Source organism: Prosthecobacter algae, from assembly GCF_039542385.1.
In the GTDB taxonomy this organism is placed as follows: domain Bacteria; phylum Verrucomicrobiota; class Verrucomicrobiia; order Verrucomicrobiales; family Verrucomicrobiaceae; genus Prosthecobacter; species Prosthecobacter algae.
The window spans coordinates 57,672-173,014 of the sequence record NZ_BAABIA010000001.1 but is presented as its reverse complement, the minus strand read 5'-3'; the positions used below and the strand labels follow the sequence as shown (position 1 = coordinate 173,014).

The window sequence follows — 115,343 nt, the reverse complement described above, 5'->3', positions numbered from 1 at the left end:
CCTGCGCCCCCGCGATGTGGAAGTTCATGGAGGGAAAACGCGTCTTGAGCTGAGTTACAAAGGTCTCATTCAGCTCAATGCCCAAGTAGCTGGAACCATGGGGCATGGAATCCAAAATGGCCTCGGTGAAAGCGCCGGTGCCAGGGCCCAGCTCCAGCACATGTCGAGCCTTACCCACTTCGGCAGATTCCATCATCCGGGAGGCCAAAGCCGCGCTGGAAGGTGCCACCGCGCCGACGGTCTTCCAATTACGGACGAATTCATGCAGAAAAGTGGCGGCGGACATGGGCAGCGGATATAACCGGACTTGCGAAACGGTGCGAATGTTTTTCCTTGGAGAGCGTTCTTCCTGCATGACCCTGCTCCAGCGTTCCCTCAGCATCGTCGCCCTGGCCTCCCTTTTGGCCAGTTGCCAGTCCACCGGCAGTTATAAGATCACGCTCAAAGATGGCCGCCAATACCTGTGCAAAGGTCGGCCCCAATTTCAGGGCAAAACAGGCTACTACCGCTACAAGACTTTTCAGGATCGTGACTCACTGCTGCGGGCCGATGAAGTGCTCATGATCGAAGAACAAGGCACATGACCTCCCTCCCCCCGCCGCCTCTGGTGCTGGCCTCTCAGTCTCCCCGGCGCATCGAACTGCTGCGAGAAGCGGGCTACGCCTTTGACATCCTCGTCCCTGACGTAGAAGAAGCCCACGATGCCAGCCTGACGCCCGAGGCTCTGACGGTGGAAAACGCCCGGCGCAAAGCTGCTGTAGGGGCTGCATTGAGACCGGAGGCCCTCGTCATCGGCGCAGATACCCTCGTCTATGTGGATGGAGATCCACTGGGCAAACCGAAGGATTTGGATGAAGCCCTGGCCATGATGCGCCGCCTTTCGGGCCGCCAGCATCAGGTCTGCACGGGGGTTTATCTAGCTCGCGAAGGAGGCAGTGCGGGGGAAGGTTTCCATGTCATCACCGAAGTCACGTTTAAACCGCTCACGGATGCACTCATCCAGGCCTACCACGCCCGAGTCAATCCCCTGGACAAGGCCGGTGCCTACGGCATCCAGGAATGCAGCGAGATGATTCTGGACCAATACGAAGGCTCCTGGACCAACGTCATGGGCCTGCCCATGGAGAAGTTGGTGGAGGTGCTTGGGAAGGCAGCGGGTGCCTGATCTTCGCAGCCTTCTGTATTCCGCCCTAATTCTGCCGCTCTTCTTCGCGGAACTGGGTGGGCGTTAGCTTGGTCATGCGTTTGAAGTCCTTGCTGAAGAAAAACTGGTCGGCATACCCCACTTGGCGGGCGATTTCTTTGACGGGGTCGTCGGACTCAATGAGGCGGCGCTTGGCCTGGTTGATGCGCTCGCGGCGCAGCCAGTCAATGGGGCTGGTGCCGATGGCGGCTTTGAACTGGCGGCTGAAATGGCTTTCGCTCATGCCTGCGAGTTGGGCCAGTTCCACCACGCGGATGGGTTGGTGGAAGTAGAGACGCATTTTCTCCAGTGCCTTCTGGACCGGCATGGGCAGATCCGGGCGAATGAGATCTGGATCTGACAAACGCGCATCAAAGGCCATGGCGATGATGGACGAAACTGCAGCATTAACGTGAGCGGCATCGCAGGGCCGATTGCCCTCTAAATAATCGAAACTGCGCTCAAACTCCATGGCAGCTTGGCCCGCATCAAAGCCTGCAAACACCGGCATGGAGCGCACCTCCAGCAGTTGAGAAATGCGGTCGAGCGAGCGCCCCTCGGCCCGCACCCAATAAACCTCCCACGGATCTTTGGAAACGGCCCCGTAGGCGTGGGGGTGGTGGCAGTTCACCCACACGAGTTGCTGCGGACCCACCTCATGTTTTTTCCCGGCCACCTGCACCCAGCCCTGGCCACTGAGGCAGAGAATAAGTTCATGCCCTGGGTAGGTTTCCCGCTGGATGCGGTGCTCGACCCCCGCTTTCAAATGCCCGGCCCTGACCACTGAATAAAACAAGTCTCTCTGCCAGTCCGCTGGAGTGGCGTAGAGATTCTTGAGAAAGCTGGTCTCCTGAGGGGGGATTTTCATGGCGGTATAATACAACAAGTGAGCAACGGTTATCTTGACCGGGTATTGGTTTTTTTTGAGATCAGGCGGGCTGATGATCCGTCAACCCGGCTCCTCAGGTCTCGGAGTCCAAAGAATTTCACGTGACAAGGGTGACATCTCTAAGACTGCTCTGGCGCGGAGCGAATCACTGTGCTAAGGCAACCAGTTCCCCCGGTCTCCACCGTGGGTTTTGTGCTCATGCCTGACTTCGCCACATCCCTCCCCGGTCTCCTTCAGTCTTTTGATCCACGCCTCCGACAGGAGGCGGAACGCCTCGCCGATGATGATGCCATTCGCGGTCTCGACATTGTGGAGGACGAAGTGCTGGCAGAGGTGATCTTAGACGACCGCCGTGTGAACGTGCGATGGGCCCTCGAGGACGATGCCTGGATCTCGGAAAGCGACTGCGATGAAGAGCCGCTGCATCTGCTCGCCCTGTGTGCTGCCCTGGTGGCCGCGCAGCGTCGGTTTGCTCGCCAGGCACCCAACAGCACTGCGCCTTCCCTGCCCCCCGAGGAAACCTTTCAGCTCATGCTGGAACGGCGTCTCGCCCGCCAGCTCACCCCCGAAGAAGAAGGATACCTCAGCAAGCTGGAAAAACGCTTTCAACGCGTGCGCCAGAGCGGCCACATTTATGATCAGGACATGGTGCGTCTGCACCCGCGCTGGAGCATCCAAAGTGTGGATCCCCTGGCCCTTTGGCCTGAGCCGCCGGTGAACCTGCGCGAGTTCTGGGAATACGTGGCCCTAGCGCTGAATGAGCGCAGCCTGCCCGCTCCATCCTTCCTACGCAACAGTGTGGACCTGGATGCCGTGCGCGCCCGCCTCAGTGCCTGGCGTCAGGAACGCACGCTGCCCCTGTGGCGCGAACGCATCCGCACCCTACTGCGCAGCTTGTCTGACGCTCCGCCAAAACTGCGCCGCAACTGTGACTTACGCCTCATCATCACCCCCTCCGAGGCCCGCCTGCAAATGCGTGCCGGTGAGGACACCGCCTTCCGCAATGTGGCGGGTGCAGAGCTGACGTCCCTGGAAAACGAATATGAACGCGGCGCGCTGACGCTGCCTGCCGCCGCAGAACTGCTGCTGCTGACCTGCGTGAGCCAGGCCGGGGCCAACCCAGGGGATGTCTGCCGTTTTGATCTAGATACGCACAGCCGCTGGCTGGGCACCCTGTTTCAACAACCAGCCTTGCAGGCACGCCTGCTGACGCTGGATGAAATGCCATTCCGCAGGGTGAATGAACCCCTTCGCTGGTCTAGCAAAGAAGAGGCTGAAACGGGTCAACTGCGGCTGGAACTCATCCAGTCCGATGGCACCCCGGCCCCGCTCCCCCTTCGCGTGATGCATGGCGTGGAACCTCTCTTCCTCTCGGCAGACACCGTCTTCACAGGACCGCTGTGGTTCCCTGAGGAGACCCGCCTCGATTCACCGGCTTCCATCCCGATCAATGCCCTGGCGACCCAGGATGGCATCGCCTTCCTGGAAAAGCTGAGCTTGCCCCTGCCTGCGGACATCGCTGCCCGTATCCGGCATGAGCCGCTGCAAGTACAGGTGCGAGCCAGTTGCATCGCCCGCTCCCATGCCACCAGCACAGAGCACGCCGTTTTCCAAGTGGAGGCCGCCACTCCCGATGGCACCGTGAGAGAAGTCCTCCGCTATGCTGGCTGGCAGCCCACAGAAAACGCCCGGCCCGATGATGACAACAGCATCATCTGCCGTGACCGCACCGCCCTGGGTCTGGCCGAAGCTGCGCTGCAAGACATGCGTCCTGTTTACGACGCCGAGCATGAAGGCTTCCGCGTGCGTCTCACCAAGACCTTTCCAGACCAGTTCAATAACTGGGCCCAAAGCTTGCCTGACGGCATGAGCCTGACGGCGGACGAACGACTGCAATCCATCCTGGCAGATCCCCTCATCGCCCGCGTGCGAATCGAGGCCTCCCAGACAGCCAACATTGACTGGTTTGACCTGAAAATGGTCTTTGAAGTGGACGGTGCCGACCTGAAAGCCGCAGACATCCGCCGCCTCATCGCTGCCAAAGGGGGCTTTGTGCAGCTTGCCGATGGCACCTGGCGCCGCGTCAAGCTGGAGCTCAGCGAAGAACAGCAGGCTATGATGGACCAGCTAGGTCTGGACATGGATGAATTCAGCAATGAGGCGCATCGCCTGCATTGGCGTCAGCTCACAGGCCAGGGGGCCAAAGAAATCATCAACCCACGCGCCTGGCAGAATCTGACCCAGCGCATGGAAGAGGCAAAACTGGAAGAGCGCCCACCCGTGCCGGAAGGCCTGGGTGTGACCCTTCGTCCCTACCAGGAAGAGGGCTTCCATTTCCTCTCCTACCTCAGCTTAAACAAATTCGGCGGCATCTTGGCTGATGACATGGGTCTGGGTAAAACCATCCAGAGCATCACATGGATTCTGTGGCTGCGCAGTCGCTACCGCAATGCCTGGCCGTGCCTCGTCGTCTGTCCGAAGTCAGTCCTCGACGTCTGGGCCACAGAATTCGCCAAGGCAGCCCCAGGGCTGAAAGTGCAAGTACTGCGCGACAAAGAAGAGCTGAATCTGGAAGCCCTCTACAAGGACTACCACGTCATGGTGATGAACTACGCACAGCTCCGTGGCTGCATCGAGCTGCTGGAATCCGTGAAATGGCTGGCCGTCATCCTCGATGAAGGACAGCACATCAAAAACCCTGACAGCAAAGCTGCCAAGGCCGCCCGCATGCTAAAGGCTGAAAGCCGTCTCGTTCTCAGCGGTACACCGGTGGAGAACCGCTTGTTAGACCTATGGAGCCTCATGACCTTTGCTGCCCCTGGTGCCCTAGGAGATCGTAATTATTTCCATCGCCACTTCGACCGCCGCAAGGATGCCAAGGCCAGCGAGCGCCTTTCCGCCCGCTTGAAACCGTTCTTGCTACGCCGTACAAAATCGCAGGTGGCTAAAGACCTGCCTGCACGTAGTGAAGAAGCCATGCTTTGTGAAATGAGCGGCACGCAGGAGCGCCTGTATCGGGAAGAACTGGCCAAGGCCCAGCACATGGTGCTCACCGCCTCCGGCTTTGAAGTGCTCGCGCAGAAGCGCTTCGCCATCCTACAGGCCCTCACCCGCCTGCGCCAGATCTGCTGTCACCCCGCCCTTGTGGATAAATCTGCCGGAGATGAGGACAGCGCCAAGCTGACCTCCACCCTGGAGCTCATCGAAGGCCTCCATGCCGAAGGGCACAAGGTGTTGCTCTTCAGCCAGTTTGTTACCATGCTGAGCATCATCCGGGACAACCTGGATACCATGAAAATCCCGCACTACTGGCTCACTGGCAGCACTAACAATCGTTCCGAAGTGGTACAGAGCTTCCAGGAAGATCCAGATCCATGCGTCTTCCTCCTGTCTCTGAAGGCAGGCGGCAGCGGTCTGAACCTGACCTCGGCCAGCTACGTCATCCTTTACGATCCGTGGTGGAACCCTGCCGTGGAAGCGCAGGCCATTGACCGTGCCCACCGCATCGGCCAGACCCAGCCCGTGATGGCGTACCGGATGATCACCAAAGGCACCATCGAAGAAAAGATCATGCTCCTGCAGCAGAAGAAGAGCCTCATGTCCGCCAATATTCTGGGCGAAGGCGGCTTCTCCAGCACGCTGGAAAAATCCGACTTCGAGTTCCTCTTTGGCCTGGAGGCCGAAGAAGCACTGCGTTCCGAAGATTGATCCGCAGCCCCTCGCGGCTAGGTTTGCAAAAATCGCATCAGGGTGGGGAAATCCCTTATCCTGATGCTTTTACGTACGTTTCTGCTGAAAAAAGATCGGGATGAGTTAGGCTGGGAATCCCCCCAACCATGAAACTGACCGCCCTGAAAGTCGTTCACGGCTGCGCCTTGCGCGTCACCCGTGACTGCCGCCTGCTCGCCGCCCTGTCAAGCCTGCTGCTGGCCAGCCCCCTCCCCGCTCAGACTTTGCAGTGGGATGCCAATGGCACTGGAGATGGCGTGACCGATGGCGGCGGCACCTGGAACACCAGCAACAGCAACTGGTGGAATGGCAGCACGAACGTGAGCTGGAACAATGCCGCAGGAAGCATCGCCGTGCTGGGAAATGGCACCTCGCCAGGCCTATCCACCGCAGCGGCCACCATCACTCTCAACGGCACCTTGAATGCCGGGGGGCTGCAATTCAATACCCTCAATCTCACCAATGCGGAAACACGCGCCTACGTGCTGACAGGGGGAACGCTGGCCCTAACCAATGAAGCGACCATCAGCCTAGCCAATGGCAGCTCCAATGTCGGCAATGCCCGCATCACCATCAGTTCCGCCATCTCTGGCAATAACATCAAGTTGGAGAAAACAGGCACCGACCTGGGGCTCATCACCCTCAATGGTGCCAACACCTGGACTGGGACTTTGACGATGCCGACACTGGCCAACTCCGGTGGCGTTTTTCTCAGCGTGGGAAACATTGCCTCCATCAGCAGTCTGGGGGCCATTGATGTGCAGACTAACAACAGTTTGGTCATCAACTATGGTCAGACTAACGCGATGAATGTGGCCATATCGCTCGCCGGTACGGGCAATGGTGCGCGCGGAGCCCTGCGTTTTGATCAAAACCGCACACTCTCAGGCCCTATCACTCTGACTGCTGGGGCAGGCATCTCCACCAACGCGGGTGCAACCACCGGAAACATCGCCGGGAACATCGGCGAACTTGGCGGTAGCCGCGCCTTAACGATCAACAGCAGCACCGCCGCCGCTGGCACCATCGTCCTGAGTGGCAATAACACCTTTACGGGTGGGGTCATCGTGAACAACGGCACGCTACGCATCGGTAGTGTGGGCGCATTGAACAGCAGCAGCCCGAATTTGCTCACCTTCGCCAACAGCACCCAGGCCAAGTCCGTGGTGCTCGATGGTTTTTCCATCACCACAGCGGGCCTTTCCACTAAAGGAAGTACCGATGTGGTGACGGTGCAGAATGCCAATGCCACACCCGCTACTTTGACCCTTCGAAATGCGACCACGCAGACCTTTCGCGGCAGCCTTTCCGATGGCACCGGCGGCGGCGCGCTGTCTCTGGTGAAAACCGGCCTAGGCACCCAGGTGCTGACCCGGGCGAACACCTACACCGGCAGCACCACCATCACGGCTGGTAGCTTGCAACTGGACTTCGCCGCCACGGGTGCCCCTGCGTCTAACATCTTGGGCAGCAGTTCCACTCTCGTCCTCAATGGCGGCACCCTGGCCCTCACGGGCGGAGCCTCCGCTGCCAATAGCCAGACGGTCAATGGACTCACCGTGGCACCTGGCAGATCCACGATCAGCCTAACCACCAATGCAACCACGCCGCAGAATCTGCTTCTCAATGTCGGCGCGATCACGGTCCAGAATGGTGGCACGGTGAATTTCATCCTGCCCGCCGGGACCCAGGGCGTGAGCAACGGCATCCGCACCACCAGTATCAATGATGCCAGCGGTATCCTAGGCGGCTGGGCCACCGTGAATGGCAATGACTGGGCCAGCGTTTCCGGAGGCAACATCGTCGCCTACACAGGTTATCAACAGATCACAAACTTCAGCAGCGGCGACAACTCGCAAGGCCCTCTGCCTAACAACCCCAATGCCAATGTCAAAATCGTGGACGGCGGGACAGCGGGCGACATCGCCTTGGGAAATCCTAGCGGCATCACGGACATCAATACCCTCGTCCAGGCATCCGTCGGGCCTGCCGTCATCGCCAGTGGGTCCACGGCCACGCTTCGCCTAGGCACCCAGGGAGGCATCCTCCTGACCACCGATGCGGGGAACTTGACCGTGGGCGCTGCGCCTAACAATGGAAGCGTGCTCACAGCCGGAGGAAGCGTCAGCGGCACGGCTGGGCAGATCTCCTTCACGGACCAAGTGGCCGCCCAAGTCACCACGGTGAACTCCATCATCAATGACAACGGCGCAGGTGTTACGGTGGCGGTGGTGAAAAACGGTCCCGGCACCCTCATCTTAGCGGGCACCACCAGCAGCTACACGGGCGGCACTTTTCTCAATGGCGGCCTCACCCGCATCGCCGCAGACCGCAGCCTAGGGGCCATTCCTGGCAGTGCACAGGCGGGTAATCTCACCTTCAATGGCGGCACGCTGCAATGGGCCACAGGCTTCAATCTCAGCAGCAATCGTGGCATCGCCCTGCTGGCGGGCGGTGGAGCCTTCGACACGCAAATTCACACCACAACCTACGGCGGCATCATCAGCGGCCCTGGAGGCCTGACCAAGCTGGCCACCGGCAGCGTCAATGGATCTGGCACCCTCGCCCTCACTGGTGCGAATACGTATGCGGGGGAGACCGTCGTCACCTCCGGCACGCTCCTGATCTCTCACAATCAAGCCCTGGGCAGCACGGCCGGTGGCACCCAAGTGGCCAGCGCGGGCATCCTACGACTGAATGAAGGCATCACCGTCACCGGTGAGACCCTCACCCTCAACGGCCCAGGCAATAACCAGGGGAACCTGCAAGTGCAGACCGGCAGTGCGGAATGGGCGGGCGACATCATCATCGGCAATGACGCGGCGCGTATCGGCACCGGCACTGCCACGGGTGTCCTCACCATCAGTGGGGTCATCAAAAACGGAGCCGGAAGCAAGCTGGGCATCAGTGCCCAAAGCGGCGGCACCGTGATCCTTTCGGGAGCGAATACTTACACCGGAGTCACCGAAATGATCCGTGGGACCTTGCGCCTGGGGCAGGACAATGCCCTCGCCTCCGCCACCGTGCTCTCCTTGCTCACCAACACCGTCGTGACGGAAGCCGTGGCCGTGGATCTTTATGGTTTTGACCAGACCGTCTCCGGCCTGCGCCATGGGGTGGTATCGAACGTAGACAACATCAACATCACCAATTCTCAGGCCGGGGACGAGTCCATCTTCACCCTCAATCAAGCGACGAATCAAACCTACAGTGGCAAGATCACAGGGAATCTAGCTTTCATCAAAGAAGGCGCCGGCACCCTCACGCTGACCAATACCTTCAACGCCATCGTGACCGCTTCTCCGCTGGTCACCACCCCCGTCGCCAGCGTCAGCAACTACACGGGCAAGACCACGATCCGCGCGGGAACCCTGGCCCTCAGTGAAAACGGCAACCTCACCGGCACCCCCTGGATCCAGGTGGATCAAAATGCGCTTTTCAGCATCTCTGGCCGCAGCAGTGGTGACTACACCCTCAATGCGCAAGTGCTCTCTGGACGCGGCAGCGTGAATGGGCTACTAAATGTGGCAGGCAGCAGCTACCTCAGCCCCGGTGACTCCACAGGCAGCCTGGCGAATGCGGGCAATGGCCTGGGCGAACTGACCTTCACCAACCTCACCCTGCAAGGCGGCACGCCCACCCTGCGCGCCCTTTTCCAAATCGGTGCCACCAGCAGCAACCTGGCCGATATTTTATCTGCCGGAAACCCGGCCTATTTTGCCAATGCCGACTCCGGCGGCCTCTACGACAGCCTGCAAGTCAATGGCACTCTGGGCCTGAATGCAGGCAGCACCCTGAAGGTGGAACTCCAGGGCAGCTACGTCCCGCAACTCGGCGATGTCTTTAACCTGCTAGACTGGACCACCACGCTGAACCCCGATGCCGATGGAGCCGGCGGTGCGGGAGCCTTCACCCTAGCCGATCTGGACCTGACCAGCGCCAACGCCATCCTCATGAACAATGGCTGGTTTTTCGAAACCTCCCAGTTCCTCGAGCATGGCATCATCTACGTGGCCGTGATCCCGGAACCCTCCCGCGCGCTATTGCTCACGCTCGGAGGCCTGTTTCTGCTAGGCCGCCGGCACCGCTCGATCACGCAAGGCTTGTAAAGCACACGAAACCACAGATTCAGGGACAAGCCGGATGGAAAGGCACGTTATAACCGCCACCCATGCGCCTGCTTCCCCAATCCGGTCCAGCCCGTTCACGGCTAATTGATTTTGCTATCACGGCAGCTTTCACGCTGGGCCTTTTCACTACCTCCCCAACTGCTGCCGAGGATTTTTTCGACGAAACCCAGGCCACCACACTCTTTGCCTTTGATAACGTTTCGATACCCCACTCCCAAAATCTGCGGCTGGAAATGCGGCAGCCGAAGAAGCATCCGGGCAACCCTGTCGTAACACGTGGGCAGCCTGGAACACCCGATGCCAAAGGCGTGCAGTTCTATGGCTCCATCATCCGGGAACAGGGTAAATTCCGTCTCTGGTACGTCGCCTTTGACGATGACTCTGCCAACAGTGTGGCCTCCTCCCGCTGGCGCGCTGCCTATGCTGAAAGCGACGATGGAGTGCATTGGATCAAGCCCAACCTGGGACTGGTCAGCTACAAGGGCAGCAAAAACAACAATCTCATCCGCACAGACCCAAGCCCGCTTGGTTTCGTGAATATCAAAGTGCTGGCCGACCCTGAAGATCCGGACCCTGCGCGACGCTACAAGATCTCCACCCATGTCTATTTCAGACACCATCGGCGGCTGGGCACCTTGGCCCCCTTTGTCAGCCCTGATGGCCTTACCTGGAAGATGGAGAACGAAGTCAAAAGCCAAAAGGCTGAGCTATTAAAAAAGGATCTGGTGCTTCCTGGCATCCATTTTGAGCCCTCGGGGGGGCTGTACAAATGGGATGGCATGTTCTACGCTTCTGGTCAGAACTCCATGGATGCCACACGCCCCTATCATGGTCGCGTGGCGCGGGTTTATCGTTCCGCTGACTTTTTGAACTGGTCCCAGACAAGCGGCATCTCCTTCACCCGCGCCGCACAGCATACCTTGTTAGGCCCTGGCCGCAGCCGCGAGGGCGAACAAACCCACGAAGGCATCAGTGTCTGGAACCGCCGCAACGTGCTTCTGGGCATCTTCGGCATCTGGCATGGGGCCAAAGAATGGAAGGACGTCACCATTGACCTTGGGTTTGTCGTCAGCAATGACGGCGTCCTTTTTCGCGAACCTGCCAACGAATGGACCTTCCTCAAAAGAGGCGATGACGGCGAGTGGGACCAGGGCGGCCTGATACAAGGCCAAGGTTTTGAAAACGTCGGCGACCAGACCTATGTTTACTACGGTGCCTGGGATCCTCGGCATTGGGAAAAGGAGCCTCCTCGCGGTGGCTTGGGCATCGCCCTGCTGCCACGCGATCGTTTCGGCGATCTTGTCGTTGAAGAGGCAGGCAAAGGCCCCGGCGACTATCAGCTCCCCGAGATCACCAGCGAATTCATCACCGCCGCCGTGGATATGAAAGCCGACCAGCCCCAGCATTTCCACCTCAATGCTGAAGGCCTGGGGGCCGAGGCCGCCCTCAAAATAGAAATCCTGGATGCTCAGGAACGACCGCTGCCCGGATATTCCGGCAAGGATGCAGCCGTGATTCGCCAGAGCGGCTTCCAAACCCCCATCGAATGGAAAGGTCAGCGAGAGATTTCCGGCCTACCTGCTCGCATTCGTCTGCGAGTAACCTTTGAAGGTCCCCGCAATACCGACATCCGATTTAGCGCCCTTTATCTGCAACCCGCCTCCTGATTCCTGAGGTAGGCACTACTTCACACGCAACCAAGCCCGCCAATGAGGCAACAACCACAGCACGATCAGGAGGATCCATAAAGTCCCCACGCAACACGCCAAGCCCAGGCTGGAGATGCCACGATTCCCTGCAAAGAAAAGGCTAGCGAACCCGATGACCGTCGTCATGCCAGAAAAGAAGACCGCCTTGCCGGTGGTGGCCCGCACATAGCGGATGTCATTGCCAGTCCGCTTCAGAGCGAGCAGAAGATGAATGCCATAATCAATCCCCGTGCCCAGCAGCAGAGGAATAGCGGCCAGGCTGGCGAGATTCCACCCCAGGCCTAACAAACTCATGGTCGCCGCCAAAGCTCCCAGGCCGCCGCCCAGCAGCAGCACCGAAAGCAGCAGGTCCTTCACTCCCCGGAAAGTGATCAGAAGTGTGAAGCCGATGATCCCCATGATGGGCAGCAACTGCTGATTGAGATCATGCTGCACAATCGTGGAAAGCGCGCCGCCGAGCGTCTCCCAACCAGCCACCCAAGCTCCGGTATCCGGCGTCAGGAGCTTCTGCACAGCGGCAAGTTTGGCCCGATCTGGCAGGCCCGGTTTGCCCGTGATGCTGATGGAGGCCAGGGCGACACCTTCACCTGGTTTCATATCCGCCCCCGTCGCGCGGTCGCCCGTCGCCAGCAGGCGGCCGAGCACCGGTCCTGCGGCTGCGTTGGCCTCATCCTGAGGCCAGGGACCTTCGAGGGCAGGCTTCCACACGCCACAAACTCCCCGCAACAGGGCCACGGCAGCCTCGGCAAAACCGGCGGCGTCCACCTCTTTTTCCAGCCGTGCCTGCTCAGCCAGCAGCCACTGGATAAATTCACGGTTTGCCGTCTGTGCCGCAGGGTCGCTGATCAGCAAGGTGGGCAGGGCTTGGCGAATGAGCGTTCCATCCTTAACTGCCGCATCCAGCTTCACCGAAAGGGCCTGGGCACGAGCACGCAGTTCTACTGCTGGGCCGGTAATGAGAATCGGCAGGCTGGCCTCATTCTGCTGCCCCAGGCGGTCCTGCATCCATTGCAAGGTGTCCATCGCCTCGCTGTTGGTCGGGCGCAGAGATTCAGCCCCCGTCATGAACTTGGGCAGCCCGTGCGTGGCAAAAACCCAGGCTATACCGCCTAACAACAAGAGCGTGCCTACCGCAGCCGGACCGTGACGGGCGGGCGCACCGGTGATCGTCACCACGGAATTCGGCGGCTGCTTGCCTGCCGTAAAACGAGGGGCCAGGGCCAGCATCACGCAAAGCCCCACCAGCACCCCCAGGGCGACCAGCAATCCCAGTTCCGCCAGACCCGGTAGTCCGCTGAACAGCAGAGAAAGAAAGACTGTAGCCGTGGTACACGCCCCCGCAATGATGCCTGGAGCCGCCAGACGGCACAGCCCCCGCGCATCCATCTCCGGATGCTGACGCGCCTCCTGGATGATCAGAACGGCGTAGTCCACGATGATGCCCAATACGATCGCAGCAAAGCCCAAGCTCATGATGGAAAGTTTGCCCACCAGCAGACCTCCCGCCCCCATGGTCAGCACCATGCTCAGCATCAGCAGGCCCTGGATCCAGAGCAGGGGCTTCAGGCGGCGAAACATGATCCAGAACAGCAGGGCGATAAGCACCTCCGTAATGCCAATGGTGCTGGACATGTCCTTTTCAATCCCGGCCCCAATCTCCGCCTGGAAGGCAGGCTCGCCGGTATAGCGCAGGGTCAGTTTTTCGTCGCCACGCCACTCTGCCACTTCGGCCTTGATCTGCTTCAGCCAAGCCTCGGCGGATTTGTAATTTCCCACACTGGTCGCAGGCGTCACCAACAGCAGGCGGAACATACCGTCTTCAGACACCAAGCCAAACATGGATCCCTCCAGCGCGCTCATGGCCGAGGCGTCTAGACTGTCCAGCAGGCCTAGGGGATCATAAGACGCACGTTGCACCTTCTCGGCATCCAGGGAATTCGCCACCGTCTGCAAAGACTGCTGCAGCTTGGCTTTGGCTCCCTCTCCTTCCAGCCGGGCGCGCACGGCCTGGAGCTGCGCCGGATCCGTATTTTGCAGCGACCAAGCCATCAGCGCTGCTCCAGACTGCGCCTGCTGCTCCATCGGCTGCGCCCAGCGCACCTCCTTCACCAGATCTGTGCGCTTCTGTAGCCTCTCGGCCAGCGTTGTCATCGCCTCCTCTGCCGCCAGCTCATCTTCAGCTTCCAGGGCAATGAGCAAATCACTGCCGCCGGTAAAGCCATCCCGCAGCAGCTTCAGGGCACGCACCTCCGGCACCTCGCCAGGCAGGGTGGCTAGGATGTCGGTCTCCAGTTTCAGGCGCATCAGCCCGCCGATGAAAAGCGGCAGGATGAGGAGACCGATGAACCAAGGTTTGGAAAAAAGCGCGCGCATGGGGAGGGCCCCTATCAAAGGACCGCCCACGCCGTCTGCAAAGGATGTTTTTTGGATAAGCCGACGCTTCAGCCCTCACAACCAGGGTTTCCAGCCCACGGCTTCAAACCACGACTGGGCAAACATGGCGCCGGGCTTCTCCGCCCACTCGCGCAGGATGAAGGCACCCGCCTCCTGGTTATTTTGTTCTAATTCACGGGCGAGGTAATCGGCAATCAATCTCGTGGAGGGATAGATCTCGTAGCTCGCTGAGGGTGTGACGTGGTGAAACCCCGTCGCACGCAGCCAGGTTCCCAGCTTCCGTCCCGCCATGACATCGCTGCCCTTTTCGATCTGGAGATCCCGATAGGCATGGATCGCTGCGGAAACATCATCGTCCCAGGGGTCCAGGACAAAGCCGCCCCAGTCAGGGCTGCGCAGAGCGATGAAAGCGCCAGGTTTCATCACACGGCGCAGTTCCATGAGTGCGGCGGTCGGACGGGCAAGGTGCTCGAACAGCGCATGGGAAAACACGCCGTCAAATTCCGCGGCGCCGAAGGGCAGCTCATAGACATTGGCCTGGATGAAAGCGGCGTTAAGATTCCGCTCCACGGCTTTTTCATTGGCTTGGCGAAGCTGCTCACCCTGGCAATCGATTCCGACGATGCCGCCCGGGCGGATGCGCTCCGCCAGACCGAGGGTGATGGAGCCGGGGCCGCAGCCGCAGTCCAGGAGGCGCATGCCTGGCCGCATCAACGGCAGGGCAAAGGCTGCATGAGTGCCGGCGCTGCGACGCGCCATGAAGTCCCCGGCAGGCAAGGTGAGGCTGGGAGGATAAAAACTGCTAATGGAAAGGGTGTTCACTTGGGGGAAGGAGAGGAACGGGTGATGAGAATCACGGAAAAAAGAACCAGAGCGCCCGCGATGATCACGTTCTGGGAGATGGGCTCATGGAGGAACCAACTGCCGAGCAGCACCGCCACGAGGGGGTTCACATAAGCATGGGTGGAGACCCGTGCGGGGGTGCTGACCTGAAGCAGCCAGATGTAGGCGGTGAAACCCACCAGGGAGCCGATGAAGGTGAGATAAACAAAAGCCCAGGCCGAGGTGGGAGTGATGGCAGCCAGATTTAAATCCTGCGCTTCACCCAAAATCAGACCTAACAACAATTGCAATCCGCCGCCACACAGCATCTGCATAGCCACCCCCAGCAGGGCTGAGCTAGGCTTTCGCGCATGGCGGGCATAGATGGAGCCGAGGGCCCAGCAGATGTTGGCCCCTACGAGCACCAGAGCCGCCATCGGCTCCACCACTCGTTGGCCCAATTCCCCACGACCGAGGATGATCACCGCCACCCCTGTCATGCCGATGACCAAGCCCGCCACCACCCGGCGTGTGGGTCTCAGGCCCTGGGGGCGCAGCCAATCCACCAGCATGATCCATAGCGGCACGGAGGCCACAATAAGCGCCGCCACACCGGAAGGAACCGTCTGCTGGGCCCAGCACACACCGCCATTGCCCGCCATCAGCAGCAGGCCACCGATGATGATGGAACCCCGCCAGTGATCCCAGTCCGGACGTGGGGCACCGCGCATTCGCATGACCAAAAACAAGACACCGCCAGCGATGACAAAACGGCTGCCCGCCATCAGCAGAGGGGGGATGGAATCAATGGCCAGACGGATGCCCAGGTACGTGGAACCCCAGATCAGATACACCGCCGCAAAGGCTGCGATGATGAGACTGAAGGGAGGACCTGAGGGACCGACCTCGGGAAGCGAGGCGGAAGATTCGACCGTAATGCTGGGGCTGCTCATGAAAAGTGATTTTGGGAATCACGCAGCGGCAAGAAAAAACCCACCGCCTGTGTCCGGGGTGGGTTTGGGAGATACGTTTGGAAATTTAGATAAACGAAGATCTCAACCCACCTGGCGTGGCCAGGCCGCGATAACGGCCCAAACCATGACGCTACGTTTCGCTGGGGAACCAGCGACGGCGGCGTGACATGGGTGACGGAGAGAATTCATCAAACGAGGCTCGTGATTAACCGAATGGTTAGGCCCTGTCAAGAAAGGGCTTTTTGAATCTCGCGCTCACTTACCGGTGCGCACGCGTTTGGCCTCTTGTTTGATAAACAGCGGCTCCAGGTTCTCACGGATCCAGGCAAAGGCCGTCTCCAGCCCGCTCTTCTGGTAGATGATGCCGATGTCGGCCTCCACTTTGGTAGGGTTGCCCACGCAGTTGAGAAATTGATTGCAGGTAAAGCGGGTCTTCATCTCCGCATCCACCTTTCCATGCAGGCGCAGGATGTAACTGCGGACGTAAAGTTCCAGCACTGCATCTCCCACCCAGGCATCCTGGCGAAGTTGATCAATGGATTCTGACTGAGAGGGATTGGCCATGGATTTGCGGCCTGATCCTGCCGAATCTTTGAAACGGAGCAACAAGAGTCCGCGAACTTCGTTGCGTATTGTTTGAGCAGGTCGGCAGAAGCGCTTGTCTTTGATGCACCGCCCTACGTATGTTTGGCATAGATTGTCCTTTTCATGAAAATGCGTCCCCTTTACCCCGCCGTCGCAGCCTTGGCGTTTTCCGTTCTCTCCCCTGCCCAGCAAACTGCGCCGGATACCGTGCCGGACTCCGTCCCTGCCGCATCTCCTCCTGCTCCTGAGGCCCCGCTGATTGATGAATGGGAAGGCATCGTCAACATTGACGCTTCCGTTCTGCTTCCGGACTACCGCGAACCCTGGAATGCCGGCCAGCCCTCCGGCGGATCAGGCACCGGCTTCCTCATTGGTAAAAATCGCTTTCTCACCAATGCCCACGTCATCAGCAATGCCACCAAGCTGGTGATCCGCACCACCAATGACCCCGAGCCCCATCCGGCCCGCGTGGTGCATGTGGCGCATGATTGTGACCTCGCCATCCTGGAGGCCGAAGACGGCTCCCACTTTGAGAAGCTGAAGCCCCTCACCTTCGGCGGTATCCCCAAGCTGAATACCGAGGTCATAGCCGTCGGTTACCCCATCGGCGGAGATCGCATCTCCGTCACTCGCGGCGTGGTCTCACGCATTGACTTCCGCCCTTTCAGCCACACGCAGGTGGATTCCCACCTCGCCATTCAGGTGGATGCGGCGATCAACCCCGGCAACTCAGGCGGCCCCGTCATCCAGGATGGCAAAGTCGTGGGCGTGGCCTTCCAGGGCTTCAATGGCCGCGTAGCACAGAATGTCGGCTACATCATCCCCGTGCCGGTGGTGCAGCGCTTTTTAAAGGATGTGGACGATGGCAAGTATGACCACTACGTGGACCTCGCCGTCAGCGATTTCCCCATCGAAAACAGCGCGCAGAAAAAGGCCATGGGCCTCAATGGCGGTGGTGTGGGCGTGATGATCGCCGATGTGGAGCCTGCGGGCAGCGCGGGAAATCTGCTGAAGCGCGGAGATGTGCTCCTCTCCATGGATGACAACCCCATCATGAACAATGGCCTCATCCGCTTTGAAGGCGAGCTGATGGACATGAACGAAGTGGTGGAGCGCAAGTTCGCCGGGGACAAGCTGAAGCTGGCCTACATGCGCGATGGCAAAAAGACGGAGACCGAGGTGGTGCTGAAGCGTTTTGACCCCTACGTGAAGCTGGGAGAGCAGTACAATCAGCGCCCGCGTTACCTCGTCTATGCCGGTCTGGTCTTCCAGCCCATGGACAAGAACCTCATGGATGCGCACCAGATCGCCGACTCGGCGGCTAACTACTTGTTTGACAATTACCTGACGGAAAAACTCTACGTGGAACGGCCAGAGCCGGTGCTGCTGACGAGCATCCTGGCCGATGAAGTGAATACCTACATCACCCCCTATGCGCAGAGCGTGGTGGATGAGATCAACGGGGTCAAAATCCGCAGCCTCAAGGACGTGAAAACCGCCCTGGAGAAGAAAGGTGAAAAGGCAGACTTCATCGTCATCAAGCTGCTGGAAAAAGGCCGGCCCCTGGTGCTGAAGCGCGACCTCGCCGATGCCGCCCACCCTAAAATCATGCAGACCTACAACATCCCGGAAGACGCCTACCTGGGCGAATAACCCGCCCTCTTTTCCGAGACTGTCCCTGCCACCTTTTTTCCTTTCGTGCTCATGAAGTCCCTTTCCTTTCTTTTCGCCCTGCTGAACGCCGCCAGCGTGCAGGCCCAGGTCGCCCCCACCACGCCCAAGCCGCCCATCGGCCCGCGTCGGGTGCTCATCAATCCAAACGCCCCCACCCAGCCGCCGCAGCCACAGCAGCAGGCGGGCATCCAGACCAGCTCCCTGCTGAAGGTGAACGTCACCTACCAGAGCTACAACCTCCGCATCCCCTGGCAGAAAGAGAGCGCCGGGGGCCGTCGCGGCCTGGGCGTGGTGCTGGAGGGAAACCGTATCCTCGTCACTGGCCAGATGGTCAGCGATGCCACCTACATCGAGCTGGAGCTTCCAGAGAGCGGCCAGAAGATCCCTGCCCGCGTCATCGCCGTGGATTACGAGGCTAACCTCGCCCTCCTGGCTCCCAATTCCCCTGCGCGTGAGGCGGCCTTCTTCGCCGGTCTTAGCCCCATGGAGGTGGATACCACGGCCCGTATCGGTGACACACTGGTGGTATGGCAAACCGGCCGCGTGGGTGAGCTCATCGTCACCCCCATGCGCATCAGCAAGGTCATGAATCAGGGCTACGTGGTGGAGAACGCCAGCTTCATCGTTTATGAAGCGCAGGGCATCATCCGCAGTGAAGCGAATAGCTTCACCCTGCCCGTGGCGAAGGGCCGTAAACTCGCCGCTCTGCTGCTGCGTTACGATTCAAAAAACCAGCTCGCCACCCTGCTGCCCGCGCCCATCATTGAGCACTTCCTCAAAGATGTGGCCGATGGCAAATACGATGGCTTCCCCTCCCTGGGCATCGAGTTCCAAATCACCCTGGATGAGCAGTTCCGTGACTACCTGGGCATGAAGGCCGACCAACCCGGTGTTTACATCAGCAGCGTCACAAAAGGTGCCTCCGCCGACAAGGCTGGAGTGAAAAAAGGCGACATCATGCTCTCCATCAATGGCTTCACCATTGACTCCCGCGGCGACTATCAGGACCCTCTCTTCGGGCCCCTCAGTGTCAGCCACATCGTCCGGGGCAAAGCCTTCGTGGGCGATGAAGTGGAGATGAAAGTCCTGCGTGATGGCAAAGAAGTGACGCTCACGGGCAAACTGGCCCGCAAGCAACCCACCGACTACCTCGTGCTTCCCTACCAGTTTGATCAAGGGCCGAAGTACCTGATCAATGGCGGCATGCTCTTCCAGGAACTCACCCGCCCCTACCTGAACTCTTTTGGCACCGAGCAGCAGGGCGGCCCTATCCTGCGCCTAGCCCGCATCGCCAGCAATCCGGAAGAGTATGAGAAGAAAGGCCGCAAGCGCGTGGTCTTCCTCAGCGCCGTCCTGCCCACCACCAGCACCCAGGGTTACGAGCGCCTCAGCGGCCAAGTAGTGGATGAGATCAATGGCGTAAAAATCTCCCAGATCGAAGACGTGGCCGAGGCCTTCAAAAAGCCCAAGGATGGCCTGCATGTGGTGAAACTGGACCAGTTCCCTTTCATCCTCTATCTCGATGCCACCAAGGTGGAGAAGGATAACCTCCAGCTCATGAATGGCATGTTCCGCATCGGCAGTCTGTCCCGTCTGGAATAGTCCTGCCCCCAGTCCCCATCTCCGCCGTTTTATCCCCTCTCCTGCTCCTCATGAAATACAGCTACGCCGAACTCGCGGGCATGATTGACCACTCCCTGCTTCAGCCCGGTCTCACCGATGCCGAAGCCGAGGCCGGTTGCATCCTGGCTGCCGAATACGGCGTGGCCTCCGTTTGTGTGAAGCCCTACTTTGTCCCCCGCGCCGCCTCGTTGCTCGCGGATACGGGCGTCATCGTCGGCTGCGTCATCGGCTTTCCTGCCGGTAACAGCAGCACCGAGGTGAAACGCTACGAGACCGAACTCGCCTGCAAGGACGGGGCTCGGGAGATAGACATGGTCATCAACATCGGCAAAGCCCTCGGCGGCGACTGGGACTACGTGGAGCGGGAGATCCAGGTCATCGCCGATGAAGCCCACAAACACGGGGCCAAACTCAAGGTCATCTTTGAAAACGATTACCTGCCGAATGACGCCCTCAAAATTCACCTCTGCGAAATCTGCGCCCGCGTCGGGGCCGACTGGGTGAAGACCTCCACCGGCTACGGTTTCAGCAAGCAGCCCGATGGCAGCTACAACTACCAAGGCGCAACTGAGCACGACGTGAAACTCATGCGCCAGCACAGCCCCGCCCACGTCCAGGTGAAAGCCGCCGGCGGCGTGCGCGATCTCGACGGCCTCATCCTGGTCCGCGACCTCGGCTGCACCCGCCTGGGTGCCAGCGCCACCAAGGCCATCCTCGACGAATACCGCCGCCGCGAAGCCACGGGTGAGAGCGGTGGGAGTGCGAGTATTGGCGCTGGGGGGTATTGAGGTGAACGGTAGCCCGCACAGTCCCTGTGCGGTTAGCAGACACGAAAAAGCCCCGCAAATGCGAGGCTTCTGTGATTGGCTACCCCTCAAGGACTCGAACCTTGAACAACAGAGTCAGAATCTGTTATGTTACCATTACACCAAGGGGTAGTGAATATGGGACATGCAGTCTGGCATGGTTTGAGGAGAGTGCAAGCGGAGGTTCATGAGGAAAGACAAATCTCTACGCATGGTCGGGTAACTAGGAGTGATCGACCCGAAAGCAGGGGAAAGATGGGGTGGGAGGTCGGAACGGTGGGGAATTGTTCTGGCAGAATCATCTCTCTCGCCCAAAGTGAAGCATGTTTCTGCGTCTTGTTTTGACTCTCCTCTGCCTGGCGGCCACCGCTGGGTACCTGGACCGTGAACAGAAGGCGGGGCGGTTTCACCGGGTGGATGAGCTGTTCCTGGACTTTTTGGTTTCGAACACGCGGGGCCGTTTTGAAAAACCTGAAGGCGGAGGGGACGTGGTGCTAGTGGAAATGCGCGAGCAAGAACGGACCGACTATGCCTCATGGCCACCTCCACCACTGGATTGGCAGACGCTGCTGAAGCAACTGCAGACGTACAAGCCGGAGGTGCTTGTCATCGCCACTCCGCTGAACTGGGGAAAACCGACACCGGACTTTGCACCAGCGGTGGCGGAGGCCTTGCTGGCTTTTCCCAGTGTGATTTTGGGCATCGAAACTCAGGTGGCAGAAACGACGAAAACAGATGCGGCTTTTTTGGGAGATCTGGACTCCTTGCTGCCGCACTTTCAGCAGGTGGATGGCGATCTCAGCCGCGCACCCCGGCTGGCCAGCCTCATCACCGCGCCAGATGCCTCCGTGCGTGCTTCAACGGAGTTGGGGCTGCTTTCCGCGAATCGTGTGGAGGATGAATGGCGGCTGCCGTATGCGCTGCGGGATCAGGATCGTTTCATTCCCACGGTGCTGGCAGCGGCGCTGGCCCGCCACAGCCGCAGTCCTTACTCGGGTGGGCATCGTCTGCGCCTAGGCCCAGGGGCGGGGGCTTACCTGCAAGGCGGGCAATACGTGCCCCTGGAAATCAGTGGCGAATTTACCGTGCCGGAGGAGGCCACGGTGCCGACGGTGAATGCGCTGCATCTGATGGCGGGCAATCTGGTGGATGTGCTGCCGGAAGAAGAAAAAGCGGCGCTGGAAAAGGCCCGCATCCTGGTGGTGGGCACCACCCAGGCCGAGGTACCGGGTGCGCCCCCTTCCCTGCCGACTCTGTATGCACGTGCGCTGAATCGCCTGCTGGCCCTGCCACGGCTGCGGGTGCTGACGGAGATGGAACAGTGGATCGCCTGGGGCATCGCGGGGGTTGCGGCCCTGTGGATCGTGCTGCGGGTGCGGCGAGTGCGCGCCTTCCGGGCGGGACTGGGCCTCATCTTTGCGGCACTGGTGGTGAGTTACCTGTGCTTTCAGTCGAACCTCCTGTGGTGCCCACCTGCCCTGCCCACCGCCTTGATTGCCGTAGGCATGATCTTGGGAAGGTTCCTCGGGAAAAAGGAAACTGTGGTGACTGAGGAAACTGCGCCGACCGCTGCTGCCTAACGAAAATTGCATTAATGAGAAGGCGCAATCACATCGCCATCTTGGACCGATGTTCGCTGGGCCGCCAGCCGATCCATTTTTTGAAGGTGTTGCTGAAGACAAAGGGGTTTTGGTAACCCACAGTGTGAGCCACGGTTTCCACCTTCAGGTTCGTGGTGGAAAGCAGCTCGCACGCCTTGCGCATGCGCAGCCAAGTGACGTGATGCATGGGCGTACGCCCCAGGGCGCGGCGGCAGAGACGGCGCAGGTGCTCAGCACTCACATGGGCCTGATGCGCCAGTTCATCCAGCGTCCAGTCACGCCCCACATCGGCGGCCACCAGTTCCCACACGCGCCAGAGGCGATCATCCTGCTGCCAGGGCTGGGCAAAGCGCTCGACATAACTTTGAATGAGCTCCACCCAATGAAACATGGCCGCAGGTTTAGGATCGTGACCGCTTTCATCAATCAAACCCTCGATGGCACTCCACAGCGCCTGGCCATGAAAGGCGGCCATCTGCGGGGAGCTGCTGCTGAGGATGGGTTTTTGCTCGGGCTGCTGCTCATACCGCACCCAGCAGCAGCGCCAGTCTTTTCCCTTCACGGCCTCAAAGGCGTTCACCATGAATGGCGGCAGCGCCACGGCCATGCCCGCGCTGCATTTCTGCCAGCGGCCATCCACCAGCACACGCCCTTCCCCCGCCACACAGGCCAGAAAATACAGCCCACCCTGGTGCATGCGCACGATGCGGTAGGGGGCCCTGGCCGTCATGACTCCCGCATGAGAGATGCGATGCGTCTTCAATGTACCGCACACCGGGGCTCCGCGCAGCCAAGCGCGGTTATCCGCCTCCGTGGCCCGCACCACGCGAAATTCCGTGTCGGCCCCGTGGGTGTGCGTTTCGGATAGTTCGAGGATGGAAGAAGCTGCGTGCATTGCGGGAGGTTTGCAGTTGTTTACCGTGGCTTGTGCTTCGCACGTTTGCGGTGGTTCTTCAAACAACGGCAATCCACAGCCAGCTATCGCAAACAACCGCCAACTTTACTTTATGCCTAATCCCTGGACCGGAACCGGAAATCCCTACACCAAGCAAGAAGTCGTGGATCGTCTCAAGGCGACGCTGGCTAAAGGTGAGCCCATCATCGCTGCCGGTGCTGGCACGGGCATCAGCGCCAAGTTCATCGAAAAAGGCGGCGCGGACCTCATCATCATCTACAACAGCGGCCGCTTCCGCATGATGGGTCACGGCAGCACCTGCGGCCTCATGGCTTATGGAGATGCCAATGCCATCGCCATGGAAATAGGCGAATACGAAGTGCTGCCCGTGGTCAAAGAGATCCCTGTCATCTGCGGCGTGCATGCCACAGACCCACGCCGCCGCATGTGGCATTGGTTAGGCCGCGTGAAGGAGATGGGCTTTTCCGGCGTCAATAACTTCCCCACCCACACCATTGTGGATGGCCACTTCCGGGGCGTCCTGGAGGAGACCGGGATGAGCGTGCAGAAGGAATTTGAAATGGTGGGTCTGGCCACGCGCATGGACCTCTTCAGCATCGTCTATGTGGCCACACCGGAAGAAGCCATCGAGATGGCCAAGAACGGAGCCGATGCCATCATCGCTCACGTGGGCACCACCGTCGGTGGCAGTATCGGCGTGACCAATGCGGTGGTGAGTTGGGACCACACCGTCAAGGTGACTCAAGACATCATTGATGCCGCGAAGAGCGTGAACCCGAATGTTTTCACCCTCACCCACGGCGGCCCAATCAACACGCCCAAGGACGTCGAATTCATCCTCAGCAAAACCAGTGCCGACGGCTTCGTGGGTGCTAGCAGCCTGGAGCGCATGGGCGTGGAAGACTCGCTGACCACCCTAACCCGCGAGTTTAAAAAAGTGACTCGAGGGTAAAGAGTTATAAATCAAGAAAAAGCCCATCCTAAAAACAGGATGGGCTTTTTCATGGAAGTCTCACTTGAGCAGCCCGGTCGCTGCTTCTTGAAAGGCTTTGCGCATGGGGGAAGCATCGCCATTAGCGAGGCCAGCGCGTTGGATGAGGAGGATGTGAACGGTCTTTTTCACGGGGTCAATCCAGCCCTGGGTGCCATGGGCACCACCGTGACCATACGTGCCGGGGCTCAGCATGACGGTGACTTCCACAGGCTTCACCACCACTTGGAAACCGAGCCCCATGCCCATGCCATCGGTAAAACCAGCCTTGAGATCACCCGTGTGGTTTTGAGTCATGAGTCTCAGCGTCGCCTCAGAAAGGTAACGCTTGCCGTTAGACTCACCGCCATTCAGCAGCATGGAATAAAGCCGATACAGATCCTCTGCCGTGGAAAACAGACCGCCTGCGGCCAGGGGCGTGCGCCGATGATCAGAAAAAGGCGGTGTCAGGTATTTGATCGTCGCCACTTCCAGGCCTTTGCCATCGGCGGTGGGTTTGTAAGAGGTGGCCAGTTTAGCCATCTCTTTTTCCTTGGGCCAAAAGGTGGTGCTTTTCATGCCCAGAGGTTTGAACAAACGCTTGTCCAAAAACTTCGCGTACTCGTCTCCACTCACCACCTCAATGATGCGACCCACGGTATTGATGCCGGGATTGCAGTAGGACCATTTGCTGCCGGGCTCGAACTGCAACGGGCTCAGGGCATAGGTGATCACGGATTCTTTGAGGCTCAGCACATCAATGGCATCCTTGTCCAAAGGCGAGCTGCCCACCAGACCACTGGTGTGGGTGAGCAAGTCCTTGATCGTGATAGGGCGCGCGGGCTTTACCAGCACGGTTTGTGATTCGGTCTTTTCCTTCAGTAGCATCTGTCCTTTAAACTCGGGCAGATGCTTCATCACCGGATCTTCGATGTTCAGTTTCCCCTCTTCCTGCAGCATCATCACCGCCATGGCCGTGATCGGTTTCGTCATGGAGGCGATCCAAAACAGGCTGTCTTTCGCCATCGGCGTGCGGCTTTCCAGGTCCTGCAAACCGGTGGCCTCAAAGCTGAGGATCTTCCCGTCCTGCGCTACCAGCGTCACCGCCCCGGAGAGCTGCGATTGATCCATGAAGGGCTGCAAGGCGGCCTGGATAGGGGCCGATTTCACAGGGATCTCGGCAGGCGCGACGAGCGAAAGAGACAGAAGAAGGCAAAGCAACGAAGGCAGCAATTTCATAAGCAGGCAGCCAAGGTGGGCAAAAAAGGGTTGAGTGTCGAGCCCACAAAAAGGCGGTGCCTGTTTCCAGACACCGCTTGGGGAAAACCTGAGGGGTCAGGCTTACTTGATGGCCTTTTCGTATTTGGCTGGATCGGCCTCGAATTTTTCTTTGCAGCCCTTGCAGCAAAAGCCGATTTCCTTGCCCTTGTGGGTGGTGGTGAGGGTGGCCTTCACTGGCTTGCCTTCTTTCACAGGACATTCGGTATTGACTGGGGCGGCCGAGGCAAAGCTGGCGATCGCACTGAGAGCGAGGACGGAGAACAGAGTTTTCATGGGATGAAGCGCTAGTTGACTGAACGATTAAAACACCGAGCCAAACGCGACCCAGTGACACTCATAAGTACGTGCGGGCGAGAGACTTCTCGTTGTTAAATTTACGCGATCCGATGGACAAAGCCGCCGTCCCTTGCAAGGGAGTGAGTGCCCAGTGACCGAAACCGACTCCATCGCCACATCCACCCCCATTCACGATGCCCGCGAGGCTTTGCGGAAGTATTTTGGCTTTCGTGAGTTCCTCGACGGCCAGGAAACGGTGATGGCGAATATCCTGAGTGGGCGGGACACGATGGTCATCATGCCCACAGGCGGCGGCAAGTCCCTCTGCTATCAACTCCCCGCCATGGTCATGGAGGGCGTCACCATCGTGGTCAGCCCACTCATCGCTCTGATGAAGGATCAGGTGGATGCCCTTGAGCGGCGTGGCATTGCCGCCACCGTCATCAATAGCACCCTTTCACCGAGCGAGCAGCAGGAACGCATCGCGGCCCTTCGTCGGGGGGAATATCGCCTGGTCTATGTGGCACCGGAGCGCTTCCGCAGCCGGATGTTTCTGAATACCATGCGTCAGGTGGAGATCGCCCTCTTCGCTGTAGATGAGGCGCACTGCCTCTCGCAATGGGGTCATGATTTCCGGCCGGATTACTTTCGGTTAGGCGAAGCGCTGGAGGCCCTGGGCCGCCCGCAGGTGGTGGCCCTCACCGCCACCGCTACCCCGGAAGTGCGCGAGGACATCCGCCGCGTGCTGGACCTGCGAGATCCCTTCATCACCATCCGTGGCTTTGAACGACCTAATCTCAGCCTCAACGTCACCCACACGAAGAAGGGCGATGACAAATACACGCGGCTGAAAAAGATCATCCAGGACTACAAGACGGGCATCATTTACTGCTCCACACGCAAGCGGGTGGAAGAAGTGGGCGATGCCCTGCGCGAGTTCGGCATCCGCGCCATCCAGTACCACGGCGGTCTAGACGACAAGGAGCGCGAGGATCGGCAAAACAAGTTCATCTCCAAAAAGCACGATGTCGCCGTGGCCACGAATGCCTTTGGCATGGGCATTGACCGTTCCGACGTGCGCTTCGTCGTCCACTACGACATCCCCGGCAGTGTGGAGGCCTACTACCAAGAAGCAGGCCGCGCCGGACGTGACGGTGAGCCTTCTCACTGCGAGCTTTTTTTCAACTTTGCCGATACCAAAACCCAGGACTTTTTCATCGAGGGGAACAACCCCAGCCTGGAGACCTTGCAAAGCGTCTATCAAGCTCTGCTGAATGCGTCTAACCAACAGCATGAAGTGGAACTGAGCATTGACGACATCACGGACCGCGCCGGCGTGAAGAACGGCATGGCCGTTGGCTCGGCCCTCAGTCATCTGGGTCGCGCGGGCTACATCGAACGATTCGACATCCCCGGCAAACGCATCCGTGGCACCCGCCTGCTACAGCCCGAGGTGATGACGCGAAGCCTGAAATTCGACGTGGACGCGCTGCGCGAAAAGGAACGCCGAGACCGCTCCAAGCTGAAGTCCATGGTGGACCTCTGCTACGATGAGCAGCGCTGCCGTCAGGAGCAAATCCTGGCCTATTTTGGCGAGACGGAAAGCCAGCCCTGCGGCACCTGCGACATCTGCCGCCGCAGCGGCGTGCAGGTGCCCCGCGATGGCAACGCGGCCGAGGTGATGATGCTGCGCCAGGCCCTCAGCGGCATCGCTCGCATGTCCACCCGCCTGACGGATGGCACCTGGGAAGGTCGCTATGGCAAAGGCCGCATCATCCAGATGCTGGTGGGCAGCAAGTCGAAGGAAATCGTGGATGCGGGTCTGGATCAACTGACCACCTACGGCCTACTGAAGGCCGTGGGTTCCAATGCCCTGCACCCGCTGTTTGCCGAAATGGAAAAGCAGGGCCTCATCGAAACCACCACGGGAGAATACCCCCTCGTCACCCTCACCGCCAAAGGTGCAGACGTGATGAAAAAGGGGGCCAACGTGCGCATGATGTGGCCCAACACAGAGCCCAAGGTGGAGCAACCGCTGAAGCCCGGGGCGAAACTGACCCCTGCCGAGATCTCCACCCGCGAACTCGGTTTTGACGATGCTCTTTTTGAAAAGCTGAAACGCCACCGCAACGTCCTGGCCATGGCCGAGGGCGTGCCCGCCTACCTCATCTTCAGCAATCAAACCCTGGAGTTCCTCACCCGCCTCAAACCCACGTCCGTGGAGGCCGGATTAAAGATCCGCGGCGTCGGTGACAAGAAAGCCCACACCTACCTGCCCGAGTTCATCCAAGTGATCAAAAAGCACGGGGCTTAAGTTATGCAGGCACTCCTGCCTGCATAACCGAAGGCCAAAACCGCTAGAGCCATCAAGGTTCGAAGAATTGCAGGCAGGAGTGCCCGCACCACTTTACATCCGCTCCGTCGTCTGGATGCCCAGCAAACCGAGCCCGGTCTTCAGCACCCGACTCGTCGCCTCACACAAAGTGAGACGGGTATTGCGAACGACGCCCGCGCTGTTCAGCACGTGACAGGCTTCGTAAAAGCTGTGGTACGTATTGGCCAGTTCATACAAGTAGTTAGCCAGCGTGTTCGGGCGGTGATCCACCAGCACGTCATGGGTCGCCTCAGCGAACTGGGCCAGCTTCATCGCCAGGGCGATTTCGGCAGGCTCGGTGAGCGCGATCTCAGGTGTCAGCGTGACCTCGCTGCCCTCCAGCTTGCGGAAGATGGCGCGCGTGCGCACATACGCATTGATGAGGTAAGGCGCGGTATTGCCCTGCAAGGACAGCATCTTATCCCAGCTAAATTTATAATCGGTGAGACGATTCTGGCTCAGCTCGGCATACTTCACGGAGCCACTGCCGATGATGCGGGCGATCTCGTCCTTCTCCGCATCGGAGAGGCCTTGATCTTTCTCTTCAGCCGCCGCGCGGGCACGCTCAATCGCTTCCTCGATGACTTCGAGGAGGCCCACGGTTTCACCACTACGGGTTTTGAACATCTTGCCATCCGGCCCCAGGATGCTGCCAAAGGCGATGTGCATCATGCCGGTGCTGTGGCCCATGCGTTTGGCGGCGGCGAAGACTTGACGGAAGTGAAGCTGCTGCGGAGCACCCACGACGTACCAGATTTCATCCGCCTGCCACTCCTGGACGCGGTAGTTGATGGTCGCGAGGTCGGTGGTGCCATAGAGGAAACCGCCATCGGACTTTTGAATGATCAACGGAAGCTGCACCCACTCCTTCGTCTCGCGGTCACGCGTCATGAAGGGATCATCCTCCACGGCCGCCGTGCCTTCGCTAAAGATCACCGCCGCGCCTTCGCTCAAAACGGCGATGCCGCGAGAGAGCAGATCCGTCACCAAGGGTCCCAGCGCCTCGTTGTAGAAACTTTCGCCCAGGTAATGGTCAAACTCGATGTCCAAGGTGCCATACACCTCTTCCAATTGCACGAGGGTAAGCCGCACGCATTCCTTCCAGATGGCGAGGTTTTCCTCGTCGCCCTGCTGCAATTTCACCAGCTCGGTCTTGCAGAGGGTCAGCACGGTTTCATCCGCTTTGGCCTCGGCATTGATGAGTTTGTAGGTGCGCACCAGTTCCTGAATGGGGTGCTTTTTCAGCGCCTCATGGTCGAGCTGGGTCTTCCAGCCATGAATGATCATGCCGAACTGGGTGCCCCAGTCGCCCACGTGATTGTCTGTGATGACCTTGTGGCCAACAAACCGACTCACACGGGCCAGACAGTCGCCAATGAAGGTACTGCGGATGTGCCCCACATGCATAGGCTTGGCGATGTTAGGCGCACTGAAATCAATGACGATGGTCTTGGGCTGTGCCACCTGCACCACGTCACAGGACGTACCGGTGGTGATGGCCTGTACCTTGGCCGAAAGCGCGGCAGGACTGATGCGGAAATTCAGGAAACCAGGTCCGGCAATGCTCACCTCACTGCACAGTTCATCGGCTGAGAAGGAAGCCTTGATCTGCTCCGCGAGGGCACGCGGATTGGTCTTCAGTTGCTTGGCCAGCGTCATGGCCGCATTGCTCTGGTAATCGCCAAATCGGGTGTCTGAGGCGAGTTCCACCGAGACAGGGAAACCCTCTGGCAAAACAATGCCAGCGGTGGTGAAAGCGGCCTGGAGACGATCGGTAAGAGCAGCGCGAAACATGGGGTGGCGAAGATACTGACTTCTGGGAAAAGTCGAACACGGATTGCGTTCCGCCATGACTTCAGGCCAGCCCCAGATCCGCAACCTGCTCTTCATCAAAGCCCAGGTAATGCCCCAGCTCATGCAGCAAGGTCACGCGCACCTCGTCCCGGTATGTTTCCGGTTTGCCTTCTGCGTAGTCCCAAAGATTGTCGAGAAAAAGCCGGATTCGCGGCAGATGCCCGGGAAACTCCGGCTCAGGATCCGCCAGCGAGTTTCCCTCAAAAAGGCCCAGCAGATCATCCTCGATGGCCTCCCCGGCAGCAAGGCAGTCCGCCATGAAAACAGGCTCAATCACACAGCCCTTGGCGGCCTCACGAATGCTTTCAGGCAGGCTGCGCATGGTCTGCCGCACGACTGCCGCAGCCAGGGTATCGAGCCGGTCATCCGTCATGGCAGGCCATTACTGGTCGTCATACACCGTTCCTGGACGACGGCCATTGATGGTGGTGCCGCCCATTTCCTGCATCATCGTGCCCATGACCTGGCTGCCCAGACCATTCTGACGGGTCGAGTTATAGACGGATCCCTGCAACGTGCCGACTCCTGGGGGCAAATTGAGCTGGGGCTTGTCCGGGGTGGGGATGGCATTCGCCTTCATGTCGCTCTGCACCAGGGCATGGCGGCTCCAGGCCATGGTATCCACCCGGTTTTGCACCCGCTGGTCCAGTTGGTCTTTGGCCAGCTTGTAGCCTTCAGCATCCAGTGCGCCGCTGCGCCGCTGATCTTCCAGCAGTACGTACTCCTGCCGGTATTCGGCGCGGACCTTGTGCTCCAGCTCATCCAGCTTTTCCGCCGTGGGCACGCTGTTGACACAGGCACTCAAGGAGACGGCAAGACAAAGAAAGAAACCGTGGCGGAAACGCATAAGAATGACGCTAACGGACTCTGCGGGCCTTTTCAATCCAAACCGCACCGCTCCGGCTGGCGTAATGCAAGGACTCCACTCCCGACTCCATGGCTCACGACCCAATCGAAACCGACCTCGCGCAAACCACCCCACGCGGAAATTTCCTGCATTACCCCACCTCAAGGCTGGGCGCAAAAATCATCCCGCAGGACCTCACCAATTTCAAAAGCCGGGGCGTCTCCCGGGTTGAGCGCGAGCTACAGCAGGAACTCATCGAACTGCGCGAAAAATATCTTCAGGTCATTGATTCCTTCAATTGGAACAAGCTCATCTACGAGGCCCATTTTGGTTTCGAGCCGGTGATTGGCGAGGTTTACCATCTTTACGCTGTGGAAGGAAAACACCACCTCAGCATGATCGAGCCTGAATCCTGGCATCAGAAATGGATCGGCACCTTTCGGCTCAATGCAGACGGTCGCTGGCAGTTGGAAAAAGTGGCGGATGACTTTGATTTGCGTGGATGGATCAGCACCCACGTGGAGTGAAGAAAGGGCGAATCAACGGGTGACGAAAGCACGATGCTGTGGTGAGCTACTTCAGCCTCAGCGACTTTACCCCGCCAACCGCCCTACCCTTCCCATGTCCACCTTCTCCACCATCGGTCAGCGGCTTTCAGGCCCCTGTGGCATTCAAGAACTGATGGATGACCTAGGCGAGGCCCTCTCCATCACTCCAGACATGCGCATGCTGGGCGGGGGCCAGCCTGCCGCCATACCCGAGGTGCAGGCCTTGTGGCGCAGGCAGATGCAGACCATGTTGGAGGATGGCAGCCTGGACCGCACCCTGTTGAATTATGATCCTCCAGGTGGCAATCCCGTCTTTCGTGAGGCCTTTGCCACCTTTCTAAAACGCGAGTGCGGCTGGGACGTGACCAGCGAAAACATCGCTGTCATGCCCAGCAGCCAGAGCGCCTTTTTTCTGCTCTTCAATCTCTTGGCCGGTGACACCCCCACGGGGAAAAAACGCATCCTGTTCCCCCTGCTTCCAGACTACATCGGCTACGCCAACCAGGCCCTGACCGAAGGCCAGTTCACCGCCTGCCGTCCCATCATCACCCCACAGGGAGAGCGTGAGTTCAAATACCACGTGGATTTTGAGCAGCTCAAAATCACGCCGGATATCGCCGCCATGTGCGTCTCCTGCCCGACGAATCCAACAGGCAATGTCCTAACAGAGGCCGAGTTTAACCAATTGCGTGAACTCGCCCGGCATCATGGCATCCCCCTGATGATCGACAACGCCTACGGCCACCCCTTCCCAGATGTGATCCATGGCAGCTTCCGGCCGAAGTGGGAGCCAGGGATGATCTTCAGCATCAGCCTATCCAAAGTCGGCCTGCCCGGCGTGCGCACCTCTGTGGTGGTCGCCGATCCCGCCATCGTTAAAGCCCTGTCCAACATGAACGCCATCGTCTCCCTGGCGAATGGCAATGTCGGTCAAGCTCTGCTCGGGCCGTTGCTGAAGGACGACACCTTGCTGCGTTTGGGCCGCGAAACCATCCGCCCCTTTTACAAGGAACGGTCCGACTTTGCCAAAGCCGCCCTGACCCACGCCCTGGGAGATTCCGTCCCCTGGGCCCTGCACGCGCAGGAGGGCGCCTTCTTTCTTTGGCTCTGGCTCAAGGATCTGCCCATCACGGCTGCCGAACTCTATCGCCGACTCAAAGCCCGCAAGGTGCTCGTCATTCCCGGCCACTACTTTGCCTTTGGCTTGGAGGGTGAATGGAAGCATCCCCACGAATGCCTGCGACTCACCTACAGCCAGCCAGCCCACATCGTCCAAGAAGGCTTGGAGATCCTGGCCGACGAAGTGAAAAAACTACGCGGCTCAAACTGAGCCGGCCAGCAGGGCTCGTCCGTTGCTAACGGTCACCGTTCTCCTAGAAGACTCGAAGAAAACAAAACAGCCCATCTTTCGATGGGCTGTTAGGAATGGAGATCCAAACAATAATCGCGACTAAATGTCGTCTTCGATCAGTTCGATGTTCTTGCCACCGAGCTTCTCGAGGAAAGACTTCGTGCCTTCCTGGGAGAACTTCGGATCGCGGGCTTCGATGCAGACAAAGAAGCCGTCATCGGAGAACTTGGCGAAACGCTTAGAGACGAACAGAGGATGGTTCAGACGTGGCAGGCCGATCATGGAGAGCAGGCCGAACAGCACGGTGAAGGCGGAGAACAGAATCGTCAGCTCGAACATCACGGGGAAGAACGCTGGCAGCGTCCAGATGTGAGTCGGCTTGGCCTGCACCACCGTGGGGTAGGTTTCAGCCAGAGTCTGAAGGAAACCGAGACCGATGTCCGACCAGAAGGTGGTCTGGGTCAGCGTCTGCAGGGTGAAGGCCACGCAGGTGCCGGTCAGACCGCCGAAGAAGACGAAATAGGGCAGCTTGGAACGCTTCACGCCCATGGCGGCATCCATGCCGTGAATCGGGAAGGGCGTATGCACATCCCAGCGCTGGTAACCAGCATCGCGGACATGCTCGGCGGCATGATAGAGATCCTGAACGCTGTCGAATTCAGCGAGGAAGCCGTGTACTCTTTTGAGGGTGGTGCTCACGATGGATTTTAAAAGGTAAAATTTGAAATCCGCATCAGGCGACGGTCTTAGCCACGTGGCGGTCGGAGTAGTTCATGAGGTCCTCCTCCTGAATGCCCTTCTCGTCGTGATCGCTCGCATGAGGATTGGACTGAGGCAGCACGCCCTTCACTTCACCGATGGCGATGACTGGTAGGAAGCGCAGGAACAGCAGGAACAACATCATGAACAGGCCGAAGGTGCCGAGGAAGGTGTATTTATCCACCCAAGTGGCCTCATACACACGCCAGGAACCTGGGGTGAGATGGCGCTCCAGCGTGGTGGCGATGATCACGTAACGCTCGAACCACATGCCAGCGTTCACGCACATACAGACGAACATGACGACCCACAGATTGTGGCGGAAGGGGCGATACCAGAAAAGCTGCGGGGCAAACACGTTGAACCCGAACATGAAGTAGTAAGCCCAGGTGGAAGGACCGTAAAGACCGCGAAGCTGGAAGGTCTGAAGCTCATACTTGTTCGCACCGTAGTAAGCGATGAAGAACTCCATGCAGTAGGCGTAACCGACGATCGTTCCTGTGAGCAGGATGATCTTGGCCATGTTATCAATGTGCTTGGGCGTAATGAGGTCGCCCAGGCCATAGATCTTCGAGACCGGGATCATAAGCGTGAGCACCATGGCGAAACCGCCGAAGATAGCGCCAGCCACGAAGTAAGGCGGGAAGATGGTGGTGTGCCAACCAGGAACGATGGAGGTGGCGAAGTCGAAGGACACCACGGAGTGCACGGAAAGCACCAGCGGGGTGGAGAGAGCCGCCAACAACATGTAGGCCGTTTCGTAGTGGCTCCAGTGACGGTTGGCACCGCGCCAGCCGAGGGAGAAGATGCCGTAGAGGGTCTTGCGCAGGCCGGGTTTGCAGCGGTCACGCAGGGTGGCCAAGTCAGGCACCAGACCGAGAAACCAGAACACGGCGGACACCGTGAAGTAGGTGGACACGGCGAACACGTCCCAAAGGAGCGGCGACTTAAAGTTCTGCCAGACCGCGTTGGCGTTCGGGATCGGAGCGAGGAACCACACCATCCAGACACGACCGACGTGGAAGGCCGGGAACAAACCGGCGCACATCACGGCAAAGATGGTCATGGCCTCAGCAGCACGGTTCACCGACGTACGCCACTTCTGACGAGTCAGGAAAAGAATGGCGGAGATGAGGGTACCGGCGTGGCCGATACCGATCCAGAACACGAAGTTCGTGATGTCCCAGGCCCAGGCGACGGGCTGCTTCTGACCCCAAACACCGACGCCGGTGGAGATGAGGTAAGTGAAGCAGAACACGGTGAGCAACGTCAGCAGGACGGAGGGCACAAACAGCACCCACCAAAGCATGGGCTGCTTGTTTTCCACGATCCCGCAGATGCGGTTGGTGATCCAGGAGTAGGAACGGTTGTTCAGCACCAGGGGCTCGCGATCCAGGATGCGAGCGGGGCCAGTGTGGGCTTCCGTTGAGTGAGTGGTAGCGGTGGCTTCCATGGTTCCGGCTTAGATTTGGTGGGCGCTCCAGGCGGCAATGTCTTTCCAGCCTGGCATGTTTTTGTTAGGATTGCGCAGACGGGCCAGGTAGCTCGTGCGAGGCTGGGTACCGATGTATTTGAGAAGCTGATAGTTGCGAGGAGAAGCCTTCGACTTCACGACCGCAGACTTTGGATCGGCAAGGTCACCGAAGACGATGGCATCCGTGGAGCAGGCAGCCTGACAGGCCACCTTGACGGAATCCGTCGGGATACGGAAGTTCTTCGAATCACGCTGCTTCTGCTTCTGCTGAATCTTGGCTGCTTCCAGGCGCTGGACGCAGTAAGTGCACTTCTCGATGACACCGCGCATACGGACGGTGACGTTTGGATTCTTCTGAAGCTGCACGGACTCACGCACGCCAGTCTTCTCAGCGGTGGAAAGCGGACCCCAGTAAAGCTCATCCAGAGGACGCTTGTTGTAGTCGAACCAGTTGAAACGACGCGCTGTGTAAGGGCAGTTGTTGGCGCAATAACGGGTGCCGATGCAACGGTTATAGGCCATGGCGTTCAGACCATCCGTGGTATGCACCGTGGCATTCACCGGGCAGACGGTTTCACAAGGAGCGGATTCGCACTGCTGGCAGGCGACGGGCTGCTGCACCATCTCAGCATTTTCAAGCTGCTCGACGGTAGGCTCGACGTTGACGTCATCCGACTTCGCGTTGTTTTCACCCCAGGTGGCGCTGGCGAAGTAGCGGTCCATACGGATCCACTGCATGAGACGGCCTTTGCGGACCTGATCTTTACCAACAACCGCGATGTTGTTTTCGGAGGTACAAGCAATGTTACAAGCGTTGCAACCCAAGCACTTGCTGAGGTCAATCGTCATGCCCCACTGGTGCTGCTTCTCGTAGTCAAAACCTTCGGGATTCGTCTCGCTGCGCACGCCCACCTGGCCTTTGTAGAAGGAGATGTTCTGCGGGATGTGGCCGTCCATGCCCGTGGTCTGGGCGAAGTCGGGCTTTTTGGCAAAGGTATCGAGGGTGCCTTCACGATAAAGCGCACGGCCTTCCATCGTGTTGTGCTCCTGCGTCACTGCCAGCTCATAGTATTCTTCGAGCTTCTCGATCTTAGCGCCCGTGAAGACGTAATCGCCCAGCTTCTTGCGAAGCGGGTAGGCATTGAAACCACGGACAAAACCCTTGCGCTTGTCAAAGTCACCGGAGCCGATGAAACCGAGGTTTTCCTGGCCGTAACCGACGGGGATTGTGATGGAATTCGAGACGTGGCCGGGAGCTTCGATGGCGGCGATCTTCAGGACCGTGTCACCGATGGTGATCTGAACCTTCTGTCCTTCCTTGAGACCCAACGCGCGGAAGGTGGCGGCACCGATCCAGGCGGCATTGTCCCAAGTGAGCTTGGTGATGGGGTCTGGAGCTTCCTGCAACCAAGCATTGTTGACGTAACGACCATCATAGACGCCTGAGTCAGGAGTGAGGACGACTTCGAGGGACTCGACCGTCGGGGCAACGGGAGCAGCCTTGGCAGCAGCCACCAGGGTGCCGATGGCGGTGGTATTAACCACGCCCGTCGCTTTCACATAGGAAGAGCCTTTGAGGAAACCATCACGCAGGGTCAGGTTCCACTTCACTTCATCCAGGCTGCCGACGACGGCTGCGAAAGTGTCACGCACGGCCTGGTAGGCCGGATCTTCGGGCGCTGGAGCACCCGCTTCAGCCTTCACAGCTTCGGCAGGACCGATTTTCTTGCGGCCCAGGATGGCGAGAAGAAGTTCGGTTTCGCTGACGCCGTCGTAGAGAGGCAGGATTAGCGGCTGAACGATAGAATAGGTGCCATCCGCGGCGCGGACGTCGCTCCAAGATTCCAGATAATGCGCCGAAGGAATGTGCAGGGCAGCTTTTGATGCCGTGAGATCTGCCAAGTGACCGAGATGGATCAACTGAACAGCCTTGTCCTTGATCGTCGTGGCCAGAGCGACGGCGTCTGGAGCATCAAACAGGAGGTTGGAAGGCGTGAGGGAGATCACGGTCTTCACAGTGCCAGCGGCCAGAGCCGTGGTGAGATCAGTCAGAGTGCCGAATTCAGCTTCGCCGGTGGACTGTAGCAAGCCAACGGTTTCACCGTAGGCACCGAGGGCGTTGTTGATGGCAGCGACGAGAGCGTGCACTTCAGCGCCGTAGCGGGAACCAGCGAGGACAACGGACTTGCCTTTGTTATCCAACAAGTCAGCGATGGCGGGAGCCAGCCACTTCTTGAGCTCTTCGGAAGCGGTGTCTGCCAGAGCTTTGGCGGAGGCTTCACCCAATTCCGAAGCGATGACCGCTGCGGCGACGGGGATGAGGCTTGCTGCCAGAGGCTTGCGATGGTCGGCCATACCACCCGTGACGGTGTAACGGTTTTCCAGCGTGTAGAGACGGTTCATGTCACCGCCAGGAGCGTCTTTGGAACGCTGCTTGGTGAACTGCTTGATCGGCTCGCCTGCAACAGGGTCGAGCCCGAGGAAATCGCAATCAAGGGAGAGAATGCGCAGCGCCTTGCTGAAGCGAACAAAGGTCTTCACACCCGCACCCAGCACGTCCTTGTTGGACTGGAACTGAGCTTCGGTGCCGAGGGCCTCGTAACCAATGAGTTTGACCTGAGGCAGGGCGGCCTTGATTTCGCCCAGGAGGCGATGGGTGGTCGGTGAGGTAGTGCTACCGACAACGAGGGCCAGATCGGCACCTGCGGTTTTTTTGGAGGCTTCGATAGCCGCTGTCAGAATCTTATTGGCAGAATCCCAAGAGGTCTTTTTGCCGGCGGCAAGAGGGGCCTGGGAACGCTCTGGATCATACACGTCCAGGATGGAGGCCTGGGCGAAGCTGTCCAAACCACCACCGAGGGGGTGAAGAGGATTGCCCTGAAGGTGCGTTGGGCGGCCTTCATGAGTGATGGCCACCATCGGGATGGCGCCCGTCGCGGTTGGCTTGACCGTCGCGTAAAGAAGAGGTTTGCCAGGAACAACCCACTCCACGTGGTCCGTGTAAGGAAGGATGTTCGTCAGCGGACGGCGGCAGGAGGCCAGGCCCATCATCGCTGTGGAAGCACCCATGAGCTTGAGGAAATCACGGCGAGAGGTCTCGCGCTCTTCCTCGTTCAGGGTGTCACCGGCGGGGAACTCGACACCGAGTTTGTTCAGAAACTCCGAGCGCTGCTCCAGTTCGCCAGTGCTGCGCCAGTAGCGCTTGCCGGTCTGAGGCTCTTCGGGGTGATTCCAGATGCGTTTCATGAGGGGCGATAAAAAGGGGGCGCAGGGTTAGCGGTGGCAGGATGTGCAGTTTTCAGGTGGTTGCACCTGCCAGTGCTTCTTGAGCTGGCTGCCCACTTCGAGCTGGGTCACCTGCTTGCCGAAAGTGACGGAGGCCAGAGAGACAAGCTCTTCAATCGAGGCAGCTTTGCCGCCCTCCTGGATGGTTTCAGCAATCTCACCCGTCTTCACACCTTTGGCGATGAGACTCTGGTAGAAAGCGGCACGGTCGAGCTGCTCAGGCTTATAGTTCAGATTCGTTATCTGATCCAGCGGACGGAGCTTTTGCTCCGGGTTGCGATGGCAATCAAGGCACCAACCCATGGACTGAGGCTCAGCATGCTTCACGACTTCCATCTCATTGACCTGTCCGTGGCAGGACTGGCAGGAGATGCCGCGATTCAAGTGAGCACTGTGATTGAAATAAACGTAGTCAGGGGCCTTGTGTACCTTAACCCATGGGATGGGCTGCTTGGTTTCATGAGCCTTGACAACAAGTTCCAGCTTCGGACTGGCAGACTTAACGTTGCCTTTGCCTGGGCCGTGGCAATTGAAGCAGGTCTGGTTGGTCGGCACGTTGGCGTGACTGGAATTCTCCACGAAGGAGTGGCAGTAACGACAGTCCAGGCCGAGCTGGCCTGCGTGAATCTTGTGGGAGAATGGTACAGGCTGTGTCGGCTCATACCCCACCCGTGTGTACTTGGGGGTGAAATAATAAGCGACGCCCACACTCACCCCAAAAGCGATGAATGCGACCCCGACGGCCAGCTTGAGAGGCAGCCAATTGGTCCAACGCGGAAAGAAATTACCCATAAAATCTCGGTGAATGCGCTTGTGAAAAATTTCACAAGCAGGTTGGAGAATAGAAGTCCGGAAGGGCTTTGCAACTCTGGAAATGAATTTTTTAGCGGTTTCTGGGACGGATGGACAGCCTGAATGTTGTCACCACTCCAGATGGAGAAGTTTCCGCCTCATATCGAAGGTGACTCGATAGTCCTTCAGGAAAAAGCTGCCCACCCTTGGCGGCCCGGGGGCGATGTCCACTCGAACATCCCGATATTGGTCCCCTGCCAGCTTCAGATCCGCCAGCTTGACCGTGCGCAAATTAGCCTGGCCAGACGTCACCGTGCCCCCTACTGCCATGAGATACAGCCCCTTCACTTGTTCTCCCTGCTGCTGCACCCCAAGGCGACCCGCCAGTGATTCGCTGATCTCGATCTTGTTAAAGGATCCCGTATCCACAATCGCCTCCCATCTCACAGCACCGGAGCGCAGGGTGATGACAGGCACCCCTTGCTTCAGCCGGAAAGGCGTGCTCGCCAACCTTTTGCCTGTTTGAGGCCTGAATCTTTCCTGAAAACTAAAGGTGATCTCGTTGGAGGTGTAATCGAGGGTCAAGAAAGTACAACGGTTTAGAGCCACATCGAATCCCAGCAGGCATTCGGGGAACCGGCTGGCCCCACGGCGGTTCGTCAGCCTGTTTTCGTAAGTCCTAACGAGACAGGGATAGCCATGCAGCGACCAGGAACCCAGCGTCAATGGATCCAGCAGGCCGATGCGCCCCTGCTCGCGCCCAACGATGCCTTGCAATTCCACGGTGGCATCCGAGGCATGCATGACAGGGACCTTGGCCTCCACGACCAACGAAGCCTGGACCATCGTGCGAGAGGCCCCGGTATCCAGCATCATGGGCACAGGACCATGATTGTTCAGCCTTGCCTTTGCCACAGGCACCCCATCCACGAGCTTGAATGGAAGCGTGACGGGAGAAGTCGGCAGGGGCACGACAGTCTGCATGCGGCGAAGAAAAACATCCTTTGTCACAGCCTGCGTTTCCATCCGTGCCAGGGTGCGGGCTGAGGCGGGACCATGATCGGCCAACTCCGTACAACCCGGCAAAAACAGCAGCAGAGAGAGGGCAGCAAATGCACGCATCGTCAGCGGCTCTAACGGGGCCGACTCTTCGTCGCAAGCAGTAAAATCCCCCTCATCTCGGCACGGGATTTATCACTAATCCTTGGACATTTGAAGGAACCCGCCCTCTCACACCGTGCTATAAGCCCCCCTTTTTGATAGATGTCTCTGTTAGCCCGCCATCCCATCCTCCGTCTTTTTGCCTCGCCCCAGCATTTGTGGCGCACCGTTTCCCTGGGGATGAAGAGCATTTGGCTCAACAAGCTACGCTCCTTTCTAACCGCCCTGGGGGTCATTTTTGGGGTGGCTTCAGTCGTGGCCATGCTGGCCATCGGCGAAGGTGCCAGCCATGAGGCGCAGGAGCAGATCCGTCGGCTGGGAAGCCAAAACATCATTCTCGAAAGCGTGAAACCGCCAGACGGCCAGGGATCCTCCGCTGAGGCGCGCAGCATGGTCTTGGAATACGGCCTCACCACCCGTGACATGCAGCAGATCCGCCAGACAGTGCCCGGCGTCAGCGTCGTAGTGCCAAGTCGCATCCTCAGCGAAAACATTTGGAACTTGGACCGCAGCGTGGACGGCCAGATCCTGGGCGTGCTGCCGGTTTATCCGCAGATGCGCAACCGCACGGTGATTCAGGGCCGCTTTTTCACCGATCTGGAACTCAATGAAAAACTGCCCGTCTGCGTGCTGAACCAGACGGCAGCGGCCAAACTCTTCCCGCTTTCTACCCCCACAGGCAAATCCGTGCGCGTCAAAGGCTACTACTACAAGATTCTGGGCATCATGGAAGATGAGGGACAGCGCGTGGGGGGCGACAGCGGCAGCAACACCAGCAATGTGGGCAGCGCCCAGGTGATGATTCCCTTTTCCACGCTGATGGACCAGTATGGCGAGACCTTCTTTCGCATGCGCAGCGGTAGCTTTGAGGCGGAAAAAGTCGAGTTCCACGAGGCCATCATACGCGTGGAAGACGTGAACCAGGTGGAAAGCCGGGCCAATGCTATCCGCCATCTCATGACGAAGAATCACAAAAAGGAAGACTGGCGCATCATCGTCCCCGTCGAATTGCTTCGCCAGGCGGAGCGTACCAAGCAGATCTTCAGCATCGTGCTCGGCAGCATCGCTGCCATCTCCCTGCTGGTGGGTGGCATCGGCATCATGAACATCATGCTGGCGAGCGTTACGGAGCGCACCCGCGAGATCGGCATCCGACGCGCCATGGGCGCACGTCAGGCGGACATCGTTGTCCAATTCCTTATTGAAACCGTCCTGCTCTCAGGTGCCGGGGGGGTGCTCGGCGTCATCGTTGGTGTCTCCATCCCGATTGCGGTGGAACACTTTGCTGGTGTAACCACGGTTGTCAAAATATGGTCCCCTGCCCTGGCCTTCCTGATCTCCGTCTTCACTGGCATTGCTTTTGGCATCTATCCCGCCCGTAGGGCAGCCCGGATGAACCCTGTTGAGGCCCTTCGACACGAGTAAGTCGCAAATCTGATTGATGAATCCATAATTATTGCTGTATTTCACAAAAAGTTCCGCCAAATTTGAGATTAATGAAGAGAGTTCTCATTGTTGATGATCACCAGCTCATGCGCGACGCCTACAAGCACGCGATGATGACGCTGGGCAGTTATGAGTTCGGCGAAGCCGGCACTTACCAGGAAGCCCAAGATATGATGGCCGCCCAGTCATGGGATGTGGTGATCCTGGACGTGACCATTCCGGGGCGGAACGGGTTAGACTTTCTGGCCGAAATGAAAGCACGTCCCCACGCTCCTGCGGTTCTAGTTTGCAGCGGACATGATGAATCCGTCTATGGCGTCCGGGCTTTCAAGGCTGGAGCTGCAGGCTATGTTTGCAAGAGCGCCGGCACCGGTGAGTTTCTCAAAGCCATCAAGGAAATCCTGGTGGGTCAGAATTACATCAGTCCTAATCTGGCCCAAAATCTGGCCGCCTTTGTCCGTTCCGATTTCCAGGAGCAGCCCCATACGACGCTCTCCGAGCGGGAGTTTCAGGTGCTGCGCAAGCTGATCAACGGCGATGCCATCAAAGAAATCGCCTCCGATCTCAGCCTCAGCAGCAAGACCGTCAGCACTTACCGGGTGCGCCTCATGGAAAAGCTGCGGGTCAAGTCCCTGCCAGAGCTGGTGCAATACTGCATCCAGCATGGCCTGATGGAAAAGACGGCTTAAATGTGCTTTGCAGTGGAAGGCGCGATCAATCCTCGCCGTCTTCCACACCAGCTTTGCTCCCTGGGGTGATACCGCGTTTTGTGGTGGAAACAAAATCCGTGAAAACGGTCGCTTCCGTCGTCAGCGGGCCGCTGCGCAGTTCCTCCACAGCCTGGGCATTGTTCAAGCCGCTGCGATAGACTTTGCGGAAGGCGGCACGGATGGCGCGCATCTGCTCACGGGTAAAACCCGCCCGCTGCAGCCCCACAATGTTTAGCCCGCGAGTGCGGGCCGGATTGCCATCGGCAGTGCTGTACGGCGTCACATCCTGAACCACTTTCGAGCAGCCGCCAATGATGCTGCGGGTGCCAATTCGGCAGAACTGATGCACGGCGCTGAGCCCTCCTAAAATCACGTGGTCCTCCACCACCACATGGCCAGCGAGGGTGCCGTTGTTCGAAAAAATGACATGGTTACCCACGATGCAGTCGTGGGCGATGTGCACATAAGAGAGGAAATTATTGTGGCTGCCGATCACCGTTTTATCACCAGGGCTGGTGGCTCGGTGCACAGAACAAAACTCGCGGAAGGTGTTGTCGTCACCAATCTCCAGGTACGTCGGCTCCGCCGCATACTTCAAATCCTGCGTCTGCTGGCCAATGGAGCCATAGGCATAAAACCGGTTGTTTTTCCCGATCTTCGTCGGACCTATGACGGTCACGTGATGCTGTAGCGTGGTGCCATCGCCCAGTTCTACGCCCGCTCCAATGATGCAGTAGGGGCCGATCGTGACATCAGCACCAATTTTTGCAGAAGGATCAATGATGGCAGTGGGATGAATGGGCATGAGTGATGGAGCAGCGGGTCAGACTGGAGGATAAAAAGGCAGGAAAGGCCCTGCTCGGCGGGCCGACTAACGATCAACCACGTTGAACATCAGTTCGGCTTCGGAGACGACCTGGCCATTGACCAGACAGCGCCCAATGGCCTGGGCGATGCTGCGCTTGGCCTTCGTGATCTCAGTCTCAATGATGAGCGTGTCGCCAGGAACCACGGGCTTCCGCCACTTGACGTTGTTGGCGCTTAGGAAGTAGCCGATCTTGCCCTGGTGGCTTGGCATTCTCAGAAGCACGATGCTGGCCACTTGAGCCATCGCCTCGAGTTGCAGCACCCCTGGCATGATCGGGTGGCCTGGGAAATGCCCCTGGAAGAACTGCTCATTGATGGTGACATTCTTGATGCCACGGCACTTGGTCTCACCTTCAAAGCCAATGATGCGGTCCACCAGCAGGAAGGGATAGCGATGAGGCAGGATGTTCATCACCTCATTGATGTCCAGCACGGCCTCACCACTTGGGATGTTCACCGCCGGCGGCACCATGGCGCGCATGGCGTTGTATTGGGAGACAATGGCACGAGCCATCTCGGTATTGGGGCCGTGGCCTGGACGCACGGCGATGACATGACCGGTGATCCGTTTGCCCGAAAGCATGAGGTCACCAATGATGTCGAGAATCTTGTGGCGGACGAACTCGTTGTTGAAACGCAGGGGCTGCTTCGACAGCAGCGTTTCCCCACGGACAACCACTGCGGCTTCCAGTGTCCCACCCTTGATCAGCCCCTTCTCCATCAGCGGAGCGATGTCTTCATAATAAACAAAGGTGCGAGCCGGGGCGATTTCCTTTTCATACGTCTCCGGATTGATCTCCAGGGAGATATACTGGGTGAAGCGCCCTTCCGGCCCCACGTTGGTGCAACTGATGCGGAACTTTTTGTCCGGCACGATGGTGATGATGGTTCCATCGCGGGTCTCCTGATAAATCGGCTCACGGATCTCGAAAATCTTGCGCGGCTCTGACTGCTCCTGAAGGCCTGCTTTTTTGATCAGTTCCACAAAGGGCTGGGAACTGCCGTCCACGATGGGGGGCTCATTGGCATCCATCTCAATGATGGCATTGTCCACGCCCATGCCAGCCAGAGCGCTAATGACATGCTCCACCGTATGCACATTCACACCGCCCTCGGCGATGGTGGTCGCACGTTCCACCTTCTGCACTTTCTCCACCAGGGCCGGGATGAAAGGCTTGTCCTCCAGATCCATGCGGCGAAACTTGAAACCGAAGTTCTCCGGCGCAGGCTGCAGGGTGAGGGTGACTTGCTCACCGGTATGCAGTGAAGTGCCGGTGATGGAGGCGGGCTTGGCCAGCGTGTGTTGACGGTCTGAAGCAGGCATGGAAAGGGATGCCCGTTTTAGCCGTGCGGGGGGGTGGGGTCAAAGGAAAATCCCAGCGAGCCACATGCTTGGCCCCGACAACACTGCGATTATCCATCAGAAAACGCAGCGTTTTATATCGCGAATGAAGAGCCGCATGCCCCAGCCGCACTTCAAAAATGACTTTCAGCGGCATTCAAACAACCTAAGCTTACCCTAGATTCCGCCATCTTAAATCAAATTATTATACATTTAAATGTATTATCATTAGATAATAAAGACTGACGTTATCATCAAATAATTATGCATGAACCAGGATAAATTAACCAAGTAACAGTAAAGGCTTGTCAACTTGATCATCTGTCATTCCTGCATTATAAGACCTGCTTACATCTAACCTATGCCTGAACTGTTACTTGCCACTTCGAATGCCCATAAAACTCAAGAGGTTTCCGCCATGCTCGGAACCGAATGGCAGGTTCAAGACTTTCACTCCCATCCTGGTGTTACGCAGCCAGAAGAAACAGGCAGTACTTTCGAAGCAAACGCGATCATCAAAGCCCAGGCAGGTAGCCGAGCATGCCCAGGCATGCTGGTCTTGGCGGATGACTCTGGCCTCGAAGTAGACATTTTGAATAAGGAGCCAGGTGTTCGTTCTGCTCGGTATGCAGGGGAAGACGCCAGTGATGCTGACAACCGGAAATTTCTCAAGGACCGGCTCCGCCGAGTGAGCACCAATCCAGGCCAGTTTTTCTCGGCTCGATTCCGCTGCTGTCTGGCCCTTATCCGAGATGGTCAAGTGCTGCACGTCACACATGGGACGATCGAAGGCCACGTCAGCACCATTGAGCGCGGCCGCGGGGGGTTCGGCTATGATGCCATGTTCACGCCGCAAGGTTACAATCAAACCTTTGGAGAACTGCCCGCAGAGACTAAAAATCAGCTCAGCCATCGTGCTCATGCCTTGGAGTCCATGCAAAAATGGCTAAAAAGCAGCCCCGAAGCTCTCATTGTGAATGCCCATATTGCCCTCCCGGGTTGATGGCATTGCCACCATGAAAGCCTGTCTTTTTCTCTTCCTGGCCAGCCTGTGTCTCACCCAGTGCGTTCAGCAGGAGTTTCAGACCACTCCAGCACCCCCGATTTTTCAACCTAGCGTAGCGCCATCGACCAGTGCCGCACACCCCCCAATGGCACCGCCTCGGGATTTCGCCCATTGGCAACAGGCGTCATCAGTGCGCAGCAGTTCTTTGGGATCGGGGGCGCAGTTTTATGAATTCACCGCTCGCAGTGCCGAAGGCAAGGCTGAGTTGAGTGTGGTGATTTTTGACAGTCAGCGCTGCTCGCTACGGGTACTGGACCAGCCCACGGAATACGCAGGGGGCCACGTTCTGGCGTCTATCATGCGCCAAGCGGGGGCTATCGCGGGAGTGAACGGAGGCTTTTTCCACCCCAACTTCTCTACGTTGGGCCTGATGATAGCCGATGGGCGCACGACTGGCCAGTTCATGCGCAGCAGCCTCGTTTCAGGGGCGATGGTCGTCATTGGGCAGGAACCTTATCTCGTGTGGAATTCCGAGTTTTTAGGCGAAAAAGGCGTAACTCAGATGGTGCAGGCGGGACCGCGACTGGTGGATGCGGGCCAGCCTTTGCCCTCGCTAAATCGCACCAAGTACGCGGCCCGCAGCTTCATCGCCACAGACGGTCAGCGCCTTTGGGCCCTGGGCACCGTCCGCAGCACCACTTTGGCGGGATTGGGAGAACTTCTGGCCAGTGATAGCCTGCTCCCCGACATGCAGGTTCAGAGAGCGCTGAACCTGGATGGAGGCCGCTCCACCGCGCTCTACGTCCGGCAGACAGATGGCCAGGAAATCAACCGCCCCGGCTGGAGCACCGTACGCAATTACTTAGCAGTGGTGCCGAAGTGAAGCGTGGCAGATAGGCCCATCATTCGCGCTTGGCCGAGGCTTGCTCCGGCTGAGACCTCGTTTACAGACGTAACATCTCTTCATGCCTTATGACCGCCGCCTCCAAGACTTTTCTTTTTGATCTCCTTTCCACGCCGAGCCCCACGGGTTTTGAAGTGCGCGGCCAGCGCAAGTGGGCGGGGTATGTGGGCAAGTTTGCCGACCGGGTGGAGAGCGATGCTTACGGCACCGCCTGGGCCACGCTGGATGGCAAGGGTAAGAAGCCGAAGAAGATCATGTTTGAAGCTCACGCAGATGAGATCGGCTACATGGTGAAATACATCTCCAAAGAAGGCTTCATCAGCGTGGATCGTGTGGGCGGCAGCGATGTGGCGACGGCACGTGGACGCCGCGTGGACATCCTAGGAGACAAAGGCACGGTGCGTGGCATCATTGGCAACATCGCCATTCACATCCGTGAAGATCGGGACAATGAAAAAGCGCCGAAGGTGCATGAGCTGTGGATTGACATCGGCGCACGCAGCGCGGGCGAAGTCAGCGATGCAGGTATCCGCGTGGGCCACCCTGCGGTGTATTCAGACACGGTGGAGGAGGTCGGCGCGCATCGCCTGGTAGGCCGTGCTTTGGACAACCGCATCGGCGGATTCATCATCGCGGAGGTCATCGCGCGCCTCAGTAAGCGCAAGACACGCCTCCCCGCCTCCGTGATGGCGGTGAATGCCGTGCAGGAAGAGATCGGCGGCAATGGGGCGAAGATGGCCGCTCATCGGCTGATGCCAGATGTGGCCATCGTGCTGGATGTGACCCATGCCACGGACACCCCGAATGTAGATGTAAAGAAGCATGGCGAAGTGACTCTGGGTGGCGGCCCCAGCCTCACCCATGGCAGCGCCAATCACCCCGAGGTGGTAAAGCGGTTGATGGCCGTGGCCGAGGAAAAAAAGATGCTCATCCAGCATGAATCCTCTTCCCGTTTCACCGGCACGGATACGGATGTCATCTTCACCCAGCAGCACGGCATCCCCAGTGCCCTCGTCTCCCTGCCGCTGCGCTACATGCACAGCGTGGTGGAGATGGCCGACCTGCGGGATGTGGAGCAGGTAATCGACCTTTTGGTAGGATTCGCCGAAAGCGTCACGGATAAAGATGCCTTCCGCGTGGAGCTGTAGGGCTGGGCACATGCTCGGGGGATGGAAACCCATCCGTTTGTGCCCACTTCGGGCCGCACGGGGTGTCTTGGCACAGGCCAAGCTAAGTGACTTCATACCCCCCGAAACTGAAGCCAAAAACAGGCACCTCATGGTGCAGGAAGTCCACGGCCCGGCGCGGGCGGCGACTCTCCTGCACCATGAAAGCTTCATCTCCCCTGCCCCTGTTTTTTGGCCTGCTGATGTTTGCCTGCGGTCCGCTGCCCGCCCAGCTCACCTGGGATGCCGATACAGTGACGACCGGTGTCCAAAATGGCAATGGCAACTGGAATCTGACTAACACCAACTGGTGGAATGGCAGCAGCAACGCTGTCTGGGATAATGCGGGCAGCACCATCGCTGCCTTTGGCACCAGCGCAACGAAGACAGGGGGCACTGTGGCCGTGGAAGGCACGGTGAAGGTGGGCGGCATGGTCTTCAATCCCTTCAGCACCTCCACCATACAGGACCTTCCCGTCACCAGCGCCTACACCATCGCTGGCGGCACGATTCAGTTTGCCAACAACGCCATCATTGAGGCCGCGAACAACACCTCCAGCGGCAGTTCCGGCGTGCTGTTTATCAATCTTAATTCCGTGCTGGTGGGCAATGGCCTCACGCTTCAGCGCAAAGATGAAACACGCATCAATGCCTTTCAATACATTCGCTTTTCCACGGCTAGCCCAAACCTCACCGGTGTACTGAATGTGAACAGCCGCTCCTCCATCAATGGTATCTTCTTGCTCCTGGCAGGTAGCAATACGGTGAGCGGCATGGAGCGCATCGTGGTCCAATCCGGCAGCGTGTTGGCCGCAGGCGGCACAGGGAATATCTACAACGTGCCCATGACCATCGCAGGGAACGGGCAGGGCAATGGAGCCATCCGGGTGGACAGCAGCAACATGCAGTTCAATGGCCAGATCACCCTCAGCGAAGAGGCCGCCCTCTATACCAATCGCAGCATCCTCAACACGGTAATCAATGCAGCCATCACCGATGGCGGCGGCAACTTTGGCTTCCAGCGTTTTTCCACTTCGACGGATAGCGTGGTCACGCTGAATGGCACCAGCACCTACGGCGGTGCCACCATCATCGGCCGCAGTGGAGCCACGGCGGCAGGCATCACCATCTTGAATTTCGCCGCACCAGCCGCACCACAGGCAGACATGCTTTACAGCGGGTTAGCCACTCCCGGCAGCCTCAGCCTTATCGGTGGCACCACGGCCCCCAGCGTCTTCATTCTCCAGGGCAAAGACTTCACTGATAACACCCAGCGTTTTGGGGATCTAGCCGTCTCAGCGGCCCGCTCGAACCTCGTTCTGAATCCAGGTTTCGGCGGCAGCATGAAGATCAGCATCGGCAATGTGGTGCGCACCAGTCCAGGCTCGCTCACGCTCACCACCAGCCAACCGGATGTGGTCAGCACGACCATGGCCGATGGCTTTTTAGGTCCCTGGTCCGCCGTGGTGAATACCACTGGTCACGGTGCCTGGATGCAGGTCTCTGGCGGTAAATTGACGTCCTTTCAGGGCAGTTCAAATTACGCCACCGCAGGCCTGCTTTCCAGCTCAGGGGTCACGGCGGATGTGGCGATCCACGCGGGCTCCACGGGCAACGTTTTGGGCGGCACGGGTACCTATCAAATCAATACCCTGTCCATGAACGATGCGACCTCCGCCCGCACCGTGGACATCGGCACGGGCAATGTTCTGCGCCTGGGCACCACTGGCGGCATCCAGGTCACTCGCGATGCGATGAGCCTGGACGTTGGCGTGGTGGGCAGTGCGGGCGCTTTGAGAGCTGGCACTGGCACCGGCCAACTTTGGCTGAGCAACCTTTCCAGAAGCGGCACCCTCACGGTGAATTCCGTCATCGAAAACAATGGGGCGAATGTGCTGTCTCTGTATTTCAATGGCACGGGCAAAACGGTGCTGACCGGGGCCAACACCTTCACGGGGGCTACACAGATCGGCAGTGGCGTGGTGGAAATCTCCCACCCCAACGCGCTGGGCACCATCCTGGGTAACACCACCGTGTTGGCCGATGCTACACTAAGACTCACGGGCGGGATCAGTGTCGATGAGCCCATCGTCCTCAATGGCCTGGGTTTCAATGGCACGGGCGCACTGGTCAATACCAGTGGCAACAATGAAATCACCCGCGCCGTGACGGCCAGTCAACCAATGCGCATCAACAGTGAGTCAGGGACGCTGCTTTTCAGAGCGGTCAATGGCACCACGGAAGCCATCACGGCGGCTGGCTCTGCAGTCACCACCACCTTTGGGGGCAGTGGTGACATCACCATTCAGGGGCGGCTCAATCCAGGCACCAATGTCGTCTTCAAAGACGGCGGTGGCACCCTGACTTTTGCAGGCACGCAGGTGTTTACTGGGGCCATCACGCCCACGGCAGGCACCGTGCATCTGGACTTTTCTGCCGCCACTTCTCCCACCACCAATATCCTCTACAATGGCGTCGCCGCAGCGGCTTTGAGCCTAACCAATAGCACGCTCAAACTCACGGGCAAATCCGGTGCGGTGAATGCACAAACGCATGGCAACCTCACGACCACAGGCTACGCCAATATCCAACTCAATACCAACGGCGCGACCAGTCTCACAGCCACCTTTGGCACCCTGACACGCAGCTTTGCCAGCCTCCTGGGGCTGGACCTTCCCTCCGGCGGCAGCGTGCTCACCACTACGGGCAGTAACAATACGCTCCTCACCAACAACGGGCGCGCTTTTGCCTTCATCCGCGACAGTGTGAATGGCGACGAATGGGCCGCCACAGGCGTGCTGGCAGGCGGTACGCGCCCGATTGTGAAGCTCTCTTCCATCAGCGGTTACACGGCCTCCACCGCCTCCACACTCAGTGGCAATGCCGACATCACCGCAGGCATCCCCACCACCACCCTGGCGGCCAATGCCACAGCAGACAGTCTCCGTTTCGCCCAGCCGCAGGCCACGCTGATCACCGATGGTGATGCCACCACCACACTCACCACGGGGGCCATCCTCATCTCCAGCACCGTGGGCACGAACACGACGCGGATAGAGACCAACATCCTGCGCCCCAGCCCCGCCATCGCCGCCATCAGCCCGGAGTTGAACATCATTCAAAACAACACCGATGCCCCGCTGATCATTACATCCGCCATCAGCAACAGCCTGAACACCTCCGCCGCAGCGGTGCCCACCTTTGTCACTAAAGCCGGGCCTGGATTGCTGATCCTGAGTGGAGTGAATACCTTCACCGGCAGCCTGCGGGTGTATGAAGGTGCGGTGCAGATCAGCGGCGGGGATTTATCGACTTCGAGCGAGCTGCTCATCGGCACCGGGGCACGCAGCGCTCGGGTCATCCTGGGCAGTGGCAGCACGGCTTCCACCCTCGGCTCGGTGGATTACGTGCAGGCCGTGGGCACTGGCACGGATAACCGCATTGTCGGCGGAGCCACGGCTTTATCCCGGCTGACTCTGACGGGATCGGTCTCCATCCCCAGCGATTTTCGCACTGGATGTCTGGGTGGGCCAGGGGCGAATGAAAACAATCTGGAGCTGCGCATGGCCGCCATCAATGGCCTGATCATGCTGGGAGCCGAAAACACCTATGCGGGCCGCACCATCATCTCACGCGGCATCATCCAGGTAGAAAAGCTGGCGAACATTGGTGAGGTCAGCTCTCTCGGCACAGGCAATGCCAACGCCACGGCAGGCATCATCACACTTTCAGATGCCACCACCAGCGCCACGGATTCCCCTGCTGTGTCCATCATCCGCTATGTGGGCCGCACAGATTCGGTGACGAATCGTCCCATCACCATCACCAACAGTGACTTTGCCACCGACATCTCCTCCACCGTGGCGGTGCTGGAAAATATCGGCACAGGCACCGTCAAATTCACGGCCCCTTTCACCGTCGGCGGCACAAACACTTCAGACCGAGTCCTGCGCCTCAGCGGGACCAACACAGGGCTGAATGAAGTGGTGAGCATCCCAGACACCAGCGCCACCATCATCACCCGCCTGGAGAAAGAAGGCCGTGGCACCTGGGCGCTAACCGGAAACAGCACCTACACCGGCGATACCACCGTGACCCAAGGCACCTTGCTGGCCAACAACCCGCTGACGGGCTCCGCCACGGGACTGGGAAATGTGCGAGTGAGCGCAGGAGCGACGCTGGGCGGCACGGGCCGCATCGCCCCGGCAGCGGGCAAGTCCATCCTCATCCAAGGCGGCGCTTTGAATCCCGGCCTGCCCGGCATCACCATTGCGGCGGGGAAGCTGACTCTCGAAACCTCAGGCCTGGGAACCCTGACCTTGGACAACAACGCCACGCTCGTCTTGGATCTCATCTCTGGTGCTGGACTGGGCAATAACACAACGGACGCAGCAGCGGCGGATCAGCTCGCCATCGCAGGCTTGGCCAGTTTTGGCAGCGGCAGCACTCTGCGCGTGCTGAACCCAAACCAAATGACCGCCTGGGCAGCCAACGATCAGTGGCAGCTATTTGACTGGGCGGGTCTCAGCAGCCCGGTGACAGGTAGCTTTACCTCCTATGACCTACCCATGCTGCCCGATGGCCTGCTATGGAATGTGGACGATCTTTTCACCACCGGCATCCTGTCCATCACCTTGGTGCCAGAGCCGGGGCGACTGAGTCTGGTGGCTCTAGCATTGCTCGGCCTCGGGCTGCGTCGTCGGCGTTGAGGCACTTGCAATCTAGGGGCTATGGAGGTCCATTTCTCCCCTGCCCATGCCTCCAGAGTTTACACTTCGCCCTGCCACCCAAGCCGATTGCGATGCCGTCCGAGCACTCGTTTTCAGCGTCCTTGCAGACTATGCCTTGCAAGTGGACCCCGAGACGACGGACGCCGATCTCTTTGACCTGGAAGGCCATTATGCAAAGCGCGGCGGCTGCTTTGATGTGGTGACCAATACAGAAGGCCGAGTCATCGGCAGCGTGGGCCTGCAGCCGCAGGAACCCGGCATCTGCGAGCTGCGCAAAATGTACCTGCATCCGCAGTATCGCGGGCTGGGCATTGGCAAGGCCTTGCTGCAGCATGCTCTGTCACGTGCCACCGCCCTCGGATTTAGTGAAGTGCGGCTGGAGACGGCAGCGGTGCTGAAGGAGGCCGTGCGCATGTATGAAAAGGCGGGCTTTCAACGCTATGAACCCGAGCACTGTGCCGCCCGCTGCGATGCGGCCTACAGGCTGCGGCTATAAACGGTCACGTCCAAGAACATGGCCCCCTGTTCAGTAAACACGTGTGAAGCTTACTTTTTCAGCAACTCTTCAGCCCAGGTGAGGATGCGGCCCACCTGCTCCGCATCTTCGGCAAGTTTGGCAGCTTCGAGGGCTTTCTTGCCTTCGATCAATTGCCGAACCAAAGGAATGGAAACCACCCTTTGGGCAGCCACTTCGACATCAGTGTAGCGTTGTTTCAGCACGGTCAAATCGATGTCACCGGGTGAAAACTGGCTGAAATCGGGGGCTGTCACCTTCTCAGCTTGATCAAGGCCGCTGTCTGCGGTGAGCTGATCCAGCGCCTGATCTGCGGCCCCATAGTCGCCGCCTCGCACAAGGGCCACAATGGCCTCACCACGCTCCTGCATGGCCTGCGTAGGCGGTACGCCCAGGGACTCGACAGCAGTCTTGAGGCGCTGAGCCTTTTCTTTCATGCGGGCTTCCACATTGCTGTTTTTTGCCCGTCGGCCAGGTGTCAGCTTCACCGCCTTTTCCTGCTGTTCAGGAGTCAGCACATCGCGCAAAGCCAGCAGGGTGCGCAGGCGCATATGTTTCACCTCTGCCTCAGCTTCGAGCAAGGTTTTCAGGGCAGCTTCTGCCTCTACCGCGGTGGAGGTGGGCTGGCGCAACAGGCGAGTGAGTTCCCGTTCGCGCTCCCGCACTTGTTTTTCTACAGGCTCGGCTGCGGCCAGAGCCTCCTTTGCTAAAACACCCATTTTAGACTCCTGATCACTTGTTAGGCCAAGTTCAGGCTTCACGGAAGCGATCATTTCCGGCGTTAAAAGCCCCGCCTCCAGCCAGGCTTCTGGCCCGGCGATGAGGGGCGAGGCAACACAGAGAAAAATGAAGAGCAGACGTTTCATGGCAGTTCAATTTGAAGGTAGGAAGGCAGCAGAAAATCACTGGGTGCAGCCGTGTCCGGTTCGAGCCCGGCAAAGAGCGGCGCGGCAGGGTTGTCTAGCAGAACGGGTAGGGCCTCCACCAGTCGTGGAGCCGGGGCAGGCAAGGCAAGCCAGGTAACGAGCACCAGGAGAGCAGCGGCACAGGCTGGCAGGGCCAGGAGGCGCAGATTCAGCATGGGTTTCCGCGCACGGCCCGGAGACTGCAAAGTAATCCCATCCCAACAAGGGGCCTGCTCACGCTCAGCCTGGCGCTGGGCTTGGAAGCGGGCGCGAAGGTCGTTATCGGAGGAGGTTTTCATGATCGGAATCGGAGGTTTGTAGGAGACTGCGCAGGCGGGCCTTGCCTCGTTCGTAATGCTGTCGCACGGAACCCAGGCCGACCTTCATCACGACAGCGGCCTCGCTCAATGTGAGGTCCTGATAAAAAACTAGGTGCAGCACCTCTGCCTGACGGGTCGGCAACTGGGCTAGGGCAGCTCGCAGTTGCAAAGTTTGTTCGTCCAGCTCCGCCTGATGCGAGGGAGAGGGGCGTGGGTCCTGAAAATCGCCACTGATCTGCAGCCAAAGTTTCCCCAGCAGGGATTCGCGGTAGCGCAGCCGCCGAAACTCCTCGTGGGCGGTGTAGCGAATGACGCCAAACCACCACGTCTTGAATGAAGAAGCTCCCGCAGGCCGACTGCGCCCCGAGGCGAGCTTCAAGTAGGCGTTTTGTAGCACCTCTTCCGCCCGCGAAAAGTCCCCTGCACAGCAATGCAGTGCCCAGCCGTAGGCATCGGCGTGCAGAGATTCGAGGTGATCGGCAAGTTCGCGCTCCATTCATTTGCCCTCTGAGTGACATCACCCTGCCGTCTGTATGACAGCCACTGGATCAAGCGCCTGGAATGTAAATCCAAAACGTGGCACCGCCGCCTTCGCGGTTCTGCCCGCCAGCATTGCCGCCATGAGCCATGGCGATGGAGCGCACGAGGCTGAGTCCCAGGCCCATGCCGGAGGTCTTGGGCCGGGCGGCACTGCCGCGCACGTAACGATCCCAGATGACCTCCAGTTCCTCGGGGTGTAGCCCGGGGCCAGTATCCTCCACCGTAATGACCGCACCAGTGCCTTCGCCCATCCAGCTCACCTTCACCTCACCGCCCGCATGGGTGTAAGCGAGGGCATTGTCCAGCAGATTGGAGACGGCCTGCGTCAGCAGCTCACGGTCCACATTCAGGGTGAGGCTGAGACCTGTGCCGAGGGTCAGCGTGAGACGCCGGTCCTCAGCCGCTGGAATGAAAAGTTCCACCAGACTGCTAAGAAGGCCATCCAGTGAGGTAACCTGACGATGCAGACGAAGAGCCACATGATCCCCTGCGCGAATGGTGAGGAGCGTCTGCACCAGTTGAGTGGCGCGGTCAATTTCCTCCAAGCTGCGGGCAGCGGCCTCACGCGCCATTTCATTGTCGGTCTGATCGTGAAAATGTTCCAGGTTTCCGCGCACGCGGGCCAGTGGTGTGCGCAGTTCGTGAGCGAGGAAATCATTGGTGGACTGGAGTTCCCGTGTCAGTGCGCGGATCTGGTCCAACCCAGTGTTCACCACATTCGCGAGGGCTTTCAATTCAGGGATGGCACCCGGCGCACGAAGGCGTGTGTTGCTGCCCGGAACCCGCATGCGCTCGGCACTGACGATGAAGGACTGGATGGGGCGCAGCACATCATGCATGTACCAGACGACCGGAAGGAAGGAGATGAGCGCCGCCGTCAGCCCGGCGAACCAGAGGTGCCTCTCAATGTTCGCCAGATGGCGGCGCGCCTGGATATCGCTGCGCCCAAACCAAAGCGTGTTGCCATCCCACAGGCGGATCGCCCCCAGATGCAGACGCAGAGGCTGATCTGGACTGCTGATTTCCATGAGGTCCATATCGCCAGCCTCCAGCAGGAACTTCACCGTTTGCTCCGGCCAGGGAAAGCCCTTCATCTCTGCCGGGATCTCTTCATGAATGACCTTCCCGTAGGCGGTGGTGAGACGCAGGGCATTCCAGTCGATGTGCTGGCTGGCATGAAAGACCTTCTTCATGCCATTGAGCCCGCCATTCGTGTAAAGAACCGAATATTCGATGAGGTCATCCGTGACCCGGCTGCGATCCACCAGACGCATGTCCTGGCTGACGGCGATCCGGACAAAGGTCAGGATCAGCAGGATGTTGACGATGACAATCAGCCCCATCAGCAGCGCCAGCCGCCAAGGTGAAGGAAGTCTCTCAGGCCAGAGTTTTGAAAACATATCCTTTTCCTCGAATGGTCTCGATCAAGACACCGCTGCCCGGCATTTCCAGTTTGCGACGCAGCCTACAGACCATGGCATCCACCACATTGGTGCCTGGGTCAAAATGGATGTCCCACACCTGCTCCAGAAGAAACTTCTTCGGCAGCACGCGGCCCTCATGATTCATCAACACCTCCAGCAGGCACCATTCGCGCGGCTGCAGTTCCACACTTTCAGGCCCGCAACTGACGCGGCGGCGCACAAAGTCCAGGCGGCATTTCCCAAGACGGCGATGTGTGGGCACATGGTTGTTGGCGCGGCGGTTCAGGGCTTCCAGCCGGGCCAGCAGTTCCTCGAAGGCAAAAGGTTTGGTCAGGTAATCATCCCCGCCAGCGGCTAGGCCGCGAACGCGGTCGGAGACCTCCGCCCTTGCCGTGAGAAAAAGCACCGGCGTGCGCACACCATCCCGGCGAAGTTTTTGAACCAGGCTGAAGCCGTCCATGTCAGGCAGGCCCACATCCAGGATCACCACATCCCAGGACTGCTGCCGCAGCGAGGCCAGGGCCTGGGTGCCGGTCTTCTCCCAATGCAGCGGATGTCCGGCATCATTCATCCAAACAGCCACCTGGCGGCCGAGTTCGGGTTCATCTTCGACGAGCAGGAGGTTCATGAATGACTATGAGGCCAAAATGCGGCCAAGGCTAAAGATACGGAAACAGACGGGCAATTCTGAATTCCGCCAGCGAATGAGTTCCTGCATCTACGAATCTGAAAATCTTTCAGAAAAATTCCGCCTATTTTTGATTCATCATTACCAAATGGTAAGGTGACTTTCGGGGTATTGTTTCGATATGGTGTGGTCGTTCGTGAATATCACGAATTTATCAAACTCCCCCACTTGATCCACACACACGGTTTCTGAATCGTCTTTAACTTTCCAGTCCTGTCATGCGCCGCTACCTAGCATTTTCTTTCATCGTTCTCGCCCTAGCTGGCGCGATGACTGCTATGCTAAATGCCTATGCCGCGCAGACGATGCCTAACTCGCATCAAGGAAAAAATTCTGGGAGATCCACCGCTCCGGGGGGGGTTGGTGGGCACCAGTCGCAACTCTCGGCGGTACCAGGAAACATCTGATTTCTGGTGCCGCCGAGATCGTTCGCTTCATCAGCGAAGAGTCCGCCAGGCTTTTTCAAAGGCCTTGACCGAATTTCCAGCCGCCCCATAGCGTGCCGTCGCATATTGCTGGGCCAGCTCCACTACCTCAGGCTTTTTGGCACGGAGACGCTCCGCATAGGCCAGCGGGCCTTCATTGGCGCGCCGCGCTGGCAGGCCCAGACTTTCCAGGTGTCGACAAAAAAGACGCCAAGTCTGCTGCCAGGGATCCAGATCCCGGGCGGGCCGGCGCAGCCAGGCCGCCAGAAGTCCGGCGACCAGGATGACCAGGAACACACAAATGATGAAAAGATACATTTGCTTCAGCCCGCTGAGCCCGAGCCAGCTCAGCCAGCCAAACTGCGATTCCCCATCAAAATTGATGACCATTTTGTACCATTGATAGTTCATATGCTCCCAGAGCAGCCGGACCTGCTCCATGGACCGCCACAGGAAGCTGTTGCGCTGCCGCTCCAGCGCCTCTTCCCCGCCTAGGAAGTTTTGCAGGCCCAGATCCAGACGCCCTGGGGCCAGGGCAGCTGTGGGATCCACCCGTGTCCAGCCACTCCCTTCCAACCAAACTTCGGTCCAAGAGTGCGCATCGGACTGGCGCACGATCATGTGAGTGCCCGTCATCGACATTTCACCACCGAGATAACCCATGACCACTCGCGAGGGCACCCCGGCCGCACGCATCAAGGTGGCAAACGAGGCACTGAAGTGCTCGCAAAACCCCACCCGGCGATTCAGGAAAAACTCCTCCAGAGCCCCGGCCCCAAGGTAGGACCCCGGCTCCAGCGTGTACTCAAAACCCTGGGTGCGCAGATACTCGAGCCCGGTCTGCACCACCTCCATGTCATTTGCAGCCCCTGAGCGCCATTTTTGGGCCAGTTTCTGAAGGCTGGCAGGCAGTGAGGAGGGAACCTGTAGGGCGGCCTTGCGCTGATATTCTGGCAAAGGCTCCCAGACCATTTGAGGGCGGGACAATACCTCAATTTGACGCATTTTCCTCACCGTGTCGTGAGACTGGAGCAGCCGCTCCGAGGAAAGTTGATACAGGCTCCGGCCATCGCTCCCGCGCAGCGGGCAGTCGAGGCCTGGCAGCCAGTATTGGCCGTGGGGTTCCAGAGTGATGGTCTGGCGGATGTCGCCGGGCTGCGGCCTCCCAGCCGAAGGGGCATAACTCATCGGCAAACCGCGTGACCAGCTCAGTCCCTGGCAATCCCAAAGCACCACGCAGCGCCAATAACGCTGGTTATTGGCCGGCATATTGCCGTCTGGGAACTCCACGCGGAAGGCCGTTTCCGTGCTGCGCGCCACCTGCAGCACCTTGCCTGGATCCAGTGACGAAGGCACGCCTGTCACTGCCGTGCGACCAGACCCCAGGCGCACCAGATAATCCAGACTTACCCGGGGGAAAGCGACAAAGAGCAGCAGCACCAACGGCATGGCCTGCAAGATCAGCCTTCCTGTCAGCCGTGCAGGTGCCCATACACCTGGGACGCCGCGACGGAAACGCACCATGCAGCCAGTAATCATCACGTAGGAGACGAACATCAGCACCGACCGAGTGATGCTCTGGTCCGCCAACAGGCCGCACAGGCATAAAAACCAGCCGATGATGGCAATGACCTGAAAATCATGCGGGGTGCGAGATTCCAGCATCTTCCCGCCCGTCAGAACAATCAGCACCGCAATGCCCGCCTCCATCGTCATAAGGTCTCCCTGGCTGGCATAAACCCCGGCCAATCCCAAGACGATAACCGAAAGCGGCAGCCAGCGGTATCGCACGGGCTGGGCGATGAGGCTGCGGTAGGACAAGCTTAAAAACAGCATCACCAGGACAGGCAGGGCCACCAGATCCTGCAAAGGCAACGCCGTGAGAAACAGCACGATGCTCAGCAGCGCCAACGGGCCCCGCGGCACACCCGCCCGGTGCTCATGACTGGCAGGCACTTTGACCGGCTTCGTCGTCTCCGTCGCCGTCATCCCGCCGGCATGCAGTTCCGCGAGGGCCGCCAGACAGAGGCGGGCATGAGATTCCCCCTGGCCAGAGGCGATTTCCTGCCCCGGCAACTTGAGCGAATAGGAAAGGCCCTGCTGCTCGCACATCTGGATCCAGCGAACGATCTGCCCGGCCCGTTCATCTGCGGGCAGCGGTAGGTTTTCCCAATCCATCGGAACAGTCTCACTCACTCCCCGTGCCCAGCTTTTTACCAGCAGCGGCCGACCACGCGCCACAGCCCGCCAGTCGATGTGCTTGGGGGAATCTCCCGGCTGCCACTCGCGCAATCCGGCAAAGTCATCCCCCTCACGGCTGGGCAGCGATCTGGCTCCGCTGCGACCTTCGGCTCCAGTCATCTGAATGTGTGAAGGTGGAAGAGGGAGATTTCCAGAAGCAGGAGGCACCGCATGCCGGGTCAGTTCCACGTTCACCACCCGCTGCGCCCGCAGGAGCCCGAGAGGAAAGGCACTGCGCAGCAGCAGCTTCACGGGGGCATTGCCCGCCGGAAGGCGAAGCTGCAAACGCACGGACTGCCCACTGGGGATCTGGTCCACAAAAGTGCTTTTTGCCGCCCCAATGATCAGGACCTCGATGCCACAAGGGGTCATCCCGGAGGCTGCCCGCAATTCCACCGGCAGCACATCCCCCAGCCCAGTTTGGTGCACCGGCGAGGCGCCAACCCGTACTTCCAGCCCGCGCAAGTTCGCGCGGGCATAGACATAGCTCATCACGCCCAGCGCTCCCGTCAAAAAGGCCAGCAGATAGGCCGCACCATTCGATTGAACGGCCCCCGCATAACCCATGACGCAGCAGAGGCCAAACCAGGCCACTGTGTGCAGATTCAGCCGGATGCGCGTCCCCGCAGCCCGCACACGGGCGGCTGAATTCCGCGCCCAGGGCCGCCAGGAAAAGACACGCCCCAGCCACCCGGAGGCCGGGGACTCAGCGTGCATGCGGCCAGTCTGGCTCATGGGCAGGGCAGATCAGGGAATCGGGGTTTCCTCCAGCAGACGCAGGGCCGTCTCGCCATCACCTTCCAGCCGGTGCGCCATCACGGCAGCTCCCACATCTTGTACATCCTCTGGCAGCACCATGGTCCGGCCCTGTTGCAGGGCCCAGGCACGGGCTGCATTCAGCAGGGCCAGACCACCGCGCGGGGACAGCCCCCTTCCCTGGGCACGACTGGCGGAAAGGATGTCCTGGACGTAGTCCAAAAGTGGGGCAGACACATGCACTTGGCGCACCAGTACCTGCATTTGCTGCATCTCCCCCCAGGGCAGGATCTCTGGCATGGACTTCAGCATTTCCCGCCGGTCTTGCCCTTGTAGGATGGTGCGCTCTGCAACGCGGTCGGGGACGCCCAGGGCCAGGCGCATGAGAAAGCGGTCCAACTGCGACTCGGGCAGCATGAAGGTGCCGATCTGGGAGGACGGGTTCTGAGTGGCAATGACAAAAAAGGGCTGCGGCAGCGCATGGGTGATGCCGTCCGAGGTCACACGTCCTTCCTCCATCGCCTCAAGCAATGCCGACTGGGTTTTGGGCGTGGCCCGGTTGATCTCGTCCGCCAGAAGCACTTGGGTGAAAACGGGACCGGGATGGAAAACAAAGCTGCCCGCTTCCCGATCATAAATCGAAGCGCCCAAAATATCCGCAGGCAACAGATCGCTGGTGAACTGCACGCGGCGGAATTGCAACCCTAGAGCCTGGGCCAGGGCCTGGGAGAGCAGCGTTTTACCCACACCGGGCTGATCTTCAAACAACAGATGCCCCCGGGCCAAAAGGCAGGTCACCGCCAAGCGGATGACATCCTCCTTGCCGAGAATGATCTGAGAAATGCCCTGGACGAGGCTTTGCAGTTTCGTTCGGATCTCAAGAGCCACGGCTTCAGGCAAGACGGTATCAGGGAAAGAGGGAGGGCGGGCAGACACAAAAGTGGGGGGATTGGTGATTTTTGGAGTGTCGCTTTTTATGAACCGCTCTGGCAAGCTCTCATCCTCATCTCACATAGATTTTACGCCTGTAAATATCTTGCCGGACACCTCCGTAATCTCTGCACATGTCGTACACCTTCCCTCGATCCACCGATCTCTTTGCCCGCGCCCAAAAAAGCGTCGCTGGCGGCATCAACAGTGGCATTCGGAAAATGGAGGCGCCCGTTCCCCTCTATTTTGATCATGGTCAGGGCAGCCGACTTTGGGATGTCGATGGAAATGAGTACATTGATTTTCAAACGGGCCAGGGAGCCCTTCTCTACGGCCACGCCCCCGCCGGCATGGCCGAGGCCATCGGCGCACAAGCCAAAAAAGGCACCCACTGGGCAGCCCAATGTGAACTGGAAATCGAGGTGGCCGAACGGCTGCAAAAAATGATCCCAGGCGCTGAACGCGTGCGCTTCAACAACTCCGCCACCGAAGTGGTGCTGGCAGCCTTCCGTCTCGCCCGCGCCCACACAGGCAGAAAGCTGATCCTCAAATTCGAAGGCCACTATCATGGGTGGGCCGATGAAGGGCTGGTGGGCTTTGCCCCGCCGCCCGACAAATGGGGCACCGAAGACGAACCCACCCGCCTGCACCCCAGCCAGGGAGTGATCCCCGAAGTGCTCGACCAATTTGTCGTCGCACGCTGGAATGATCCGGAGCATCTGCGCCGCCGGGTGGACCAGTATCGCGGCCAAATCGCCGCCATCGTTTTTGAGCCAGTGCTGTGCAACACCAGTTGCATGGAGCCTGTCCAGGGGCTGCTGCAAACCATCCGCGAGCTGTGCGACCGCGACGGCATGATGATGATTGCCGATGAAACCATCACCGGATTCCGCTTTGGCGCGGGCTGTGCCCAGACACATTACGGAGTGGTGCCGGACCTGACCATCCTGGGCAAGGCCATCGGTGGAGGTGTGCCCTTTGCTGCCATGGTGGGCAAGGAAGCCTCCTTTGCAAAAATCCTCAGTGGTGAAGTCGTGCATGCAGGCACTCTCAATGCCAATCCTCTCTGCCTAGCGGCGGCCAAGTGGTGCCTCGACCAAGTCATCGAACTCGGCGACGCCCATCCGCATCAGCTCATCGGACTCGGACAAAAGATGATGGCAGGTCTGCGCACCCTAGCCGATGAGCACAGCATTCCTCTGCGTCCGCAAGGGCCAGGACTTGTCTTCCACACCACCCTGCTCAAGCCCGGTGCCGCAGAAGGCCCTGTCACCAGCTATCGCGACTATGTGCAGCGTCACGATGCGCCGCGCTGGGCCCATTTGCGACGTTGTTTGTTAGAAAACGGTGTTCGCGCCATCGAGCGCGGACTGTGGTTCCTCAGCCTCGCCCACTCGGAAAACGATGTGGACGAAGGCCTGCAGCGGGCGTCAAAAGCCTTTGCCCGCCATGCAGCCGAATGGAAAGCGTGAATGATGGCAACCACTGAGGTCGCTGGCCGCGAAAGTTGGAGGTAATCCCTCCGTCCGATGTCGGTACCCAGGTAGTCTTCCCCCCTTATGAGCCGCCCTCCCCGCATCCTGCTCGCCGGACTGTTCCACGAGACTCACACCTTCCTCGAAGGCACCACTTCCCTGGCAGACTTCACGCTGCGCCGGGGGGATGAAGTGCTGGCACTGAAAGGCGATGCATCGCCCTTCGGCGGAGTGCTGGATCTGGCGGTCGACTTTGGCTGGGAGATCCTGCCGATGGTGGATTACCGCGCCCAGCCGAGCGCCATGGTGGAAGACCTAGTGATCGAAGCCTTCTGGGCTGATTTTGAAGAACACGCGACCCCGCATCTCACCGCCGGAGTAGATGGCATTTTCCTGGTCCTCCACGGAGCCATGGTCTCGCAGTCCCATGACGATGTGGAGGGAGAACTCCTGCAACGTCTGCGCGCCCTGCCCGGGGCAGGCCATGTACCCATCTTCGGTGTTTTTGATCTTCATGCGAACTTCACCCCGCGCATGGCCGCCCTTTCAGATTGTCTGGTGGCTTATCGTGAAAACCCGCACACCGATGCCCGCGAGGCCGCCTGCGATGCAGCCCACCTTTTGCAACGCTGCCTAACCACAGGTGAACAGCCGACGCAGCAGTTCGCACATCCTCCGCTCATGTGGCCGCCGACGGGCACGGGCACCGCCAGCGAGCCCATGCTAAGCCTGGAAGCCATGGCACGGGAAATGGAGAAGGAACCGGGCATCTGGTCCGTCAACGTGGTGGCAGGCTTTTCTTTTGCCGACACGCCGGACACCGGGGCCAGCTTCGTCATTGCCAGTACGATCGATGCCAGCGCCCATCTTCAAAAGCTGTGTGACGCCGCGTGGTCTCACCGCAGCCTTGGCAATGCGACGGAACCACCCATCAGTGAAATCATCGGCGGCCTCACCACGCCTCCCGAAGGACTGACCGTGGTGGTGGAGCCTTCCGACAACATCGGCGGCGGCGCACCTGGCGATGGCACAGGCCTGATGCGTGCCTTTATCCACTGGCGTGTGCCCAACAGCGCGGTGTGCATCGCCGATGCCGAGGCCGTAGCCACCGCAGCAAAGTATCGCAGTGGCGACCGCGTCATGCTTTCAATCGGGGGCAAAGGCAGCCGTCTGGATCCAGGCCCCGTCCAGATCGAAGTCGAGGTGATCTCGCACAGCGACGGCAAATTCACCCTCGAAGATGCCCATAGTCATTTAGCCTCGATGAGTGGCGGTCATTTTGACATGGGGCCCTGCGCTGTCGTGCGACACAAGGATCTCACGATTTTGCTCACCAGTATCAAGACCCCGCCCTTTGACCTTGGCCAATGGCGCAGCCAGGGGCTGGAGCCAAAAGACTTCTCCGTCATCGGCGTGAAAGCCGCAGTGGCCCATCGCCGGGCGTACGATCCCATCGCCGCCCGGATGCTTTGGGTGGATACCACGGGGCCCTGCAGCAGCCACCTTGCCGCCCTGCCTTTTCAAAAGGTCACCCGGCCTATCTATCCGCTGGATGAAATGGCCTAACGTGAGGTAGGGTTTAAAATGATCGCGAACCTCAAGACCTGTTCTTATCGCGCTCCGGTTAACCAGGTTTGCTTCAAGATGGAACGGCTTCCGGAGAAGAAGAGGCGGGTGGCGTTTTCTTGCTGTTTGCCGTACGCGCCTTCAGGCTCGCCGCGCGGATGCGCTTCAGGCGGCGAAGGAAATCGGGGCTGAGGCTGTGAAGTTTCAGACGACTGTCGAGATTGGTATAGTTCATGAGGGGTTTAAGGTTTAGACTCGGAAAGTTTTCTTTTGTTCGGTCAAAAGCGCTGTCGGCTTGATGTGGAGAGTTATCGGGCATTTGCCGGGAGCGGCCTGCGTTCGACCGGGGGACGGCGAACCCATTCGCTGGGGGTGAAGCCTTTTTCGGCCCGGAAAGCCTGACTGAAATGGCTGAGGCTACGGTAACCCACCTCCAAAGCTGCTTCGCTGGCATTGGCCTGTCCCTGCGCAAGCATCTCGGCCGCGCGTTCGATGCGCAGTCGGCGCAGATACAGGCTGATGGTGGTGCCGGCGCTCTCTGAAAAGGTGCGGGAAAGGTACTGTGGGTTGCAACCGCACAGCCGGGCCATTTCCTCCAACGTCGGAGGGCACTCCAAATTCGCCAGCAAGGCAGTGCGCACTTTGGCCACACGCTCCAGCGCCAGCCGCCGGGTGCGGGTGCAGAAGAACTCATCCCCACGGGATTCTGTGAGCACTTTGCGGAAGAAGAATTCGCTCATGCGGCTGCCTTCCAGCAAGTGGCGGGCTGCGGCGCAAAGAGTGGGGGCCATGAGACTGCGGCTCCAAGAACGGTCCTCTGCCTCGAGAGGGCGGGTGATGAGAGGGGTGGCAGGATGAGGCCCCAGAAGGAGAGTACGGAAATCGGCCGACATCTCCTGCCGCAGGCTAGCAAGGCTGCTATTCACCCAGTCCACCGGGAAGTGCAGAGCCAGAGCTTCATGGCTGCCGCTTCCCAGTAGTCTCAATCCCGCAGGCATCGCTGCCGCCGTATTGATCCAAATGAGACTGTTCCCGGCGATTTCCCGGTGACTCGAAAGCGTCCAATCCACCCTCACTGTTCCCTGAAGAAGCAGCAACAGCATCACCGCACCCGGCCGCAGGGCCTGGAGCCAATGGTCTCCGCCATGCTGGGAACTGGCCCCCAGCCAGCGGCTTTCGAAAGTGGGATAAAGCAGGGACACGGCAGCAGAAAAACCAGGAGGAGGACTCTCCCCGCCATGATTTAACCGCCTCTCCTTAATCTGGCAATCAATATTTGCGACTGCGTATCAATTGCATTATCAAAAAGTCTGGAGTTCATTTCAGCCTCCTACCATCCGGCGAGTTGCCTCATTCCAGGGAATCCAGCCATTCCTGGAGCTGGCCGCGCACCTCGCCCGGACCGTCTTCGGGGAAATGTTCGGTTAGCCAGCGGACGTCCTCGGCAGCCTCTTTTTTCAGCCCCAGGCGTTCCTTCATGCGGGCACGGTTGATGCGCTGCACGGCGGCGTCAGGGTCCAGGGCGATGGAAAGGTCTAGATAGGGCATGGTTTCCTTGATGGCGGTGGCATCGTCTAGGGTGCTGCTGAGGAGGTTGTTCAGCATGCGGAGGATGATGTCGCGCTTGGTGGAGGGCTCCAGCGAGTCTTCGGCAAATTCACCTCGCTCCGTGAGTTCCAGGGCTGCCTGGGTGACGGAGAGGGATTTGCCGCGCTCGAACACGTCCAGCAGTTGTAGTTCCCCCTCGGGGCCTTCGCGGTAGCCGACCATGAACTTGCCTGGCAGCGGGATGCCAGCCACACCTTTCACGCCGAGGCGGGAAGCCAGCTCAATGTAGAGGACGGAGAGGGTGATCGGCAGGCCCTCGCGGTCATCCAGCAGCTCGTTCATGTAGCTGTTGGACTTGCTGCCGTAGTCATGACGGCTGCCGTGAAAGCCGCCTTCTTCAAATAAGTAACGGTTCAGCCGCTTCACGGCAGGCAGGGTGCCCTGAAGGATGGCGGGATCCTGTTTCAGGTCGTCCACCATCCGTGAAAAGCTCTGCAGGTACTGGCTCACATCCACTTCTGGATTGTCATGCCGGGCCAGCAGCAGCGTGGCGCGGATGAGGTCGATCTCCTCCTCGGGGCGCGAGAGTTCGGCGACCAACTCCCGGGTGATGGTCCGGCGGTGGAGGTCCTTTTCCAGCTCACCCAGGGCGGCGGCTTCCTGCTCCAGTTGACGGCGCTTTTCCACCAGCAGACGTCGGCTGGCATCGGGTTGGTCGAGGAGCTGGGCCAGGATGGTTTTCTTGGAGCCTGTACTTTGGGCAAAGGTCTCCAGCGCGGTTTCGATCGTAGCCGCCACGGCCTCCGGCACGGGCTTTTCCGTCAGGTCTGTGCCGACGCGGAAGCCGCGAAATTCAGCAGCGGTGTTGCGGAATTTGCAGAGGCCAACATAGCCACCACGCAAGCCGGAATCCTGCTGCACCATGACTTTCTGGTCATTGACCCAGCAGGTGATCTGATCCGGCTCCACCCGCACACGAAGATGATTCCATTCGCCGGAGCGGTAAGCCTCCGAAGGAATGTCGGCCAGGATGGTCCAAGAGTACACGTCCGGCCCCTCAAACCGGGTGAGGCGGAGCTTCCCTGCCGAGGGATAAAAGCCGTAATGCGCATCTCCCCCGTCGGAGCAAAAGACCAGCCCGGCAGCGCCGGATTCATCCTCCAACTTCACATTCACGGCCACCTCAAAGGTATCGCCCGGCTGCTCAGGTGCCCAGAGACATAGGGAGCGGCCACCAAATCCGGTGCCAGGGGTGGCGGCCTTGATGATGCCCGCGTGCTGAGTCCAGCGTGCGCCTAACAAAGGGGTCCAGAGCTTCGGGTTCAGCACGCCGATGGTCAGCCAGCGGGCCATGGGCACCGGGTTCGGTTTTTCGATGAGACGCTTCAGCTCATTTACTGGCATGGCGAAACCGAGGTTCTCCGTGACGGCAGATTTCATGGTTAGGATACCCAGCACGCGGCCTTGGCGGTCCAGCAGGGGCCCTCCGCTGTTGCCCTTTTCGATGGGCAGGGCCAGGCGGATCATGGGGATCTCATTGATGAGGTCGGGAAACTCGGAGACCACACCATCCACCACGCTGAAGGCGAGGCCCTGGGGATTTCCCATGGCCACGATGGGCTGGCCTTGCTTGATGGTGTCACTGTCTGCCAGGGCCAGCGGTTTCAGGCCCTTTTTAGCGATGCGCAGCAGGGCCAGATCCCAGTGGGCATCCGTGGCGGTCACCTCCACCACCTCGTGCTTGTCCCCATTGGCCATTTCCACCTCCAGCCGACGCGCTTCGCCGATGACGTGCATATTCGTGGCGATGAGGCCGTCCTCACTCACCACAAAGCCTGCGCCCAGGCCATCCATGCCCTCCCGGCCCGATTGCAGGACCTTGACGACGGATCGCTTGGCCTCCGCCGCGATGGCCTCCACCGATTTCGCAGGGGGAGCTGCCCCAAAGGCAACAGGGGCCAAAAGTAAGAGGCAGAAAAGCGGGCGCATGGAATTATGTTTCGCTATATACGGTTAGAAGATGGGCAATTCTGCACAGTTGCGAGCTTGCAAGCATCTCTTAAATCCAAGAATCTCTGCGGCATGAAACCTCCGTCTATGATGTTGATTGGCCTGAGCTTGGCCCTGAGCCTGTTCTTTATTTACAGCAGCTTTGAGGCCAAGGGACAGGAAGCCACCGCCCAGGCCCCCACCGCCGATGAAAGCTATCAAAAGGCCTTGGAGGAAGAGGCCGCTCGAACAAAGATAGCTAAGCAGGTGTTCGAGGAGCAGGTAGATCTTCAAAAGCGCTATATGGTGATGATTAAAGAACAGGAAACCCTTTTCCTACGACAGGCTGCCGCCTTTGAGATTCAGTTGAAGCAAATTGAGCAGTATGGCAAGATCCTGGACACCTGGGAAAAGCAGCAGAAACAATACCAGCAGCATTTGGACACCTTGACCAAAAAGTAAGGGCCAGAGCACATCTGGCGGAAGGCCTAACAAAAACTTGCCCATGAACACGCCCCGCCTGCGCTTTCTGGATGCCTTGGTGCTGCTGCTTTCCATCTACGTCATTCTGGCGCTGCTGTTGGATCTGACGGTGCCGCTGGAGCCAAATGTGCGGGAGCTGATGTGCTATGTGGACTGGTTTGTCTGCTCGGTCTTCTTTCTGGATTTTTGCCTGCGATTTCGCCGGGCTGAATCAAAGCTCGCCTTTATGCGCTGGGGCTGGATTGACCTCCTGTCTTGCATCCCGGCGGACATCTTCACCATCGGGCGTGCGGTGCGCATCGTCCAGATCGTACGTATCCTGCGCGCCTTCCGCTCCGCCCGGGCCATCATGGCCTATCTGCACCAGCACCGAGCGCGTAGCATGGCGGCGACCACGATTTTGATGGCCGTGGTGCTGCTGCTGTTTTCCATCATCTCCATCCTGGTGTTTGAAAATGTGCCCGAGTCGAACATCAAATCTCCCATGGATGCTTTTTGGTGGGGCATCACCACGATGACGACCGTGGGCTATGGAGACCGCTTTCCCGTCACGCCTGAGGGGCGGCTGGTGGCCATGCTCCTGATGGTCACCGGCGTGGGTTTGTTCGGCGTGCTCACGGGCTTGTTTGCCCGGTTCTTTGTGGAGCCCGACCTGAAAAAAGACGACACAGAGATTAAAGAACTGATCACCGAAGTGCGCCGCCTGCGGGAGCGTCTCGAAAGTATCGAAAAGCGCCCCGACGACACGCACAGAAACTGAAAGAACACCCGCCCCGGCCCCGACTCATTTCTTCCACCCATGAAAGCACCGCTTTTTACTTCCCTGCTCGCCCTGACTGCCATCACCGGCCTGCGCGCTGAAAACAATGTCCCGCCCGAGGGCTTCAAACCCCTCTTCAATGGCAAAGATCTCTCCGGCTGGTATGGCTGGGGCACCCGCGACCCCAGCGAGCTGTGGGCCATGACACCTGAGCAGCAGGCCGACTACAAAAAGAAATCCGTCGAAGGCGGTGCCGTGGATGCCAAGGGCAAGGCTGCCGAAGACCATGTCAAAGCCCACTGGAAGGTGGAAAACGGCGAACTGGTGAACGATGGCAAAGGCCTCTACCTCACCACCGACAAGGACTACGGTGACTTTGAACTCTGGGTGGAATACAAGGCCCTGCCGAAAGGTGACAGCGGCGTGTACCTGCGCGGCATCCCCCAGGTGCAGATCTGGGATGCGGATGAAGAAGATCCCAAGGGCCTGGGCCGTGCCAAAGGCTCCGGCGGGCTCTGGAACAACAGCGCTGGTGCTCCAGGCAAAGACCCGTCCAAGCGCATGGACAAGCCCCTGGGCGAGTGGAACAGCTTCAAAATCACCATGATCGGTGAGCGCGTGACCATTCTCTTCAATGGTGAAAAGGTCGTGGACAATGCTGTGCTGGAAAACTTCTTCGCGAACAAAAAGGCTGGTTACCTGGCCTATGTGAAACCGAAGGCCGGCGAAGTGGCCCCGCCGAAACCCGCAGGTTTCATGAAGGACCCAGCCTTTGCCAAAGGCCCCATCCAGCTCCAGACCCACGGCAGCGAGATACGGTGGCGCAATGTTTTCGTCCGCGAAATCAGCCCTGAAGAGGCCAACAAAACCCTGGCTGCCGGTGAAGAAGGCTTCAAGGAAATGGTCAATGGCAAGGACCTCAGCAACTGGCAGGGTGCTGTCGAAAACTACGAAATGAAGGACGGTGCCATCTACTGCAAAGCAGGCAAAGGCGGCGATCTGCTGACCCTCGAAGAGTATGGTGACTGCGTGATCCGCACCGAGTTCATCCTGCCTCCAGCAGGCAACAACGGCATCGCCCTGCGCACACCGAAAGAAGGTAACGCCGCCTGGAATGGTCTGGAACTCCAGGTCATCGACAGCGATGGCTACAACGCCAAGGCCAAGACCCCTCTGAAGGAGTACCAATATCACGGTTCCGTGTATGGCCTCATTGGTGCCAAGCACGGCTACCTGCGCCCCGTGGGCCAGTGGAACTTCCAGGAGGTCACTGTCAAAGGCCAACACATCACCGTCACGTTGAACGGCACCAAAATCCTGGATGCCGACCTGAGCCAGGTGGACCGCAGCAAACTGGATCCCAAAAAGACCCCCAAGGGCCTGGACAAGACCAGTGGCTTCATCGGCTTCGCTGGCCACAGCGATCCGGTAGGCTTCCGCAGCTTCCGCGTGAAGAAGCTCTAAGCCTCCTTTGAAAATTCAAAGCCCGCCTTGGATCTTCCAAGGCGGGTTTTTTGTTGGGAGAAACCGGAGGTCTGCTTAACACCTCAAGGCAGCGTGAGGTAGGTGCCTTCCGCCGCCTGCTTCTTGCGGACTTGCCCGTTGAAAGAGTACTCCACCGTCAGAATGTTGCGGGGGGTGCCCGTGACCACGATGCCGCCTGAGCCGCCGTTTCTGACGGTCACGGTATTTCCCTGAATGGAGGCGGCCGAGCTCAAATCATCCGTCACCAGGATCTCCACGGGCTGATTGATGGTTCCAGCCGGGATCAGCTTGGTCAGACGGTTTTTGACATTGCGCGGCTGATTGCCCTGAAGGGTATACTTGGCGCTGATGAGGACGATCTGCCCTGGGGTGAAGGCACTGGCGGCAGTTTCAGGCGAAATGGTGGTCGTGGTGGATGCTGGGGCTTCAGGTTTCGCGGTGACGGTGACATCCGTCTGCGCCACCACCACTTTGCGGCCGTTGGCCGAGATCACCACGTAGCCCATCTTCTGTTCTACTACATCGAAGACCATGCCCTTTTTCAGCGGCATGGTTCCATCGGCTAGGTTGCGGTCATTCAGCGTGCGCCCTGCTGTGGAGCGATTCAGTTCAGCCTGCTGGGAAGGTGCTGGAGTCTGAGCCGAGGCATTAACCGCAACGAGGAAAGAAAGTGCGAAGAGGAGCTTTTTCATGTCTGGTGATATCTACCGCTGGTTAAGCAGTGTCTTTATCCGATAAAAAGACATTAAGGTGACAAAATCGTCTTTTCACTTGTCCCACCCGGCCTCGTTTTATAAAACGGACGGCATGATCCACCCAGCCACCCGACGCACTTTCCTTCGCAACACCGCACTTGCAGCCACGGCCCTTTCCGCCAGCCGGGTGCTAGGGGCCAACGAAACCGTGCGCGTGGCCGCCATCGGCCTGGGCGGCCAGGGAATGGGCAATGCCAAGCGCATGGCCAAGGTGCCAGGGGTGGAGATCGCCTACCTGTGTGATGCGGATACGGCTCAACTGGACAAGGCGAAGCTGGCCTTCCCCAATGCCAAGACCACGCAGGACCTGCGTCACGTGATGGATGACAAAAGCATTGATGCCGTCGTCGTTTCCACTGGCAATCACTGGCACGTGCTGGCCTCCATCTGGGCCTGCCAGGCAGGCAAGGATGTGTATGTGGAAAAGCCCATCTCCCACAACATCTGGGAGGGGCGCCAGCTCGTGGCCGCGGCACGCAAATACGGTCGCATCGTGCAGGGTGGCACCCAGCAGCGCAGCGACCCTTTTCATGATGAACTGAAGGCCTACCTGGACTCTGGCACTCTGGGCGCAATGAAATACGTGCGCTGCAATCACTATGGTATGCGCGCCACCATCGGCAAACGCCAGACACCCATTACCCCACCCACCTCGGTGGATTACAATCTCTGGTTAGGCCCTGCCCAGGATGTGCCCATCCTGCGGGAAAGATTCCACTACGACTGGCATTGGAACTGGAACACGGGCAACGGCGAGCTGGGCAACTGGGGCCCCCACATCCTGGATGACCTGCGCAACGTGGTCTTCCGCGACAAGATCACCCTGCCCAAACGCGTGCTGGCAGGCGGCGGCCGCTATGGCTGGGATGATGCAGGCGAAACGCCGAACACCCATTTCCTTTACTACGACACAGGCGTGGTCCCCGTGATCATGGACGTGCATAACTTGCCCCGCCAAAAGGGCATGAAAGCCCCAGACGTCTATCGCCGCCGCCGCTCCAGCGCCTTCCTCATCATCGAGTGTGAAGGCGGCTACTACGCGGGCGGCCGCGGCGGCGGCTCCGCCCACGATCCGGCAGGCAAAGTCATTCAGAAATTCAAAGGCGATGGCGGCGGCACCCACGCGGCCAACTTCATCGCTGCCGTGCGCAGCCGCAAAAGCAGTGATCTGAAGGCCGAGATCGAGCAGATCCACTTCTCCAGCGCCTGGTGCCACCTGGGCAATATTTCCTGGCGGCTCGGTCAAGCGGGCGATCTCGACATGGCCAAGGCGCGCCTCAAGGACTTCCAGCCGTGGCAGGAAGTCATCGAGGACCTGCCAGCCCACCTCACCGCGAATGAGGTGACGCTGAAGCCCGGCGATGTGCGTGTGGGCCCGATCCTGGAGATTGATGCCGAGAAGGAAACCTTCATCGGCGAAACCGCCACCCCTGAGGCACTGGCTCTGCTGAAACGCGAGTATCGCGAAGGTTTTGTCGTGCCGGAGGCGGTGTGAGTTACGAAGTCGCGACAATGTCCCGGATTACGCTGCAGAGAGGCAAGGACAACCTTGCTTCTCTGCGCCGCTCACTTCGGCTCCACAGAAATCCGGTGCCCAGGCTTCGCTGCCCGCGCGTGGCTCCAGAGTGAACCGAACACCACACATAACAGCAGCATACACACCACGGTGGCCGTCAGTTGGTTCTTGGGCAGGATTTCAGCGCTGAAAAAGCTCTTAGCCAGAACAAAAAATCCCAGTCCTGCCAGCGAGCTTTCAGCGGCCAGCCAAAGTAGAAGGAGATAACGATGTGCTCGGCGCATCCCGAAGTCTAACTGGAAACGTTGTCACGTCCAATCATTCCCGCGTGATCGTCTCATCCAGGTTCAGCAGCACGCGCGCGATTTCCTGGGGCTGGAGTTGGCTCAGCGTGGCACGTTCTTCTGGCGTGGGGAGGCGGGCGGTGCAGCGGCGGAAGGCGGCATCCAGTCCCTCCTTTTTTACGATCTTTTCCAGGGCCTGGGCGAACTCTACAAATGAGCTGTCATTGAGGAGGGTGAGGGCCTGCAAAGGTGTATTGCTGCGCAGGCGGCGGGTGCAGGTGCTGAAGCCGTCCGGTGCATCAAAGACGCTGAGCCCAGGCGGCGGGGTGGCACGGAAGACAAAGGTGTAGAGACCACGGCGGTAACGGTCGGTCCCTTGGCTCAGCGGCCAGGTGCGCTTCACCTGCCCCAGGCTGAGCACCCCCTCTGGAATGGGCGGATAAACGGGTGGGCCACCCAGCTTCGGCTGCAGCAGGCCACTGGCGGTGAGGCAGACATCACGGACGATTTCGGCATCGAGCCGCAAGCGGGTTTGCCGCCACAGCAGCATGTTGTTGGGGTCTGCCTTTGAAGCGAGGGAAACGGGCGATGGCACCTCGCTGGCCTGGCGATAGGTCTGGCTGGTGACGATGAGGCGGTGCATGTGCTTGAGGCTCCAGCCACTGTCCATAAACTCGACTGCTAGCCAATCCAGCAACTCGGGGTGCGTGGGCAGGCTGCCCATGGTGCCAAAGTCATTTTCAGTATCCACCAGACCCCGGCCAAAATACTGCTGCCAAATGCGGTTGACGATGACACGGGCGGTGAGCGGATTGTCACGGCTGACCAGCCACCGGGCCAGGTCCATGCGATTGGGAGTCGCGGCTTTGAGATCGTGCAACACCGCAGGCACAGCGGGCTTTTGCTCAGCCGCCGGGCGGGTGAAGTCGCCCTTGATAAAAAGGGTGGTCTTGCGCGGCTGCGGCAGTTCCTTCATCACCAGGGTGGTCAGGCCTCGCTCCAGTCGGCCGGTGATCTCCATGTAGCGTTCATTGAGGGCGCGGAATTCCTGATCCGCCACGCCCGGGCCACTGGCAAAAAGAAGACGCTGCTGGGTGACACTGCGCTGGGCGGCAGGCCGCTTCAGTGCCGACAGACGGTCTTTGGGCAGTTGGGCCAGGGCTGCGGATGAGAGCTCCGCCTCCCATTGGGTGAACTCCTGCTGATGCCGGGCGATGTAGGCGCTGATTTTTTCTTGCAGCCCTTTTTGTTCGGCCAGGAGTGCAGACTTGTCCAGGTTCGGGTCTGGCACCGGCAGCGTGACTTCGTCCTGGTTGTTCAGGAACGCGAAAAACTGGTAGTACTCTTCATGGCTGATGGCATCGAACTTGTGATCATGGCACTGCGCGCAGCCGATGGTGAGGCCCAGCCAAACGGTCCCGGTGGTGGCCACGCGATCAAAGACGGACTCGATGCGGAACTGCTCCTTATCAATGCCACCCTCCTGGTTAATCTGCGTGTTGCGGTGAAAGCCGGTGGCAATGATCTGCGCCGGGGTAGGATTGGGCAGCATGTCACCGGCGAGTTGCTCAATGCTGAACTGGTTAAACGGCATGTCCTCATTCAACGCCTGGATGACCCAGTCGCGGTAGGGCCAGATGACGCGGGGAGCATCAATGCTGTAACCGTTGCTGTCCGCATAGCGGGCCTGGTCCAGCCACCAGCGGCCCCAGCGTTCACCATAGTGAGGGCTGTCCAGCATCTCATCCGCCTGCCGCGCATAGGCATCGGGCGAGTTCTTGGCAGCCTGGACATAGGCGGCCACCTGCGCAGGCGAGGGAGCCAGGCCGGTGAGATCGAGAAACAGGCGACGGACCTGGGTCTCAGCAGTAGCAGGGGCGGAAAGGGCGAGGCCCTCTTTGGCGAGCCGGGCCTGAATGAAATGATCCACCGGATGGGCGTCTTTGGCAGCCGCAGGCAGCGCGACTTTCTCCGGGGCAATGTAGGCCCAGTGGCGGTCATCGCTGGGCTTCTCATCGGCAGGAGCCTGGGCTCCCTCCGCGATCCATTGCTGGATCAGCGCCACCTGGGGACTGTCCAGAGGACCGCGTTTATACGGCATCTGAGCGACTTCATCGTGGATGCCCGAGATGACCTGAAAGAGCAGGCTTTCCTGCGCCTTGCCGGGCAGCACCGCCGCCCCACGCCCGCCGCCCTGGATGGCACCTGCGGCGGTATCCAGCCGCAGCTTGGCCTTTTGGGTGGTGGCACCATGGCACTTTACGCAATGCGTCTGTAGCAGCGGCTTGATCTGGGCAGTGTAATTCACTGCCGCTGAAAGCGGGGCAGAGAAAGCCAGGAAAAAGAAAAACGGCAAACGCATGATGAGAAAGGCTATTTCGTCCGCAAAAGGGCCAGGCTTTCACCCGAGAGACGTAAACAAAAAAGCCGCACCCTCGTGAAAGGGTACGGCTTGAAAATGAAAGCGGCGGGTTGGATCGTCGCTTTCAAAGGCATCAGGCGTCCTTTTTCTTCTTCTTAGGAGCGGCGGTGAACTCTTCTTTGCTCAGCTTACCGTCCTTGTCCTTGTCCTTACCAGCGAAGGCTTTTTCAGCCTTGGCAGCGTCTTTCTTGGCCTGTGGGGAAGCAGCCCACTCTTCTTTGGTGATGGAGCCGTCGCTGTTGGCGTCCAGCTTGGCGAAGGCTTTTTCTGGGTCCATTTTTGGCTTCTTCGGAGCGTCGCCTTCGGCGGCGTTCAGGGTGAAGCTAGCAAGGGCCAGTACGGAGAGGATCGTGGTGATCGCTTTCATGATTGTGCGTGTGTTCTGTTTGGTTTTGCAGAGGGGGTTGAGATCAACTGACCCATCCGCGCCATTAAACGCGGGGCCTCTCACACAGTTTCAGCTATTTTTTCCAGAATGGTCCTTTTTGCTTAAAGCAGACGTGCGCCAGCCTCCGCCAGCGGACTGCGCTCCCCTTTGGCCAGTGGCACGTGGGCGGCAAATGGCTGCCCGCGCATGCGCTGGCGGGTGTATACCAGGCCGTTCGAGCGGCTGTCGACATAAGGATTGTCAATCTGGGCCGGATCCCCGACGAGAACGAGCTTGGAGCCTCGCGACATGCGGGTGACCACCGTTTTTGCCTCCAGCGGGGTGAGCTGCTGGGCCTCATCCAGGATGAAAAAGCGGTCGGGGATGCTGCGACCACGGATGTAGCAGAGTGCTTCGATTTCGATAACCCCCTGCTGGATCAGACTGTCATACGGAGCCGCGCTTTCCGGCTGGGCAGGAGACCTGTCCGGCAGGAAGCGGTTCTTTTTCCGCTGCGGTCCCTGCTGGCTATCTACCGGACGCATCAGCAGGTCCAGCGCATCATACACGGGCTGCAGCCAGGGGCGCATCTTCTCCTGAAGGGAGCCGGGCAGGAAGCCGACGGTCTGCCCCATGGCGACGATGGGGCGGCTAACGGTGAGGCCATTGTAGGTGCGGCCAAAGACCTGGGAAAGACCAGCGGCGACGGCGAGCAAAGTCTTGCCCGTGCCAGCCTGGCCATAGCAGGTGACGAGGCTGATCTCCGGATCCAGCAGGGCATCCAGCAAGCAGGCCTGGCCGAGGTTCATCGGCTTGATGTTGCGCCCCTGCCCCACCTTGATGGATTCTGGCGTATGCAGCAACCGCACGAGTTCACCATGGGCATTGAGCTTGGCCGGCATGGAGGTCTTTTCACCGGCCATGAGCAGCATGTAGTCATTGGCCACGGCATCGCCCAAACGATTGGCGGAAACGGACAGCTTGCCGCTGCTGGCAAAGCGCTGCAGCTCATGCGGGCTGACATCCAGGCGGGCAATGTCGAAGTTGGAAACCTCGCGTGGCTCCACCTTATCATGCAGATAGTCTTCACACTCGATGCCCACAGCGCGGGCCTTGAGCTGCATGTTGAGATCCTTGCTGACGAGAATCACCGGCGGGCTGATCTGCTCGCGCAGCCAGAGGGCACAGGCGAGGATGCGGTGGTCCACCTTGTCGATGTTCGGGAAGATGCGCTCAAACTCGCGGACGCTGGCCACCTGCTTGGCGGCTTCAGGGTCATAGATCAGGACACGGATATTGCCACCGCCGGCGGTCTTCACCCCATCGGTGACGGAGGCATCCGGGGCGGAAAAGGTCTTCATCAGCGCGCGGTGCACCTCGCGGGCATTGGCACCGCGCTCAGTCATCTCATTTTTAAAGCGGTCCAGCTCACTGAGGACATCTACCGGAATGCAGACATGGTGCTCAGCAAAGCGATGGATGCAGGCGGGGTCATGAAGGAGGACATTGGTGTCCAGGATAAAGGTCTTGGTGCCGACCGGGGTGGCGGAGTGACGGTGGCTGGAGGCGGACTTGCGCTTGCGGGCAGAGGGAGATCGAAGGACGTGCTGACTTGAGCCCAGATTGACGTTGTCAAGGAAGGTTGGAGCTACGTTGGCAGGATGATCGTCGCGGTCCATGAGTGTGGTTGGGTTATTGGTTAGGCGTGGACTTGCCCGAGGGGGTTAGTCTTTTCACCTGGCGCATTTGGGATGCCAGGTCTGTCGGTCCACAGTGTGATTTTTGAATTTGAATCACGGGCGTTTACAGGCTGCCAGTTTGTAAAGCAGGCAACAAGCCATTTATTCACAATGAATTGGATTTATGTGAAGAACTTATGCGTGACGATGACGTCACCCCTCCCAGTACAGCAGCCTAGAGGCTATCCTAGAAAAGCAAAACCCGCACCGTGATACGGAGCGGGTCTGCCAGAATGGTTGTTGTCAGAAAAGGAAATTAGGAGCCGGAGATGGCGTCCGAACCACGCTCGCCCGTGCGAATGCGGACGGCTTCGATCACATCGCTGACGAAGACTTTGCCGTCACCGATCTTGCCGGTGTTGGCCGCCTTGACGATGGCATCAACGACGGTCTCGCTGCGGGCGTCTTCGACGACGACCTCAATCTTGACCTTCGGAAGGAAGTCCACCGTGTATTCAGAACCACGGTAAATTTCTGTGTGGCCTTTTTGGCGGCCGAATCCTTTGACCTCTACGACGGTCATTCCTTCCACTCCCACTTCAGAGAGAGCTTCTTTGACGTCCTCGAGTTTGAAGGGCTTGATGATCGCTTCGACTTTTTTCATGGCTGTCGCTATTAGATGTGTGGTTTGGCGGGATTGCAACGACCAGAGACAATCATTTGTGATTTTCTCCGGTCGGTGTTCGTGAGAGATATCTGAGCGATATCCGTGCCAAGTTTTAGAATGATTTTGAAATTCGGCTAGAAGACGTCTTTTTCGTATTGGTTCGGCCCATCCTTGAACTCACCTCCGAATGATGTTTGCAGTTTCCCCGGCAACTGCTCTTAATTGCCCGCTTCCCCGCCCTCGGAACCTGATCGCATGAGCCAAGACACCGCCGCAGCCCCACCCCCGAGCAAGCGCCGTGTCTTTATGTCCCGGCTGTTCAGCACGCTGATCCTGTGGGCCATCATTTGGGCAGCGGTGCAGTGGGAAAAAAATTGGCTGTTGATCGCCCTCACCGGATTCTTCGGAGTCGCTGGCGCGGTGGAGTATTTTCGGCTGCTGCGCATCGATGCCCAGGCGCGTTCCTTTAACATGCTCGGGCTGACGATCTGCCTGGCCTACTGGGCCACCATGACGTGGTGGGTGATGACCCAGAAGCAAGCACCGCCGATGTGGCTGGAACTGGCCGCGCTGACGACCAGTGTGCATGGGGCCTTTTTGCTTTGTTATCGGCACCAGCTCGAAGGCACGGTGACCCTGCAGCGCATTTTCTCTACGGTCTTCGGCGTGGTCTATACCGTGATCTTCTTCGGCTTCATCGCCCGCCTCATGTATTTCAATGGTGATGGCCAGAACCCCACCGGGCTTTTTCTGGTGATTTACCTGGTGATGGTGACGAAGTTCAGTGACATGGGGGCCTATGCCTTCGGAGTCGTTTTCGGGAAGCACAAGATGATCCCCCACATCAGCCCGGCCAAATCCTGGGAAGGTCTGGTGGGGGCCTTTGTGACGTCCTTCCTCGCGGCGGTGATCATGCTCTGGTGGAAGCCCGTGGAACTACTCCCCCTGAACTGGCTGCATGGCCTGATCCTAGCGCCCGTGCTCTGCGCAGCAGGCATCACGGGAGATCTGGCCGAGTCCGTGATCAAACGCTGCACGTCCATCAAGGATTCCGGCCACGCCTTCCCTGGCATCGGTGGCATCCTGGATCTGACAGACAGTCTGCTCTTCACCGCACCGGTGTTTTATTTTTACCTGGAAGCCATCAGCGCCTAAAGAGGCGGTAAGAGTGCGAAATTGGAGTTGAGAAATCCAGCGGCATCGGCCAAACCCATCCACGCTTTTTCTTCCTGATGCCTTCCCCCACCGCGCCCTCAGCCCAGACCACCCCGCCGCGCAAAGTCCTGCTTCTTGGCTCCACGGGATCCATCGGCACGAGTGCGCTGAAGGTGGCCCGGGACATCCCAGACCGCATGGAAGTGGTGGGACTGGCCGCCGCCCGCAGTGTGGAAGCCCTGGTGCGCCAGGTGCAGGAGACCGGAGTGAAGCAAGTGGCGCTGACCGATGAAGCCGCCGCCGCGCTGGCCCGCCCCCTTTTACCTGCGGATGTGACCCTGCATGTGGGCCCCCAGGGACTGGTGGATCTGGTGCAGACCAGTGATGCCGACATGGTGCTGGTGGCCATCGTGGGCGTGGCCGGCCTGGCCCCGGCCCTGGCCGCCATTGAAGCTGGAAAACACCTGGCCGTGGCCAGCAAAGAAATCCTGGTGATGGCCGGCGAAGCGGTGATGGAGGCGGCCCGACGCAAGGGCGTGAACGTGTTGCCCGTGGACAGTGAGCACAATGCCATCTTCCAATGCCTGGAAGGGCACCGCTCCAGCGATGTACGGCGGCTTTTGGTCACGGCCAGCGGCGGCCCCTTCCGCCAGTTGCCAGCAGATCAACTGCCTCACGTAACCGTGGCCCAAGCCCTGAAACATCCCACCTGGAGCATGGGCCGGAAGATCACGATTGATTCTGCCACGCTGTTTAACAAGGGCCTGGAAATGATCGAGGCGCGCTGGCTTTTCGACGTGCCCATGAGCCAAATCGAGGTGGTGGTGCACCCGCAAAGCATCGTCCATAGCATGGTGGAGTTTGTGGACAACAGCGTCATTGCGCAGCTCAGCCACAGCGACATGTGCTTCCCCATCCAGTATGCCGTGACGTGGCCGGACCGGGTGCCGAACAACCTACGGCCGCTGGACTTTGCCAAAATTGCCTCTCTGCACTTCGAGGCACCACGCACCCATGACTTCCCTGCCCTGGACCTGGCCCGCCATGCGGGGGAGGTGGGCGGCACCCTACCAGCCGTGCTCAATGCGGCCAATGAAGTGGCGGTGGAGGCATTCCTAAACGAGCGCACCACCTTTCCCGCCATCTGGCAGACGGTGGCGCGGGTGATGGAAAAACATCAGGTCATCCAGCATCCAGACCTCGCGACACTGATCGAGGCCGATGCGTGGGCGCGCGAAGAAGCAGCCTTGAAGTAATTTCTCCTCAGTCGGAAACAAAAAGCCGACGGTGAAAACCGTCGGCTTTGATTGAATCTGACAAGTTGACCTTGATACCCTTAGCGGATGCCCAGTGCACTCAAAGTCTGATTGTTCACATTGCCTGTCACGGCCAGACCACGAGAGGACTGGTAACGGGAGATGGCCGATTTCGAGGCTGGGCCAAGACGGCCATCCACCGGTCCACGGTAATAACCACGACGGCGAAGCTCTGACTGCACGGCGGCATTCATCTCGGCCAGACGGGCTCCACGCCAGTAGTCATAGGGCACACGCTCGCGGCTGCTGTAATAAGAGACACCCGTACCCTGGTAGTAGTAGGTGGCATTCGGTGGGCCATAGTAATAACCGCGACCTGCATAACCGTTGCCCAGCGTGACGCCCCAGGACGTGCGAGGATGTGAGAAGAAGCGGCGGCGGTCATCGTCATCATGACGATGGTTGTCGTGACCACGGTTGCGGTCGCCAAACCAGCTACGGGAGCTGCTCGAAGGTTTTTTGCTGGGACCGCGGCGGTCATCCTTGTCTTTGGCCGAAGCATCTGGCGTCAGGGCCAGCATGCTGAGAGCAGCCAGGACGGCCACACCTAAAGTCCGGGTCGATTTGTAAAAGGGAGTTTTCATAAGCATTGAGTTGGATCGAAGGGCTTCGTTGTTTATTCGAATCTTCTGTTCTTTTCGGTTCTATCTTGGAGAGTCATTATTCAGGATGGCGCTTACCTAACCAAAAGGGCCGTCAGCTCGTCGGGTGCCGACGGCCCTCTGGATTCAGCCTTTACCAATACCTGGATGGCACCAGGCCGCGACGGCTGTAATAGACCACGCCGGGCTGGCGGGAATAGTAGGAGCGGCGTGGCGGGCCATAGTAATAACCGCGGCCAGCATAACCGTTGCCCAATGTGATGACGAAGCCCGAGGAACGTGGATAGCTGTAGTAAGGGCTGCGAATCACGCGATGGCTGCGGTAACGCGGGTAATGGTGATGATGATGCCCACGGTGCACACGGCTGTAGTGATGGCCGTGGTGACGATGGTCACGCGCGTCCGAACTCACAGGGAAGGCAAAAACACACATGGCTGCCAGAGCGGCAATGCCCCATGCCCGAATTGAGGAAATAAATGAGGTTTTCATAGCGCCAGTTTTGACCTCTTCCTATTGGCCGCTATTCAAGTTTTTGGCCTTTTCATGCACTTATCCCGGACATTCGCATTTTGCATTTCAGCGCCTCAGAATTTCCTTGCCCTCCAAGGTAAATTTCCACCAACCGAGAGCTTCCGAATGCTGTAAAAAATGCCTCACCGCGAGCAATGTGTAGAAAACGCAGGGATCATGACGATGGCCCATGACCGGAGCAAGCTCATGAAACATGGCCAAAGGATCCCTCCCGATGAGGTCCTGAGGCTGGGCAATTCCGATTCGTCGCAGATCGGCAGCGAGCTTCTTGCCAATGTTAGGCAAGTCTTCCAACCGACTGACCTGTTCTGGGGAAACAGAAGCACTTTTGCTTTTTCGGGGAGCCATGACGGCATCTTAAACGGCAACCCGCCCTGGAAGCAACGTCTGAAGGCATGCACGATCCCGTTCCGGGCTCAAAAGCCCTGCAACGCCCTTGACCCACCCGGTGCGCCTGCGCCACAATCGCGCTCCTTTTTCAATCTAACCCAAGAAACCAGAACACCTGTTTATGAGCCGGAAAATTCGTTATGGCATGGTCGGCGGCGGACGCGGCGCCTTCATCGGTGCGGTGCACCGCATCGCAGCCGCAATTGATCAGCAGATCGAACTTGTCTGCGGTGCCTTCTCCTCCGACCCGCAAAAGTCCAAGGACAGCGGTGCCGACTTCTTCCTCCCGGCAGACCGCTGCTACGGCAGCTATGAAGAAATGATCAAGGCCGAGGCCGCCCTGCCTGAAGGCGAACGCATGGACTTCATCGCCATCGTGACCCCCAACCACGTGCACTTTCCCCCGGCCAAAATGGCGCTGGAGCACGGCTTTCACGTACTGAGCGACAAGCCTGCCACCTTTGACCTCAACGAGGCCAAGGAGCTGGGCAAGCTGGTGGAAAAAACTGGCCTGCTCTATGGCCTGACCCACAACTACACGGGCTACCCGCTGGTGAAGCAGGCCCGCGAGATGGTGCACAACGGCGTGCTGGGCAAGATCCGCAAAGTCGTGGTGGAATACCCACAGGGCTGGCTGGCCACTAAAGTCGAAGAAAGCGGCCAGAAGCAAGCGGCCTGGCGCACCGACCCGACCAAGTCCGGCGCAGCCGGCTGCGTGGGTGACATCGGCACCCATGCGGAAAACCTAGCCGAATACATCTCCGGCCTGAAGATCAGCGAACTCGCCGCCGACCTCTCCACCTTCGTGGAAGGCCGTCTGCTGGATGACGATGCCAACATCCTACTGCGCTTTGAAAACGGGGCCAAGGGCGTGCTGCACTGCTCCCAGATCAGCGTGGGTGAGGAGAACAACCTCAACATCCGCGTGTATGGTGAAAAAGGCAGCCTCGAATGGCACCAGAAGGAGCCTAACACCATGTTGGTCAAGTGGCTGGACCAGCCGATGCAGGTCTATCGCACCGCCAATGGTTATCTGGGTGCCGCAGCAGCAGCGGGCAGCCGCACACCGCCAGCGCACCCTGAGGGTTACCTGGAAGGTTTTGCCAACATCTACAAGAACTTTTCCAACACCATCCGTGCACGCCTGGAAGGCCGTGAACCGACCGCCATCGAGAACGATTTCCCGAAGATCGAAGATGGCATCCGTGGCATGGCTTTCATTGATGCTGTGGTGGCTTCTAGCAAAGCCAATGCAGCCTGGACCAAGGTGGGCTAAGCCACCTCCACCGTTCAGCATTAAAAAAGGCACCGGGGTTTTCCCGGTGCCTTTCTTTTTTGGAGTTTCCAGCGCGGCGATTAGGCACCCACCACGTACTCGTACATGCCGTGGCGGCCTGGGTACGGGATCGGGTATTTGCCATTCGCATCTGCCAGGAGAGGCGCAGGGCCATCCAGGGACAGCTTGTCCGCATTCGGGGCAAACTCATGGTCGTGATTGACGACCTGGTCATAGGTCACCAACTGGCCCGTGTGGGCAGACATGCGGCCCATGACGGTGACGAGGCTGGCCTTGGCTCCACGCTCGACTTCGTTGTAAGGCTTGTTGTTGACGATGGCGTCAATGAGGTCTTCCCACTCCATGTCATACGGATTGGGCTCCTGCTTCGGACCACGCCAGATGATTTCCTTTGGGTTCTTGTTCTGCCCCTTGAAGGTCATCGCGCGGGACGGGAAGTGACCGGCGGTGGAGATGACGGCCATGCCTTTGCTGCCATGCACGTAGGAGGCGAACTCATTGTGCGTCTTCATCGCGTTGCGGCCTTCCAGCCAGAATTTGCTGCCGTCGCGGAAGGTGTATTCCACGCTGTAATGGTCGAAGTTCTGGTCAATGTGGTCACCACGCTCCGTGCGGCCGCCGGTGGCTTTCGCTTCGATCGGGAAGTCATTCTTCATCCAGCAAATTTCATCAATGTTGTGGATGTTGAAATCGCTGAAGGCACCACCGCTGGCCCAGAGGAAGGAGTGGAAGTTTTTGATCTGCCAGACGAGTTCACTCGAGTCCGTCTTGGGATCACGCGGCAGGGTAAAACAGGTGCCCACTGGGCCCTGGAGACGATAGGCGCGGCCAAGGATGATATCGCCGATTTCGCCCTGCTGGATGCGGTCAAAAAGCTCGCCGCGCACACGGCAGTGGCGGCACATGAGGCCGACGCCGACTTTCAGTCCTTTGGCTTCCGCTTCCTTGCCCAATTCCAGCATGCGCTTGCCGCTAGGGCCGTCCACGCAGATAGGCTTTTCCATGAACACGTTCACGCCTTTTTCGATGGCGTATTTGAACTGCACCCAGCGGAAGGCTGGCGGGGTGGCGAGCACGACGACATCGCCGGGCTTCAGCATATCAATCGCGTTCTTGTAGGCATCAAAGCCGATGAACTTCGAGTCCGCCGAAACGGAGAAACGGTCTGGATGCTTGGCGCTGAGACCGTTGAAGCTGGCCTCCAGGCGGTTTTCCTGCACATCGGCCATGGCGATGAGACGGGTGGACTGCTTCACCCCCATGGAGTTGCTGGCAGCGCCAGTGCCACGACCGCCGCAACCGACGAGGGCAATGTTGATGGTGTCATTCCCGGCCGCATGGACGTGAGGCAGGGTGACGCCAGACAGGGCTGACAGTCCGGCGAATGTCTTGCCCGTGGTTTTGAGGAACTCGCGACGCGAGGAGACAGAAGAGTTGGTTTCCATAAAAAGGATATGAGCCTGGCAGAAAAATACGCATTCAGGCAAGCATTACTTGCCAAGGAAATCAGGGCTGGACCCGGGGTGGCTGCGGGATCTCGGCAGGCTCAAAGTCGAGCACATCCTGGTGGGTGCGCAGCGCCTGGCGGGCCTTGTCAAAAAACGAGGACAGGTTCTCGGCATTGGCGATCTTTTTGTCCTCGGTCAGTTCGTTGAGCTTCTTGATCTGCGCATCCGCATCCATGTTCACGCTGCGCATGGAGCGCTGGGCGGAGGCATAGACGGTTTCAAATTTGCCTTGGGCTTCGGTGAAGGCGCGGCGGGCACCTTCCTCACGCAGGTGTTCCTTTTCGGCCTCGCGGAAGTCCTTGCTGAACATGCGTTTGAAGAAACCAAAGTTGGACTTGGGCTTTTCATTGGGGCGCTTGGAAGCAGACTCAAAGTACTCCTGCAGGGCGGAAAATTCCTGCATGGGCTTCTGGTACTGCTTTTGTAGGAAGCTGATGCCGCTGGTGATGACCGTCAGCCTCTCGACTTCGTTTTTGGACAGGGCCTGCCCAGCCTTCACCTTGCCTTCCAGAAGATTGATGTACTCGATGGTCTGCTTGTTGCCGGAGAAAATATTTTCGAACTCCTTGTAGGCGCTGGCCATCTGCTGGCGCTGCTCCTGGCGCATGCCAACGAGCTTCTTGTCATACTCGTCATTCAGGCTCTGAAGGGTGGCCTGATGCTGGGCATTCTGGGCGGCAAGGCTGCGCTGCATTTCCTCATCCTTGGCCTGCAGGGCCAGTTCCTGGGCGGATTTCAGTTGGTCCATCTCCTGCCGGAGACGGCCCGCGTCCGAATGATAAAACCAGATGCCATAGCCAAGCGAGGCGATGACGAGGGTGAGAGCAATGTTGCGTGCGTTCATGGACTTTTGGGGGTAGGTCCCAAAAGCTTCGGCCACCCAGGGCCGGGCGCAAGGCGGATTACGGCTCCGCGATTGCGGTCAGTGTGCAGATTTCGCTCCGATGGCCTCGGTCATGGCCCTGGCCGCTGGGGCCCGCCAAGCGATCACAACCGTGGGAGCCAGCCCGCCGGCGATGAGAAACACAATGCAGGCGGCCAGGGGCCAGCGCTCGCGAGGAAGCGCATCGGGGATGTCAATGACGTGCTTCGGCAGGACGCCGAGAAACAACAGGCCAAAGAGACGGATGAGGTGGATAGCATTGAAGGCTGTAGCCAGCAGCAGGGTGATACCCAGCCAGGGGTGGCTTTCCAAAGAACCGTGAAACAACAAGTCCTCTGCACAGTAGCCAAGCGTGCCAGGCAGACCGGCCAGGGCAAGACTACAAATGAGAAAGAACGTGGCCAGACGGGGAGCCCGGACCGCGAGGCCAAGGTGCTCGGAAGGATCCGCCGCATCGCGGACACGCACCTCGATCACCCGCACGATGCAGATCAGCCCAGAGGAGGCTGCTGCGACGACGAGCCAGTGGAGCAGCGCCCCCGTGACGCCCTGCGCATTGGCCGTGGCCAGACCCGCCAGGATGAAGCTGGCCTGGCTGACGCAGATGTAGGCCAGAAGGCGGCGCGGCTTCTTTTCCACACAACCGCGCAGGCTAGTGATCAGGGCCGTGACCAGGGCGGCCATGCAGAGGATGTCCAGCGCGTGGCGAGCCGTCAGCGGTAGCGCCACCGCCTCACTGCGAGCGATGAGCAATGCTCCGAGGTGACCATTAAAAAGCAGCGCCGTGGGCAGCAGAGGCCCGTGCTCAAATCCACTGACCAGCCAGGAATGGAAGGGTGTAATGCCCTTGCGCAAGATCACTGCCAGGATCAGTAGGCTGAAAGCCAGCACGCTGGCGTGCGAAAGGTCCTGAATCTCGATGTTATGCAGGAGAACCACGGCCGCCGTCAGCGCGATGCAACTGGCAAGAAGAAACCCCTGCGCCAGCCGCTGGCCACGCAATGGCCCAAAAAGGCCCAGCAAAAAGGGCAGCCCGGCCAGCCACCAGCCGACGACCATGACGACGAGATTCCCCCCCGCAAAGGCCAGCAGGGTGGCAAAGGCGATGATGAGCATCCCGGCAAGCTGGCGGCCATCGGAATCCCGTTTGGGAGCGAGCAGGAGGAAAAACAAGGTGAGGCACCCAAAGAAAATCATGGGCACCGCATTCAGCGCATCGGCCTCAAGCCAGGGCAGCAGCGGATCCAGCAAACCGGGCGAGCCAGGTACTGCGATGACTTCCAGACCTCCGGCCAGAAATCCTGCCAGGGAAAGCAACGCAAAGACCACTGCACGCGGACGTGCCACGGTGGCACTGCCGGAGGCGAGGACCACACCGGCACCCACCAGCAGAGAAGCCAGGCCGACACTGAGAAAAGGGAAAGATAAGGAGTCCATGAAATCAAAAAAATCAGACGTCGGTGTTGTCTCGGCCACCCAATTCAAAGACACCTAGCGCAGAGGCCGCCTTTTTCACCGGGGCGATGACAAAGCGGTCCAGAATGCTGTCATAAAAACCACGCCCGAGGGCGACGCGGTATAACCACATTTGCACTGATTTGGGGAGCAGTGATTCGTAGTGCTCACCGGTGGGGTCGATGTGCCCGCCCGCTGCGGCATGCACACGGTGATAGTCATGGAGCATGGAAGGCGCGCGCAGGAACTGCATGGTGCGCACCATCGCATGACCAGCGATGTGGAAGATGGCCAGAGTGGTCCAGCCCAGGCCTATCTCGGCAAAAATGATGCCCAACTGAGTCTGCGAAGCATAGGCCAGGGAGGTCTTGGCATCGGCACAGGTGCGGTGGACCAGGGTGCCCAGCACGGCGGTCGTCAGGCCGATGAAGATGACCAGGCAGGTGGCGATCCATGAACTGCGGATCAGCGGCTCGATCCGCAACAGCAGGTAAGCCCCCGCATGGACGGAGATGGCCCCGTAAAAAACGGCGCTGGAGGGTGTGGGCCCTTCCATGGCCCGTGGCAGCCACCCGCAGAACGGCCCCTGGGAAGATTTGCCTGATGCCGCAAAGATCAGCAGCACCGCAATCACGGTAGCGACTGCGCCGTCCAGATTGTTCACATGCCCCGGCCATTCCCCTCTGAACATCCCCGTCCAGGCAGCCGTGCCGAACCAATGATGCGCCAAAAAGATGGCCATCAGGAGATTGACATCCGCAATGCGGTAGATGCCAAAGACCCGCAGCGCATTACGCACAGGTTCACGCCGGTATTGAAAAAAGCCCACCAGCAACACCGCCGTGATGCCGACGATCTCCCAGCCTGCCATCAGCAGATCCAGAGACCCTGCGGTAAAGACCAGCAGTGCCCCGAAGGTGAAAAGATGCAGGAGCAGGAAAAAGCGGTTAAAGCCCGGATCCCGGTGCAGGTAACGCACAGAGAAGGAGCCGACAATGCCTGCCAGCACAATCGTGATAGCCATCATGGGCAGCGAAAGCCTGTCCACCAAAAAGGACAGCGGGAAGCCGTAGTGATCCACCTGGAACCAATCCCCCAATGAGATCTGGATGGAGGAAGTGCCCGACTGCCACATCTGCCAGCCGATGAAGCCGACCGCGACGGTGAGCAGGGCATAGGCGGCTTTGGTCAGCCGGGCGATGACGCGCTCCGGCAAATGACCGCCCAGTAGCCAGACCAGCCCCATGAGGAGGAAGAAGACGCCGGGCAGGGCTACGACGAAAAGAGTGAGTTTTTCAGGAGACATGGAAGAGCAAAGTCAAAAAAGGAAGACGAGGGCGATCACGCAGCCTGCGTGAGGTGCGGATCAATGCGGGCCACTGGCAGATGCTCCATTTTGCCGGAGTAGTAGGCCATGGAGGAGGTGGCCATAGGCAGAGGCTCTTCGTCGCCTTCCAGTCTTTCAAACACCCCGTCCCGATAGATTTCGATGTGACCATCATCCGGGTCCATGGTGGCAAGACGGATCCAGCGGTTCACCAGAAACTCTTTCAGCAGTGGGCTGGCAAGGATGACCGCCATCACATTTTTCGGCTGCGCCTCAATCACGAACAGGTTTCGGACCGGCTCATGAATCTCCACTGTTTGTAAAGGCAACCCCGTGCGAAGGTCTCCCTGGAAGCCATTCATCACTCCCAGCAGACCCGTGATGTTATGAGGCAGCTTAGTCCCGCAACCGTAGCCTTCATTGTCCACGGTAGAGAAATAGTACTCCAGACTGATGCCTGCACACACGGGGATCACAGCGCCCAGCAAGGCCGCCAGCGATTTGTTCTGAGGATCATGGGAAGCGTCATAACTGACCAGGAAGGAACGACGGTCCAAAAATAGCCCCTTAGTGCAGGTGCGGCGTCCTACCACGGTGACGGCATTGGTGCAGTGACCGTATTCGGGACGGGGCTCACCCAGATGTTGCGAGCGCTCCTGCACGTGGCGAAGGCCTGCAGCTACGTTGTGGCCAGGATCGGCCGCCTCGAAGCGGCGTGTGCGCTCATGCGCACTCATGGCACGTGCCCGGTCCAACTGATCTCGGACGCGGTTCAAGTCTTCCTTGTGAGAAGCAGGAACAGAATCGAGATCGTAGAGATCAATGTTATCGTTGCAGGTATCGTGATACCCGCCCACAAACCAGGTGTCGTCTGGAATGAAAATGCCGCGCTCTTTCAAGGCTTCCCGGACGACGGGCCGATTGGCCATCGCTGCAAAAACGCGGGCATTGGGGCCACCACTGCGGCCTCCGCAGGCCCCACAACAATAGGCGGACTCAAACGGATTGTTCAGGCTGGTGGATCCGTGGCCTAACACGACTACAAGTCGCGCATGACCTTTATGCAGGCCCGCAGGACCCAGTACTCCGGCCACACGGTCGGCTTTTTCCTGGGTGCTGAAGCCTTGCAAAAGCCCGGTGGTGGCATCCTTCGACGTGGCGTCGTCACGCATGAAGGAGAGCTCCGTCCGAGGCTCTGGCAGGAAAATGTCATTCAGCTTTCCCATGAGGCGTGCATAAGCCAGTGGGCTGAGCACACGAAGGGCGAGGGGGAACAGGCTGAAGAAACCAAGAAAGGCGGTGCTCAACGAACCACGCACCAAGGTGCGGGAGGAGATGTAACTATGGCGCACCATCTTGGCCCAGGCACGGCGCAGGGACTGACGCTTTTTATCGGTGTGTGAGTGCCCGTCAATCGCCCTCTCCCGCACTTCATGGGCAGGTTTGACCACAACGGGGCATAGGGCCACGCCATGGGCATCATCAATGCCGGTATAGTCAATGGCACAGCCAAAGAAGCCTGCGGCCCCGTGGGTTTCGATGCTGGGGTCGATCTCCTCCAAGGCCCGGCGGATGGACTCCTCCCGCTCATCAATGCAAAACATGACCTGGGCTGCGAGGCGGCAGGTATCCGGCCCGATACGCGGGAGGGCGCGATGTTTCGCCAGCGGAATGAGGATTTGCCGTTCATGACGGCGCTCATAAGCGATGTGCAGGAGGCGGCGGCGTTCGATCTCATGGCAGGCCTCCAGCTCCTCGCAAAGCAGGGCAAAGGTCGCCTCCGGGAGTTCCTGCAGCTCCTTGCTGGGCAGTCCCAGAAGCTGGGCGGCATCATACAGCCGCGCCTGATGTGTGAGCGGGTCCTGAGAGACAGTCCGAGCCTTCTGCCGTCGCCAGGAGGTGGTGTCGCCGACAATATCTTGCAGGGCCACAGCCGTGTAGGTGAGGCGCAGCGCCAGAAACTCCATGAGGGAGCAGCGCACGCGGTCATGCGGGGCCAGCGAGGGATCTTTCTCAAGGCAATGCACCAGACCGCCCCAGCCCGCCAGTGGCAGGAGCTCTGCTACGATGTAGTCCTGCCACTCGGATTCTGGCAAACCGAGTTTAACCAACATTTCGTTCACGACCTCAATGGCACCCAGTCCGCGCTTTTCCTGGTCGGCAAACACTTCGCCAATGCGGCTGAGATGGGCGGGGTAAACAGAAAACGGCAGGGAGATGATTTTGCGCGCAGCCTGGAGCAGCCCCTCCTCGCGCAAAGGCATGGGCCAGTAGGCGATGCCCTGGTCCAGGTAGGCCCCCGTGAGCCGGATAAGCGGAGGGTGGACGACGAGGTCGAGATCCACCCCATGGCTGATGAGAACAGCCTCACGCGGACGAGTTAGCCTCGGGAGAACCAGCGCGGGCTGCGGCTTGTAGCGGCGCGTGCACACCTCCCACAGTGCCCGGGGCGTGTCGGTGGCCAGGGAGCGGGCAGCGAGAGGATCGAGGTCGTTGCGGAAGGCGCTCAGCATGTCCCCCTCCTCCACATGCCAGGCGATGTTGCGGCGATTGACACGGCGGACACCCGGGATCAGCAAGGCGCGGCGGAGCTGGCGGCGGCTGAGGCGGCCGGGAATGATCTCCGCATCCGGCTCATCCCGGAGAGCGGCGTCAATGTCCTGATCTAGGATGCGCCCACGTTGACGTTCTTTTTGGTAGGCCTCTTCAGACAGGTAAGGCTCCGTCTTGAAGATCTGAGCGGCTTCTACAATCGCCTGCTCAAAGGGCTGGTGCTGGAAGGCGTGCAGCGTGTTATGATGAATGAAGACACCGATGGGCCCCTGGGCAGGCAGGTAATGCGCCGCGTGATCGAGAAGGTGAGCGAGGTGCTGCCCTGCATCTCCGGATGTCGTGCCTGTAGCGTGACCGTGACAGTCGCAAGAAGTGGAGGGGGAAGGCGCGCTCATGAGTCAGTACACAGAAGTAACGCGATGATGGCAACCCGCACCATCCCCTCTTCAGGGGGTATTATCGCCCTGAAGAGGGGACCCCCTGAAATAGGGTGTAATTTACCCTGCGGAGGGGATGGGATTTGAGCAGCGGGGCTGCGTCTATGTTGACGTCCACAAATCCATCCCACATGTCAGCCCCCACAGCACCTTCTGTTAAGCCACCCGGCCCAGTCCCAGTTGGAAATTTCACCGGCTTTCAGAAGTATCTGAAAAACGACCTTGTTTCCGGCTTTCTTGTCTTCCTCATCGCCCTGCCTTTGTGCCTGGGTATTTCAATCGCTTCCGGCGTCCCTCCTATCGCAGGCATTTTCACTGCCGTCATCGGTGGCCTACTGACCCCGTTTCTGAGCAATTCGGAACTCACCATTAAAGGTCCTGCCGCCGGCATGATCATCATCGTCCTGGGTTCCGTGCAAGAGCTCGGGTATGAAAAGGCCCTGGCCGTGGGTGCGGTCGCCGGCATCATCCAGATTTTGTTCGGGGCCTTCCGCCTGGGCACGCTCGGCGAGTTCTTCCCCGTAGCAGCTGTTCACGGGATGCTAGCCGCCATCGGTGTGATCATCGTGGCCAAGCAGGTTCATGTGGCACTGGGCGTAGCCGCCCATGCCAAGGAGCCACTGGAACTACTGGCAGAAATCCCCGAAAGCCTGATGCACATGAATCCGGAGATCGCCCTCATCGGTGCCATTTCCCTGCTGCTTTTGTTTGGCCGCCTGTTCATCAAAAACAAACTGGTGCAGGCCATCCCCGGGCCGATGCTGGTGCTCCTCATCGCCACCCCGCTGGCAGTGTATTTCGACATCGCCCATGAACACATGTACCAGTTTCATGGTCATGAATACTCCGTGGGCCCAAAGAACCTGGTGACCCTGCCGGGCAACATGCTGAAGGCCATCACCCACCCGGATTTCTCCGGCCTGCTGAGCCTTGCCAGCCTGAAATGGATCATCATGTATGCCCTCGTGGGCACGCTGGAATCCCTGCTGAGCGCCAAGGCGATTGATCTTCTGGACCCATGGCAGCGCCGCACCAATCTGAACCGCGACCTCCTGGCCGTGGGCGTGGCCAACACGCTGGTCTCCTTCATCGGCGGCATCCCGATGATCTCTGAAATCGTTCGTTCCTCCTCCAACCGCAACAATGGGGCCCGCACACGCTGGGCCAACTTTTGGCATGGAGCCCTACTGCTGATACTGGTGGCCAGCGTACCCTGGCTGCTGAACATGATCCCACTCGCCGCCCTGGCAGCCATGTTGGTATTCACTGGCTACAACTTGGCCTCTCCCAAGGAGTTTTATCACATGTGGCATGTGGGCAAAGGCCAGTTGCTGATCTTCCTGTGCACAATGATTGCCACCTTGGCCACGGACCTCCTCATCGGCATCGCCTTCGGCATCTTGATGAAATTGATCTTGCACATGATCAGTGGCACCAGCCTGGGCAACCTGTTCGTTCCACATGCGGAGTTGGTTCATGACGAAGCAGTCGGCCACCCGGTGATCACGGTCAGAAAGGCCGCTGTCTTCAGCAACTGGCTGTCACTGCGCAAGCAACTCCTTGGCCTTTCCCAGCACTCCAAAGTCAAAGTGGACCTCTCTAAAACCCACTTGGTGGACCACTCGGTGATGAAGAAGCTGGAAGAGATGGTGCAGGACTGGAAACTCGAGAACCGGGAGCTCATCATCGAAGGGCTTGAAGATCACTTGCCCGTGTCCGAGCATCCTCAGGCTGCACGTCTTTTGAGGCAGCGCGCCTAATCCCCCCACTCCTTTTTAGATCCTTCCCGGACCCACCTACGGCCCGGGAGGAATCCTCATGCCCAAATCCCCCCGTTGATCAACATGAAGCCTAACCAAATTTTCCGCCAATGCCTTGTCCTTGCCGCCCTGGCGCTCCTGTCACTCACTGCTCAGGCAGGCAAACTAGCCGACCTTCCAGACCCGTTGCCAACCGTGGCCAGAACCGATCTAATCACCTTCGACACAGAACTCAAAGGCCGTCTGGAAGTGCGAGATAACAACTATGATTTCGACAGCTCGGTCAATGGCCCGCAGGATGCGGCCTGGCTGCTGACACGCTTCCGTCTGGGCATGCTGGTGACGCCTACCTCATGCTTCAAATTTTATGTTCAGGGCCAGGACATCCGCGAGATCGGCGGCAGCCGACCCAACAACATCGGCAGCTTCGGCGCCGATGGGGACGATGTCTTCGACGTGCTGCAAGCCTGGGCCGACTTTGGCCATGATGCCGACGGACTCAGCCTGCGTGCAGGCCGCCAGCCCCTGAACTATGGCGACCAACGCCTGCTGGGTAACCCCCAATGGTCCAACCCCACCCGCGCCTGGGATGCCCTGCGTCTGCGCTATGCCCAGGAAACCTGGACGCTAGACCTCTTTGTGGGCAGCCCAGTGAACTTCGTCAACAACCGCTGGAACGAGTCAGACTATTTTAGCACCCGTGAAGCGCGAAACGCCATCGTCAGCGGCCTTTACTTCTCTTCAAAGTCCCTCATCCCTTGGCAAAACGTGACGGACTTTTACCTGCTGAACGAGCAGGCCAACAAAGCCGCCGGGGCCGCCGGAGCGCCCTTGGGCGCGGTGGGCAAGACGAATTTCTTCACACTGGGCACCCTGATGAAAGGCGACCCCAAAAAGCTACACAACTGGGACTATGAGATGGAGATGGCCGTGCAGTATGGCCGCGTGGCCGGACTGGATCATCTGGCCTTCGCCGGACACTGGGGCACTGGCTACAACTTTCACCACACCTGGAAGCCACGACTGGGCGTGCAATACAACTACGCCAGCGGAGACGACGATGCCACGGATGGCGACAACAACACCTTCCAAAACATGTTCCCTGGCAACCATGCCCTCTATGGATTTATGGACACCACCGGCTGGATGAACCTGCAAAATCCGCAGCTCAATTTTTCCATCCAACCAACGAGCACGCTTAAGCTGACTCTGGACTATAACCTCTACTGGAATGCCACAAACAACGATGCCTGGTATGGGGCCAACACCACCTCCACCGTGCGTCCGGTCAATGCCGATGCCCGCCGCGCCAGCAGCTTTCGCGGACAAGAGGTGGACCTGAACGCCTATTACAAACTCAATGCGCATGTGGCTCTCCAGGCCGGGTACAGCGTGTTTTTTGCTGGCAAATACTTAGCGCAAACGGGGGCCAGCGATACGGCGCAGTTTGGCTACGCACAGGTGCAGGTGAACTTTTAGTCCTCCGCCAAGCGGATGGGTGTGCTGACGAAGATACGCAGCCCGTGAGGTTTCACGGGCTGTAGTTCCAGACTGCCACCGCACTCGCGGGCGCGGGCCCTCATTCCGGTGAGGCCCAGGCTCTGGCGGGAATGTTCACGGTTGGTCGGCAGGCCACTGCCATTGTCTTCGACGATGAGCTGCACCTGGTCTAGTTCCGTCACCAACATGACCTTGACCTCGGTGGCTTTGGAGTGGCGGGCAATGTTGGTCAGCGCCTCTTGGGCGATACGGAAGAGGTGGGTCTCCAGGTCGCTGTGCAGGCGGGTTTCAAGCTGGGAGTCATAGGTCATTTCCACCTGGACACGCTGGGCAAATTTTTCCGTCAGCCAGCGCAGCCCGGCATCTAGGCCAAAGTCATCCAGAATCACGGGCCTCAGCAGTTGGGAAAGCTCCCGCACGTTGGCGATGGATTGGTCCACCAGCAGCACACAGTCCGCGCGACGGTCCTCGAAGTTTTCATCCACCCGCCGCACCAGATTGGACCGAACCGCCGCGAGAGACTGGCCCAGTTCATCATGCAGTTCATGGGAAAAGCGCCGCGCCGTTTCCTCCTGTGTCTGCAGCATGTGCCAGGAGACGCGGCTCAGTTCGTCCTGCTGCCATTCGATACGTCGGATGCTATGCCTAACAAAAAGAATCGTTCCGGTGGCGCAGATGCCCGAAAGCAGTAGGCAGGAACCCAGCAAAAAAGCGGACTCGTCCGCCAGATCCTGAAGTTGCAGGCCGATCTCCTTGTCCACCTCCGCCAGATGTTTGGTGCTGTGCAGAATGAGATCGTGAATGAGCTTTACCACCACCTCATGGCTGGAGATCAGCTCCTCCATATGGATGCGCGAGGTAGGCTCGCCATTTTCCAAAGAGATCCGGGCTTTTTCAGAAAAGACCTGGGTCGCTTTGGCCAGGTGCTGCCAGTCAGGCGCATGGACGGTAGGGCGGGCCTCATGGGCCAGCTTGGCCACAGCTTTATCGGCCTTCTTCAGATCTTCGATCCGGGCCACACGATCCTCCATGCCCACCTCCCTGACGATGCGGTGAACGATGAGGGCCAGGGCATCCTCCTCAGCCTGTACCTCATGCAGGAGACGGGCTACCAACAACTGCTCCTGCACAAGCCGGGCTGCATTTTTACGGATGGCATGGCTGTCCCGCACCGCCACCAGGCCGGCGATGCCCAGAAGAATCACCACCAGGCCAAAGCCAATGATGAGCCCCCAGAGGACAGATCTCTCACCGATCCGCCGGTTGAAGGGAAAGATGAAGCTGGTCATGCTGAGGCTCAGTCAATGAGCCCGTTGCGCAGGGCAAAGCGCACCAGTTCTCCCACCGAGTGCAGGTTTAGCTTTTCCATAATGCGGCCACGATGGGCCTCCACCGTGTAAACGCTGAGGTTGAGGGCATTGGCAATGTCCTTGTTGGTCTTGCTCTCGGCGATCATTTGCAGGACCTCACGCTCGCGGGTGGAAAGGAGGTCGATCGGGTTGGTAACGTGCTTGCGATAGTCATCCAGCACAGCATCGGAAACTTCGGGGCTGAGGTAGCCTTTGCCCACGGCCACGGCTCGCACCGCCGTGAGGAAATCCGCCTCGCTACAGTCTTTGAGCAGGTACCCGCGGGCTCCAGCACGCAGGATTTCGCGCACATAGACCGCATCCTTGTGCATGGAGAGGGCCAGCACACGGGTCTTCGGGGACACCTTTTCCATGCGTCGGGTGGCTTCGATACCGTTGAGCTCCGGCATCGTGACATCCATCACGGCTACATCGGGCTGCAGGGTTTCTGCCAGCTCTACCGCCTCGCGGCCATTGGAGGCCTGACCCACCACCTCCATGTCCCACTGGGCCTCCAAAATAAGACGGAAGCCGTTGCGGACAACGGAGTGGTCATCAGCTAGCAGGATGCGGGTCGCTTTGGTGGACATGACGTTAAACGGCAGAGTATCAGGAACGCCGTGGAGAACAAGAAGCGTCTCTCCCTTATTACCCCAGCAGGGGCAGGCTAAGGGATCAACGGGGTCTTTTATCCCCTAGATCCGCGACAGGGAGGGCGCAAAAGGTCTTCCACTGTGCCTCGATCTCTTCCTTCGCAGGCAGCCCGTCATGCACCCACAGGCCGTAGCGCACTCGCAGCTTTTTGGCCTCGGTGATTTCCACGGGCGTGTCCAGGCTCAGGCAGGCCCCCATCCAGCCATCATCGCGCACGTGATAGGCCGTGGGGTTGTGTGGGTTCATGGGGTGATTCATGAGGGTCATGCCGGCAAATCCGTCGTCCTCATTGGTGATGCGGCCGCTGTAGTCCACCCAGCGTGCAGGCAGGCGAAACATGGCCTTTTCATTCACCAAGCCTTCGGAATTCAAAAGCCGACCGCCACCATCATGCACACCCAGGCTTTTCGCCACACGCACGGCCACGAGGCCAAAGCCGGTCGCGCCGAAGGTGGCGGTCTGACCCTTGGGCGGCGAGTATTCCAGGTCAATGATCATGAGCCAGCTCTTGGCCCCCGCCAGAGGGCGTACCTCCGTGCGGCGCACTTCGATGAGCTGCACTGATTTGTCCGCCTCGCTGATCCAGTGATTCACCATGCGCATGGAGGCGAAGTCATCGCTGTCTTCATAGCCTTCGCGCGACACCTCGACATTGACAATGCGCCCCTGTTTCTTGGCGTAGTCGCCCCAAAAGTCGAGACCATTGAGACTGTTATGCGTCACCCACACGCTGTTGTGGTGGCTGTGCGTCAGGGGATCGTGCGGGTGCCCCATTCGGGTAAGGCTGACATCGCGCGAGGCCTGGATGGGGTACCAGAAGGGCCGCATGTCCTGGGGATCGTAATGACAGGCCGTGAGCTCACGCCCATCGAGCTGAAAGGAGGTGATGTGGTGAGGCAGGGGCACCGCCTGCACCCTCGGCACGGGTTTGGCCGAGGGTAGCTGACCCAGAGCCGGAGCGGCGAGGAGGATAAAAAGAAAGGGAAAGCGCATGATCGAAAAAACGCATTCGCCCTGCGCCATCTTGTCGCCACAATGTGGAAACGCTTTTGTCTGGAGCCCGTCTCCGGCGCAAGAAGCCCTTACCAACCCCGTTCCATTCCGCCCATGAAGAAATTCCTTCTCCCCCTCTTGCTCCTCGCCGTCGCCGGCTTTGCCGCGACGATCCCGGAAACGGCCAAGGTCGGCCAGTTTTACGCTGGCTGCCAGGCTTACAGCTTCCGCATGTTCTCCGTGATGGAGGCCATCGAAAAAACGGCCGCCGCCGGTGGCAAAACGATCGAGTTTTATCCGAAACAGAAGCTCTCGCCTGAAAAGAAGGACGAGGTCTTCAACCATGAATCCTCCCCCGAAGTCATCGCCGCCGTGAAGGCCAAGCTGGCCGAGCAGGGCGTGACCGCCGTAGGTTATGGCGTGATCAAACTGGGTGCCGACGCTGCGGCAGACCGCAAAGTTTTCGAGTTTTGCAAAACCATGGGCATCGGCATCGTCATCACCGAGCCGGACGTCAAGGGCCTGGATGGCATCGAAGCTCTGGTGAAGGAATTCGACATCAAGATGGCGATCCACAACCATCCGAAGCGCCCCCTGGACCGCGCCTACCTGTTCTGGGACCCTAACTATGTACTGGAACTGGTGAAAGACCGCGATCCGCGCATGGGTGCCTGCGCAGACGTGGGCCACTGGGTGCGTAGCGGGCTGAATCCTGTGGACTGCATCCGCATCCTCAAGGGCCGCATCTTTGACAGCCACATGAAGGACCTGACCGAATTCGGCAATCCGAAGGCGCACGATCTGCCTTTCGGCACCGGCAAATCAGACATCCCCGCCATCTTGGCCGAATACCATGCCCAGGGCTATCCCGGCCCTCTCCATGTGGAGTATGAGCACAATTGGGAAACCAGCCTGCCTGAGATCAAGCAGAGCCTGGAGTTCGTGAAGAACTGGAAACCAGCGGCCAAGTAAGCCCCGCCGACATCCCATTCTCATGAGCGGAAAGCCGGGCCTCAGACGCCTTGCTTTCCGCTTTTTTTATACCTGCCGCTCTCAAGGCAGCCGCCAAGGACCGCGGAGGGCCTGATAGTCCGCCTTCGGCAGCAGCACGTAATGTGGGGAGGCCTGGGGATCCAGCCAGCGGATGAGTTTTTCTAAATTTTCCACCGCCATGGTGGAGCAGCCAGCACTGGGTTTGGTAGGGCCACGGCGCACATGGAAAAAGATGGCACTGCCGTAGCCGGGAGCTGCAGGGCCTTGATTGTGGCGAATCTCCAGCATCCATTTGTAAGCGGCATCCCCCAGGCGCATGCGCTGCTTTTCAAACCAGGGTGGCACACGCTGCGAATCCACCCGCACATGCTGGTTGTAATACGGGTTCTTGGGATCATCCACATATGCATCCCAGGGACCGACCTGAATGTAAGGCCAGCGAGTGCCCGCAGGGGGCCGGGCAGCATAACCAAAAAGAGAACCAAGCTGGAAAACGCCCGCTGGGGCGCGCCAGTCCTTCTCCACTTTCGGCGGGATGCCATTGTTCGGCGGTGTGAAGACTCCCCTGCCCCAGGCCAGCCCAGAGCGGCCCAGCAAGATCGGCACAGGCTGGGCAAGGATAGGCTGCCACGGGCTATTGGCCGAAGCACGCTGATAGGCCTGCAAGGTCGCCGTGTTTGAGTTCCACCCAGAGGCCTGGGCCACGATGACTTGGCGTACGCCACCACCGATTTGGGCGGAGGCCTGGCTGGGCAGTAGAGTGCCAACCAGGGCTATCGTCAGGACGCTGAAAAAAAACTTCAATCCTGCGTTCACCACACCTCTCTGGGTGTTGTCATGACATTGTATCCACCTGGATGCTGAATTTGGCTGTGCGATCATTTTTGAGATTGCCTGAATAAGTTCGAACCGAATATAAACATAAATCGGCCCTGCCGGATAATTAATTGGCTTCAGGTTTTGGGGGTTTTTTTCCTGAGCGCCAAGTCCGGCAGGGCTGTTTGTTTTTAAAGGACATGACGAAGGTGAGATGTGGCATTGAAAGTGCCGCGCCATCAGCTATTCGTGCAGGACACCATGAAGAGCCTGCTTTCTCTTGTCACTTTGCTATCTGTTTTCGCGCTGGTTTCCTGCAGCACGACTTCCCAGGTCAGCCTGGATTACGTCCCCGGCCCCGGCCATGTGAAGCCCGGCCAGCCTGAATTTGCCACCCGTCCCTTCAGTGACCAGCGCGGCATCGGCCCGATGGACCTGGGCACCGTGCGCACACAGATCGGCACCCCCCTAGAGTATGTGCAAACCCGCGTCCCAGTGAGCCAGGTGGTGACCAATGCCTTTGGTCACGGCCTACAGACTCGCAACATGCTCACAGCCCCGCGTAGTGCCCGCTATGTGGTGACAGGCGATGTGATGGACCTCTATTGCCAAATGCTGGTGCGCCCCTACGGTTATGCACGGGTTCGCGTGACGGTGCTGGATGCTGCCAGTGGCCAGATCGTCCACAGCCACGTCTATTCTGGGGAACGCAGCAGCCGCGCCTACGTGCCAGGCAGCGGCTCCCCTGTACCGACCTTGAGAGATCTTGTTTCCGGCGCCCTCCAGGATGCTGTGGACCAAGCCCTGGACGACCCTCGGCTGCGCAACCGCCTTCGCCCGGAAATCCAGCCCGAGTACCCCACCGGGCCAACGATCACGCTGTGATCGTCCCCTACCAAGGTTGACCTTTGGGCCTCCACCGTGGACTCTGCGACTCCATGCCCGCCAACCGGTTTTACAATACCTTTGATTCTGAAACGCTGACGCCCCGGCCCTCGTCCCCAAGCGAGTACCGCAACGCCTTCCAGATTGACCGGGACCGCATCATCCACAGCAGCGCCTTCCGCCGTTTGCAAAACAAGACCCAGGTCTTTCTCTCCGGCGAGTATGACTTCTACCGCACGCGGCTGACCCACAGCATTGAGGTGGCCCAGATCGGCCGGTCCATCTGTGCCTACCTAGCCCAGCAGAGCGAGATGCTGGATGACGGCTGCTTCATTGATCCAGACCTAGTGGAGTGCGCCTGCCTTTCCCATGATCTGGGGCACCCGCCTTTCGGTCATACGGGCGAAAGGACCCTGCACCGGCTGATGCGCCCCTACGGCGGCTTTGAGGGCAATGCCCAAACGCTGCGCATCCTCACAGAGACTCTTTTCAACGAAGGGCGTGAAGGCATGAATCCCTCCCGCGCGGTGCTGGACGGCGTGCTCAAGTACAAAACCCTGCAAGCTGAAGTGGAAGGCGCGCCTAACCACTACCTGTACAACAACCAGGAAGTCTGGCTGGATTTCACCATGGGCCATCAAGCCTTCCCCACGGAGCTGACTCCCGGCAAAGTACGCAATCAGTTCCGCAGCATCGAATGCCAGCTCATGGACTGGGCAGACGACACTGCTTACTCCCTCAATGACATTGCCGACGGCATCCACGCCGGCTTCATCACCGTCTCCAAGCTGGAGCGCTGGGCCGAAGGCCGCGAGCTGAATGAGCGTGATGAAACCCACATCAAAAAGCTCTGCGCGGCCATCCGTGAAGGGCGGGTGGAAAGAAAGCTGAACAGTGCCATCGGTCGTTACATCCGCGCCGTCACACTGGTGCCTAACAGCACGTTTCTCAGCGCCATGACTCGGCGGCATCAGTTCCGCCTGGAGATAGACCCTGATATGCAGGCCGAGTCCCGCCTGAACAAGAAGATCGCCCTCGACCTTGTCTTCAAGAGCCCCCAGCTCCAGCAACTCGACTACAAAGCGGACTTCATTTTGACACGACTCTTTGAGGTGCTGCGTGACCGCTACATTGAGCAGGAGAAAGGCAGCACTCTGCATCTCATGCCCGCCACACTGGAGGCCGAAATTGAAAAAGCCCCGGATGCCGCGACTCGTGCCCGTCTGGTCTGCGACTGGGTGGCCAGCATGACGGACAGCTTTGCCTTCCGCACCTATCGGCGGCTCTTCGATGCGGACTTTGGCTCGATCACCGACTTTGTTTGACCTTCTGGTTATACCAGCCCGTCAAAAAGACGGGCCTGGAAACCCGCATAAGCACGGAATTTAGCAAAAGGCGCAGGTTCGTGATTGACCCTGAATCCAGAATTCGTTTAGCCTGGGTATTCCAACCTAACCAACCCACATGTCCTCTGCCACCCTGGAGGCTCCGGCTTCCGCTGTCCCTGCTGCTGACAAGTTAACCAAAAAAATCCTCACGGCTGACCACCCTACCTGGTGCCCTGGCTGTGGTGACTTTGCGGTGCTCGCCGCGTTTTACAAGGTGCTGGAAAAACTCCAGTATCCGCATGAGAAGATCGTCTGCGTGGCCGGCATCGGCTGTTCCTCACGCTTCCCTTACTTCGTCAATAGCCACGGCATCCACTTCATCCATGGCCGTGCCCTGCCCCTGGCCACCGGGATCTCCCTGAGCCGACCCGACGTTCACGTCTTTGTCTTCGGTGGGGATGGGGATGGTTTTTCCATCGGTGGAAATCACCTCAACCATGCGGCGCGGAAAAACGTCAAGCTGACTTACGTCATCATGGATAACTTCGTGTATGGCCTAACCAAAAAGCAGACCAGCCCCACGAGCCCCCAGGGCTTCAAATCCAAGACCGACCCTACCGGCAGCATTGACCGACCCATCAATCCGATGAAGCAACTGCTGGCCAGCGGCGCCACCTTCATCGCCCGCACTCACGCCGCCCAGGTGAAGCACATGATGGATACCTTTGAGCGGGCCATCTTGCACGATGGATTCAGCGTGGTGGAATGCCTGAGTGAGTGCGTGATGTTCTATGCAGGCTCCTTTGATGACAGCACGCCCCGCAAAGGCGGCGTCTATGAGGTCATTGACGAGACCCAGCATGATGTCACGGATGATGTCGCGGCCTTCAAAATGGCAGATGAACCCTCTCCCGGTAAATTTGGGGTTTATTACCAAGTGGAGCGCCCGACCAAAAATGCGCTGGAGCAAAAGTGGATTGATTCCACCCAGGCGAAGCTAGCAGGGCTGAGCCAGAAAGAGATCCTGAAAAAGCGCCTGGAGACCATGCGCTGAATGGACATGTGATTTCCTAAAGACTGTTGCAAGTGTGGCACAGCGGCACACCTGCAACAGTCTTTTGTTTTTCTGAGGCCAAACCGACAACGGAAAGCCTAAGGAGCGAGCCACTCCAAGGGCGAAAAACGGGCCTGGCATGGGCACTGCTGAAGGACTGCTTAACGGCGCAATGATGGCTGCATGCCCGCGCCTAGCTACCTCCATGACAGCGCCCACTCTCGCCACCCTTCATGCTGCCTTCCGTGCAGGCACCCTTACCCCCAGCCAACTGGTGGATATCCTGCTAGCCCAAGCCGCAACCGCAGACCCCGCCATCTGGATCCACCGCATGGATCGGCATGAGATCCAGCCCTACCTGGACCTGCTGGAAGGGCATTCGCCAGATAGCCTGCCCCTCTATGGCATCCCCTTTGCCATCAAGGATAACATTGACCTCGCAGGCACCCCCACCACCGCGGCTTGCCCCGCCTTTGCCTACACACCGGAAAAGTCCGCTTCCGTGGTGCAGGCCTTGATTGATGCCGGTGCCATCCCCATGGGGAAGACGAATCTTGATCAATTTGCCACCGGGCTCGTCGGCACACGCAGCCCTTATGGCAGCCCTGAAAACGCCATCAGCCCAGGTGTGATCTCAGGTGGCTCCAGCTCAGGCTCTGCGGTGGCGGTCGCTTTCGGGTTAGTGACCTTTGCCCTCGGCACGGATACGGCGGGGTCTGGCCGTGTGCCTGCGGCCTTTAATAACATCGTAGGCTTCAAACCCACGCGTGGGGTGCTCAGTACCACGGGTGTGGTGCCCGCATGTCGCAGCCTGGACTGTGTCTCCATTTTTGCCCTGACAACCGAGGATGCCGTGAGGGTCTTTGAGATCGCCCGTGCCTTCGATGCGAGCGATGCCCTCGCCCGACCTTTTACCGCAGCAGTGCCGGGCTGGGTCCCCGGCTCGGGCTTTCGTTTTGGCGTGCTGCCTGAAAACCAAAGGCACTACTTTGGCGAAGAATCGGCTAACGAACTTTATGAAAACAGTATCACGCGTCTGCGCGCCCTGGGAGGCATAGCCGTGGAGGTGGACTTTGAGCCGTTCACGGAGGCCGCACGCCTCCTGTATGACGGGCCGTGGGTGGCAGAGCGCTACGTGGCCACGGCGGCTTTGTTAGAAAGCCAGCCTGAAGCCTTTTTACCCGTCACACGCACCATCATTTCAGGCGGTTTCAAACCCAGCGCGGCAGATACCTTCCGGGCGATGTACCAGCTCGCCGCCCTGCGTCGGCAGAGTGAGGCCGTGTGGCAGTATGTGGATGTCATCCTCACGCCCACGGCACCGCGCAGCTACACGCGGGAGGAGATTGAGGCCGAGCCCATCGCCTACAACACTCACCTGGGCACTTACACCAATTTCATGAACTTGCTGGACCTCTGCGGTTACGCGGTGCCCGCTGGTTTTTTACCCAATGGTCGTGCCTGGGGGGTGACGCTCATCGCCCCCGCCTTTCATGATTGGCGCATCCTTGGCATCGGCGGTTTTCTGCACCAGGCCACAGGAGTGAAGCTGGGCGCGACAGAGACATCTGTCCCACCAGCCGCCAAAGCCGCAGCCACTCAAGGCTGGATGCCGGTGGCCGTTTGTGGAGCCCACATGGAGGGGCTGCCGCTCAATCCCGGGCTGCTGGCCTGTGGGGCACATCTGCGCAGCCGTACGGAGACGGCCCCCTGCTACAAGCTGTATCACCTCCCCGGCGGGGGCAGTGTACCACCGCGTCCAGGCCTCATCCGCTCTGCGAAAGGTGGCCGCGCCATCGCGCTGGAGGTCTGGGACATGCCGGAGGCAGCTCTGGGCACGTTTTTTAACAGCATCAAACCGCCACTGGGACTCGGCTGGGTGGAGCTGGCAGATGGGCAGAGGGTGTGCGGATTTCTCTGTGAACCCAGCGCGGTCTCCGCGTCGCAAGACATCACCGCCCACGGTGGCTGGCGGGCCTGGATTCAGGCGCAGGGCTGAGCGTTATTTACTCACCGGCATGCGGCGGTAGATGCGGCTGCGATTCACATTCAGCAGCCGCGCAGCCTCCGTCACATTGCCGCCTGTTTGCTCAAGGGCGCGTTGAATCAAAGTATGCTCGGCAGCACCTAGATCCAAAGGCACCGTGTCGGCAGCGGTGCGTGCAGGTGCCTTGGCCACGGTCGCGGGTGCGAGTACGGGTTCAAACAATTGCAGGTGCTCGCGTTTCACCGTTTGGCCGCCGCTGAGGATCAAGGCACGCTCCATGGCGTTCTTGAGTTCCCGCACATTTCCTGGGAAGGAATGGTGGCTCAATAGGGCGAGGGCAGAGGCATCCAATGAAGGCGCTGTCATGCCCATCTCGGCCGCGAACACCTTTAAAAAATGGCCTGCCAGCAAGGGTAAATCCTCACGCCTTTCCCGCAGGGGGGCCGTCTCCACCGTGTAGCGTGCGAGCCGGTAGTAAAGATCCTGGCGGAAGTCTCCCGTGAGGATCTTCGCGGCGAGGTCCGCATTCGTGGCACTGAGCACGCGCACATCCACTCGATGGGATTTGGTGGAGCCCACAGGCGTCACTTCCCCATCCTCCAGCACACGCAGCAGCTTCGCCTGAAGAGCGGCAGGCATGTCGCCGATTTCATCCAGGAAGAGCGTGCCGCCATCGGCCAATTCAAAGTAACCTTTGCGGTCTGCCGTAGCCCCTGTGAAGGCCCCTTTGACGTGACCGAAAAAAAGCGATTCCAAAAGATCCGCCGGGACCGCCACACAGTTCACCGGGATGAAAGCCTCAGCCGCCCGCGAGCTGTGATGATGCAGGGCACGCGCCACCAGTTCCTTGCCGGTGCCACTCTCACCGGTGATGAGCACGCTGGTTTTGCTGAACTGACGCAGCCGTTCGATGTCGGCCAGGATGCGCTTCATGTGCGGACTTTCGCCGACAAATCCATCCAGGCCCCAGCGCTCGGCCTCACGGGAAGCCAGGGTGGAAAGCTTCTGCGTGGCCTTATCCCGCGAGGTCTCAGCGGCGACCCGGCGGGAGCCCTCCGCCTCCAGCTCGGCATTGCGCTGCTGCAGCTCGCGAGTGAGTCGGCTGATCTTCAAATGGGTGGCCACGCGGGTCACCACTTCCTCGGCCTGGAAAGGTTTGACGATGTAGTCCACAGCCCCCATGCGAAAACCGTTCAGCACGCTCGCGGTCTCATTCCGACTGGTGATGAAGATGACGGGCACATCCCGCGTGGCTTCATCCGCCTTGAGCGTGCGGCAGACATGAAACCCATCATGCCCAGGCATCATCACGTCCAGGAGGATGAGATCTGGCTGGGCGCGCTCCGCCAGCTTCAGGGCATCTTTGCCACTGGAGACAGCGAGGATTTCATACCCTTGCGGCTCCAGCACATGACTGAGCAGGGACAGACTGGCCGGAGTATCATCAGCAATGAGGATGCGGGGACGATTCATGAGATGGAGATCTGGGCGATGATGCGCTGAATGGTTTTCATGTCATAGCTGGCTAGAAAGCCGCGCAAGTGTTGTGCCAGCCGCTGGCCCGCTGTGCCCAGTTGCTCGAGTTCCGCCAGGCAACTCTTCAAAACCGTGGCGCTGTGCAGCTCCGCTGCCATCGTCAGCCGGGCGGCTAATTCCTCCGGCAAAGTTATCTGGCTGAGATCAATGGACTCTCCTGCTTCTGCGCCGGGTAACTCGCCCTTGTACTCAAAGTCCACGCCTAACAAATGACGCAGGCAACCATAAATGCGCTCTGCCCGGAAAGGTTTCGCCACGAAGTCGTCGCACCCCGCTTTGAGACAAAGCTCCCTTTCATGAGCCAGGGCGGAGGCGGAAGTGGCGACGATTTTAATCTCCGTGGTGTTGAACTCTTCCAAGATGCGGCGGGTGGCCTGCAACCCATCGAACTGAGGCATCCGAATATCCATGAAGACGATCTGCGGGCGGGATACCTGCACCACTTCTACGGCCTGGCGTCCGTGCTCCGCCAGAACGACCTCACAGCCGATCAAGGTGAGCATGGAGGCGAGAACTTCACGATTTTCCCGGATGTCATCCACCACCAAAGCACGCACGGTGCAGCCTTTGGCCAGGCTCACGAGTTCCCGCACCGAGGCCCGTGAAACCCCATGCGCGGCCACGGTGGGCAGAGTGAGCTCCACATGAAAACAGGAGCCCCGGCCTAACTGCGAGTGTAATCCCATACGGCCACCCAGGATCTCCATCTGACGGCGGGCGATGGCCAGCCCCAGCCCCGCTCCCCCACGTGCACCAGCCTCCTGCTGGAAGGGCTCGAAGATGCGTTGTTGGGCCTCTTCCGGAATGCCGATGCCGGTGTCTTCCACCTCAAAACGCCAGGCTTCCTTTTCCAAGGGCAGCACCCGTAGAATGATGCGCCCGCTGGCGGTAAACTTCACGGCATTGGCCAAAAGATTAATGAGTACCTGCCGCAGCTTGCCTTCATCGCCATAGACCGGGGTGGCCTTCTCCAGATCCGCCACCTCGATGCGGAAGCCGATCTGTTTTTCCTCGCAGGGATGCTGAAACATGGCGGTCAATTCGCGCACGAGTGCTGCCAGGTCGAAGTTCGTCTTTTCCACCTCCATGCGCCCGGCATCTATCTTGGACAGGTCCAGGATCTCTTGAATGAGGTGCAGCAGATGGTCTCCGCTGTTGAGGATGGTGGCCACGGCATCGCGATGGAAACGCGGCAGGGCGGCATCCCGCGCCAGGATCTGCGCATAGCCCAAAATGGCATTCATGGGGGTGCGGATCTCATGACTCATGTTGGCGAGAAATTCCGACTTAGCCCGGCTGGCCGCCTCCGCTGTCGCTTCGGCCTGTTTGCGCACCGACACTTCCGCCAGCAGCTCTTTCCGCGCCCGATTCACCACCGCTGTTTGGCTTGCTGTTTTCCACAAGTAGGAAGCTAGGAGCAAGGTGATCACCAGACCGCCCGTGAGGGTGATCCACGGCATGAGATCTGACCGCAGGCTGAGGAATCCCTGAGTGGGCTCAAACAAAAGCCGCCATTGCCTGCCAGCCACATCCACCTCCGTGGTCCAGGTGGGGTAGCCCTGGAGACGTGCGCCCTCCTGATGATACAGCAGGGTGCCATCACCCGCATCCCGCAGAGACAGCGCCACGCCACTGTCCCGTGCCTCCGCCAAAGAGAGATTGATGAGATCCCCAATGCGGAAGACCGCCGTGGCAAAGCCGGTGAGCTGCTGCCGACGTTCATCCACCGTCGTGGGCATTCCTTGATAAAGCGGCTCAAAGACCACAAACCCACGCTGGGATCCCTGCTCCTGAGCCAACCGGATGGGTGCGGTGGCCCGGGCGCTGCCGCTATCGCGTGCCTGCTCCAGGGCCGCTCGGCGCCGGGGCTCGGCCTTGACATTGAAACCCAATGCGGGCGCATTCTTTTGCAAACTCTCCAGGTAAAACACCGGGAAGTATTCATCCGAGGGACGAGCCGTGACGATTTTCCCTTCGCTCTCCTCTTCAGTAAAACGAAACTCACGAAAGCCCTCATCCCGGGCACGCTGTTCCCAACTTTCGCGCTGTGCCCCTTCCACACGCGGGTCCCAGGCCAAGGCTTGCAACTCTGGCTGCCGCGTCAAAAAACTGCCCACAAAGGCACCGAACTCAGTCCGGGAGATCTCCTTCCGCGATTCAAAAAAAGCCACGATCCCATGCAGCACCTCCATGGAACGTAGGATCTGTCCGCGAATGACCTCGGTGCGATCTTTGGCCAATCTTCTGACTTCATCCTGCCGGTCATCTTCCCGCGTCTGGAGCAGCATGACGGTAAGCAGCCAAGACACCGTAACGCCGAGCACCAGCGCAAAATAGGCGGGTGCCCTCACGGGAGTGTCAGGGCAGGCAGAGAGAGACATGGTGAGGCTGGCACCTCTAAATCAAGCACCCATCATGCCAGCCCAACCTTCTTCAGCCAACGGGTTGAGCTTACCGCGCCAAACTAGGCGGCGCATCCGCAGCGGTGGCGGCGCGATAGTTTGCCTGGGCACGGAAGTACTCTGCCTGCGCCTCCACCTCCAGCACCTTGGCATCGAAGGTGGCCTGCTCACGAATTTGCAGAGCCAGCAGGTCCGTCGCGCCTTGTTTAAGACGTTCGTTTTCAGCATCTTCGAGCTGCTGGGAGAGATCCACATTCTTACGGGTCTGAAGCAATGCATCATAGGCCGCAATGATGGCGCTGTGGCTGTCACGCACGTCTGCAGCGATGCGGTCACGGGCAAACTGCTTCTCATTGTTCAGGCGCTGGATGAGGGCCTCCGCCACCTCCATCCGCCCTTTGGCTTCACGCCTCTGAAGCGGCATCTTGAACTCGATTTTGGCCTCGATTTCTGTCCGCTCAATGTCCTTAGGCTGTGTCCCACCGTTGGCCTGCGCAGCCTCCACACCGACATCCAACTGGGGAAGGAGGTTGTTTTTCGCGAGCTTGCGATCAATCTCGTTCTTTTCGATGGTCAGCTCGATGCGACGGATTTCAGGGCGGAAAATGGCCGCCTTAGCGATGGCTGCCGTGACTTGCGTTTCATCGGGCCGGGGATGCGGAGGAAAGACGGCAGGCACACGCTCGCGGGGGCTGATGATGGGCTCTGCCAGCTCACGCGAGCGATGGAAAAGCGAGAGCTCAATGGCGGACGATTGAAACCGCCGCAGGGCTTGCACCACTGCGATCTCACGACTGACAACGAGGCGCTGATTATCAATCTGGACGATGGGAGCGGAGGCTCCACGTTTGACCTGCTCCGCGATGCCTGAGTCGCGATTTTTAGCGATGCGCAGCAACTCCTCCGTCAGGCTGAGCCGCTGCCCTGCCGCGACCCAGCCATAATAAGAAACTGTGGCCGCGCGGATGAAGTCCAGATACTGCCGGAGAATCATCGGATCCGCGAGTTCCTGATCAATCTGGGACTGCCAAAAGGTGGCCCGGCGGCGGTCAATGGTGCCGTCACGAAGCAGGGGCATGCGAAAGCCCAACACGGCCTCACCATCTGTGCTGGTACGCTCTTTGTTATAGTTGGGCAAAAAGCCGCTGCTGAGGCGATAGCCCCCATACACATTGCCACCCCAAAAGGGTAAGGGCTGTTCCAGCACGGCATACCCCGTTTGCCCATCGTAATAACCCGCTGGCTTGAAGGCACCGCCGGCACTGAGGTTGAGATCAAAAGCGCCTAGGGCCTGACGGGCGCGGCCATTGGCGATGTCTTGCTCGATCAAAGCTGCCAAGTAGGGCGGATACTGGGTCTGCACGCTGGCCAGCACTTCCGGAAGCATAAGGGGCTTCGGATTTGCAGATGCCTCTGGAAGGACCAGCCAGGCAAGCATGAAGCAAGCCGCGGCCAAGCACCGACCCACCGAAAAGGAAAGCGGGAGGAGCATCTTCATTTTTTGGTGGGGTCGAGTTTCCCTTCGGCATTTGAGATCAGAGGCGGGAAACCATTGATCTGACGCCACAGTTCAAACCACAGGGGTACTTCATTCAGCATGACCCAAGCATTCGCACGCACCCCTTGACGAAGCCAGCGCTGCTTATCCGGCCAGCCCACATTCACGGGGCCCTGGCCATCTCCCCGGTTCACCACATCATCCGAAGGGCCGATGACCACACGGAAACGGCCTAACCCATCATCCGTCGCATCCACAAAGACGACCTCCCCGCCAAAGGTGCCGATGGCGAGCTGAGGCCAGCCGATCATCTGCACGGCGGGCCAGCCTTCAAAGGCTAAACGGACCGAGCTCCCGGGTGTGACGACACCACCTTCCTCTTTGCGGGCATGGATGAGAGGCATGTCATTGCCACTGACCCAGATTTCTACAAAGCGACTGTCTGTTTCCGGAATGATGATGCAGATCAATGAACCGGGACGCAGGTAAGTGCCATCCGTCGCGGCCACCTGGAGGACGATGCCATCACGCGGAGACTCGACGATCTGGCGCTGCGATTGATTGATCTGCACGTCAATGACTGAGAGGTCACGGTCTGCCGTAGCGACATCGCTATGGGCAGATCCTTTCTGGGCGTGGATGGAGGAAATGGTGGCATCAAAGTCATTGCTGGTGCGCTTCAAGGCTGCCTGGGCAGACTTTAAATCGGCGGTCGTGGAGTCCCGCTGTAGGGTTGCCAGTTCATGCTCACGCTGAGAAGAAAGCCCTTTCTCAAACAAGGCATGGGTGCGTGAGTAGTTCAGGGCCGCTGTTTCAGCAGCAATCTTGGAGGCAGCCACGCGCTGCTCTGCCCCATCAATGGCCTGAGCCTTCGCCAACTCCTGCTGCGTGATCTGCGCGATGAGGGACTCCACCCGGCCTAACGCGAAGTTTCGCCGACTGTCAATCGCCTCGCGCTGGGCTTGAAGATTGGCGATGAGGTCGGGGTCGTTGTCCTGGATCTCCACCACGAGGTCGCCTTTTTTCACACGCTGCCCTTCGACCACGTGCAGGTGCTTGACCCGGCCGGAGACCTGGGCCTCGATGTTGATGCGGCGATCCAGCGGATTGAAGGCGATGACTCTGCCGCTGCCGGAAACAAACTGACGCCAGGGCAAAAAGAAACAGCCCAGCACAAAAGCGATGAAGCCCAGTACCAGCAGACGACTGAATAAACGCGTGTAACGTGTGGCGCCCGCGAGCGAGAGCGCGGGCAGTTGCGGAGAGTTGGCAAAGTCAGTCATAGCAGGTCGGGCTTAGCCTTTGAGCTGGGTCGAAGCGGTGCCATCGGTCAGGTTACAAGGGGCGAGTTGGATCACTTGGTCGCAGAGCTGAGTGACATCATGATCCCGTGTAGTGAGGACGACTGTCCAGGGCAGGGATTTATCCAATATGGCAGCGGAGAGTGTCTTGAAGGATTCGGTATCTAGGCTGTCAAACAACTCGTCAATGAGAAGGAGGCGAGGCCGCTGCACGAGTGAGCGTGCCAATAGCAAGCGGGTGCGCTCATTCCCAGAGAGGGGGGCACCACCGATCTTGAGCCGTAGATTGAGCCCTTCAGGCCGGGCTAAAAGTTTATCCAGCAAGCCCACACGCACGAGCGCCTCGCGGATTTCATCCATGCCGATATCGGCCCGGCCAAGGCGAAGGTTTTCAACCACGGTGGCGTCCACGATTTCATCCCGGCGCAGGAGCTGCACGTGGTCCCGCAGAGCCTCGAGATACCAGCTCCGCAGATCCAGCCCATCAATGCAGACATGCCCCGACGTGGGAGTGCGCAGGCCGAAGAGGATATCCAGCAAAGAGCTGGCCCCGGCACCGTGCGGGCCGACGATGGCCGCCCGTGCCCCTGACTGGATGGTGAAGGTGCGGAGATGAAACAGGAGGGCATGCTCGTTATAACCAAAGCTGAGACTATCCGCCACGACGGAGGCCCCACCTTCTTTCTTCACCGGCTGCTCTCCTGTTTCGCGCTCGATCTCCAAGTCGAAAATGTGCCCCAGCTTATCCATGGCCGCCATGGCGTCATACCAGGCCTCCAGCTTTTTCCCCATTTTAGCCAAGGAAGCCACGATGGCACTCATGATGAGCTCACTGGCCACCAACTGGCCCAGGGTGATCTGCTGACTAACGACCAGCCAGCCACCTAGCACGAGCAATGTTGCCCCCGCCAGGACGGAAAGAATGAGCAGGCCGATGATCTGCCGCATGACCACCCGAAAGTGCGCGGAGCGACGCATGACATACTCAGAAGCGAGGTGATTCGAGCGCTCATAAGCGAGCTGATAACCACCGGGGCCTTTGAAGAGAAAGGGGTAAGCGGCGATCTCCTCAAACCAATTCACTAGGTCATACTTCGTGCGCGACTCTGCAATGCTGGTCTCCACAGCGCCGCGCCCACACAACCAGAGCACCAGCACAATGAGCAGGAGCAAGATAGCCACAAACATCAACAGCACCGGGTGATACAAAGCCAGCAGCACCATGCCGATGAGGCTGCCGAGGGTCAAATTCACCCCATCCAGCAAGAGCAGCGCGGTGCTTTTCTGCGCGGTGACCACATCTAAAAAGCGATTCACCAACTCAGGAGCGTGGACGCCTTCCAGCGACTCTGCCCGCACGCGGGGGAGACGATAAGCGAGGTCTGCCGCCGCCCGCACAAAAATGCGCCGCTGGATGATGTCTGAAATGTAATACTGTAGGCCTGTGATCAAGGCCTGGAGAGACAGGGCGGCCATCAAGGCCACGCCCACGATGACCAAAGCCTGGAAGTAAGGCTGCGACTGCCCTCCGAAGGCGAGATTACTAACCACCGCATCCACCGCCAAAGGGGCCGCTAAGTAAAGGATACCAGAGAAGACGGAAAAGATGAGCAGCGTTACAATCTCCTGCCGCTCCGCTTTCAAAAGCCGGAAGAAACGAGTGACTGGGCTCAGATGAATGTGCGCATGCCCATTTCCATGGCCATTTCGATGCTGGCCCGCCCCATTGCTACCATACATCTGCGCATGCCGGGCCTGGGCTGCATGCACGCTCATGTCATGCGCGGCGCGCTCTGGATGCACGATACCGGCTTCGACGACTTCCTTGATCCCGCTGAGGCCCAGTTTGGCCGCGAGCTCCTTCCGCGTGATGCTGCGGCGGGCCGTGGGATGGTCCCCCTCTGCGATGCGAATGCTAAACCAGCCTGCGAAGGTGATGACGATCCAACTCTCTTCCTTCTCGGACCAAATGATCACCGGGGTGTCATTCTGGGCCTGCCACACCAACTCGGTGATCGGTAGGCGCACAGGAGAGACATGGATGTACACCTTAGACGCTGCGCTGACCAGTTGCCCTAGCGGCTCGCTCTCGGCCTGGGTCGCGTTTTGCACCGCGATCTTCGCCCGCTCATGATCATACTCCGTTCCAGTGATGGCACTCAACTGCGCCAACGTGTTCACAGACAGGGGGCGTGTAGGTTTGTCAGCAGGTGAGTTGCCGGAAGGTGAAAGCGCAGGCATTCAGGGAGTTTTTTGCGGAATTACTACGATAGATGCAGGATCAGGGTTGTCGTTTTTCAATGCTATTTCGTCACATTCATACAGTTAGCCCATCTCAGAAAGGCTGGGCCACTGCTAGCACGAATTTCCAAAGGGCATCAATGGAACGTCGAAAAAAAATCGGCCATCCACAGCTTACGGAGGATGGCCGATTTAAGAGGGAACACGCGGAGTGTGACAGATTCAGAACTAGCGGTTTTTGATGCTCTCGTTCTTTTCTGCGCGGCTCAAAGACTGAATCCAGTACTTTGCGGCCACGATGACGCCAACGATTAAGACAGCAGCGATGACGTCGTATTCAGCGTTCCTGGAAAGTTCAAGCATGGTTCTCATAATGGCAGCATGTGATGGGTGGATATGACTTATCGTAAGCGTGGACCACAGCGTGCGGTGCACAGTCTAATATACTTCCATGCTGCGCCAGGAGGGCACTGCGACCAATGAGCAGCCTCTCGCGCTAGATCTCAGCATTTTGCTGAGATGCCCTCAGCGGGGGGACGACTCAGCCTCACCCCTGTTCCGCAGCCCAGCGGGTGGCATGGTGCACCAGCTCAGTGTTATTTTTCAGCCCCAGTTTCTTTTTGATTTGGCTGCGGTGAGTATCCACAGTTTTGACACTGAGATGAAGTAAGCGCGCGACTTCTTGCGGCTCCTTCCCCTGCCCGATCAGGCGATAGACCTCAAATTCACGATCGGTCAATTTGGTAACGGACGCCCCTTCCTGCTTGGGGTGCTGGGAGCTCGCCAGGGCATCCAGGATGAGTGTGGAAATACGCTCACTCACCGATATCCCACCCGCCAAAACTTTACGGATGGCCTGGATGACTTTCTCGGGCCCCTCTTGTTTCATGATGTAACCACGCCCTCCGGCCCGGATGACACGTTCCGCATAAAGCGTCTCGTCATGCATGGAGATCATCAAGACGGGGATGTGAGGATAGGCTGCACGGACGTCTTTCAGGGTCTCCAGTCCGCTCTTATCAGGCAGGCTCATGTCCATCATCACGAGGTCTGGATTCAGCTTGGCAATGGCTGCCATGGCCTGCCCCGCATCGTGCGCCTCACCACAAACGGCCAGGTCGGGTTCCATGCCTACAAGACCCGTGAGACCAGCCCGGAAGACGGGATGATCATCCACGATCAACACACGTTGGGGGGAGGCTGGCGTGTTAGAGCTTTTTGAGGCCATGAGGAGAAGAGGTTGGTTTGGAAGCTGGCGGCAGCGGGAAAACGCAGGTTACACAAGTGCCGCGTTTTGCAGCTTTCACAATTTCGAGCGTTCCGAAGATCATTTCTGAACGATAGCGCATGATGCGCAGGCCCATGCCTTCATGCATGGCCGCAGGTTCCTTGATGCCGAGGCCGTCATCAATCACCGACAAGGCGGCCTTGCCCCCGCGTCGGGAGAGGCGGATGCGCACGTTTTGAGCCCGCCCATGACGCACCGCATTGTTGATGGCCTCCTGGGCGATGCGGTAAAGGTGGATGGCGCTGCGCTGATCCTCCAGCATGATCACTGCGCGTGATTCAAACTGGCAGGTGATTCCAAACAAATCCGCCGAACGTTCCGCCAAGTTCTTCAACGCCGCACCTAGACCACCCTGCTCTGGAGCCACTGGATGCAGGCCACGCGCC

General features: G+C 59.2%; 90 protein-coding genes and 1 tRNA gene (2 of these 91 cut by a window edge). 36 read left to right on the top strand and 55 right to left on the bottom strand.

Annotated features, from left to right (window positions below; all coding sequences use genetic code 11):
• Window positions 1-286, bottom strand: the start of a protein-coding gene (locus ABEB25_RS00675; protein WP_345734442.1) for a class I SAM-dependent methyltransferase. 290 nt of this gene lie to the left of the window's left edge; 286 of the gene's 576 nt are visible here — the first part of the coding sequence; its start codon is at window positions 284-286; its stop codon lies beyond the left edge, outside the window.
• A 67-nt stretch (window positions 287-353) separates the two neighbouring features.
• Here ABEB25_RS00675 and ABEB25_RS00670 point away from each other — a divergent pair, with 67 nt between their 5' ends.
• Together ABEB25_RS00670 and ABEB25_RS00665 are read left to right on the top strand one after the other, a co-directional pair.
• The gene (locus tag ABEB25_RS00670) at window positions 354-584 is read left to right on the top strand and encodes a YgdI/YgdR family lipoprotein (RefSeq protein ID WP_345734441.1); all 231 of its coding nucleotides are present in this window, start codon (window positions 354-356) and stop codon (window positions 582-584) included.
• Entirely contained in the window at window positions 581-1,165 is a 585-nt protein-coding gene (locus ABEB25_RS00665; protein WP_345734440.1) for a Maf family protein, read from the top strand. The genes ABEB25_RS00670 and ABEB25_RS00665 overlap by 4 nt, the downstream gene beginning before the upstream one ends.
• Window positions 1,166-1,190: 25 nt before the next feature.
• On the opposite strand, the gene ABEB25_RS00660 is transcribed toward ABEB25_RS00665, so the two are convergent.
• Window positions 1,191-2,051 (bottom strand): helix-turn-helix domain-containing protein, encoded by an 861-nt coding sequence (locus ABEB25_RS00660; RefSeq protein WP_345734439.1) that lies wholly within the window; start codon window positions 2,049-2,051, stop codon window positions 1,191-1,193.
• Window positions 2,052-2,270: 219 nt separating this feature from the next.
• On the opposite strand from ABEB25_RS00660, the gene ABEB25_RS00655 reads away from it, so the two are divergent.
• From ABEB25_RS00655 to ABEB25_RS00645, 3 genes are all read left to right on the top strand, one after another.
• Entirely contained in the window at window positions 2,271-5,780 is a 3,510-nt protein-coding gene (locus ABEB25_RS00655) for a DEAD/DEAH box helicase (RefSeq protein WP_345734438.1), read from the top strand.
• A 128-nt stretch (window positions 5,781-5,908) separates the two neighbouring features.
• On the top strand, window positions 5,909-9,910 hold the full coding sequence (locus ABEB25_RS00650; RefSeq protein WP_345734437.1) for a beta strand repeat-containing protein: 4,002 nt from the start codon (window positions 5,909-5,911) through the stop codon (window positions 9,908-9,910).
• 62 nt (window positions 9,911-9,972) lie between these two features.
• On the top strand, window positions 9,973-11,598 hold the full coding sequence (locus ABEB25_RS00645) for a glycoside hydrolase family protein (RefSeq protein WP_345734436.1): 1,626 nt from the start codon (window positions 9,973-9,975) through the stop codon (window positions 11,596-11,598).
• Between the two features lie 15 nt (window positions 11,599-11,613).
• Here ABEB25_RS00645 and ABEB25_RS00640 read toward each other — a convergent pair whose 3' ends face one another.
• The 4 genes from ABEB25_RS00640 to ABEB25_RS00625 all read right to left on the bottom strand — a co-directional run bounded on the left by ABEB25_RS00640 (window position 11,614) and on the right by ABEB25_RS00625 (window position 16,394).
• Complete coding sequence (locus ABEB25_RS00640; RefSeq protein WP_345734435.1) at window positions 11,614-14,013, bottom strand: MMPL family transporter; 2,400 nt, start codon at window positions 14,011-14,013, stop codon at window positions 11,614-11,616.
• A 75-nt stretch (window positions 14,014-14,088) separates the two neighbouring features.
• Window positions 14,089-14,856 carry a methyltransferase domain-containing protein gene (locus ABEB25_RS00635; RefSeq protein WP_345734434.1) on the bottom strand — a complete coding sequence of 256 codons (768 nt, stop codon included), beginning with the start codon at window positions 14,854-14,856 and terminating at the stop codon, window positions 14,089-14,091.
• Window positions 14,853-15,809: an EamA family transporter gene (locus ABEB25_RS00630; RefSeq protein ID WP_345734433.1), complete on the bottom strand. Its 957-nt coding sequence runs from the start codon at window positions 15,807-15,809 to the stop codon at window positions 14,853-14,855. The genes ABEB25_RS00635 and ABEB25_RS00630 overlap by 4 nt, the downstream gene beginning before the upstream one ends.
• Window positions 15,810-16,085: 276 nt before the next feature.
• Complete coding sequence (locus ABEB25_RS00625; protein WP_184210005.1) at window positions 16,086-16,394, bottom strand: ribonuclease III domain-containing protein; 309 nt, start codon at window positions 16,392-16,394, stop codon at window positions 16,086-16,088.
• A gap of 144 nt (window positions 16,395-16,538) precedes the next feature.
• Between ABEB25_RS00625 and ABEB25_RS00620 the strand changes: the two genes are divergently transcribed.
• The 3 genes from ABEB25_RS00620 to deoC are packed head-to-tail and all read left to right on the top strand — an operon-like array spanning window position 16,539 to window position 20,500.
• A complete protein-coding gene (locus ABEB25_RS00620) occupies window positions 16,539-18,068 on the top strand; it encodes a S1C family serine protease (protein ID WP_345734432.1) in 1,530 nt (509 codons plus the stop codon).
• A 51-nt stretch (window positions 18,069-18,119) separates the two neighbouring features.
• On the top strand, window positions 18,120-19,691 hold the full coding sequence (locus tag ABEB25_RS00615) for a PDZ domain-containing protein (protein WP_345734431.1): 1,572 nt from the start codon (window positions 18,120-18,122) through the stop codon (window positions 19,689-19,691).
• A gap of 50 nt (window positions 19,692-19,741) precedes the next feature.
• Entirely contained in the window at window positions 19,742-20,500 is a 759-nt protein-coding gene (deoC, locus tag ABEB25_RS00610) for a deoxyribose-phosphate aldolase (RefSeq protein WP_345734430.1), read from the top strand.
• A gap of 76 nt (window positions 20,501-20,576) precedes the next feature.
• Here the strand turns inward: deoC and ABEB25_RS00605 are convergent.
• Window positions 20,577-20,650 (bottom strand) — tRNA-Gln (locus tag ABEB25_RS00605).
• Between the two features lie 191 nt (window positions 20,651-20,841).
• Here ABEB25_RS00605 and ABEB25_RS00600 point away from each other — a divergent pair.
• Window positions 20,842-22,098: a CHASE2 domain-containing protein gene (locus ABEB25_RS00600; protein ID WP_345734429.1), complete on the top strand. Its 1,257-nt coding sequence runs from the start codon at window positions 20,842-20,844 to the stop codon at window positions 22,096-22,098.
• 28 nt (window positions 22,099-22,126) lie between these two features.
• Here ABEB25_RS00600 and ABEB25_RS00595 read toward each other — a convergent pair whose 3' ends face one another.
• Window positions 22,127-23,014, bottom strand: coding sequence for an AraC family transcriptional regulator (locus ABEB25_RS00595; RefSeq protein WP_345734428.1), 888 nt, complete (start codon window positions 23,012-23,014; stop codon window positions 22,127-22,129).
• Between the two features lie 112 nt (window positions 23,015-23,126).
• On the opposite strand from ABEB25_RS00595, the gene ABEB25_RS00590 reads away from it, so the two are divergent.
• Window positions 23,127-23,987 (top strand): phosphoenolpyruvate hydrolase family protein, encoded by an 861-nt coding sequence (locus tag ABEB25_RS00590; RefSeq protein ID WP_345734427.1) that lies wholly within the window; start codon window positions 23,127-23,129, stop codon window positions 23,985-23,987.
• Between the two features lie 60 nt (window positions 23,988-24,047).
• On the opposite strand, the gene ABEB25_RS00585 is transcribed toward ABEB25_RS00590, so the two are convergent.
• Both ABEB25_RS00585 and ABEB25_RS00580 read right to left on the bottom strand, forming a co-directional pair.
• Entirely contained in the window at window positions 24,048-25,244 is a 1,197-nt protein-coding gene (locus tag ABEB25_RS00585) for a serine hydrolase domain-containing protein (RefSeq protein WP_345734426.1), read from the bottom strand.
• A gap of 102 nt (window positions 25,245-25,346) precedes the next feature.
• A complete protein-coding gene (locus ABEB25_RS00580; protein ID WP_345734425.1) occupies window positions 25,347-25,559 on the bottom strand; it encodes a YHS domain-containing protein in 213 nt (70 codons plus the stop codon).
• A 154-nt stretch (window positions 25,560-25,713) separates the two neighbouring features.
• Here ABEB25_RS00580 and ABEB25_RS00575 point away from each other — a divergent pair, with 154 nt between their 5' ends.
• Window positions 25,714-27,876, top strand: a complete 2,163-nt coding sequence (locus tag ABEB25_RS00575) for a RecQ family ATP-dependent DNA helicase (protein ID WP_345734424.1) — start codon at window positions 25,714-25,716, stop codon at window positions 27,874-27,876.
• A 93-nt stretch (window positions 27,877-27,969) separates the two neighbouring features.
• Here ABEB25_RS00575 and argS read toward each other — a convergent pair whose 3' ends face one another.
• From argS to ABEB25_RS00560, 3 genes are all read right to left on the bottom strand, one after another.
• The gene (argS, locus tag ABEB25_RS00570; protein ID WP_345734423.1) at window positions 27,970-29,730 is read right to left on the bottom strand and encodes an arginine--tRNA ligase; all 1,761 of its coding nucleotides are present in this window, start codon (window positions 29,728-29,730) and stop codon (window positions 27,970-27,972) included.
• A gap of 61 nt (window positions 29,731-29,791) precedes the next feature.
• Window positions 29,792-30,163, bottom strand: a complete 372-nt coding sequence (locus ABEB25_RS00565; RefSeq protein ID WP_345734422.1) for a metallopeptidase family protein — start codon at window positions 30,161-30,163, stop codon at window positions 29,792-29,794.
• A gap of 9 nt (window positions 30,164-30,172) precedes the next feature.
• Window positions 30,173-30,637 carry a hypothetical protein gene (locus ABEB25_RS00560; RefSeq protein WP_345734421.1) on the bottom strand — a complete coding sequence of 155 codons (465 nt, stop codon included), beginning with the start codon at window positions 30,635-30,637 and terminating at the stop codon, window positions 30,173-30,175.
• A gap of 89 nt (window positions 30,638-30,726) precedes the next feature.
• Here ABEB25_RS00560 and ABEB25_RS00555 point away from each other — a divergent pair, with 89 nt between their 5' ends.
• Window positions 30,727-31,164, top strand: coding sequence for a DUF2452 domain-containing protein (locus tag ABEB25_RS00555; RefSeq protein ID WP_345734420.1), 438 nt, complete (start codon window positions 30,727-30,729; stop codon window positions 31,162-31,164).
• Window positions 31,165-31,258: 94 nt separating this feature from the next.
• Window positions 31,259-32,515 carry a valine--pyruvate transaminase gene (locus ABEB25_RS00550; protein ID WP_345734419.1) on the top strand — a complete coding sequence of 419 codons (1,257 nt, stop codon included), beginning with the start codon at window positions 31,259-31,261 and terminating at the stop codon, window positions 32,513-32,515.
• Between the two features lie 120 nt (window positions 32,516-32,635).
• Here ABEB25_RS00550 and ABEB25_RS00545 read toward each other — a convergent pair whose 3' ends face one another.
• From ABEB25_RS00545 to ABEB25_RS00525, 5 genes are all read right to left on the bottom strand, one after another.
• Complete coding sequence (locus ABEB25_RS00545) at window positions 32,636-33,235, bottom strand: DUF3341 domain-containing protein (protein ID WP_345734418.1); 600 nt, start codon at window positions 33,233-33,235, stop codon at window positions 32,636-32,638.
• A gap of 34 nt (window positions 33,236-33,269) precedes the next feature.
• A complete protein-coding gene (nrfD, locus tag ABEB25_RS00540) occupies window positions 33,270-34,748 on the bottom strand; it encodes an NrfD/PsrC family molybdoenzyme membrane anchor subunit (RefSeq protein ID WP_184207730.1) in 1,479 nt (492 codons plus the stop codon).
• A gap of 9 nt (window positions 34,749-34,757) precedes the next feature.
• Window positions 34,758-38,015, bottom strand: coding sequence for a TAT-variant-translocated molybdopterin oxidoreductase (locus tag ABEB25_RS00535; protein WP_345734417.1), 3,258 nt, complete (start codon window positions 38,013-38,015; stop codon window positions 34,758-34,760).
• A 27-nt stretch (window positions 38,016-38,042) separates the two neighbouring features.
• Window positions 38,043-38,846: a cytochrome c3 family protein gene (locus ABEB25_RS00530; protein WP_345734416.1), complete on the bottom strand. Its 804-nt coding sequence runs from the start codon at window positions 38,844-38,846 to the stop codon at window positions 38,043-38,045.
• Between the two features lie 129 nt (window positions 38,847-38,975).
• Window positions 38,976-39,968, bottom strand: a complete 993-nt coding sequence (locus ABEB25_RS00525) for an aspartyl protease family protein (RefSeq protein ID WP_345734415.1) — start codon at window positions 39,966-39,968, stop codon at window positions 38,976-38,978.
• A gap of 141 nt (window positions 39,969-40,109) precedes the next feature.
• On the opposite strand from ABEB25_RS00525, the gene ABEB25_RS00520 reads away from it, so the two are divergent.
• Both ABEB25_RS00520 and ABEB25_RS00515 read left to right on the top strand, forming a co-directional pair.
• Window positions 40,110-41,432: an ABC transporter permease gene (locus ABEB25_RS00520; protein ID WP_345734414.1), complete on the top strand. Its 1,323-nt coding sequence runs from the start codon at window positions 40,110-40,112 to the stop codon at window positions 41,430-41,432.
• Window positions 41,433-41,503: 71 nt separating this feature from the next.
• On the top strand, window positions 41,504-42,142 hold the full coding sequence (locus tag ABEB25_RS00515; RefSeq protein WP_345734413.1) for a response regulator: 639 nt from the start codon (window positions 41,504-41,506) through the stop codon (window positions 42,140-42,142).
• A 25-nt stretch (window positions 42,143-42,167) separates the two neighbouring features.
• Here ABEB25_RS00515 and lpxA read toward each other — a convergent pair whose 3' ends face one another.
• Both lpxA and ABEB25_RS00505 read right to left on the bottom strand, forming a co-directional pair.
• Window positions 42,168-42,968, bottom strand: a complete 801-nt coding sequence (gene lpxA, locus ABEB25_RS00510) for an acyl-ACP--UDP-N-acetylglucosamine O-acyltransferase (RefSeq protein WP_345734412.1) — start codon at window positions 42,966-42,968, stop codon at window positions 42,168-42,170.
• Window positions 42,969-43,034: 66 nt separating this feature from the next.
• The gene (locus ABEB25_RS00505; RefSeq protein ID WP_345734411.1) at window positions 43,035-44,354 is read right to left on the bottom strand and encodes a bifunctional UDP-3-O-[3-hydroxymyristoyl] N-acetylglucosamine deacetylase/3-hydroxyacyl-ACP dehydratase; all 1,320 of its coding nucleotides are present in this window, start codon (window positions 44,352-44,354) and stop codon (window positions 43,035-43,037) included.
• 379 nt (window positions 44,355-44,733) lie between these two features.
• On the opposite strand from ABEB25_RS00505, the gene rdgB reads away from it, so the two are divergent.
• The 5 genes from rdgB to ABEB25_RS00480 all read left to right on the top strand — a co-directional run bounded on the left by rdgB (window position 44,734) and on the right by ABEB25_RS00480 (window position 52,674).
• Window positions 44,734-45,375, top strand: coding sequence for an RdgB/HAM1 family non-canonical purine NTP pyrophosphatase (gene rdgB, locus ABEB25_RS00500; protein WP_345734410.1), 642 nt, complete (start codon window positions 44,734-44,736; stop codon window positions 45,373-45,375).
• 193 nt (window positions 45,376-45,568) lie between these two features.
• Complete coding sequence (locus ABEB25_RS00495) at window positions 45,569-46,261, top strand: phosphodiester glycosidase family protein (protein WP_345734409.1); 693 nt, start codon at window positions 45,569-45,571, stop codon at window positions 46,259-46,261.
• 89 nt (window positions 46,262-46,350) lie between these two features.
• Window positions 46,351-47,430 carry a M42 family metallopeptidase gene (locus ABEB25_RS00490; RefSeq protein WP_345734408.1) on the top strand — a complete coding sequence of 360 codons (1,080 nt, stop codon included), beginning with the start codon at window positions 46,351-46,353 and terminating at the stop codon, window positions 47,428-47,430.
• 179 nt (window positions 47,431-47,609) lie between these two features.
• Window positions 47,610-52,157: a beta strand repeat-containing protein gene (locus ABEB25_RS00485; protein ID WP_345734407.1), complete on the top strand. Its 4,548-nt coding sequence runs from the start codon at window positions 47,610-47,612 to the stop codon at window positions 52,155-52,157.
• A gap of 46 nt (window positions 52,158-52,203) precedes the next feature.
• The gene (locus ABEB25_RS00480; protein WP_345734406.1) at window positions 52,204-52,674 is read left to right on the top strand and encodes a GNAT family N-acetyltransferase; all 471 of its coding nucleotides are present in this window, start codon (window positions 52,204-52,206) and stop codon (window positions 52,672-52,674) included.
• A 50-nt stretch (window positions 52,675-52,724) separates the two neighbouring features.
• Here the strand turns inward: ABEB25_RS00480 and ABEB25_RS00475 are convergent, their stop codons facing one another.
• From ABEB25_RS00475 to ABEB25_RS00445, 7 genes are all read right to left on the bottom strand, one after another.
• The gene (locus tag ABEB25_RS00475; RefSeq protein ID WP_345734405.1) at window positions 52,725-53,558 is read right to left on the bottom strand and encodes a Spy/CpxP family protein refolding chaperone; all 834 of its coding nucleotides are present in this window, start codon (window positions 53,556-53,558) and stop codon (window positions 52,725-52,727) included.
• Window positions 53,555-53,896, bottom strand: coding sequence for a hypothetical protein (locus tag ABEB25_RS00470; RefSeq protein ID WP_345734404.1), 342 nt, complete (start codon window positions 53,894-53,896; stop codon window positions 53,555-53,557). The genes ABEB25_RS00475 and ABEB25_RS00470 overlap by 4 nt, the downstream gene beginning before the upstream one ends.
• Complete coding sequence (locus ABEB25_RS00465) at window positions 53,877-54,413, bottom strand: RNA polymerase sigma factor (protein WP_345734403.1); 537 nt, start codon at window positions 54,411-54,413, stop codon at window positions 53,877-53,879. Before ABEB25_RS00465 ends, ABEB25_RS00470 begins: the two co-directional genes overlap by 20 nt.
• A gap of 52 nt (window positions 54,414-54,465) precedes the next feature.
• The gene (locus ABEB25_RS00460; protein WP_345734402.1) at window positions 54,466-55,857 is read right to left on the bottom strand and encodes a sensor histidine kinase; all 1,392 of its coding nucleotides are present in this window, start codon (window positions 55,855-55,857) and stop codon (window positions 54,466-54,468) included.
• Window positions 55,835-56,509: a response regulator transcription factor gene (locus ABEB25_RS00455; RefSeq protein WP_345734401.1), complete on the bottom strand. Its 675-nt coding sequence runs from the start codon at window positions 56,507-56,509 to the stop codon at window positions 55,835-55,837. The genes ABEB25_RS00460 and ABEB25_RS00455 overlap by 23 nt, the downstream gene beginning before the upstream one ends.
• A 497-nt stretch (window positions 56,510-57,006) precedes the next feature.
• Complete coding sequence (locus ABEB25_RS00450; protein ID WP_345734400.1) at window positions 57,007-59,970, bottom strand: transglutaminaseTgpA domain-containing protein; 2,964 nt, start codon at window positions 59,968-59,970, stop codon at window positions 57,007-57,009.
• Between the two features lie 12 nt (window positions 59,971-59,982).
• Window positions 59,983-60,867: an AAA family ATPase gene (locus ABEB25_RS00445; protein WP_345734995.1), complete on the bottom strand. Its 885-nt coding sequence runs from the start codon at window positions 60,865-60,867 to the stop codon at window positions 59,983-59,985.
• Window positions 60,868-61,055: 188 nt separating this feature from the next.
• Here ABEB25_RS00445 and ABEB25_RS00440 point away from each other — a divergent pair, with 188 nt between their 5' ends.
• Entirely contained in the window at window positions 61,056-62,393 is a 1,338-nt protein-coding gene (locus tag ABEB25_RS00440) for an aspartate aminotransferase family protein (protein ID WP_345734399.1), read from the top strand.
• Between the two features lie 87 nt (window positions 62,394-62,480).
• Window positions 62,481-63,962, top strand: a complete 1,482-nt coding sequence (locus tag ABEB25_RS00435) for a M81 family metallopeptidase (protein WP_345734398.1) — start codon at window positions 62,481-62,483, stop codon at window positions 63,960-63,962.
• 73 nt (window positions 63,963-64,035) lie between these two features.
• Here the strand turns inward: ABEB25_RS00435 and ABEB25_RS00430 are convergent, their stop codons facing one another.
• From ABEB25_RS00430 to ABEB25_RS00420, 3 genes are all read right to left on the bottom strand, one after another.
• The gene (locus tag ABEB25_RS00430) at window positions 64,036-64,197 is read right to left on the bottom strand and encodes a hypothetical protein (protein WP_345734397.1); all 162 of its coding nucleotides are present in this window, start codon (window positions 64,195-64,197) and stop codon (window positions 64,036-64,038) included.
• 73 nt (window positions 64,198-64,270) lie between these two features.
• Window positions 64,271-65,164 (bottom strand): helix-turn-helix transcriptional regulator, encoded by an 894-nt coding sequence (locus ABEB25_RS00425; protein WP_345734396.1) that lies wholly within the window; start codon window positions 65,162-65,164, stop codon window positions 64,271-64,273.
• 148 nt (window positions 65,165-65,312) lie between these two features.
• Complete coding sequence (locus tag ABEB25_RS00420; protein ID WP_345734395.1) at window positions 65,313-67,499, bottom strand: transglutaminase family protein; 2,187 nt, start codon at window positions 67,497-67,499, stop codon at window positions 65,313-65,315.
• 6 nt (window positions 67,500-67,505) lie between these two features.
• Here ABEB25_RS00420 and ABEB25_RS00415 point away from each other — a divergent pair, with 6 nt between their 5' ends.
• The 3 genes from ABEB25_RS00415 to ABEB25_RS00405 are packed head-to-tail and all read left to right on the top strand — an operon-like array spanning window position 67,506 to window position 70,206.
• Window positions 67,506-67,961 carry a hypothetical protein gene (locus ABEB25_RS00415; protein WP_345734394.1) on the top strand — a complete coding sequence of 152 codons (456 nt, stop codon included), beginning with the start codon at window positions 67,506-67,508 and terminating at the stop codon, window positions 67,959-67,961.
• Between the two features lie 43 nt (window positions 67,962-68,004).
• The gene (locus tag ABEB25_RS00410) at window positions 68,005-68,742 is read left to right on the top strand and encodes an ion transporter (protein ID WP_345734393.1); all 738 of its coding nucleotides are present in this window, start codon (window positions 68,005-68,007) and stop codon (window positions 68,740-68,742) included.
• A gap of 39 nt (window positions 68,743-68,781) precedes the next feature.
• The gene (locus ABEB25_RS00405) at window positions 68,782-70,206 is read left to right on the top strand and encodes a 3-keto-disaccharide hydrolase (protein WP_345734392.1); all 1,425 of its coding nucleotides are present in this window, start codon (window positions 68,782-68,784) and stop codon (window positions 70,204-70,206) included.
• Window positions 70,207-70,289: 83 nt separating this feature from the next.
• Here ABEB25_RS00405 and ABEB25_RS00400 read toward each other — a convergent pair whose 3' ends face one another.
• Window positions 70,290-70,919, bottom strand: coding sequence for a hypothetical protein (locus ABEB25_RS00400; RefSeq protein ID WP_345734391.1), 630 nt, complete (start codon window positions 70,917-70,919; stop codon window positions 70,290-70,292).
• Between the two features lie 115 nt (window positions 70,920-71,034).
• Here ABEB25_RS00400 and ABEB25_RS00395 point away from each other — a divergent pair, with 115 nt between their 5' ends.
• Window positions 71,035-72,477 (top strand): Gfo/Idh/MocA family protein, encoded by a 1,443-nt coding sequence (locus tag ABEB25_RS00395; RefSeq protein ID WP_345734390.1) that lies wholly within the window; start codon window positions 71,035-71,037, stop codon window positions 72,475-72,477.
• 339 nt (window positions 72,478-72,816) lie between these two features.
• Here ABEB25_RS00395 and ABEB25_RS00390 read toward each other — a convergent pair whose 3' ends face one another.
• The 4 genes from ABEB25_RS00390 to ABEB25_RS00375 all read right to left on the bottom strand — a co-directional run bounded on the left by ABEB25_RS00390 (window position 72,817) and on the right by ABEB25_RS00375 (window position 77,914).
• The gene (locus tag ABEB25_RS00390) at window positions 72,817-75,144 is read right to left on the bottom strand and encodes a PSD1 and planctomycete cytochrome C domain-containing protein (protein ID WP_345734389.1); all 2,328 of its coding nucleotides are present in this window, start codon (window positions 75,142-75,144) and stop codon (window positions 72,817-72,819) included.
• Window positions 75,145-75,277: 133 nt separating this feature from the next.
• Window positions 75,278-75,571 carry an EF-hand domain-containing protein gene (locus ABEB25_RS00385; protein ID WP_345734388.1) on the bottom strand — a complete coding sequence of 98 codons (294 nt, stop codon included), beginning with the start codon at window positions 75,569-75,571 and terminating at the stop codon, window positions 75,278-75,280.
• A 122-nt stretch (window positions 75,572-75,693) separates the two neighbouring features.
• On the bottom strand, window positions 75,694-77,250 hold the full coding sequence (locus ABEB25_RS00380; RefSeq protein ID WP_345734387.1) for a PhoH family protein: 1,557 nt from the start codon (window positions 77,248-77,250) through the stop codon (window positions 75,694-75,696).
• Between the two features lie 316 nt (window positions 77,251-77,566).
• Window positions 77,567-77,914: a P-II family nitrogen regulator gene (locus ABEB25_RS00375; protein WP_133793193.1), complete on the bottom strand. Its 348-nt coding sequence runs from the start codon at window positions 77,912-77,914 to the stop codon at window positions 77,567-77,569.
• Window positions 77,915-78,172: 258 nt separating this feature from the next.
• Here ABEB25_RS00375 and ABEB25_RS00370 point away from each other — a divergent pair, with 258 nt between their 5' ends.
• Together ABEB25_RS00370 and ABEB25_RS00365 are read left to right on the top strand one after the other, a co-directional pair.
• On the top strand, window positions 78,173-79,072 hold the full coding sequence (locus tag ABEB25_RS00370) for a phosphatidate cytidylyltransferase (protein ID WP_345734386.1): 900 nt from the start codon (window positions 78,173-78,175) through the stop codon (window positions 79,070-79,072).
• A gap of 77 nt (window positions 79,073-79,149) precedes the next feature.
• Window positions 79,150-80,328: a 1-deoxy-D-xylulose-5-phosphate reductoisomerase gene (locus ABEB25_RS00365; RefSeq protein WP_345734385.1), complete on the top strand. Its 1,179-nt coding sequence runs from the start codon at window positions 79,150-79,152 to the stop codon at window positions 80,326-80,328.
• Window positions 80,329-80,408: 80 nt separating this feature from the next.
• On the opposite strand, the gene ABEB25_RS00360 is transcribed toward ABEB25_RS00365, so the two are convergent.
• From ABEB25_RS00360 to ABEB25_RS00350, 3 genes are all read right to left on the bottom strand, one after another.
• Window positions 80,409-80,972 carry a peptidoglycan-binding domain-containing protein gene (locus ABEB25_RS00360; RefSeq protein WP_345734384.1) on the bottom strand — a complete coding sequence of 188 codons (564 nt, stop codon included), beginning with the start codon at window positions 80,970-80,972 and terminating at the stop codon, window positions 80,409-80,411.
• Window positions 80,973-81,123: 151 nt separating this feature from the next.
• Window positions 81,124-81,480, bottom strand: a complete 357-nt coding sequence (locus ABEB25_RS00355; RefSeq protein WP_345734383.1) for a hypothetical protein — start codon at window positions 81,478-81,480, stop codon at window positions 81,124-81,126.
• A gap of 87 nt (window positions 81,481-81,567) precedes the next feature.
• Window positions 81,568-81,870 (bottom strand): helix-hairpin-helix domain-containing protein, encoded by a 303-nt coding sequence (locus ABEB25_RS00350; protein WP_345734382.1) that lies wholly within the window; start codon window positions 81,868-81,870, stop codon window positions 81,568-81,570.
• 163 nt (window positions 81,871-82,033) lie between these two features.
• On the opposite strand from ABEB25_RS00350, the gene ABEB25_RS00345 reads away from it, so the two are divergent.
• Entirely contained in the window at window positions 82,034-83,188 is a 1,155-nt protein-coding gene (locus ABEB25_RS00345) for a Gfo/Idh/MocA family protein (protein WP_345734381.1), read from the top strand.
• Window positions 83,189-83,268: 80 nt separating this feature from the next.
• On the opposite strand, the gene ABEB25_RS00340 is transcribed toward ABEB25_RS00345, so the two are convergent.
• The 5 genes from ABEB25_RS00340 to ABEB25_RS00320 all read right to left on the bottom strand — a co-directional run bounded on the left by ABEB25_RS00340 (window position 83,269) and on the right by ABEB25_RS00320 (window position 91,330).
• A complete protein-coding gene (locus tag ABEB25_RS00340) occupies window positions 83,269-84,654 on the bottom strand; it encodes a Gfo/Idh/MocA family protein (protein ID WP_345734380.1) in 1,386 nt (461 codons plus the stop codon).
• Window positions 84,655-84,715: 61 nt separating this feature from the next.
• Entirely contained in the window at window positions 84,716-85,561 is an 846-nt protein-coding gene (locus ABEB25_RS00335; RefSeq protein ID WP_345734379.1) for a hypothetical protein, read from the bottom strand.
• 78 nt (window positions 85,562-85,639) lie between these two features.
• A complete protein-coding gene (locus tag ABEB25_RS00330) occupies window positions 85,640-87,037 on the bottom strand; it encodes a proton-conducting transporter transmembrane domain-containing protein (RefSeq protein ID WP_345734378.1) in 1,398 nt (465 codons plus the stop codon).
• 13 nt (window positions 87,038-87,050) lie between these two features.
• Window positions 87,051-88,361: a proton-conducting transporter transmembrane domain-containing protein gene (locus ABEB25_RS00325; RefSeq protein WP_345734377.1), complete on the bottom strand. Its 1,311-nt coding sequence runs from the start codon at window positions 88,359-88,361 to the stop codon at window positions 87,051-87,053.
• 35 nt (window positions 88,362-88,396) lie between these two features.
• Window positions 88,397-91,330 (bottom strand): YbcC family protein, encoded by a 2,934-nt coding sequence (locus ABEB25_RS00320; RefSeq protein ID WP_345734376.1) that lies wholly within the window; start codon window positions 91,328-91,330, stop codon window positions 88,397-88,399.
• Window positions 91,331-91,503: 173 nt separating this feature from the next.
• On the opposite strand from ABEB25_RS00320, the gene ABEB25_RS00315 reads away from it, so the two are divergent.
• Entirely contained in the window at window positions 91,504-93,132 is a 1,629-nt protein-coding gene (locus ABEB25_RS00315) for a SulP family inorganic anion transporter (protein ID WP_345734375.1), read from the top strand.
• Between the two features lie 84 nt (window positions 93,133-93,216).
• Entirely contained in the window at window positions 93,217-94,611 is a 1,395-nt protein-coding gene (locus ABEB25_RS00310; RefSeq protein WP_345734374.1) for an alginate export family protein, read from the top strand.
• On the opposite strand, the gene ABEB25_RS00305 is transcribed toward ABEB25_RS00310, so the two are convergent.
• The 3 genes from ABEB25_RS00305 to ABEB25_RS00295 all read right to left on the bottom strand — a co-directional run bounded on the left by ABEB25_RS00305 (window position 94,608) and on the right by ABEB25_RS00295 (window position 97,628).
• Window positions 94,608-95,921: a sensor histidine kinase gene (locus ABEB25_RS00305; protein WP_345734373.1), complete on the bottom strand. Its 1,314-nt coding sequence runs from the start codon at window positions 95,919-95,921 to the stop codon at window positions 94,608-94,610. The two genes, ABEB25_RS00310 and ABEB25_RS00305, sit on opposite strands and share 4 nt — an antisense overlap.
• A gap of 8 nt (window positions 95,922-95,929) precedes the next feature.
• Window positions 95,930-96,571: a response regulator gene (locus tag ABEB25_RS00300; protein ID WP_345734372.1), complete on the bottom strand. Its 642-nt coding sequence runs from the start codon at window positions 96,569-96,571 to the stop codon at window positions 95,930-95,932.
• An 85-nt stretch (window positions 96,572-96,656) separates the two neighbouring features.
• Window positions 96,657-97,628 (bottom strand): DUF6807 domain-containing protein, encoded by a 972-nt coding sequence (locus ABEB25_RS00295; RefSeq protein WP_345734371.1) that lies wholly within the window; start codon window positions 97,626-97,628, stop codon window positions 96,657-96,659.
• Between the two features lie 114 nt (window positions 97,629-97,742).
• On the opposite strand from ABEB25_RS00295, the gene ABEB25_RS00290 reads away from it, so the two are divergent.
• Window positions 97,743-98,600 (top strand): sugar phosphate isomerase/epimerase family protein, encoded by an 858-nt coding sequence (locus ABEB25_RS00290; protein WP_345734370.1) that lies wholly within the window; start codon window positions 97,743-97,745, stop codon window positions 98,598-98,600.
• Between the two features lie 81 nt (window positions 98,601-98,681).
• On the opposite strand, the gene ABEB25_RS00285 is transcribed toward ABEB25_RS00290, so the two are convergent.
• Complete coding sequence (locus tag ABEB25_RS00285; protein WP_345734369.1) at window positions 98,682-99,425, bottom strand: L,D-transpeptidase family protein; 744 nt, start codon at window positions 99,423-99,425, stop codon at window positions 98,682-98,684.
• Window positions 99,426-99,698: 273 nt separating this feature from the next.
• Between ABEB25_RS00285 and ABEB25_RS00280 the strand changes: the two genes are divergently transcribed.
• The 4 genes from ABEB25_RS00280 to atzF all read left to right on the top strand — a co-directional run bounded on the left by ABEB25_RS00280 (window position 99,699) and on the right by atzF (window position 104,703).
• A complete protein-coding gene (locus ABEB25_RS00280; RefSeq protein WP_345734368.1) occupies window positions 99,699-100,322 on the top strand; it encodes a hypothetical protein in 624 nt (207 codons plus the stop codon).
• Window positions 100,323-100,375: 53 nt separating this feature from the next.
• Entirely contained in the window at window positions 100,376-101,647 is a 1,272-nt protein-coding gene (locus tag ABEB25_RS00275; protein ID WP_345734367.1) for a deoxyguanosinetriphosphate triphosphohydrolase family protein, read from the top strand.
• A gap of 139 nt (window positions 101,648-101,786) precedes the next feature.
• A complete protein-coding gene (locus ABEB25_RS00270; RefSeq protein ID WP_345734366.1) occupies window positions 101,787-102,704 on the top strand; it encodes a thiamine pyrophosphate-dependent enzyme in 918 nt (305 codons plus the stop codon).
• A 205-nt stretch (window positions 102,705-102,909) separates the two neighbouring features.
• Window positions 102,910-104,703 carry an allophanate hydrolase gene (gene atzF / locus ABEB25_RS00265; RefSeq protein ID WP_345734365.1) on the top strand — a complete coding sequence of 598 codons (1,794 nt, stop codon included), beginning with the start codon at window positions 102,910-102,912 and terminating at the stop codon, window positions 104,701-104,703.
• 3 nt (window positions 104,704-104,706) lie between these two features.
• On the opposite strand, the gene ABEB25_RS00260 is transcribed toward atzF, so the two are convergent.
• The 8 genes from ABEB25_RS00260 to ABEB25_RS00225 form a co-directional block, all read right to left on the bottom strand.
• A complete protein-coding gene (locus tag ABEB25_RS00260) occupies window positions 104,707-106,164 on the bottom strand; it encodes a sigma-54-dependent transcriptional regulator (RefSeq protein ID WP_345734364.1) in 1,458 nt (485 codons plus the stop codon).
• Complete coding sequence (locus ABEB25_RS00255; protein WP_345734363.1) at window positions 106,161-108,608, bottom strand: CHASE domain-containing protein; 2,448 nt, start codon at window positions 108,606-108,608, stop codon at window positions 106,161-106,163. The genes ABEB25_RS00260 and ABEB25_RS00255 overlap by 4 nt, the downstream gene beginning before the upstream one ends.
• A gap of 70 nt (window positions 108,609-108,678) precedes the next feature.
• The gene (locus ABEB25_RS00250; RefSeq protein ID WP_345734362.1) at window positions 108,679-110,016 is read right to left on the bottom strand and encodes a TolC family protein; all 1,338 of its coding nucleotides are present in this window, start codon (window positions 110,014-110,016) and stop codon (window positions 108,679-108,681) included.
• A 107-nt stretch (window positions 110,017-110,123) separates the two neighbouring features.
• Entirely contained in the window at window positions 110,124-111,410 is a 1,287-nt protein-coding gene (locus tag ABEB25_RS00245) for an HlyD family secretion protein (protein WP_345734361.1), read from the bottom strand.
• 12 nt (window positions 111,411-111,422) lie between these two features.
• Window positions 111,423-113,669 carry a peptidase domain-containing ABC transporter gene (locus ABEB25_RS00240; RefSeq protein WP_345734360.1) on the bottom strand — a complete coding sequence of 749 codons (2,247 nt, stop codon included), beginning with the start codon at window positions 113,667-113,669 and terminating at the stop codon, window positions 111,423-111,425.
• 228 nt (window positions 113,670-113,897) lie between these two features.
• Window positions 113,898-114,032 (bottom strand): hypothetical protein, encoded by a 135-nt coding sequence (locus tag ABEB25_RS00235; protein ID WP_345734359.1) that lies wholly within the window; start codon window positions 114,030-114,032, stop codon window positions 113,898-113,900.
• 184 nt (window positions 114,033-114,216) lie between these two features.
• A complete protein-coding gene (locus ABEB25_RS00230) occupies window positions 114,217-114,897 on the bottom strand; it encodes a response regulator (protein ID WP_345734358.1) in 681 nt (226 codons plus the stop codon).
• Window positions 114,878-115,343 carry the end of a PAS domain-containing sensor histidine kinase gene (locus tag ABEB25_RS00225; protein WP_345734357.1) on the bottom strand. 1,115 nt of this gene lie beyond the right edge of the window, so 466 of the gene's 1,581 nt are visible here — the last part of the coding sequence; its start codon lies beyond the right edge, outside the window — the gene reads right to left on this strand; it ends in the stop codon at window positions 114,878-114,880. The genes ABEB25_RS00230 and ABEB25_RS00225 overlap by 20 nt, the downstream gene beginning before the upstream one ends.

Coding starts and splice junctions, on each gene's coding strand:
- ABEB25_RS00670 (WP_345734441.1), top strand. CDS start 354: ATGACCCTGCTCCAGCGTTCCCTCAGCATCGTCGCCCTGGCCTCCCTT.
- ABEB25_RS00665 (WP_345734440.1), top strand. CDS start 581: ATGACCTCCCTCCCCCCGCCGCCTCTGGTGCTGGCCTCTCAGTCTCCC.
- ABEB25_RS00660 (WP_345734439.1), bottom strand. CDS start 2,051: ATGAAAATCCCCCCTCAGGAGACCAGCTTTCTCAAGAATCTCTACGCC.
- ABEB25_RS00655 (WP_345734438.1), top strand. CDS start 2,271: ATGCCTGACTTCGCCACATCCCTCCCCGGTCTCCTTCAGTCTTTTGAT.
- ABEB25_RS00650 (WP_345734437.1), top strand. CDS start 5,909: ATGAAACTGACCGCCCTGAAAGTCGTTCACGGCTGCGCCTTGCGCGTC.
- ABEB25_RS00645 (WP_345734436.1), top strand. CDS start 9,973: ATGCGCCTGCTTCCCCAATCCGGTCCAGCCCGTTCACGGCTAATTGAT.
- ABEB25_RS00640 (WP_345734435.1), bottom strand. CDS start 14,013: ATGCGCGCGCTTTTTTCCAAACCTTGGTTCATCGGTCTCCTCATCCTG.
- ABEB25_RS00630 (WP_345734433.1), bottom strand. CDS start 15,809: ATGAGCAGCCCCAGCATTACGGTCGAATCTTCCGCCTCGCTTCCCGAG.
- ABEB25_RS00625 (WP_184210005.1), bottom strand. CDS start 16,394: ATGGCCAATCCCTCTCAGTCAGAATCCATTGATCAACTTCGCCAGGAT.
- ABEB25_RS00620 (WP_345734432.1), top strand. CDS start 16,539: ATGAAAATGCGTCCCCTTTACCCCGCCGTCGCAGCCTTGGCGTTTTCC.
- ABEB25_RS00615 (WP_345734431.1), top strand. CDS start 18,120: ATGAAGTCCCTTTCCTTTCTTTTCGCCCTGCTGAACGCCGCCAGCGTG.
- deoC (WP_345734430.1), top strand. CDS start 19,742: ATGAAATACAGCTACGCCGAACTCGCGGGCATGATTGACCACTCCCTG.
- ABEB25_RS00600 (WP_345734429.1), top strand. CDS start 20,842: ATGTTTCTGCGTCTTGTTTTGACTCTCCTCTGCCTGGCGGCCACCGCT.
- ABEB25_RS00595 (WP_345734428.1), bottom strand. CDS start 23,014: ATGCACGCAGCTTCTTCCATCCTCGAACTATCCGAAACGCACACCCAC.
- ABEB25_RS00590 (WP_345734427.1), top strand. CDS start 23,127: ATGCCTAATCCCTGGACCGGAACCGGAAATCCCTACACCAAGCAAGAA.
- ABEB25_RS00585 (WP_345734426.1), bottom strand. CDS start 25,244: ATGAAATTGCTGCCTTCGTTGCTTTGCCTTCTTCTGTCTCTTTCGCTC.
- ABEB25_RS00580 (WP_345734425.1), bottom strand. CDS start 25,559: ATGAAAACTCTGTTCTCCGTCCTCGCTCTCAGTGCGATCGCCAGCTTT.
- argS (WP_345734423.1), bottom strand. CDS start 29,730: ATGTTTCGCGCTGCTCTTACCGATCGTCTCCAGGCCGCTTTCACCACC.
- ABEB25_RS00565 (WP_345734422.1), bottom strand. CDS start 30,163: ATGACGGATGACCGGCTCGATACCCTGGCTGCGGCAGTCGTGCGGCAG.
- ABEB25_RS00560 (WP_345734421.1), bottom strand. CDS start 30,637: ATGCGTTTCCGCCACGGTTTCTTTCTTTGTCTTGCCGTCTCCTTGAGT.
- ABEB25_RS00555 (WP_345734420.1), top strand. CDS start 30,727: ATGGCTCACGACCCAATCGAAACCGACCTCGCGCAAACCACCCCACGC.
- ABEB25_RS00550 (WP_345734419.1), top strand. CDS start 31,259: ATGTCCACCTTCTCCACCATCGGTCAGCGGCTTTCAGGCCCCTGTGGC.
- nrfD (WP_184207730.1), bottom strand. CDS start 34,748: ATGGAAGCCACCGCTACCACTCACTCAACGGAAGCCCACACTGGCCCC.
- ABEB25_RS00535 (WP_345734417.1), bottom strand. CDS start 38,015: ATGAAACGCATCTGGAATCACCCCGAAGAGCCTCAGACCGGCAAGCGC.
- ABEB25_RS00530 (WP_345734416.1), bottom strand. CDS start 38,846: ATGGGTAATTTCTTTCCGCGTTGGACCAATTGGCTGCCTCTCAAGCTG.
- ABEB25_RS00525 (WP_345734415.1), bottom strand. CDS start 39,968: ATGCGTGCATTTGCTGCCCTCTCTCTGCTGCTGTTTTTGCCGGGTTGT.
- ABEB25_RS00520 (WP_345734414.1), top strand. CDS start 40,110: ATGTCTCTGTTAGCCCGCCATCCCATCCTCCGTCTTTTTGCCTCGCCC.
- ABEB25_RS00515 (WP_345734413.1), top strand. CDS start 41,504: ATGAAGAGAGTTCTCATTGTTGATGATCACCAGCTCATGCGCGACGCC.
- lpxA (WP_345734412.1), bottom strand. CDS start 42,968: ATGCCCATTCATCCCACTGCCATCATTGATCCTTCTGCAAAAATTGGT.
- ABEB25_RS00505 (WP_345734411.1), bottom strand. CDS start 44,354: ATGCCTGCTTCAGACCGTCAACACACGCTGGCCAAGCCCGCCTCCATC.
- rdgB (WP_345734410.1), top strand. CDS start 44,734: ATGCCTGAACTGTTACTTGCCACTTCGAATGCCCATAAAACTCAAGAG.
- ABEB25_RS00490 (WP_345734408.1), top strand. CDS start 46,351: ATGACCGCCGCCTCCAAGACTTTTCTTTTTGATCTCCTTTCCACGCCG.
- ABEB25_RS00485 (WP_345734407.1), top strand. CDS start 47,610: ATGAAAGCTTCATCTCCCCTGCCCCTGTTTTTTGGCCTGCTGATGTTT.
- ABEB25_RS00480 (WP_345734406.1), top strand. CDS start 52,204: ATGCCTCCAGAGTTTACACTTCGCCCTGCCACCCAAGCCGATTGCGAT.
- ABEB25_RS00475 (WP_345734405.1), bottom strand. CDS start 53,558: ATGAAACGTCTGCTCTTCATTTTTCTCTGTGTTGCCTCGCCCCTCATC.
- ABEB25_RS00470 (WP_345734404.1), bottom strand. CDS start 53,896: ATGAAAACCTCCTCCGATAACGACCTTCGCGCCCGCTTCCAAGCCCAG.
- ABEB25_RS00465 (WP_345734403.1), bottom strand. CDS start 54,413: ATGGAGCGCGAACTTGCCGATCACCTCGAATCTCTGCACGCCGATGCC.
- ABEB25_RS00460 (WP_345734402.1), bottom strand. CDS start 55,857: ATGTTTTCAAAACTCTGGCCTGAGAGACTTCCTTCACCTTGGCGGCTG.
- ABEB25_RS00455 (WP_345734401.1), bottom strand. CDS start 56,509: ATGAACCTCCTGCTCGTCGAAGATGAACCCGAACTCGGCCGCCAGGTG.
- ABEB25_RS00450 (WP_345734400.1), bottom strand. CDS start 59,970: ATGAGCCAGACTGGCCGCATGCACGCTGAGTCCCCGGCCTCCGGGTGG.
- ABEB25_RS00440 (WP_345734399.1), top strand. CDS start 61,056: ATGTCGTACACCTTCCCTCGATCCACCGATCTCTTTGCCCGCGCCCAA.
- ABEB25_RS00435 (WP_345734398.1), top strand. CDS start 62,481: ATGAGCCGCCCTCCCCGCATCCTGCTCGCCGGACTGTTCCACGAGACT.
- ABEB25_RS00430 (WP_345734397.1), bottom strand. CDS start 64,197: ATGAACTATACCAATCTCGACAGTCGTCTGAAACTTCACAGCCTCAGC.
- ABEB25_RS00420 (WP_345734395.1), bottom strand. CDS start 67,499: ATGCGCCCGCTTTTCTGCCTCTTACTTTTGGCCCCTGTTGCCTTTGGG.
- ABEB25_RS00415 (WP_345734394.1), top strand. CDS start 67,506: ATGTTTCGCTATATACGGTTAGAAGATGGGCAATTCTGCACAGTTGCG.
- ABEB25_RS00410 (WP_345734393.1), top strand. CDS start 68,005: ATGAACACGCCCCGCCTGCGCTTTCTGGATGCCTTGGTGCTGCTGCTT.
- ABEB25_RS00405 (WP_345734392.1), top strand. CDS start 68,782: ATGAAAGCACCGCTTTTTACTTCCCTGCTCGCCCTGACTGCCATCACC.
- ABEB25_RS00400 (WP_345734391.1), bottom strand. CDS start 70,919: ATGAAAAAGCTCCTCTTCGCACTTTCTTTCCTCGTTGCGGTTAATGCC.
- ABEB25_RS00395 (WP_345734390.1), top strand. CDS start 71,035: ATGATCCACCCAGCCACCCGACGCACTTTCCTTCGCAACACCGCACTT.
- ABEB25_RS00390 (WP_345734389.1), bottom strand. CDS start 75,144: ATGCGTTTGCCGTTTTTCTTTTTCCTGGCTTTCTCTGCCCCGCTTTCA.
- ABEB25_RS00385 (WP_345734388.1), bottom strand. CDS start 75,571: ATGAAAGCGATCACCACGATCCTCTCCGTACTGGCCCTTGCTAGCTTC.
- ABEB25_RS00380 (WP_345734387.1), bottom strand. CDS start 77,250: ATGGACCGCGACGATCATCCTGCCAACGTAGCTCCAACCTTCCTTGAC.
- ABEB25_RS00375 (WP_133793193.1), bottom strand. CDS start 77,914: ATGAAAAAAGTCGAAGCGATCATCAAGCCCTTCAAACTCGAGGACGTC.
- ABEB25_RS00370 (WP_345734386.1), top strand. CDS start 78,173: ATGAGCCAAGACACCGCCGCAGCCCCACCCCCGAGCAAGCGCCGTGTC.
- ABEB25_RS00365 (WP_345734385.1), top strand. CDS start 79,150: ATGCCTTCCCCCACCGCGCCCTCAGCCCAGACCACCCCGCCGCGCAAA.
- ABEB25_RS00360 (WP_345734384.1), bottom strand. CDS start 80,972: ATGAAAACTCCCTTTTACAAATCGACCCGGACTTTAGGTGTGGCCGTC.
- ABEB25_RS00355 (WP_345734383.1), bottom strand. CDS start 81,480: ATGAAAACCTCATTTATTTCCTCAATTCGGGCATGGGGCATTGCCGCT.
- ABEB25_RS00350 (WP_345734382.1), bottom strand. CDS start 81,870: ATGGCTCCCCGAAAAAGCAAAAGTGCTTCTGTTTCCCCAGAACAGGTC.
- ABEB25_RS00345 (WP_345734381.1), top strand. CDS start 82,034: ATGAGCCGGAAAATTCGTTATGGCATGGTCGGCGGCGGACGCGGCGCC.
- ABEB25_RS00340 (WP_345734380.1), bottom strand. CDS start 84,654: ATGGAAACCAACTCTTCTGTCTCCTCGCGTCGCGAGTTCCTCAAAACC.
- ABEB25_RS00335 (WP_345734379.1), bottom strand. CDS start 85,561: ATGAACGCACGCAACATTGCTCTCACCCTCGTCATCGCCTCGCTTGGC.
- ABEB25_RS00330 (WP_345734378.1), bottom strand. CDS start 87,037: ATGGACTCCTTATCTTTCCCTTTTCTCAGTGTCGGCCTGGCTTCTCTG.
- ABEB25_RS00325 (WP_345734377.1), bottom strand. CDS start 88,361: ATGTCTCCTGAAAAACTCACTCTTTTCGTCGTAGCCCTGCCCGGCGTC.
- ABEB25_RS00320 (WP_345734376.1), bottom strand. CDS start 91,330: ATGAGCGCGCCTTCCCCCTCCACTTCTTGCGACTGTCACGGTCACGCT.
- ABEB25_RS00315 (WP_345734375.1), top strand. CDS start 91,504: ATGTCAGCCCCCACAGCACCTTCTGTTAAGCCACCCGGCCCAGTCCCA.
- ABEB25_RS00310 (WP_345734374.1), top strand. CDS start 93,217: ATGAAGCCTAACCAAATTTTCCGCCAATGCCTTGTCCTTGCCGCCCTG.
- ABEB25_RS00305 (WP_345734373.1), bottom strand. CDS start 95,921: ATGACCAGCTTCATCTTTCCCTTCAACCGGCGGATCGGTGAGAGATCT.
- ABEB25_RS00300 (WP_345734372.1), bottom strand. CDS start 96,571: ATGTCCACCAAAGCGACCCGCATCCTGCTAGCTGATGACCACTCCGTT.
- ABEB25_RS00295 (WP_345734371.1), bottom strand. CDS start 97,628: ATGCGCTTTCCCTTTCTTTTTATCCTCCTCGCCGCTCCGGCTCTGGGT.
- ABEB25_RS00290 (WP_345734370.1), top strand. CDS start 97,743: ATGAAGAAATTCCTTCTCCCCCTCTTGCTCCTCGCCGTCGCCGGCTTT.
- ABEB25_RS00280 (WP_345734368.1), top strand. CDS start 99,699: ATGAAGAGCCTGCTTTCTCTTGTCACTTTGCTATCTGTTTTCGCGCTG.
- ABEB25_RS00275 (WP_345734367.1), top strand. CDS start 100,376: ATGCCCGCCAACCGGTTTTACAATACCTTTGATTCTGAAACGCTGACG.
- ABEB25_RS00270 (WP_345734366.1), top strand. CDS start 101,787: ATGTCCTCTGCCACCCTGGAGGCTCCGGCTTCCGCTGTCCCTGCTGCT.
- atzF (WP_345734365.1), top strand. CDS start 102,910: ATGACAGCGCCCACTCTCGCCACCCTTCATGCTGCCTTCCGTGCAGGC.
- ABEB25_RS00260 (WP_345734364.1), bottom strand. CDS start 106,164: ATGAATCGTCCCCGCATCCTCATTGCTGATGATACTCCGGCCAGTCTG.
- ABEB25_RS00255 (WP_345734363.1), bottom strand. CDS start 108,608: ATGTCTCTCTCTGCCTGCCCTGACACTCCCGTGAGGGCACCCGCCTAT.
- ABEB25_RS00250 (WP_345734362.1), bottom strand. CDS start 110,016: ATGCTTCCGGAAGTGCTGGCCAGCGTGCAGACCCAGTATCCGCCCTAC.
- ABEB25_RS00245 (WP_345734361.1), bottom strand. CDS start 111,410: ATGACTGACTTTGCCAACTCTCCGCAACTGCCCGCGCTCTCGCTCGCG.
- ABEB25_RS00240 (WP_345734360.1), bottom strand. CDS start 113,669: ATGCCTGCGCTTTCACCTTCCGGCAACTCACCTGCTGACAAACCTACA.
- ABEB25_RS00235 (WP_345734359.1), bottom strand. CDS start 114,032: ATGCTTGAACTTTCCAGGAACGCTGAATACGACGTCATCGCTGCTGTC.
- ABEB25_RS00230 (WP_345734358.1), bottom strand. CDS start 114,897: ATGGCCTCAAAAAGCTCTAACACGCCAGCCTCCCCCCAACGTGTGTTG.